The 112,855-nt window shown below is 69.0% G+C and carries 113 protein-coding genes, 2 pseudogenes and 1 riboswitch (1 of these 116 cut by a window edge); of the genes and pseudogenes, 57 read left to right on the forward strand and 58 right to left on the reverse strand.

The genetic code is table 11. The features are described from left to right. Window positions 1-183 precede the first annotated feature (183 nt). Together AB0I22_RS19495 and AB0I22_RS19500 are read right to left on the reverse strand one after the other, a co-directional pair. A complete protein-coding gene (locus tag AB0I22_RS19495; RefSeq protein ID WP_363132050.1) occupies window positions 184-630 on the reverse strand; it encodes a hypothetical protein in 447 nt (148 codons plus the stop codon). Continuing rightward, window positions 627-884 carry a hypothetical protein gene (locus AB0I22_RS19500; RefSeq protein WP_363132051.1) on the reverse strand — a complete coding sequence of 86 codons (258 nt, stop codon included), beginning with the start codon at window positions 882-884 and terminating at the stop codon, window positions 627-629. Before AB0I22_RS19500 ends, AB0I22_RS19495 begins: the two co-directional genes overlap by 4 nt. Window positions 885-1,408: 524 nt before the next feature. Here AB0I22_RS19500 and AB0I22_RS19505 point away from each other — a divergent pair. The 5 genes from AB0I22_RS19505 to AB0I22_RS19525 all read left to right on the forward strand — a co-directional run bounded on the left by AB0I22_RS19505 (window position 1,409) and on the right by AB0I22_RS19525 (window position 6,859). Beyond that, window positions 1,409-2,152 carry a DUF2786 domain-containing protein gene (locus AB0I22_RS19505; RefSeq protein WP_363132052.1) on the forward strand — a complete coding sequence of 248 codons (744 nt, stop codon included), beginning with the start codon at window positions 1,409-1,411 and terminating at the stop codon, window positions 2,150-2,152. Window positions 2,153-2,315: 163 nt separating this feature from the next. Continuing rightward, window positions 2,316-4,070: a ParB N-terminal domain-containing protein gene (locus AB0I22_RS19510; RefSeq protein WP_363132053.1), complete on the forward strand. Its 1,755-nt coding sequence runs from the start codon at window positions 2,316-2,318 to the stop codon at window positions 4,068-4,070. A gap of 71 nt (window positions 4,071-4,141) precedes the next feature. After that, window positions 4,142-4,564, forward strand: a complete 423-nt coding sequence (locus tag AB0I22_RS19515; protein ID WP_363132054.1) for a hypothetical protein — start codon at window positions 4,142-4,144, stop codon at window positions 4,562-4,564. A 137-nt stretch (window positions 4,565-4,701) separates the two neighbouring features. Next, window positions 4,702-5,925, forward strand: a complete 1,224-nt coding sequence (locus AB0I22_RS19520; RefSeq protein ID WP_363132055.1) for a hypothetical protein — start codon at window positions 4,702-4,704, stop codon at window positions 5,923-5,925. Between the two features lie 367 nt (window positions 5,926-6,292). After that, the gene (locus tag AB0I22_RS19525; RefSeq protein ID WP_363132056.1) at window positions 6,293-6,859 is read left to right on the forward strand and encodes a hypothetical protein; all 567 of its coding nucleotides are present in this window, start codon (window positions 6,293-6,295) and stop codon (window positions 6,857-6,859) included. 13 nt (window positions 6,860-6,872) lie between these two features. On the opposite strand, the gene AB0I22_RS19530 is transcribed toward AB0I22_RS19525, so the two are convergent. Next, entirely contained in the window at window positions 6,873-7,535 is a 663-nt protein-coding gene (locus AB0I22_RS19530) for a GIY-YIG nuclease family protein (RefSeq protein ID WP_363132057.1), read from the reverse strand. A gap of 793 nt (window positions 7,536-8,328) precedes the next feature. Here AB0I22_RS19530 and AB0I22_RS19535 point away from each other — a divergent pair. The 10 genes from AB0I22_RS19535 to AB0I22_RS19580 all read left to right on the forward strand — a co-directional run bounded on the left by AB0I22_RS19535 (window position 8,329) and on the right by AB0I22_RS19580 (window position 15,533). Beyond that, window positions 8,329-8,520, forward strand: coding sequence for a hypothetical protein (locus AB0I22_RS19535; RefSeq protein ID WP_363132058.1), 192 nt, complete (start codon window positions 8,329-8,331; stop codon window positions 8,518-8,520). A 694-nt stretch (window positions 8,521-9,214) separates the two neighbouring features. Further along, window positions 9,215-10,081 (forward strand): hypothetical protein, encoded by an 867-nt coding sequence (locus AB0I22_RS19540; protein ID WP_363132059.1) that lies wholly within the window; start codon window positions 9,215-9,217, stop codon window positions 10,079-10,081. Between the two features lie 93 nt (window positions 10,082-10,174). Continuing rightward, entirely contained in the window at window positions 10,175-10,597 is a 423-nt protein-coding gene (locus tag AB0I22_RS19545) for a DUF6409 family protein (protein ID WP_363132060.1), read from the forward strand. Window positions 10,598-10,925: 328 nt separating this feature from the next. After that, the gene (locus AB0I22_RS19550) at window positions 10,926-11,951 is read left to right on the forward strand and encodes a DUF3560 domain-containing protein (protein WP_363132061.1); all 1,026 of its coding nucleotides are present in this window, start codon (window positions 10,926-10,928) and stop codon (window positions 11,949-11,951) included. Between the two features lie 65 nt (window positions 11,952-12,016). Then, window positions 12,017-12,598, forward strand: coding sequence for a hypothetical protein (locus AB0I22_RS19555; RefSeq protein ID WP_363132062.1), 582 nt, complete (start codon window positions 12,017-12,019; stop codon window positions 12,596-12,598). Window positions 12,599-12,657: 59 nt separating this feature from the next. Then, window positions 12,658-13,083 carry a DUF6197 family protein gene (locus tag AB0I22_RS19560; protein WP_363132063.1) on the forward strand — a complete coding sequence of 142 codons (426 nt, stop codon included), beginning with the start codon at window positions 12,658-12,660 and terminating at the stop codon, window positions 13,081-13,083. 73 nt (window positions 13,084-13,156) lie between these two features. Next, window positions 13,157-13,564: a DUF6181 family protein gene (locus tag AB0I22_RS19565; RefSeq protein WP_363132064.1), complete on the forward strand. Its 408-nt coding sequence runs from the start codon at window positions 13,157-13,159 to the stop codon at window positions 13,562-13,564. Next, a complete protein-coding gene (locus AB0I22_RS19570) occupies window positions 13,561-14,157 on the forward strand; it encodes a DUF6349 family protein (RefSeq protein WP_363132065.1) in 597 nt (198 codons plus the stop codon). The genes AB0I22_RS19565 and AB0I22_RS19570 overlap by 4 nt, the downstream gene beginning before the upstream one ends. Before the next feature lie 406 nt (window positions 14,158-14,563). Then, a complete protein-coding gene (locus AB0I22_RS19575) occupies window positions 14,564-14,842 on the forward strand; it encodes a DUF6211 family protein (RefSeq protein WP_363132066.1) in 279 nt (92 codons plus the stop codon). A 37-nt stretch (window positions 14,843-14,879) separates the two neighbouring features. Beyond that, the gene (locus tag AB0I22_RS19580; RefSeq protein ID WP_363132067.1) at window positions 14,880-15,533 is read left to right on the forward strand and encodes a hypothetical protein; all 654 of its coding nucleotides are present in this window, start codon (window positions 14,880-14,882) and stop codon (window positions 15,531-15,533) included. A gap of 621 nt (window positions 15,534-16,154) precedes the next feature. On the opposite strand, the gene AB0I22_RS19585 is transcribed toward AB0I22_RS19580, so the two are convergent. After that, a complete protein-coding gene (locus tag AB0I22_RS19585; protein WP_363132068.1) occupies window positions 16,155-16,982 on the reverse strand; it encodes a hypothetical protein in 828 nt (275 codons plus the stop codon). 913 nt (window positions 16,983-17,895) lie between these two features. Here AB0I22_RS19585 and mobF point away from each other — a divergent pair. Beyond that, entirely contained in the window at window positions 17,896-22,335 is a 4,440-nt protein-coding gene (gene mobF, locus AB0I22_RS19590; RefSeq protein ID WP_363132224.1) for a MobF family relaxase, read from the forward strand. A 220-nt stretch (window positions 22,336-22,555) separates the two neighbouring features. Here mobF and AB0I22_RS19595 read toward each other — a convergent pair whose 3' ends face one another. The 12 genes from AB0I22_RS19595 to AB0I22_RS19650 form a co-directional block, all read right to left on the reverse strand. After that, window positions 22,556-23,551, reverse strand: a complete 996-nt coding sequence (locus tag AB0I22_RS19595) for an endonuclease/exonuclease/phosphatase family protein (protein ID WP_363132069.1) — start codon at window positions 23,549-23,551, stop codon at window positions 22,556-22,558. Next, window positions 23,548-23,805, reverse strand: coding sequence for a helix-turn-helix domain-containing protein (locus AB0I22_RS19600; RefSeq protein WP_363132070.1), 258 nt, complete (start codon window positions 23,803-23,805; stop codon window positions 23,548-23,550). The genes AB0I22_RS19595 and AB0I22_RS19600 overlap by 4 nt, the downstream gene beginning before the upstream one ends. Window positions 23,806-23,913: 108 nt before the next feature. Further along, entirely contained in the window at window positions 23,914-24,579 is a 666-nt protein-coding gene (locus tag AB0I22_RS19605; protein ID WP_363132071.1) for a cupin domain-containing protein, read from the reverse strand. Between the two features lie 8 nt (window positions 24,580-24,587). Continuing rightward, window positions 24,588-24,941 carry a hypothetical protein gene (locus tag AB0I22_RS19610; RefSeq protein ID WP_363132072.1) on the reverse strand — a complete coding sequence of 118 codons (354 nt, stop codon included), beginning with the start codon at window positions 24,939-24,941 and terminating at the stop codon, window positions 24,588-24,590. A gap of 133 nt (window positions 24,942-25,074) precedes the next feature. After that, the gene (locus tag AB0I22_RS19615; RefSeq protein ID WP_363132073.1) at window positions 25,075-25,506 is read right to left on the reverse strand and encodes a hypothetical protein; all 432 of its coding nucleotides are present in this window, start codon (window positions 25,504-25,506) and stop codon (window positions 25,075-25,077) included. A gap of 292 nt (window positions 25,507-25,798) precedes the next feature. Further along, a complete protein-coding gene (locus tag AB0I22_RS19620) occupies window positions 25,799-26,419 on the reverse strand; it encodes a hypothetical protein (RefSeq protein WP_363132074.1) in 621 nt (206 codons plus the stop codon). Window positions 26,420-26,433: 14 nt separating this feature from the next. Further along, complete coding sequence (locus AB0I22_RS19625; RefSeq protein WP_363132075.1) at window positions 26,434-27,378, reverse strand: endonuclease/exonuclease/phosphatase family protein; 945 nt, start codon at window positions 27,376-27,378, stop codon at window positions 26,434-26,436. Next, window positions 27,285-27,695 (reverse strand): hypothetical protein, encoded by a 411-nt coding sequence (locus AB0I22_RS19630; RefSeq protein WP_363132076.1) that lies wholly within the window; start codon window positions 27,693-27,695, stop codon window positions 27,285-27,287. Before AB0I22_RS19630 ends, AB0I22_RS19625 begins: the two co-directional genes overlap by 94 nt. A gap of 80 nt (window positions 27,696-27,775) precedes the next feature. After that, window positions 27,776-28,939: a hypothetical protein gene (locus AB0I22_RS19635; protein ID WP_363132077.1), complete on the reverse strand. Its 1,164-nt coding sequence runs from the start codon at window positions 28,937-28,939 to the stop codon at window positions 27,776-27,778. Between the two features lie 52 nt (window positions 28,940-28,991). Further along, the gene (locus AB0I22_RS19640) at window positions 28,992-29,510 is read right to left on the reverse strand and encodes an NUDIX hydrolase (RefSeq protein ID WP_363132078.1); all 519 of its coding nucleotides are present in this window, start codon (window positions 29,508-29,510) and stop codon (window positions 28,992-28,994) included. A 334-nt stretch (window positions 29,511-29,844) separates the two neighbouring features. Beyond that, on the reverse strand, window positions 29,845-30,255 hold the full coding sequence (locus AB0I22_RS19645; protein ID WP_363132079.1) for a hypothetical protein: 411 nt from the start codon (window positions 30,253-30,255) through the stop codon (window positions 29,845-29,847). Then, complete coding sequence (locus tag AB0I22_RS19650) at window positions 30,252-30,668, reverse strand: ATP-binding protein (protein ID WP_363132080.1); 417 nt, start codon at window positions 30,666-30,668, stop codon at window positions 30,252-30,254. Before AB0I22_RS19650 ends, AB0I22_RS19645 begins: the two co-directional genes overlap by 4 nt. 447 nt (window positions 30,669-31,115) lie before the next feature. On the opposite strand from AB0I22_RS19650, the gene AB0I22_RS19655 reads away from it, so the two are divergent. From AB0I22_RS19655 to AB0I22_RS19690, 8 genes are all read left to right on the forward strand, one after another. After that, on the forward strand, window positions 31,116-31,982 hold the full coding sequence (locus tag AB0I22_RS19655; RefSeq protein WP_363132081.1) for a helix-turn-helix transcriptional regulator: 867 nt from the start codon (window positions 31,116-31,118) through the stop codon (window positions 31,980-31,982). A gap of 32 nt (window positions 31,983-32,014) precedes the next feature. Beyond that, window positions 32,015-32,224 (forward strand): DUF397 domain-containing protein, encoded by a 210-nt coding sequence (locus tag AB0I22_RS19660; protein WP_363132082.1) that lies wholly within the window; start codon window positions 32,015-32,017, stop codon window positions 32,222-32,224. A 300-nt stretch (window positions 32,225-32,524) separates the two neighbouring features. Then, window positions 32,525-33,034 (forward strand): endonuclease/exonuclease/phosphatase family protein, encoded by a 510-nt coding sequence (locus AB0I22_RS19665; RefSeq protein WP_363132083.1) that lies wholly within the window; start codon window positions 32,525-32,527, stop codon window positions 33,032-33,034. After that, the gene (gene fxlM, locus AB0I22_RS19670; protein WP_363132084.1) at window positions 33,034-34,263 is read left to right on the forward strand and encodes a methyltransferase, FxLD system; all 1,230 of its coding nucleotides are present in this window, start codon (window positions 33,034-33,036) and stop codon (window positions 34,261-34,263) included. Before AB0I22_RS19665 ends, fxlM begins: the two co-directional genes overlap by 1 nt. 67 nt (window positions 34,264-34,330) lie before the next feature. Beyond that, the gene (locus tag AB0I22_RS19675) at window positions 34,331-34,492 is read left to right on the forward strand and encodes an FxLD family lanthipeptide (RefSeq protein WP_363132085.1); all 162 of its coding nucleotides are present in this window, start codon (window positions 34,331-34,333) and stop codon (window positions 34,490-34,492) included. Window positions 34,493-34,561: 69 nt separating this feature from the next. After that, a complete protein-coding gene (locus tag AB0I22_RS19680) occupies window positions 34,562-37,657 on the forward strand; it encodes a lantibiotic dehydratase (RefSeq protein ID WP_363132086.1) in 3,096 nt (1,031 codons plus the stop codon). Further along, complete coding sequence (locus AB0I22_RS19685) at window positions 37,654-38,835, forward strand: lanthionine synthetase C family protein (protein WP_363132087.1); 1,182 nt, start codon at window positions 37,654-37,656, stop codon at window positions 38,833-38,835. Before AB0I22_RS19680 ends, AB0I22_RS19685 begins: the two co-directional genes overlap by 4 nt. Window positions 38,836-38,856: 21 nt before the next feature. Then, complete coding sequence (locus AB0I22_RS19690; protein ID WP_363132088.1) at window positions 38,857-39,858, forward strand: thiopeptide-type bacteriocin biosynthesis protein; 1,002 nt, start codon at window positions 38,857-38,859, stop codon at window positions 39,856-39,858. A 16-nt stretch (window positions 39,859-39,874) separates the two neighbouring features. Here AB0I22_RS19690 and AB0I22_RS19695 read toward each other — a convergent pair whose 3' ends face one another. The 19 genes from AB0I22_RS19695 to AB0I22_RS19785 all read right to left on the reverse strand — a co-directional run bounded on the left by AB0I22_RS19695 (window position 39,875) and on the right by AB0I22_RS19785 (window position 58,421). Next, on the reverse strand, window positions 39,875-40,339 hold the full coding sequence (locus tag AB0I22_RS19695; protein ID WP_363132089.1) for a hypothetical protein: 465 nt from the start codon (window positions 40,337-40,339) through the stop codon (window positions 39,875-39,877). Beyond that, window positions 40,336-41,778: a TraM recognition domain-containing protein gene (locus AB0I22_RS19700; RefSeq protein WP_363132090.1), complete on the reverse strand. Its 1,443-nt coding sequence runs from the start codon at window positions 41,776-41,778 to the stop codon at window positions 40,336-40,338. Before AB0I22_RS19700 ends, AB0I22_RS19695 begins: the two co-directional genes overlap by 4 nt. A gap of 48 nt (window positions 41,779-41,826) precedes the next feature. After that, a complete protein-coding gene (locus tag AB0I22_RS19705; protein ID WP_363132091.1) occupies window positions 41,827-42,093 on the reverse strand; it encodes a hypothetical protein in 267 nt (88 codons plus the stop codon). After that, on the reverse strand, window positions 42,093-42,422 hold the full coding sequence (locus AB0I22_RS19710; RefSeq protein WP_363132092.1) for a DUF6238 family protein: 330 nt from the start codon (window positions 42,420-42,422) through the stop codon (window positions 42,093-42,095). The genes AB0I22_RS19705 and AB0I22_RS19710 overlap by 1 nt, the downstream gene beginning before the upstream one ends. Before the next feature lie 72 nt (window positions 42,423-42,494). Next, window positions 42,495-43,925, reverse strand: a complete 1,431-nt coding sequence (locus tag AB0I22_RS19715) for an ATP/GTP-binding protein (RefSeq protein ID WP_363132093.1) — start codon at window positions 43,923-43,925, stop codon at window positions 42,495-42,497. Then, entirely contained in the window at window positions 43,922-45,448 is a 1,527-nt protein-coding gene (locus AB0I22_RS19720) for an SCO6880 family protein (protein WP_363132094.1), read from the reverse strand. The genes AB0I22_RS19715 and AB0I22_RS19720 overlap by 4 nt, the downstream gene beginning before the upstream one ends. 3 nt (window positions 45,449-45,451) lie before the next feature. Beyond that, entirely contained in the window at window positions 45,452-47,185 is a 1,734-nt protein-coding gene (locus tag AB0I22_RS19725) for a hypothetical protein (protein ID WP_363132095.1), read from the reverse strand. Continuing rightward, window positions 47,166-48,263, reverse strand: coding sequence for a hypothetical protein (locus tag AB0I22_RS19730; protein WP_363132096.1), 1,098 nt, complete (start codon window positions 48,261-48,263; stop codon window positions 47,166-47,168). Before AB0I22_RS19730 ends, AB0I22_RS19725 begins: the two co-directional genes overlap by 20 nt. Window positions 48,264-48,501: 238 nt before the next feature. Then, on the reverse strand, window positions 48,502-48,840 hold the full coding sequence (locus tag AB0I22_RS19735; RefSeq protein ID WP_363132097.1) for a hypothetical protein: 339 nt from the start codon (window positions 48,838-48,840) through the stop codon (window positions 48,502-48,504). Window positions 48,841-48,890: 50 nt separating this feature from the next. Next, window positions 48,891-49,871 (reverse strand): bifunctional lytic transglycosylase/C40 family peptidase, encoded by a 981-nt coding sequence (locus AB0I22_RS19740; protein WP_363132098.1) that lies wholly within the window; start codon window positions 49,869-49,871, stop codon window positions 48,891-48,893. A 9-nt stretch (window positions 49,872-49,880) separates the two neighbouring features. Beyond that, complete coding sequence (locus tag AB0I22_RS19745) at window positions 49,881-50,474, reverse strand: hypothetical protein (RefSeq protein WP_363132099.1); 594 nt, start codon at window positions 50,472-50,474, stop codon at window positions 49,881-49,883. A gap of 98 nt (window positions 50,475-50,572) precedes the next feature. Then, window positions 50,573-52,609, reverse strand: a complete 2,037-nt coding sequence (locus AB0I22_RS19750) for a SpaA isopeptide-forming pilin-related protein (RefSeq protein ID WP_363132100.1) — start codon at window positions 52,607-52,609, stop codon at window positions 50,573-50,575. Between the two features lie 183 nt (window positions 52,610-52,792). Then, on the reverse strand, window positions 52,793-53,362 hold the full coding sequence (locus tag AB0I22_RS19755) for a hypothetical protein (protein ID WP_363132101.1): 570 nt from the start codon (window positions 53,360-53,362) through the stop codon (window positions 52,793-52,795). 88 nt (window positions 53,363-53,450) lie between these two features. Further along, window positions 53,451-54,563 carry a DUF2637 domain-containing protein gene (locus AB0I22_RS19760; protein WP_363132102.1) on the reverse strand — a complete coding sequence of 371 codons (1,113 nt, stop codon included), beginning with the start codon at window positions 54,561-54,563 and terminating at the stop codon, window positions 53,451-53,453. 53 nt (window positions 54,564-54,616) lie between these two features. Next, window positions 54,617-55,042 (reverse strand): DUF6195 family protein, encoded by a 426-nt coding sequence (locus AB0I22_RS19765; protein ID WP_363132103.1) that lies wholly within the window; start codon window positions 55,040-55,042, stop codon window positions 54,617-54,619. 79 nt (window positions 55,043-55,121) lie between these two features. After that, window positions 55,122-55,763, reverse strand: a complete 642-nt coding sequence (locus tag AB0I22_RS19770) for an ATP-binding protein (RefSeq protein WP_363132104.1) — start codon at window positions 55,761-55,763, stop codon at window positions 55,122-55,124. A gap of 895 nt (window positions 55,764-56,658) precedes the next feature. Next, window positions 56,659-56,874, reverse strand: coding sequence for a hypothetical protein (locus tag AB0I22_RS19775; protein ID WP_363132105.1), 216 nt, complete (start codon window positions 56,872-56,874; stop codon window positions 56,659-56,661). Window positions 56,875-57,091: 217 nt separating this feature from the next. Next, window positions 57,092-57,670: a WhiB family transcriptional regulator gene (locus tag AB0I22_RS19780; protein ID WP_363132106.1), complete on the reverse strand. Its 579-nt coding sequence runs from the start codon at window positions 57,668-57,670 to the stop codon at window positions 57,092-57,094. Between the two features lie 385 nt (window positions 57,671-58,055). After that, window positions 58,056-58,421 carry a hypothetical protein gene (locus tag AB0I22_RS19785; RefSeq protein WP_363132107.1) on the reverse strand — a complete coding sequence of 122 codons (366 nt, stop codon included), beginning with the start codon at window positions 58,419-58,421 and terminating at the stop codon, window positions 58,056-58,058. A gap of 356 nt (window positions 58,422-58,777) precedes the next feature. On the opposite strand from AB0I22_RS19785, the gene AB0I22_RS19790 reads away from it, so the two are divergent. The 5 genes from AB0I22_RS19790 (at window position 58,778) to AB0I22_RS19810 (ending at window position 62,876) form a co-directional block, all read left to right on the forward strand. Continuing rightward, a complete protein-coding gene (locus AB0I22_RS19790) occupies window positions 58,778-59,239 on the forward strand; it encodes a helix-turn-helix transcriptional regulator (protein WP_363132108.1) in 462 nt (153 codons plus the stop codon). A 428-nt stretch (window positions 59,240-59,667) separates the two neighbouring features. Beyond that, window positions 59,668-60,246 (forward strand): XRE family transcriptional regulator, encoded by a 579-nt coding sequence (locus AB0I22_RS19795; protein WP_363132109.1) that lies wholly within the window; start codon window positions 59,668-59,670, stop codon window positions 60,244-60,246. A 163-nt stretch (window positions 60,247-60,409) separates the two neighbouring features. Further along, on the forward strand, window positions 60,410-61,084 hold the full coding sequence (locus tag AB0I22_RS19800) for a hypothetical protein (protein ID WP_363132110.1): 675 nt from the start codon (window positions 60,410-60,412) through the stop codon (window positions 61,082-61,084). A 29-nt stretch (window positions 61,085-61,113) separates the two neighbouring features. Beyond that, a complete protein-coding gene (locus AB0I22_RS19805) occupies window positions 61,114-62,235 on the forward strand; it encodes an MAB_1171c family putative transporter (protein WP_363132225.1) in 1,122 nt (373 codons plus the stop codon). Continuing rightward, the gene (locus AB0I22_RS19810; RefSeq protein WP_363132111.1) at window positions 62,232-62,876 is read left to right on the forward strand and encodes a phosphatase PAP2 family protein; all 645 of its coding nucleotides are present in this window, start codon (window positions 62,232-62,234) and stop codon (window positions 62,874-62,876) included. The genes AB0I22_RS19805 and AB0I22_RS19810 overlap by 4 nt, the downstream gene beginning before the upstream one ends. A gap of 108 nt (window positions 62,877-62,984) precedes the next feature. Here the strand turns inward: AB0I22_RS19810 and AB0I22_RS19815 are convergent, their stop codons facing one another. The 3 genes and pseudogenes from AB0I22_RS19815 to AB0I22_RS19825 all read right to left on the reverse strand — a co-directional run bounded on the left by AB0I22_RS19815 (window position 62,985) and on the right by AB0I22_RS19825 (window position 64,610). Beyond that, window positions 62,985-63,221 carry a hypothetical protein gene (locus AB0I22_RS19815; protein WP_363132226.1) on the reverse strand — a complete coding sequence of 79 codons (237 nt, stop codon included), beginning with the start codon at window positions 63,219-63,221 and terminating at the stop codon, window positions 62,985-62,987. A 159-nt stretch (window positions 63,222-63,380) separates the two neighbouring features. Then, window positions 63,381-63,446 (reverse strand): annotated as a pseudogene (locus AB0I22_RS19820) (hypothetical protein); the annotation flags it as partial. A 726-nt stretch (window positions 63,447-64,172) separates the two neighbouring features. Next, on the reverse strand, window positions 64,173-64,610 hold the full coding sequence (locus AB0I22_RS19825; protein ID WP_363132112.1) for a glutaredoxin domain-containing protein: 438 nt from the start codon (window positions 64,608-64,610) through the stop codon (window positions 64,173-64,175). A gap of 774 nt (window positions 64,611-65,384) precedes the next feature. Here AB0I22_RS19825 and AB0I22_RS19830 point away from each other — a divergent pair. From AB0I22_RS19830 to AB0I22_RS19840, 3 genes are all read left to right on the forward strand, one after another. Next, window positions 65,385-65,522, forward strand: coding sequence for a hypothetical protein (locus AB0I22_RS19830; protein ID WP_363132113.1), 138 nt, complete (start codon window positions 65,385-65,387; stop codon window positions 65,520-65,522). A 99-nt stretch (window positions 65,523-65,621) separates the two neighbouring features. Then, window positions 65,622-68,852 carry a lantibiotic dehydratase gene (locus tag AB0I22_RS19835; protein WP_363132114.1) on the forward strand — a complete coding sequence of 1,077 codons (3,231 nt, stop codon included), beginning with the start codon at window positions 65,622-65,624 and terminating at the stop codon, window positions 68,850-68,852. Continuing rightward, on the forward strand, window positions 68,849-70,174 hold the full coding sequence (locus tag AB0I22_RS19840; protein WP_363132115.1) for a lanthionine synthetase C family protein: 1,326 nt from the start codon (window positions 68,849-68,851) through the stop codon (window positions 70,172-70,174). The genes AB0I22_RS19835 and AB0I22_RS19840 overlap by 4 nt, the downstream gene beginning before the upstream one ends. Before the next feature lie 557 nt (window positions 70,175-70,731). Here AB0I22_RS19840 and AB0I22_RS19845 read toward each other — a convergent pair. The 3 genes from AB0I22_RS19845 to AB0I22_RS19855 form a co-directional block, all read right to left on the reverse strand. After that, the gene (locus AB0I22_RS19845) at window positions 70,732-71,208 is read right to left on the reverse strand and encodes a hypothetical protein (RefSeq protein ID WP_363132116.1); all 477 of its coding nucleotides are present in this window, start codon (window positions 71,206-71,208) and stop codon (window positions 70,732-70,734) included. A 94-nt stretch (window positions 71,209-71,302) separates the two neighbouring features. After that, a complete protein-coding gene (locus AB0I22_RS19850; protein ID WP_363132117.1) occupies window positions 71,303-71,578 on the reverse strand; it encodes a hypothetical protein in 276 nt (91 codons plus the stop codon). Window positions 71,579-71,607: 29 nt separating this feature from the next. Next, complete coding sequence (locus AB0I22_RS19855; protein WP_363132118.1) at window positions 71,608-71,892, reverse strand: helix-turn-helix domain-containing protein; 285 nt, start codon at window positions 71,890-71,892, stop codon at window positions 71,608-71,610. A 267-nt stretch (window positions 71,893-72,159) separates the two neighbouring features. Between AB0I22_RS19855 and AB0I22_RS19860 the strand changes: the two genes are divergently transcribed. Then, window positions 72,160-73,383: a site-specific integrase gene (locus AB0I22_RS19860; protein ID WP_363132119.1), complete on the forward strand. Its 1,224-nt coding sequence runs from the start codon at window positions 72,160-72,162 to the stop codon at window positions 73,381-73,383. Between the two features lie 92 nt (window positions 73,384-73,475). Here AB0I22_RS19860 and AB0I22_RS19865 read toward each other — a convergent pair whose 3' ends face one another. The 4 genes from AB0I22_RS19865 to gcvT form a co-directional block, all read right to left on the reverse strand. Beyond that, on the reverse strand, window positions 73,476-74,858 hold the full coding sequence (locus AB0I22_RS19865; protein WP_363132120.1) for an L-serine ammonia-lyase: 1,383 nt from the start codon (window positions 74,856-74,858) through the stop codon (window positions 73,476-73,478). A 188-nt stretch (window positions 74,859-75,046) separates the two neighbouring features. Continuing rightward, complete coding sequence (gene glyA, locus AB0I22_RS19870; protein ID WP_363132121.1) at window positions 75,047-76,315, reverse strand: serine hydroxymethyltransferase; 1,269 nt, start codon at window positions 76,313-76,315, stop codon at window positions 75,047-75,049. Between the two features lie 66 nt (window positions 76,316-76,381). Then, on the reverse strand, window positions 76,382-76,756 hold the full coding sequence (gene gcvH / locus AB0I22_RS19875) for a glycine cleavage system protein GcvH (protein ID WP_363132122.1): 375 nt from the start codon (window positions 76,754-76,756) through the stop codon (window positions 76,382-76,384). Window positions 76,757-76,974: 218 nt separating this feature from the next. Continuing rightward, window positions 76,975-78,099 carry a glycine cleavage system aminomethyltransferase GcvT gene (gcvT, locus tag AB0I22_RS19880; RefSeq protein ID WP_363132123.1) on the reverse strand — a complete coding sequence of 375 codons (1,125 nt, stop codon included), beginning with the start codon at window positions 78,097-78,099 and terminating at the stop codon, window positions 76,975-76,977. Between the two features lie 171 nt (window positions 78,100-78,270). Beyond that, a riboswitch (glycine riboswitch) is annotated at window positions 78,271-78,370 on the reverse strand. A 162-nt stretch (window positions 78,371-78,532) separates the two neighbouring features. Here gcvT and AB0I22_RS19885 point away from each other — a divergent pair. Next, window positions 78,533-79,234, forward strand: coding sequence for an AAA family ATPase (locus AB0I22_RS19885; protein ID WP_363132124.1), 702 nt, complete (start codon window positions 78,533-78,535; stop codon window positions 79,232-79,234). Window positions 79,235-79,398: 164 nt separating this feature from the next. On the opposite strand, the gene AB0I22_RS19890 is transcribed toward AB0I22_RS19885, so the two are convergent. Further along, window positions 79,399-80,280, reverse strand: a complete 882-nt coding sequence (locus AB0I22_RS19890) for a hypothetical protein (protein ID WP_363132125.1) — start codon at window positions 80,278-80,280, stop codon at window positions 79,399-79,401. 221 nt (window positions 80,281-80,501) lie between these two features. Here AB0I22_RS19890 and AB0I22_RS19895 point away from each other — a divergent pair, with 221 nt between their 5' ends. The 8 genes from AB0I22_RS19895 (at window position 80,502) to AB0I22_RS19930 (ending at window position 90,460) form a co-directional block, all read left to right on the forward strand. Next, complete coding sequence (locus AB0I22_RS19895) at window positions 80,502-81,275, forward strand: enhanced serine sensitivity protein SseB (protein ID WP_363132126.1); 774 nt, start codon at window positions 80,502-80,504, stop codon at window positions 81,273-81,275. 244 nt (window positions 81,276-81,519) lie between these two features. After that, on the forward strand, window positions 81,520-82,278 hold the full coding sequence (locus AB0I22_RS19900; protein ID WP_363132227.1) for an enhanced serine sensitivity protein SseB C-terminal domain-containing protein: 759 nt from the start codon (window positions 81,520-81,522) through the stop codon (window positions 82,276-82,278). Between the two features lie 294 nt (window positions 82,279-82,572). Further along, complete coding sequence (locus AB0I22_RS19905; RefSeq protein WP_363132127.1) at window positions 82,573-83,571, forward strand: ABC transporter permease; 999 nt, start codon at window positions 82,573-82,575, stop codon at window positions 83,569-83,571. Window positions 83,572-83,743: 172 nt separating this feature from the next. Then, entirely contained in the window at window positions 83,744-85,510 is a 1,767-nt protein-coding gene (locus AB0I22_RS19910) for an ABC transporter substrate-binding protein (protein ID WP_363132128.1), read from the forward strand. A 128-nt stretch (window positions 85,511-85,638) separates the two neighbouring features. Beyond that, on the forward strand, window positions 85,639-86,637 hold the full coding sequence (locus tag AB0I22_RS19915) for an ABC transporter permease (RefSeq protein WP_363132129.1): 999 nt from the start codon (window positions 85,639-85,641) through the stop codon (window positions 86,635-86,637). Next, complete coding sequence (locus tag AB0I22_RS19920) at window positions 86,634-87,731, forward strand: ABC transporter ATP-binding protein (RefSeq protein ID WP_363132130.1); 1,098 nt, start codon at window positions 86,634-86,636, stop codon at window positions 87,729-87,731. Before AB0I22_RS19915 ends, AB0I22_RS19920 begins: the two co-directional genes overlap by 4 nt. Window positions 87,732-87,742: 11 nt before the next feature. Further along, entirely contained in the window at window positions 87,743-88,858 is a 1,116-nt protein-coding gene (locus tag AB0I22_RS19925) for a dipeptide ABC transporter ATP-binding protein (protein WP_363132131.1), read from the forward strand. Between the two features lie 198 nt (window positions 88,859-89,056). After that, window positions 89,057-90,460 carry a M1 family metallopeptidase gene (locus AB0I22_RS19930; protein WP_363132132.1) on the forward strand — a complete coding sequence of 468 codons (1,404 nt, stop codon included), beginning with the start codon at window positions 89,057-89,059 and terminating at the stop codon, window positions 90,458-90,460. Window positions 90,461-90,561: 101 nt separating this feature from the next. On the opposite strand, the gene AB0I22_RS19935 is transcribed toward AB0I22_RS19930, so the two are convergent. Next, window positions 90,562-91,167 carry a trimeric intracellular cation channel family protein gene (locus AB0I22_RS19935; protein ID WP_363132133.1) on the reverse strand — a complete coding sequence of 202 codons (606 nt, stop codon included), beginning with the start codon at window positions 91,165-91,167 and terminating at the stop codon, window positions 90,562-90,564. Window positions 91,168-91,280: 113 nt separating this feature from the next. On the opposite strand from AB0I22_RS19935, the gene AB0I22_RS19940 reads away from it, so the two are divergent. The 3 genes from AB0I22_RS19940 (at window position 91,281) to mnmA (ending at window position 94,902) form a co-directional block, all read left to right on the forward strand. Beyond that, window positions 91,281-92,132: a thioesterase family protein gene (locus AB0I22_RS19940; RefSeq protein WP_363132134.1), complete on the forward strand. Its 852-nt coding sequence runs from the start codon at window positions 91,281-91,283 to the stop codon at window positions 92,130-92,132. Window positions 92,133-92,545: 413 nt separating this feature from the next. Beyond that, complete coding sequence (locus AB0I22_RS19945; RefSeq protein WP_363132135.1) at window positions 92,546-93,715, forward strand: cysteine desulfurase family protein; 1,170 nt, start codon at window positions 92,546-92,548, stop codon at window positions 93,713-93,715. A 38-nt stretch (window positions 93,716-93,753) separates the two neighbouring features. Next, window positions 93,754-94,902, forward strand: coding sequence for a tRNA 2-thiouridine(34) synthase MnmA (mnmA, locus tag AB0I22_RS19950; RefSeq protein WP_363132136.1), 1,149 nt, complete (start codon window positions 93,754-93,756; stop codon window positions 94,900-94,902). An 18-nt stretch (window positions 94,903-94,920) separates the two neighbouring features. On the opposite strand, the gene AB0I22_RS19955 is transcribed toward mnmA, so the two are convergent. Beyond that, window positions 94,921-95,325 carry a VOC family protein gene (locus tag AB0I22_RS19955; RefSeq protein ID WP_363132137.1) on the reverse strand — a complete coding sequence of 135 codons (405 nt, stop codon included), beginning with the start codon at window positions 95,323-95,325 and terminating at the stop codon, window positions 94,921-94,923. Between the two features lie 63 nt (window positions 95,326-95,388). Between AB0I22_RS19955 and AB0I22_RS19960 the strand changes: the two genes are divergently transcribed. After that, complete coding sequence (locus tag AB0I22_RS19960; protein WP_363132138.1) at window positions 95,389-95,700, forward strand: type II toxin-antitoxin system prevent-host-death family antitoxin; 312 nt, start codon at window positions 95,389-95,391, stop codon at window positions 95,698-95,700. Here AB0I22_RS19960 and AB0I22_RS19965 read toward each other — a convergent pair. Beyond that, on the reverse strand, window positions 95,697-96,854 hold the full coding sequence (locus tag AB0I22_RS19965; protein WP_363132139.1) for a serine hydrolase domain-containing protein: 1,158 nt from the start codon (window positions 96,852-96,854) through the stop codon (window positions 95,697-95,699). The two genes, AB0I22_RS19960 and AB0I22_RS19965, sit on opposite strands and share 4 nt — an antisense overlap. Window positions 96,855-97,089: 235 nt before the next feature. On the opposite strand from AB0I22_RS19965, the gene AB0I22_RS19970 reads away from it, so the two are divergent. The 3 genes from AB0I22_RS19970 (at window position 97,090) to AB0I22_RS19980 (ending at window position 99,170) form a co-directional block, all read left to right on the forward strand. Then, window positions 97,090-97,821: a GPP34 family phosphoprotein gene (locus AB0I22_RS19970; RefSeq protein WP_363132140.1), complete on the forward strand. Its 732-nt coding sequence runs from the start codon at window positions 97,090-97,092 to the stop codon at window positions 97,819-97,821. A gap of 87 nt (window positions 97,822-97,908) precedes the next feature. After that, complete coding sequence (locus tag AB0I22_RS19975; RefSeq protein WP_363132141.1) at window positions 97,909-98,649, forward strand: TetR family transcriptional regulator; 741 nt, start codon at window positions 97,909-97,911, stop codon at window positions 98,647-98,649. Between the two features lie 38 nt (window positions 98,650-98,687). Continuing rightward, complete coding sequence (locus tag AB0I22_RS19980; protein WP_363132142.1) at window positions 98,688-99,170, forward strand: hypothetical protein; 483 nt, start codon at window positions 98,688-98,690, stop codon at window positions 99,168-99,170. Between the two features lie 28 nt (window positions 99,171-99,198). On the opposite strand, the gene AB0I22_RS19985 is transcribed toward AB0I22_RS19980, so the two are convergent. Beyond that, a complete protein-coding gene (locus tag AB0I22_RS19985; protein WP_363132143.1) occupies window positions 99,199-100,062 on the reverse strand; it encodes an NAD(P)H-binding protein in 864 nt (287 codons plus the stop codon). 169 nt (window positions 100,063-100,231) lie between these two features. Here AB0I22_RS19985 and AB0I22_RS19990 point away from each other — a divergent pair, with 169 nt between their 5' ends. After that, window positions 100,232-100,618 carry a helix-turn-helix domain-containing protein gene (locus AB0I22_RS19990; protein WP_363132144.1) on the forward strand — a complete coding sequence of 129 codons (387 nt, stop codon included), beginning with the start codon at window positions 100,232-100,234 and terminating at the stop codon, window positions 100,616-100,618. On the opposite strand, the pseudogene AB0I22_RS19995 reads toward AB0I22_RS19990, so the two are convergent. Together AB0I22_RS19995 and AB0I22_RS20000 are read right to left on the reverse strand one after the other, a co-directional pair. Beyond that, a pseudogene (locus AB0I22_RS19995) lies at window positions 100,615-100,959 on the reverse strand (alpha/beta hydrolase); the annotation flags it as partial. The gene AB0I22_RS19990 and the pseudogene AB0I22_RS19995 sit on opposite strands and share 4 nt — an antisense overlap. A 1,014-nt stretch (window positions 100,960-101,973) precedes the next feature. Next, window positions 101,974-102,486, reverse strand: coding sequence for an Lrp/AsnC family transcriptional regulator (locus tag AB0I22_RS20000; protein ID WP_363132145.1), 513 nt, complete (start codon window positions 102,484-102,486; stop codon window positions 101,974-101,976). Between the two features lie 73 nt (window positions 102,487-102,559). Between AB0I22_RS20000 and AB0I22_RS20005 the strand changes: the two genes are divergently transcribed. Continuing rightward, window positions 102,560-103,531 carry an EamA family transporter gene (locus AB0I22_RS20005; protein WP_363132146.1) on the forward strand — a complete coding sequence of 324 codons (972 nt, stop codon included), beginning with the start codon at window positions 102,560-102,562 and terminating at the stop codon, window positions 103,529-103,531. A 2-nt stretch (window positions 103,532-103,533) separates the two neighbouring features. Beyond that, window positions 103,534-103,998, forward strand: a complete 465-nt coding sequence (locus AB0I22_RS20010; protein WP_363132147.1) for a DUF2000 domain-containing protein — start codon at window positions 103,534-103,536, stop codon at window positions 103,996-103,998. 111 nt (window positions 103,999-104,109) lie between these two features. Here the strand turns inward: AB0I22_RS20010 and AB0I22_RS20015 are convergent, their stop codons facing one another. Next, a complete protein-coding gene (locus AB0I22_RS20015) occupies window positions 104,110-104,688 on the reverse strand; it encodes a hypothetical protein (RefSeq protein WP_363132148.1) in 579 nt (192 codons plus the stop codon). Window positions 104,689-105,076: 388 nt separating this feature from the next. Between AB0I22_RS20015 and AB0I22_RS20020 the strand changes: the two genes are divergently transcribed. Then, on the forward strand, window positions 105,077-105,640 hold the full coding sequence (locus tag AB0I22_RS20020; RefSeq protein ID WP_363132149.1) for a GNAT family N-acetyltransferase: 564 nt from the start codon (window positions 105,077-105,079) through the stop codon (window positions 105,638-105,640). 151 nt (window positions 105,641-105,791) lie between these two features. On the opposite strand, the gene AB0I22_RS20025 is transcribed toward AB0I22_RS20020, so the two are convergent. From AB0I22_RS20025 to AB0I22_RS20045, 5 genes are all read right to left on the reverse strand, one after another. Next, entirely contained in the window at window positions 105,792-106,376 is a 585-nt protein-coding gene (locus AB0I22_RS20025; protein ID WP_363132150.1) for a TetR/AcrR family transcriptional regulator, read from the reverse strand. A 159-nt stretch (window positions 106,377-106,535) separates the two neighbouring features. Then, window positions 106,536-107,867: a cytochrome P450 gene (locus tag AB0I22_RS20030; protein WP_363132151.1), complete on the reverse strand. Its 1,332-nt coding sequence runs from the start codon at window positions 107,865-107,867 to the stop codon at window positions 106,536-106,538. Between the two features lie 44 nt (window positions 107,868-107,911). Further along, window positions 107,912-108,115 (reverse strand): DUF397 domain-containing protein, encoded by a 204-nt coding sequence (locus tag AB0I22_RS20035; protein WP_363132152.1) that lies wholly within the window; start codon window positions 108,113-108,115, stop codon window positions 107,912-107,914. 42 nt (window positions 108,116-108,157) lie between these two features. Then, window positions 108,158-108,355 (reverse strand): DUF397 domain-containing protein, encoded by a 198-nt coding sequence (locus AB0I22_RS20040; protein ID WP_363132153.1) that lies wholly within the window; start codon window positions 108,353-108,355, stop codon window positions 108,158-108,160. A gap of 12 nt (window positions 108,356-108,367) precedes the next feature. Further along, on the reverse strand, window positions 108,368-109,219 hold the full coding sequence (locus tag AB0I22_RS20045; protein WP_363132154.1) for a helix-turn-helix transcriptional regulator: 852 nt from the start codon (window positions 109,217-109,219) through the stop codon (window positions 108,368-108,370). A gap of 295 nt (window positions 109,220-109,514) precedes the next feature. On the opposite strand from AB0I22_RS20045, the gene AB0I22_RS20050 reads away from it, so the two are divergent. The 4 genes from AB0I22_RS20050 to gdhA all read left to right on the forward strand — a co-directional run. Continuing rightward, entirely contained in the window at window positions 109,515-110,078 is a 564-nt protein-coding gene (locus AB0I22_RS20050; protein WP_363132155.1) for an ATP-binding protein, read from the forward strand. A gap of 169 nt (window positions 110,079-110,247) precedes the next feature. Then, window positions 110,248-110,676, forward strand: coding sequence for a hypothetical protein (locus AB0I22_RS20055; RefSeq protein ID WP_363132156.1), 429 nt, complete (start codon window positions 110,248-110,250; stop codon window positions 110,674-110,676). Window positions 110,677-110,882: 206 nt separating this feature from the next. Beyond that, on the forward strand, window positions 110,883-112,010 hold the full coding sequence (locus tag AB0I22_RS20060; RefSeq protein WP_363132157.1) for an NAD(P)/FAD-dependent oxidoreductase: 1,128 nt from the start codon (window positions 110,883-110,885) through the stop codon (window positions 112,008-112,010). 356 nt (window positions 112,011-112,366) lie between these two features. Then, a protein-coding gene (gdhA, locus tag AB0I22_RS20065) for an NADP-specific glutamate dehydrogenase (RefSeq protein ID WP_363132228.1) crosses the window boundary here: on the forward strand, window positions 112,367-112,855 show its beginning. 840 nt of this gene lie beyond the right edge of the window; the window shows 489 of its 1,329 coding nt (coding positions 1-489); it begins with the start codon at window positions 112,367-112,369; the stop codon falls past the right edge of the window.

Below are 112,855 nucleotides of genomic sequence, written 5' to 3' on the forward strand. Positions count from 1 at the left end.
GCCGCCGCGATCTGGCACAACCACAAGACCGGCCAGCCGGTCCTGCGATCCCTGATCGCCTACGACCACTGATCACATCGGAATAACTCGTCTAGCGCGAGCTGCTCGGGCAGCTCCTCGGCTGGTGCGGGCCCGGACCTGCCCACCGCGGAACGCGGGAACAGGCCGGGCTCACGGTCGTCCTCACGGGGCATCAACCTGGCCGCCGCCCGGTTCGCCGGCCACGTGCTGGACGGTGGCCGCTGGAGCCGCCGACCGCGTCGCCGCGGCACGGGCCGTACGCGGGCGACGCGTGCGAGGCCGCTCCGCGCGAGCGCGCAGCGACTCGATGACCTCCTTGGCCCGCGCAGCGGTAACAGGCTTCGCCTCCCGTTCCAGCTCCTCCGCCGGCACGCCGAGCAGCTCGGCGACCAACTCGGCGTCGTTGCCGAACAGCCGCAGGGCCGCGGCCACCGCCTCGCGCGCCGCGACGTCCGCCTCCTCCTTCGCGAGCGCCGCCTTCACCGCAGCCTCCCGCGCCGCCAGGACGTTCCCCGCCGCCAGCTCACGCGTCTTCGCCTGGAGCGCCTCGACCTCGCGCACACGGCGCCGCAGCTCAGCAGCACTGACCTTGGCCGTCGAGGTGGTCATCGGTCTCCTCCTTCGAAACCCCGCGGGCCCGCTGCGGTTGCCACGAGCACCTTGTCGGCTGCCTTCATCAGCCTCCTGGCCAGGTAGCCGGCCGCTTCCTTCAGTTCGTCGTCCGTGAGGTCTTCGATCTCCTTGTACGACGGGTGCCAACGGCCGTCGGCGACCTGGTGGTGCACGATGTCGTCCATCTCGCCTACGAGACCCTGGACTGCTTCCTCGATCTCTTCACGCTGTTGCTCGGAATACCTGCTCATGGCGCGCACCGTAGGCATGGGCCTGGGAAGTTCTCGAACCTGAGTGAGCACGCCGGCGTCAGAGCATTAATGCCTCCGGCGGGTCCTCCTCGGAGGGGGAGGGGCGAGTCGTTCGGCCGCCGCGCCGTCGTGGTTGAGGTGGAGGGCGGCGGGGTTCCCTCCTCGATCGGCCGACCCAGCAAAGCGCACCGCGCCGCAGGGGCGCACAGTCGTTCGTCCGGGTCCGGAACTTTCCTCGTACCTCAGAAAGCCCCGGCTTCCGGGCGCTCCACTGCACGCCCCTGCACCACGGCACGCACGGCAGCGCCGTCCGACCGAGGAGGGAACCCCGCCGCAGGCCCGCCGTGGGCCGAGGCCCGAACGCAGGCCGGGCCGCCGAACTGTACGAGGAAAACCCCAGGTCAGGATTTGGTCCTGGGCTGAAAACGTGGTTTAATTAGTCATGTCGGAAGGGGAGGGCAACCCCCGACCGACACCCCGCCGGGTCGATCAGCCCGGCAACACCTCTCACCAGGAGCAGCGCTATGAGCACCGAGAAGAAGCACCCCAAGCTCGACACCATCCGAGCCCTGCTAGCCAAGGCCGAAGACCCCGCGACCACCGAGGCGGAAGCCGAGCTGTCCCGTAAGCGGGCGTTCGAGATGATGGCCAAGTACGGCGTTGAACAGGCTCTGCTGAACGACGGGCAGCCGTCGGAAGACGCCATCATCAGCCGATACGTGAAGCTCCCCAACCCGTGGTCCATGTCCCGCATGCGCCTGATGTACTTCGTCGCCGAGGCTCTCGGATGCAAGGCCATCCACCTCCGCGAGCGACATGAAGGGGGCACCCGCGTGCTGCACGTCTTCGGGTATGAGTCCGACATCCAGCGCGCCGAGGTCCTGTACGCCTCGCTCGTACTCCAGATGTTCGGAGGTCTGGCCGCACAGCCCGTCCCGTACGGCGTCCGCAGCGCCCGCGCGTGGCGCAACTCCTGGCAGCTCGGATTCATCGAGCGCGTCATAGCGCGACTCCGAGAGATCGAGAAGGCCGCCCGGACCGCCGCCGAGGAAGAGACGTCGGTCACCGGTCGCAGTGGTGCCCTTGTGCTGGCCGACCGTGACACGCAGGTGCGAGCCGCCTTCCGGCGCGAACACGGACGGACCCAGAAGACGCGCAGCACGTACACCGGCAGCGGCTACGGCGAGGGCGCAGCCGCAGGCAACCGCGCGGACATCGGCGGTACCCGCCGCATCGGCGGTACCACCGCCGGGGCGCTCGCGTCCTGACCGACCACCGGGCCGGGGCGGCAGCCCGCCGCCCCGGCCCGGCCATCAACATCCGGACAAACACGCAGTGCTCAACGTGCCGGAAGAGGGAGGGCAACCCCTCAACCGGCACGCCCCCGGGCCGATCGGCCCGGCGGAACTCTCACCAGGGAAGACGAACACGATGAGCGACACCATGGCCCCGGCCGACGTCCAGGCCCCCGCCCAGTGGAAGACCCTTGCCGTAGCCGAACTCACCGCGCACCCCGGCAACGTCCGCGACGTCGAGGCCCCCGCCGACCTACTCGCCGACATCACCGCCAACGGCGTACAAGAGCCGCTGTACATCGTGCGGACGCACGGCGACGTGCCCCAGGTGATCGACGGGTTCCAGCGACTTGCCGCCGCCGTCGCCGCAGGGCTGGAGACCGTACCGTTCACGGACCGCCCGGTCATCCGGCTCGACGCGCTGACCCCGCACCCGAAGAACGCCCGCGAGGATCTCGACATCAACGCGCCGTTTGTGGAGTCGCTGCGCGCCGAAGGGTGCCGCATCCCGGTCAAGGTCCAGCGGTTGGGCGGGGGAGTGATCCAGGTCAACGACGGCAACCGGAGGTTCTTCGGGGCGCAGGAGGCCGGTCTGACCCACCTTCCGTACGAGTGGGAGGACGACGGCCGGGACGAGGCCGGTCAGTTCCTCGACATGATCACGACCGCCCAGCACCGCAAGTCGCTCAGCCGTGCGGAGATGACCGCCGCGATGTTCAGTGCGGCCGAGGCGGGCGCACAGGTGGGACGTATTGCCAAGGCGGCCGGAGTCCGGCAGAAGGACGTCAAGGCTCTCGTAAAGGTCAGGAGCGACAAGGCCCTGAACGATGCCGTCGCCAGTGCCGACTACGCGTGGACGTTCGACCAGATGGCCGCACTCTCCGAGTTCGCCGACGACCCCGAAGCACTCGCCGCCATCACCGAGGCCGCCGAAGAAGCCGCCGAGGACGACGACGCCTCAACCGATGTGGACTGGACGATTGCGATCGAGCGGACCAAGCGCGACAAGCGCGCGAAGGCCGAAGCCCACCGGGCCGAGCTGGCGAAGGCCGGTCAGCGGGTCCGGGACAGGGCGGAGCTGTCCGAGCGGGCAACCCCGGTATGGCGACTCAGGACCCCGGACGGCAAGCGCATCAGCACCGAAGAACACGCAGAGTGCAAGGGGCTGGTCTGGGTCTTGGAGGGGGACGACGACGAGCGGTTGATGCCGTACTGCACTTCCCCGGTCCTGTACGGCCACGCCGAGCCCGGAAACCCGACGGGCAGCAGCACGAAGGACACCGTCGGGAAAGAAGCCGAGAAGGCCGCCCGCGCCGCCGTCAAAAAAGGGAACCTCGAATGGGACGCCGCCGTGACCAGGCGTCACCAGTGGATCGCGGACATGATCAAGCGCCGCAACCTCCCCAAGGACACCACCAACGCCCTCATCGGTCACGTCAATGCCGCCTTGATTGGGGGTACGTGGGGAATCTGCGACGACCTGAACAAGGAACCCACGACGGACATCCTGGCAACCTTGCTCGGTCTTACCGGGGACAAGGCGAAGAGCCGAAGGGACTTCCCCGAGCACGTCGCCAAGGACCCCCGCCGAGCCCCCCAACTTCAGTTCGCCGCCGTCGCCGCCGTACGCGAGAAGTCCGCAACGCGCGTCGCGTGGCGCACCGATGACCAGATGTGCCGGGAAATCCGCAGGCCCACCGCGCAGTGGTTCGCGATCCTCGAAGCACTCGGGTACCCGCTCACGCCCATCGAACAGGCCGTCAAGGGCGACGAACCGTACGACCCAAACAAGAAGAAGCGCGCCGCGATCACGGCAGCCAGCAACGAGCAGGCCGACGCCGCCCAGGAACCCGCCGACGAGTCGCCCGCCGCCCCCGAAGCCGCCGCCTAAGACCCCCTCAGCCGCACGACGCCGGGGCGGGCAGGAAACGCCGCCCGCCCCGGCCCCCCAGGAGCCTCACAGTGATCCGTACAGCCCCGTTCGAGACCCTCGTAGACGACCACGGTTGCGGTTGCGTCCCCGCGCCCGCCGAGCCCGGCCCCGAGACCACCGCCGACATCATGCAGGCCCGCGCGATCGCGGCCGAACTGAGAGAGTTCGGCATCGGCCCCGCCCGCTGGTCCGCCGCCTACGACCACGAGGCCGCCGCCGTCGTGCTGCGAGTGGACACCCGGCGCGGCCTGTACGCACTCGCCATCCCCGCCCCAGAGCAGCCGTTCCCCGTCCGCCACCGGGGCGAGCGCATCGGAGCCCTTGACTGCCGCCGCACCTACGGCACCGCTGACAGCTACACCGCCGCCCTGTTCGCCGCGTTTCTCCGCGACCGCGCAGCACTGGACATCCCTGGCCGCGATGTTCACCCCATAGCTCAAAACATGGTTTAATTAAGACTGCTTGGAGGGGGAGGGCAACGCCCCCTCCAGGCACCGGGCCGTACACGGCCCGCACCGGTCCGGCCGAACGCGGAGGGCAACCCGCCCGGTCGGGCGCTCACCACCTCTCACCAGCAGGAGCACCCACGATGAACAGCGCAGCCATGCGTTTCGACATACCGGCCACAGCCGCCAGCCACGTCCGGCAGCTTGTCGAGTCCACCAACACCCGCGCCGCCGTCCACGGACTCACCGCCTACAAACTCGAATTCTCCGCCCCGTTCCTCGCGGACTACACCGACCCGCACGACGGCCGCGTTGTCGGCAAGCGCCACATGGTCACCGTGACGATCTTCGGCGAGGTACCGCGCCACAGCGGCTGGACGATCGTGGCCCGTCTGGACCACGACGAGGAGGGGGAGACGCTTCTCAACGTCTTCCCCGGACTCCCGGATCAGCTCGCTACAGAGGCGCGCGGACAACGGCTGATCGAGAACTTTTGCCACGGCTGCAAAGTGGCCCGCCACCGCACCGCGACCTACTTGGCCCGCCACGACAGCGGCGAGTACCGGCAGTTGGGCACCACGTGCGTGGAGCCGTACACCGGTCTGCCGATCAAGGGTCTTGAGGCACTGTGGCGTTTCGGGAAGCTGAAAGACTCCGATTGGGACGGCGACAGCGAAGGCGGAATCCCCGCCGATCTCCGGGTCACGGTGGCGAAAGCGCTCCAGGTGACTGCCGCGATCGTGGCCCAGGACGGCCGTTTCTACAGCCGCGCCGAGGAGTGGAAGAACACCTCTCCGACCGCCGACGCGGTTTCGGCGTACTTCTTCGACCGCCGAGCGTCGCCGGAATGGCGCGCGGCCATCGACGCCGAGCCCGGCGCAGCCGACACGGCCGCAGCTGTTCGGGAATGGGCCATCCAGGGATACGGCAGTACATCCGACTACCGTCACAAGGTCGCCCAGCTGGCCAAGGCGGAGACCGTCGCCCCCCGCCACCTCTCCACCCTCGTATCCGCCATTGCCGGTTGGCACCGGGACCAGGAGAAGGCCGCCGCCGAGCAGGCCGCCCGGAACTCAAAGCCGCAGGGCACCAAAGGGGAACGGCTCACCGTCGCCGCCACCGTGACGACCGTGATCGAACTGGAGGAGCGCTACTACGGCTACCACGCCCAACGCCGCAGGCTGGTCAAATTCCAGGACGACGCCGGGAACGTCTACGTCTGGTTCAGCAGCGCCGCCACCGTGCCCAGCAAGGGCGACGAGGTCGAGTTGACCGGCACGGTCAAGGAACACAGCACCTACGGCGAGACCGCACAGACCGTACTCACCCGATGCCGCGTGGCCGAGCGCGAGCTAATCGCGGCGTAAGAGCACCGGCCGGGCGGGGGCCGCCGCCCGGCCGCCGGGACCGTGGTGGGAGCGGCATCGAGCCGCCCCCACCACGCACGCCAGCCGCCGGAAGCTCCCAAGGCGCAGCAGCGCCCGCCGCACCCACCGGAACGGGAAAAGGACGTCCCAAGGGAAGGCTCAGCGTGGCCCGGCTCGCGGCCGGCCGGGGCGTCCAGGCCGCAAGCCGGCCTTCCCGCCCCGCCCGGACGCCGGGCCAAGGACGTGCCCTTCGGGCACGGCAGCACTCTCCGTCGCGCTCCGCGCGACGGCGGGCGGCATCCCACGAACGGGGCGCGACGCGCACCCCGACCGCACCACCGAACCACACCACCGTCAGGAACACCCCTTGCTCACGAACGCATGCGCCGCATACCCGCAGCAACCTGCCAGTCCGGCAGGAGAACCAACCCCGCAGACCTGCCTCCAGGTCGCCAGGCAAGCCGCCATCGTCGCTGCTGCCGCCGCCGACGACGCCATGACCGCCGCAGCCCGCTGCCGACCCGGCGTCGCCGCCCGACTGGAGTCGGCCATGCACGCCGCCCACAAGGAAGCCGTCGAGGCCGAAAGGCACGCGGACCTCGCAGAGCAATACGCCGACGACCCCGACATGCCGAACAATTCACTGCTGCACTGCGCTCGGCAGGCTGTCAACCACGCCGTTCGTGCCCAGTCGGCCGCCGGCATCGAGGCGACGGCCGCCGACCTACGGGCCGAACTGGAGCTGACCTTGACATCGGCCGAGCACGCCGAACAGGAGAGTGCCCGGCGCCAGGAAGTAGCTCAGGGCGAGGCCGGCGGTCGGTGCCGTCGCGACCGTGCCGGACCGGATCGTTCTCCTTCTACACTGGCACTCGGCCGTGCGGCCTGCCTTGCGGAGAAGTCCGGTGATCGGCCATTACCCAGAGCTGTGTGACGTGTCTCAGCCTTCAGAGGTCAGAGACGTTACGACCAATCAGGTCGGGGACGTTAATGAGTTCCGCGGTGGGGGCCGGGCGGCCCTCCACGTAGGCCAATTGGGTGGCTGCCAGATGTGTCAGGCGAGCCGACTGGAGGATCATTGCGCGGCGAGCCCCTTCCGTCACTATGCCACGGTCCATAAAGAGCGAGGAAAGACGGGCAACAGTCGCTGCCCGGCGGGCGATGCGGACGTCGGCGTGCCCCTGATCGGACCGGGTTTGCTCGTCTACGAGCGTGAATCTCCTGGATGAAGGGAGAATAGTGTGCTCTGTTCTGGCAGGGACTCTTTCGTTCAGGAGCGCGCCGAAACGACTTCCTTCCACGGCTTGGAGGTACACTTCTCTTTCCGCCCTGCTCAGCGGTTCCATCGCAAGTTTCCTTTGCGTCTCGGTCAGGTCCCACAGCGGCCACAGCTCCATCTCCGCGACCTCTTGTACATCGAGGATGCCCCAGGCAACCGCATCTGTGCGCTGGGAAATTAGGTGCCGCTGAATGCGCGTGCGAAGTCTCTCGCTTGCCGAACCTACGTAGAGAGGGTCGCCGTCGTAGTCGAAGAAGGCGAAGCAGCCGTATTTTGCATCAGCCCACTTTCGCCCCTGTGAATCCTTTACGCCGAATGCCTTAGTCAGCATGGACCGGAGTCGCTGGACCCTCTGTACGGGCAGCTCGCTGATAGTAGGACGGAACGTTGCCTCGGGCCGTTTAGGGGCCTGGGGATCTTCGGCCGTTGCTGCGGAAGATGTTGCTCCTGTCGATGCGGGAGGTGGTTGTGGTGCGCCACTTGGGGGAGACGGCGGTTGGGGTGCACGGGTCGCTCTACGAACCTTATCCAGTTGGTTCTTTGTGTCATTCCAGCGAGTGCGCCACTCCTTGAGGCGAGCGTCATCGCGCGATACCTGTTCGCATGAGTCGCCGTAAGAGATTAGCGAGCGAATGAGCGACATGGTGGAGTCAAGCCCTGGCATCCGCTTGCCGTTCATCACGTCGCCGATAGTGGACTTGGAGAGATGGGGCTCCCACCTCTCTGAAAGACGCGCGATCTTTACCAGGCTGGGATCTCCGCATTCGATCTTGAAGCGCCGAAGATCGGACGCGAAGGCTTGTAGAACGTCGGCTTCCGATGGCACGTCGGGCCTTTCGCGCTAGAGGGACAGATCAACAGGTTAAGCAGCGGCTGTCTCCTGGCTCCAGTCCGTGGGCCGCCATCGGACATTGTTGGACGGTACTGGACGTCCCACACCGTCCAACAAGGGGCTGTTGGTGGCCGATCGCGTCCGACTTCATCCCAGCGGTGCGGTCGGAGGCGGAGTTCTCCGCTGAGATGGCAGCACGGGCGCTATCGCCCCCTAACTTCTGTTGGGCAGAGCGCTGCCGCACGAGGAGCGCACGTCCATCCGACACCCCGGAAAGATCGGAAGGCAACTGATGTCTCTGCACACCATGTTCATAGCGCTGCTCTGCGGCCTGGTCCTGCTGATGCTGACGGCGGGCAGCGCGTACGTGTGTTGGCAGCATCCCAGCGCCACGGCCCCCGTCACTGTCGGCGCGACCGTGGCCGGCGTTTTCATTGCGGCTGGTGGAGTCGCTGTTGCGGCCGCCCGGCGGCGTGAAAATTGATTTCAGCGTTGTGGCTCCCCAGTCATCAGACGCATCCGGACTGAGCCACAGCGTCCGCGGCATGAAGGCGCGCCCCGGCTGCCTGATCAGCCCCGACTCGGATCATCCGGTGCCAGCGTCAGTGATTCAGTAAGCCTCTCCAGAGCGACCACCGATCGGTAGTGACTGCACCGACACGACGATCGGTCCCCCAGGGCGCGAGCCTGCAGGACGGCCGGCCGTCAACGACAGGCACGACTCGCCCCCCCCGGCGGTGGCGGAAGGGGCTCAGTGCCTCCGGCGGGTCCTCCTCGGAGGGGAGGGGGCTGGACAGTCGGCTGTCGCGCCGTCGTGGTGCGGGTGAGGAAGGCGGGGTTCCCTCCTCGGCCGAACACCCCAAGGGGCGTACCAGGAACCCGGGCACGGCGTCCAGGCTAAGCCGCTACGCGAGCCAGGACCCCGCGCCCGGAACCCTGGTCCGGCGGAGCTGTCCGACCGAGGCGGGAACCCCGCCCAGCCCCGTTGTGGCCGAGCCCCGGCGGAGCGAGTGCGGGCCACCGGGGCGAAAAAAGAACAGGTCAGGGCATGCAGCCAAGTTGCCCCACACCCAAAAACATGGTTTAATTAATCGTGTCGAAAGGGGAGGGCAACCCCCGGACGGCACCGCAGGGCCAGTCGGCCCCCGGTATCGCATTCTCACCAGAAGGACAGTGATATGCCCCGCAAGCCGAAGATGACCGAAGATGAGCGCCGCGCCTACAGCGCCAAGATGCGTGATGAGCTGGAAACCGTGATGGATCGCGCATACGGCGCGATGGTTGCCAGCGAAGAATTCTGGGCTACGGTCCTGCGCACGGCCGCGACCCTGTCCGACCGTAGCCCAGTCAATAGCATTGCTATTACTGCCCAGTGCCCCCATGCAACCCGCGTGCTCAGCGTCGGAGACTGGCGGAAGGTCGGCCGGTTCCCGGTCAAGGGCTCCACCTCCATCCGTATATGGACGCCGATCAAGCGCCGGTCTGAGAGCGCGCAGGACGCTACGACCGCAATCGCCGACGGTGGGCAGCGTGAAGCCGTCGGCGACGCCGCCGACGGTGGTGAGCGGCGAGTATCCGGCTACAAGGCCGGTCCCGTGTTCGATATCAGCCAGACCGACGGCGACGCCTACGAACCGTCCGCCGCTGTCCGGTTCCCCGTCGAGGGGATACGGGCCGCGCTGGACCGCCAGGCTCAGGAGCCTGGAGGGGGGCTCGCGTCGTCGGGGGAGGATGTCTGTGTCGTGCGCCTCCACCTCTACGAGGCCGCATCCCGGAGCATCAGCGAGGCGGAGGCCCCGCTGTTCGGGCAGCGTGAGGCGGAGATCGCTTCCGCCGCCCACGTCGCCGCACTGATTCTTGGGATTGCCCCCGGACCGGCCGTCATCCCCCCGCTTAAGGGGATCATCACCCGGGGTAAGAAGCCCCCGGTGCACGAGTCTGCCGTACGGGTCATCGAGACCGGCCGCGCCGTCGCCAGCGCCGCCGCCAAGCTCTGCCGCGAACTTACTCCGGCTGGTTGCCCCGAACCCAATAACATGGTTTAATTAGTTGTGTCGGAAGGGGAGGGCAACCCCCGACCGACACCCGCCGGGGGCCGACCGGCCCCCGGCGGAACCCCTCACCAGACAGGACACGACATGCTCACCACCCGCCAGACCCCCACCGTCCAGGACTTCCCCACCGCGACCCTCGTACTGGCCGGACCCTGGAAGCAGGGCCAGCAGCTCGACCCCCGCCCCGGCGTCGTCGTCGGCCCCTTCGGCGGCCCGGACTTCGCGGACGAGGCCACCATGTCCGTGGTCTGGTACTTCACCCTTGGTACCCCGGAGCCCGGCGAAACCGTTCAGGCGATGTTCCCGCACGAGCTGACGCCCATTGACGACTCGCTGACCACGATGCATCAGGACGTTTTCCGCGACATCGCGTGCGGATTGCGCCGGGGCCGGTTCGCCTACGACGACGGAGTTGCACTCCGCGCCGCCGTGCGCCAGGCATGGCGCGAGCGGACCGGACTCACCGACGCCGACCCCGCCGCCCGCCACACGATGCACCGCAGCTGACCACCGCCCCGCCGGTCCGGGGGAGGGCAACACCCCCGGACCGGCGGCCCCGAAAGGGAAGCGGACACCCCCTTCGGGGGCGGCAGCAACAAGGCCCGGTGCGTTCACCGCCGCCGGCCGACTCCGCCGCAAGCGGCTCCGCCGGCCACCGACGGGCACCGGGCCGCGGACGCGCCCCGCGGGGGCGCGGCTGCCCCTGCCGTCGCGCAGGGCGCGACGGCCCGCAGGCCGCTCGTCCCTCACGGCCCGCGCGGGTGGCGCAGGCCCGCTTCAAGCAACGCTCCGGTCTTCGACCGGAACGAACTCTCTCACCAGGAAAGACAGTTCAGTGACCATCGAGATCACACACTCCCGCCGCGAAGGAACCCTCATCGAGGGCACGAGCCGCAACGACGGCTCGAAAGAAGTTCTCCGCACCCGGCACTACGCATCCGGCTACACCACGCTCGCCAAGTGGTCGCGCACCCTCGGGTGCTGGTACCTGCCCTACAGCCGTGACAAGCGCACCTCCCGCCCCATGCTGGAAGCGCTCGCCGACCGCCTTCGCACCGAAGGCTTCGAGGTCTCCGTCACCATCGATGAGACCGACCGCCGCACCTTCGCCGAGGCCGAACAAGACCGCGTCGAGCGGGCCGAGGGCCGCGCCGAACGCTTCGGCCAGTACGCGGACAACGCCGCCACGAGGTCCGAGTCCGCATGGCGGCGCGGGCGCGAGGTCGCCGACGGCATCCCCATGGGCCAGCCCATCTTGGTGGGGCACCACTCCGAGCGCCGTGCCCGCCGCGATCAGGAGCGCATAGACAACGCCATGCGGACCAGCATCGCGGAGCAGGACAAGGCCGGGTACTGGGCCGACCGGGAGAAGGCCGCCGCCGGATACGAAGCCTTCCGCAAGAACCCCGGCCGCACTCTGCGCCGGATCGACAAGCTCAACGCCGAACTCCGGGCAGTGGAGCGACGGCAGCACGACGAGGCCGCCTACGGCTCCCCGCAGGACAGCCGCTATCCCGCCGTCTGCCAGGAGCTGGAGCTACGCCACCAGGAGCTCACCGAGGAAATCGGCTACTGGCAGGACGTGATCAAAGAGGCCGAAGCCAACGGCTTCAAGGTCTGGACGAAAGCGGACTTCCGGCGCGGGGACTACGTCCAGGCGCACGGGCAGTGGTGGGAAGTCCTGCGGGTCAACGCCAAGAGCCTGACCACCCCGCACCTGCACACCGGCATCGGCAAGAAGGTCGTCCGCGCCGCCGACATGACCCACTCGGACTGGACCTGGCGGTTCCCCTACGACGAGGTCACCGGCCGCAAAAGCGCCGACGAGATGCGACCGGGCCCGACGGCCGCCACCGCGTAACGCCCGCCCGCCCCGGCGGCCGAGCGCACCGGGGCGGGCCCTCTCTCACCAGAACAGGCACCACCATGACCACGCAGACCCTCCAGACCGCCATGCCCTACCGCATCGGCGACCCCGACACCGCGTGCCGCTACCCCGTGATCATCGGCAAAGACCAGGTCATCGGACGCGCCCACCGCTGGCACCGCGAATGGTTCGTCGACTCCAGCGCGGGGGAGCACAACCTCCGCCGCCCGCCCAAGGGACAGGCGGGCATCGATATGGCCGCCGCCTACCTCGCCGAGGAATACGCCGTCGGCCGCATCACGGCGATTCCGCTGGACCAGGCACGTGCCGAGGAGCCCACGCCGCTGTGCGGCCCGGTACCTCTCCTGCACCCGCGGATGCCCGCGACGGACCGCAACATCAAGAGCGCAATCACGGCGTTTGAGGGCCTCGCGGCCCACCACTGGCGGGCCGTCCTCACCGGGTTCCCCGGCTCCGACAACCACTGGTACCTCTCCTGCCTCCTGTGCCCGTGGGAAGGCCCGAAGTTCTGGTCGCACCTGCGCGGCCGCAACGGCGCACCGCCCAGCGCCCACCGCCACGAGGGCGGATGCATCGGCAAGGACAAAGTCCGCCAGCTGATCACCGCCTACCAGCAGTAGCCGCTTCCGGGGGCGGCGCGACGGCGCCGCCCCTGGCCCGCTCCCGAACGGACACCACCATGCCGATCCGCTACAGCCCCGAGAGCGTCGTCATCTCCGACGACCCCACCGCAATTCTCGAATGGGCCGCCCACCACATCGAGCACGTCGGCCTCCACCAGGGCCCCGGCCTCTTCGCCCGGCCCGGCCGCATCGTCACCCTGCGCTGCTGGCCGCGCGGCGCCGTCGAAGTCGCCGCCGGCAACGGACGCGGAAGCAGAAGCCGCACCTACGACTGGGATCGCATCTGGCAAGCCCGCGACGAGGCACTCCGCACCCTGGCCGAGCACCTCACCGGGCACCCGCTCGAAGCAGACGACCCCGCAGCCGCCAAACGGCTGCACCGCGACGTCATCGACCGATGGAGCGCCGAGCCCGGCCGAACGGCCGAGGACACCGCCCACGCACTCCGCGCCGCCGCCGACCGCGCCACCTGTCTCTTCTGACGGCTGCCGCCGGGGACGCCCAAGCGTCCCCGGCCCCGTCCCCCGGACGTTCACGACCAGAAAGCCCAGCACCATGCACGAGACGAAGCACGACTCCACCCCGGCCGCCCGGACACCGGGCCGACGCGGTGCCGCACAACCCAGCAAGGACGGCGTTGCCCGCGTCGGCGTCCCCCTGCAACTCCGGCTCAGCGCATCCGAACTCACCCGCGTACTCATCGCCGCCCCCGCCGAGCTCGACCTGACGACGCTCGACGCAGTCCAGACCCGCGCCCTCGTGGCCGGCGTTCTCGCCCAGCACGGATACGACGTCCTCACCCGCACCGCGTACGACAGCAACAACGACCGCCACCACGCCGCCCGCCGAGCTATACGCCGCGCCTACGGCCACCGGTTCACCAGCGCTCCGGACGAACAGCAGTTCCTCGCCGAACCGCTCCTGCACACCGTCCGCACCGACCTCTGGAGCGACCAGCCGTGACCACATACCCCGAACCACGGGGCGCCCGCACCCGGCAGTCCTACTACTGGCAGGTACGCAACCAGCGCAGCCGCACCCGCCCCGTACGCGGCGTGCACGCCTGCGAGACATGGCACATCCTCCACGGACACCCCGGCGGCGCCTACTCCGACTTCGGCCACGACCCCACCCCACCCGAGCACCACACCCCCACCCTGCTCACCCGCCGCACGTACGGACAGGACGACGACCAGTACCGCGGAGGCTGTCTCGCCTGCGACTGGGAAGGGGACGTACCCCCTGGCCCAGGGCACGCGGCATGCAACGCCGCGATCGCGGACGCCCACGACCACGCGTTCCCCGGCTGGCGAGCACTCCCCATCACGCCGCACCGCGGGGAAGCATGGGATCTGCCCAGGAATCAACTCCTGTGGGCCCAGATCGCTGCCGGGTACCCCCGCGGATGGGCGGAGGCGGGCGCCCCGCTGGTCGTCTGGTCCCGCCACCGAATGGAACCGCACCAGCCGCCGCACCGCCGCCGGCCCCGGTACGAACTCCGGGTGCCCAAACCCAGCCGACAGGCAAGCCCCGCCGAGCAGGCCGAACTGTTCTAACGTCCCGCCCCGGCGCGGAGGGCGACGACGCACCGGGAACCGCTGCGCGCTCCCGCCCGTCCCCCAGAGCCCGCCGTCGGGCGACGGCAGCTCTGAGTAGGTCGCGCCCCGGCGCGCAGTACCACCTGGGCGAGGGCCACCGCCGTCGCCCGACGACGCCGTGCTCTGTGCCGTGCACCCTCAGACCGGCAGATCCTTCTGGAGACTCGTGGACTCCCGACCTCGGGCCCCACCCAGCGCAACAAAGGTGGTTTAATTCGATGGCTGGCATCGGGTAAGGCAACAGCCCGACCAGCAGCACCGTCCGCCGCCGCGATGACGGAATTCCAGACGAAAAAAGTGACGGCCAGCGCACAAGGGCAACAAGGCGCTGGCCGTCGATGTCTCTCACCAGAAAGACCACACCATGCTAGGCCACCACCACCCCGACTGTCCCCGCCCCGGCGACTTCGCTCAGCTCAAGGCGGGTAACAGCATCGGTGCCGGACCGAACGACACCTTCGTCGTCGTCGAGGACTTCCCCCCGACCGGCCAGCACCTCGTACTCAACCTCCCCGCCGGCCACCGCGACCACGCCGACTGGGCCGCTGCCGTCCCTCTGGCTGACATATCTTCCCTCACCCGGCTCGAACCGACCGGCAGCCGCACGTGGGCGCCGGTACCGGAGCCGGACGATCTCCAGTGACCCCGCCGAGCAACGCGACCCCGAACAGGAGACGATCGTGCCCCGCAAAACCGGCCGCACGCTCTACTCACGAGCGGACCTGCGCAAGGTCCACAACATTAGTGAGCCGACGCTCCAGAACCTCTGGACCGACCGGGAGAACAACGGGCACCCGCCCGTCGCCGAAACCCAAAACGGCGTCATGCACTGGGACAGCGACCAGTGGGCGAAGTGGCACCACGAGCATCAGCGCCAGCGCGCTGCCGCCAGCACCACGAACCCACCGAAGCTCGACGGAGACCCCGAAGACATGGTGGGCCCAGCCGAAGCGGCAAAGGTCTGCGGATTCGCCGACTCCGCCACCGTCTCCCACTACGTCAAGAACCCACCGGAAGGCTGGCCCGCCCCCGACGACTGGGACGAGCTCCCGACCCGGCGGCGCCCGAAGTGGAAGCGCTGGCGGCTTTGGCAGTACCTCGCGGACCGGAAAGGTCGCGGGCACGCCGGCGGACGGCCCGCGGGCCGCCGCGGACTGGCCTACCCCTACCAAGGAGACGAGCGGTTGACCCTCGCGCGGCAGGCCATCGTGGCGAACCCCGGGGCGAAGAACGCCGAACTGATCCCCGAACTTCAGAAGCAAACGGAGAAGACCTATTCTCGCCCGACCTGGAACCTGATCCTCAAGTCCGCCCGCGAGCACCCCGAGGAGTAAGCCGTGGCCCAGACCTGCTGTCCGCGCTGCGGCGGCCCGCTCGGTGGCCGACCCGCGCGTTCGCGACTCACGGTGGATCGTGAGGTCTTCATCTGCACCGTGTGCGGTACCGACGAGGCCGCGCGGGAGGCTGCCAGCCTGCCGCCCGTGCCATTCGGCGACTGGCCGATGAAGTAGAAGCCGCACGTGGGGGCCATACATGAGAGGGTGTGGCCCTCTCGGGTACGGCCTTCATTCGCCGGTGCGGATCGAGGAGTCAGCCCTAGGCCAAGGCGTCGACGCGGCCCCGGCCCGCCGCGCGCAGGAGCATGAGGTCCTGTATGGCGCGCTCGTGCACCCCGGAGTCCGGCACGTCTGCCAGATCGGCACCGATGGCACCGTCTCGTTCGACCCGCTGTCCAGCCCAACGCCGCTGCGCCGCGGCCGTCAGCGGTTGTCCGGGCTGCGTGAAGGACGGGCGCCGCCAACCTCCCACCTCGCCGGTTCAACGATGGGGTCATCACGGCCTCCGTACTGCTCAGATGCCTGCTTGCCCGGAGCACTGGATCAAGGGCGCCCCGCCCCGGCTGGCCGGGACGGGGCGCTGTTGCCGTGGTGTTTCGTGCAGGGGCCGCTCTGGGTTTAGCAGCTGATGGTGGTGTCGCCGGGGTCGGTGGTGCAGGTGTCGACACCGTTGCCGCCGTCGGCGGTGTCTCCAGCGATGGTGTCCTGGACGTCGATGCTGTCGTCACCGTTGTTGCCGCTGAGGGCGTCGGTGCCGGCGTGGTCGATAAGGGTGTCGTTGCCGTTGCCGCCGCTGGCGGTGTCGTTGCCCGGGCCCGGGGAGACGGTGTCGTTGCCGTTGCCAGCGGTGATGGTGTCGTTGCCGCCCAGGCCGCAGATCACGTCGTCGCCGTTGGTGCCGTTCAGGGTGTCATCCCCGCTGGTGCCGGTGATGGTGCAGGCGGGACCACTGCTCTCGATCGTGGTCGACTGTGAGCCGTTGACGTCGTTCGTGTCGGAGCCGGTGGCGAATACATCGGCGGTCACGGTGCCCGCGGTGTTGGGCGTGACCGTCACCGCGACGGACCTGCTGTCCGGGAGGAAGATGTCGCCAGTGCAGGAGGCGGTTGTCGCGGTGAAGGTGCACGGGCCCATGTCGGATGTGGCGGCGGTGATGGTCGCCGAAGCTCCGGACAGGGTCAGGGACGTCTCCACGAAGAAGACGTCATTGTCCGCGGACAGCGTGTAGTCGTACGTGTAGCTCGTTCCAGCCTGCACCGGGTCGGCCGAGTCGGTGGGCCCGGACAGCGTGAGCTCCACCGCGGAAGGGCGGGCCGTAGCCCCCGGGGCAAGGCCCACGAGCCCGGACAGGGCCAGCAGCAGCCCGCCGAACAGCGCCAGGACGCGCCGTAAGGCGCGGCTGCGCGGGGAACGTAATCGATTCGGTCGAACGGTGGTGTCGGACACAGGAGACTCCTGTGGGAAGCGGACGCCCCGGCATAGCGGGACAACCTGTGGAAGAGTGCGGCGGCTTGCCGACGGCACAGGGTCCAGGTGACCCGGGAGCCAAGCCCAGGCGCCGGTCCGGCCGCGCGGGGAACGGCGGCTGCGCCGGACCGTGAGCAGGTCCGGGGACCGGCGCGGATACTTTCGTCACGGGCGGGTGCGCTCCGGATCCTTCCACACACTCCGGCCCGGAGCGCCGTCTGGAGCCGTACGGCAAAACCCGCCCTGGCTTCGGCCCGGCACACCCCCGCACCGCGCGGTACCCGCCTACGCCACGCCTGCCGACGTCCCTGCCGAGGAAGCCGTACCCTCCACGGCCCGGCCGCCTGCCGAACCGCAGGGCCCGGTGTGCACGGAGTCCTCCACCGCAGCGCCTGCAGGAGATCAACAACAGTTCGAAGACGGGTTCTGACAGCGCCTTGAACCGGCGGCGACGAAACCGCTGAACTACCGCGTGCGATCGGTCAGGGCCCGGCCGGAAGGGCGAGGCCGGAGGCCCTCGGCACGGTGAAGAAGCGGCTGCGAGCGCCGGAGTCGACGGCGCGGTGGCGAGCGGATGAGGGGCGGCGGCCGCTCGTGAGGTGACAGCGCCCTGCCCCCTGACGCGACTTATGGCAGAACCCGCTGACGTTCTCGCAGCGGACGACAGACGACTTCCAACCGCCCCAGGTAACAGTTCCCCGAGCGAAGTCGTCTCACCACCCAGATCCTCATTCCCACCACTTGCCAGAAGTAGGAATATTCTGCTCATTTCTATATTGATATTGAATTTTGAGGACCAAGGTATCGTCGCTACGCGACGATACAATTGGCCAAGATGACCGAAACTGGTCAGATTTGAACGGGGGTGAGCGGGCCGATGGGGTGGGTGACGATGATCGGCCCGTCTGACGGGCAGGTCGAGTACCGCCTTACCGGGGGCCACGGCTGCGGGAAGGCCACCACTGTGGACGCCGCTCCGCTCGTCGCAGCGATCGAGGCCAAAGCCGAGGAAGCCGGAACCTCTGTCTCCTCTCTCCTCGGTTCGCAGGAAGTCAAGCGCGCCTTCTACCGTGTCCGCTCGCAGCTGCGACGCGACAACGGCACGGCCCGCTTCACAGGGTTCGACGCGGTGGAGATCGCGGCAGCGGCCGGAGTCGACGCCAGCGTGCTGTACGACGAGAGCCTCCTCCCCGCGCGGAACGCCGATGGCCAGGTGGACTACCATCTCGACGCCTCCGAGAGGCCGTTGATGTGGATCGGCAACGGCCTCGCAGAGTTCGACATCACCGCTGGCGGCACGCTCGCCCCCGGGCAGTTTCAGGCAGCGCGCCGCCTCATGCGCGGCGAAGACCCCCGCACCGGCCGAACGCTCGTAGAGCCGAAGTTGGCCATCGCGCCCGCCGCCAAGCTGCCTGCCGCGCCCCTGGCCAGAGCGATCCGCCGGGCCGCCGCCGAGCGCGGTGTGAAGCCGGGAGCACTGCTCGACTCCAAGCGGAAGAAGGACGCCTTCCGGCGTATGGAGAATCAGCTCACCAGGTTCGGTGAGTCCCACGGCGTACCGGCCTCCACCCTGCTGAACCTCGCGAACGGCGTCGGCATCGAAGCCGCCGAACTGTACGGCGAAGAGGCAGTGGAGAAAGCGCTAGCAGCCGAGGCGGGCGGGCGGCTGGACGCCCGCGATCTTCTGAAGGCCGTCGAAACACGGGCTGCCCGAACTGGCCAACAGCCCGCAGACCTGTTCGCCACTGCCTCCACGAAGCGGCGCTACCTTCAGCTCCACGGCGAAGGCGGCCGACGCCTGCGCGACCTTCCGATGGCCGTCCGCGAAGCCGTCGCCATGGCCAAGGCCGCGGGGCTCGACCCTGCCCAGGTCTGGGACACCGAGGAGATCAAGGCCGCCATGCGGGAAGGCCGCGTAGAGGTCGGCAACCGAGGGGCCGACGTCACCCTTGACCTGCCCAAGACGTACTCCGTGTTCGGCGCCTACGCGCCCGAGAAGATCGCCGCCGAGGTAGAAGAGATCTTCACCTCCGCAGGCCGCGAGTCGATCGACGCCTTGCAGGGGTGGACCGCCTACGCGATGCGCGGCCGGCACGGCGACGGTGAGGAAGCCCGCACGGTCGGTACGAGCGGATTCGCCGGATGGATGATGATCCACCGCGCGGCCCGGCCGGTCGGCAATGCCCCCTACGGTGACCCGCACTTCCACCTGCACTTCACGCTTGCCAACATGGTCAAGGGCACCGACGGACAGTGGTCCACCGTGGCCGCGGGTGGACGTGACCTGCACCGCCACGCTCGCGCGACACAGTCCCTGATGAACGCCCGCGTCCGCCGCGAACTCACCGACCGCTACGGCATCCGCTTCCGCCGCGAGGAACGCACCGGCGCATGGGAGATCGCGGCCATCCCCAAGGCCACCATCAAGCTGTTCAGCAAGCGCGACAGTCAGGTACGCGAGCTGCTCACCAAGCTGGGACTCGACTACGACAACGCCACCCTGCGCGAGCGCACCGCGGCGTCCGCCGCCTCCAAGGCCGCCAAGAACGGCGAGGCCGCAGGCGTCGCCGACGACGTCTTGCGCGGGTACTGGCAGGCCGAAGGCCGCGCCGCCGGCGACGATCCCGAAGCGATCACCAACGACACCATCCACAGCGACGCCCAGGACCCGAACCCGGGTCTGGACGAGCTGTGCCGCACTGTCTTCGACCCGAAGAGCGGGCTCACCAGCCACTCCAAGGAGTTCACCCACGCCGCCGCTATCGCGGCCGTACTCGACGCCCTTCCGTACGGCATCGGCGATGCCGACGAGGCGGAGCAGCTCACCAACTCCATACTCCGCCACGCCGGATACGCCGTGCAGCTCAATCCCAAGGGCCCCCAGCACTACAGCCACGCCGACCGGTACACGACCGCGGACCTCGTCGCCGCCGAGACGTTGATCGTCTCCGAAACCACCCGGCGCCTCAACGAAGAGGCTGCCGTCGTCAGCAATGACACGGTCGCGATGACCCTGTCCGCCGTCGAAGCCCAGCAGGGCTTCGCGTTCTCCGACGAACAGTGCGCCGTGCTGGAGCGGCTTCTCACAGCCGGGCACGGTGTCGATGCGGTGATCGGCGTCGCGGGCGCGGGCAAGACCACGATCATGAACGCCGCACGGCAAGCATGGGAGGCGCAGGGCCTCGTCATCGCGGGAGCGAGTACAGCGGCCGTCGCTGCCGCCAACCTCAAGGCAGAAGCAGGCATCAGCTCTCGTACCCTCGCATCCTGGCTGACCGGCATCCGGTCCGGCGGCACGGGCCTGACCGGAGTAGACGTCCTGGTCGTGGACGAGGCCGCGATGTGCGACGACCGCGACGTCTCCGAACTCTTCGCGCACGCCGCGAAGACCGGCACAAAGATCATCGGCATCGGCGACCCGAAGCAGTTGCACTCGCCCGGCGTCGGCGGCAGCTTCGCCGCCATCCACCACATCGTCGGCGGACTGCAACTGACCGAGAACTTCCGGCAGAAGGACGCCATCGAACGCCGAGCTCTGGGGCTCTGGCGCGACGACAACCGCATGGAAGCCCTGCGGGCCTTCGCCGGCACCGGCCGCGTGCACGCTCTTGCCGACAAGGACGAGACGCTCGCCGCGATGCTCACCGTCTGGGCGGACAAACGCGCCGCACACACCGACGACCACACCGCCGTACAGCAACTCCTCATGCTCGCAGCCACCAACGAAACCGTCGAAGAACTCAACCTGGGCGCCCGAGCACTGCGAAAGGCAAGCGGCGACCTGACCGGCCCGGAGCACACCTACGCCCTCCCCGGCGGTCGCGAACTCGTGCTGTCCGTCGGAGACCAGGTCCTCCTGCGGACCAACGACTACCGGGCCAAGCGAACCGGCGAGAACGAAGACGTGCTGAACGGGTTCCGCGGCATCGTCCGTGCCGTGGACGAGGAACGCCGCGTTCTGGTGGAGTGGCGGGACAAGACCGAGGACGGCCACCGCGACGTAGCCGAATGGGTCGATACCGACTACATCGCGCAGGGCGGGCTGTCCCTGGGTTACGCCATCACCGGGCACAAATCACAGGGCCTGAGCGTGCAGGAGGCTCTGGTGTACGGCCCCGGCGCGCAGGCCAACGCGCTCTACACGATGTTGAGCCGCGACAAGCAACACTCGCACCTCTTCCTCCCCCTGTCCCTCTACGAGGCCGACGCCGACCGCGCACGCCACGGAGAGCCCGCAAGCGAAGAAGAACAGCTCGACCGCGCTGTTGCGGGCCTCATCCGCGAAGTCGCGACCGGAACCGAGGAACGGATGATCCTCACCGAACTTCCTGACAACGCCGTCCCCACGCACCTGCGCGACATCGTCGCCGACCTGCCCGCCCCCCGGGCACCAGGGCACGCCGAACCCGATACGGAGGGAAGCTCGGATGCCACGGCACCGACGGTTGAACGACAGCGCACGGCCGCCACATACCCGCCCACCGCGGAGGCGACCGACACCATGCCCATAGAGGGAACCGCGCCGTACGCGCACCTTGGCAACAGCGCCTTGCGCCACGCTGTCCGGCAAGCTGCCGCCGCCACCCGCGCCACCCAACGCGCGGCGGAGACCGCCGAGGCGAAGGCCGACCATGCCGAACAGCAGGCAGCAGCGGGTAGCGGGCCAAATGCCCTTGCCCTTCAGCACCGTTACCAGGACCTGACCAGCCGGGCCGAAGCCATCACCGAACTCCGGACTGTCACCGCGGCCGTCACGAGCGGATCGAACGAGCAGCGTCACACGGAAGCACGCCTCCACGACCTCGACAAGCGACTCGAAGCTGTCGGCCGCTTCGGACGCCCCGTCCTGCGGAGCGAAGACCGTACACAGGCCGAAGCCGAGCGCAACGTTTTGCGTCAGCAGAACGCCGAGGACGACCAGGAACTCGCCGCACTTCGTGAGCGCCTCCAGGAACTCATTGGTGACGCAGGCCCGGCCGAGGAACATGACCAGGTGTTGGCCGAAGTTGTCTTTCTGAAGGAGGGCATGCCCGAGCTACTGCGGCGCGCTCACGGTAAGGACAACAACCTCGCCGGTACCCTGCGGACCGAAGCAAAGAGCGCCCGGACGACCGCGCAGGCAGCCAGCCACCGTGAGGTTGGGCTACGTCGCGAGGTCAAGCGACGAACGGATTTTTCCGGGCAGCAGCAGGCCGAGGAGAGAACCCGTCCTGAACCGGTGCAGACACAGATCACGCTCAGAGGCCCCTATGCCGGTCCGTACGGACGGGTAGATGAGGCGGAACACGAAGATGCTGCCGATCAGCCGTCGGCGTCGCCGCGACTCGATTGACGAGCCCCGTAGGGCAATGTGACTCCGGGCATTCGGTGGTCCTCCGGCTCCGCCGACGACGGCCTGCCGCTACACCCCGTGCCCCCGGTGTTGCGAAGGCGCCGAGACTTCGGAAAGCGCTGGGTGGGGCCGGTGCGGGGATACGTTTCTCCCCGCACCGGCCGGTTGGTCGCCGCCCGATGCGCCGGGGTGGTGCCGCCGGTGCGCCGGGCGGCAGCTTTCAGGCCGTGCGCAGCAGCGAGAACGTGCCTTGGCGGAGGTTGAGGTCGGGGCGTGGGTAGGCGGGTTCGGGTGGTGTCTGACAGTCGGGGTGCCACAGGGTCTGGTCGCTGAGGAGTTCGGCGAGGGTGGCCCAGTGCCAGCGGGTCAGAACGGCGTCGTGGTCGCTGGTGCCGCGCATGTCGATGATCTCGGCGTCCACGAGGGCGGGCAGGAGCCGGTAGTCGGCGTAGACGGCATCGACGGTGGTCGCCGGGCCGTGGGTGGTACTGGCGGCCATGGTCGTCATCTTGCTGACATCCCGGGTGGCGGCCAGATGCCCGAGGACGTCGACCAGGCCCGCGAGGTGGAGGGTTTCGTCGGGCACGGTGTCCATGACCCGGGTGCCGCCGGGACCGGGACGACTGCGGTGCGCACGGTGCGGGAGGTTCGGGATCTCCTCCAGCCGGGGGGTGTTCGGATCGCCCGCGCGGTAACTGTTCCGGTCGACGCCGATGATCGCGGGCATCGCGTACGGGACGCCGTCGATCATGTGCTTCTTGTCGGCGTATGCCGACAGCCAGCCGCCCTCGGTCTCGCGTTGGGTGTAGGAGTCGTAGGACAGGTGGGCGGCGACCGGGAGGAGGGGAACGGCGGCGGGGCCGGTACCGACGAGGCGCAGGGAGGCTGCGGCGGGTGGCGCGGACCAGGCCCGGCGTCCGTGCTCCCACTCCCGCAGGCAGGTGAAGACTTCCCGGTCGTAGAAGAGTGCGGTGTAGCTTCCCGAGCCGAGCACGTGTTGCATCGTGAGCCGGTTCTCGGCGTCGTACATCACGGCCTTGCCGTCTGCCGCTCCGTCGGGCAGCTCCTGTTGGAGGACGAGATGCGCGCCGGCTTCGGTCCATGCGCAGTGTGCGGCTGTCCGCACGCGTGCGTCGCCCCGCCCGTTGAGTTCGATGTTGCTGCTGATGATGTTGATGTGTTCGGGCACATGCGGCACTGCGGGCTTGCCCTTCACTTGTCTTCTTCCTTCTTGGTGGCCGCGCGGCGGGGACGGGCGCCGCCGCGCGGGCGAAGGGGGACCTTCTGGTCTTTCAGTACCTGGTGGACCCACCCGTACGAGCGGCCGGTCGCGTCGGCGATGTCCCGGATGCTGGCGCTCCCGGGGTCGTAGGCGTTAACCACCGCCTCGGCGACCTCCTTCCTCTGCTGGCCGCGCAGCCGTTTGCGGGGTGGGACGGGTGGCAGTCCCCAACGGCCTGTCTCTGGCATGAAGCGGTTCTCCCTCAGTCAGGTGGAGCGGGGCGGCTCCCTGGGCAGATGGGTCTCGGGCCGGTCCGGTCGGCGCGGTGGCGTCGACCGGACCGGCGGTGAGCCGGGTCAGCGCACGGTGGTGTGCTGACCGTGCGGCGATGCCGCGAGGGCTGGCCGGTTCGCGGTCAGCGGCTCGTCGGTGATGGCGAACGTCAAGTGCACCGAGCCGCCGGGGTCACCGGGGGTGCTGACGTCGTGCGGCATGCCGCGCGGCAGGAGCAGGACATCGCCCGCCCGGGTGAGCACCTCGTGCGGATCACTGTCCGCGCGCGGCCACACCTGCCATCGCTTGGCGCCGCGCATCTGCACGATCACGCCGTCCCACTCGTCATCGTGCTTGCCGAGGGCGTGGTCATCGGCGTGGGATTCGTACATGGACAGGATGACGCGGCGGCGGACCAGCCGCGCCAGGTGCAGGGCGGCGACGCTGTACCAGCCGTCGCTTTGGACGTGAATGCTCTCGTAGACACGAAGGCGCGACCGCTGCCGGTAGGCACGCGCGACCGTGGCCGCGTCGGCGTCGCGGTAGATGCCCGTGCGGTCCATCAGCGCCACCGTCTGGCCGGGGCTGCGCTGCTCCGCCACCGGTAGGTGAAGGGCCTCGACGTGCGGGGCCTGGAACACCTGCGCGTGGCGGAGGGTCAGCACGGAACCGGCGTAGTGCGGCACAAGCGTCGACCACAGGCGCGTGGTGAATTCGACGGCGGTTGCCATCTGCGTCCGGTTGTCCACGGGGCCGCTCACCCTTGCAGATGGCCGCGGTCGCCGTTAGGACGCCTGATTTCCTCGCAGTAGGCGACGCGGGGGCCGCGGCCGTAGTCGGTGAAGTCGGTGTCCGCCGGGTCGAGCACCTGCATCGTGTGCAGCACGTCGTCGGGGGTGAGAGCCGCTATCTTGCGGGGGCGCAGTTCGATGACGCCGTCAGCGGTCACCGTCTGGGCCAGGATCTCGTCCTCGGCGACCTGCGGGTCGGGCGGGGCGAACATAAGACGGAAGGACGCCCCGAGCGGGTGCCCGCTCAGCACGCCGGCGAGCTGGCGCAGCAGGTCGATCTGCTGTCCTGCCAGCGTCTTTTCCAGGGCCAATACGGTCAAAGGATTCTCCTCTTCGGTGGTCGGCGGCAGCGCGGGCCCGGACGAGGCCGCGCCGCCGCCGGGGGTGTGCCAGCGGGGTGGCGGATGGTGGAAGGGCGGGTGCCCGGCGGGGCTCTGGCCCGCTGCGCCGTGGTCATCGGCCCAGCCCCGCGGCGGCGAGCTCCGCCTCCAGGTCGATCACGGTCACGCCGCACAGGCGCCGCACTTGCTGGGTGGCCAGGCACCAGCGGGCGCGGGGACTTTGGTAGGCCACGGCCTCTTCGTCGTCCGGGTCGTCCGGCAGGACGTGCAGCATCTGTGTCCATCCGGGTGTGAGGACCAGCCCGCGGACCCCGTAGAGGCGGGGCCGGGTCGCGCGTACCGCGACATGGCCCTTGCGAAGCGGCGGGCACCGCTCGACCGAGACCCCGGCGTGTGCGAGGCACAGCGGCGGGTGGGGCGTCAGCACCCCCTCGGGCCACCCGTCTTCCGTACGGCTGACGGGCCGCTCCAGCAGGAAGAGATAGCCGAGCTCGGTGCGGCTCGCGGGGCGCTGGCAGCAGACTTGGCAGCGCAGGCGGTACATGACGTCTCTCTGACGACCTGGATGTACCTTCGAGAACCGCGGCACACCGGTCGGCTGGCCCTGGTTGTCGCGGGGGTTCTGTCCTCGGCGAACCCAGAGGACACCGCGGAGGTCCCGGTCGCTGGGGACTTCGTCGTCGTAGTACAGCCCCCGCGTTGGGTGGGACCGGAGCATCGTCCCGATCCCGAGTTCTTCTCCGATGCGGGTGGTGATGTACGGGACGACCGTGTCGATCGACGGTGGTGGCCGTGAGTCCATGGGGGTCCTTCGCTGATCGCGGGCTGGCGGCGGATCAGGCGACGCGGGGTGCGCTGACGTACCGGCCGAGGTCGGGTACTTCGCGGACGGCGTGCTGGAGGAGGTAGATGTGGCGGCCGCCGCGCCGCACGCCGTCGGATACGGAAAAGCCCAGCTCGGCGCAGGCGTAGTGCATGACCTGGTCCGAGGAGGTGGTGGCGCGCAGCCATTGCACGCGGTCGTCCTCGGCGGGCTGGCGCGCGGCGCGGTCGAGGAGGAACCAGGTCAGGAGCCGGGCGAGGCGTACGCCGGGGGTGGGGCGGGTGAAGAGGGCGGCGATGTAGCGGCTGGGCGGGGTGTTGTGCTGGATCGGTCCCCAGGCCCAGCTCGGGGCGCCGGGCAGGACGGCCGCGGCGCCCACGATCTTGGTGTCCTTGCACAGCAGCCACACCAGCGGCTCGCCACTGGCTTCCTCCCACAGGCAGTTGAGGAGGGCGGCGCGGCTGACCTTGAGGTCGATGGCGACCGGCCGGCCGAGGGCGTCGAGGCGAGTGTCGATGAGTTCGGTGACGGTCGGCCGGTCGTCGGCGCGTGCGGGCCGGACCTCGTACTGCGTGGTGGTGAGGATGCGGCTGGCGGCGGCAATGGGGGAGGAGCGGAGGGTGGGGCGGGGCATCGGGTGCGCTTCTTTCAGAGCTGGGTGAGGTCGAGGGTGACGGTGACCGGGAGGTGGTCGGACAGGAGGCGGGCGGCCGGGGTGTCGATGACTTCGCTGTTGCGCAGGGCGGGGGCCAGGGACGGGGAGAGGAGGATGTAGTCGGAGCGGTGATCCCACAGCCCCGGTCTCTCGCCGCCCTTGCCGCCCCTCCAGTAGCCCGCGGTGCGGGGGGTGGGCAGGCCGAGCGCGGCCGGGGGGTCGATGAAGTCCGCGCCGAGCAGGGCGTGCAGGGCCCGCAAGTCGACCTCGTCGGTGTAGACGCCGCCTGGCCCTTGGACCAGGTGGCGTGAGTGCTCGTCGGCGGGGATGCAGTTGGTCAGGCGGTCGGGTGTTGTCGCGACCGGTTGGCCGGCGTTGAGGTCGCCGTGCAGCAGCGTGTAGCGGCCGCGCTTGGCGTATTCGGTGAGCCAGCCCGCCTCATCGCGCCGGACGGCGGGGTTGAGGGGAGACAGGTGCGTGTTGATCACGTCGATCGGCTGGGCGCAGCCCTCGATCGCGAGTTCGGCATAGGCGGCGGTGTGGTGGAAGGTGCCGCACGCGATATCCGGCTCGAACGCGAGGCATCGCACGCGCGGCCACCGGTAGAAGATCGCGAGGTGGCAGCCGTGGCTGGCCGAGGGCGCGAAAAGCGGCTGCATACCCAGCGCGCGGGCGACGGCGTAGAGGGTGCGGTGCTTGTCGCGGTGCCAGTTCTTGCCCTCTTGGAGGCACAGGATGTCCAGGTCCAGGGCCCGGAGCATCGCCAGTTGCGCGGGCAGCCGCTCGGGCAGGCCCTTGTCCGGGCGGCGCTGGCCGCCGTCGAGGAGGTTGTAGGTGGCGGCCTTCAGGAGCGTCGTGCGGCGCGGCTTTCGGGTATGCGGGGCGGGGTGGGTGCCGGGCGCATGTGGCGGGGTCTGCGGCTGCGGCTGATCGACCATGTGGTGGTGTGGCCGCGGGCGGTGATGCTGACCTCGAAGGTCAGGTACAGGCGGCCGAGGCTGTCGTAGTGGCCCTCGATGCACTGGTGGTCGCGGAACCGGACCAGGAACAAGGCGGCTTGTCCGGGCGGCCAGTCGCGGGTGGCTTCGCTGAGTTCGACGCGCAGCCACGCCAGGGCCCGGGACGCGTTGTCCGCGTAGTGCTGCTCGCCGAAGGCGGGGCGAGCGCCGGGCTGCGCCACCTCGCGGCGTCTCTCGCACCAGAACGTCGAGCCGGCCAGGGGGACTTCGAGGGGGGCGGGATCGACCCAGGACATTGTGATGCTGCCGGGAACGATGCCGGGCGGCGGGCACTCGCTCGTTGTCATCCACCGGGGCACGCGGGGCGTGGCGGCCATTACTGGGCCGGTCCCGCCGCGACGGACCGGCCGAGGACCAGGGTGTCGGCGGTCTCGGCCAGGGCGCGGGCGGTCTCCCGCGGGTCGTGGTGTCCCAGACGTACGGAGCACCGTGGGAGCGGAGCGAGGGCTGCGCGGATGGACCGGAAGGCGTCGGCCTGCGGCGGGGCGGCGGCCGCCAGTCCCAGCAGGTCCGGGTAGCGGTCCGGGCCGGTGAAGAGGGTGTCGGTGTCCGTTGCCGGCGCGGACGCGTCGTCCCGCATGTGCGGGAGGAGCACGGCGGCGGCGGTGCCGTCGGCGGCGGTGGTCAGGCGGAGCTGGGCGGGGAAGACCATGGCCTGCTGCACCAGGCCCTGCCGGTCCACCACCGGGCCGCGGGTCCCTCGGCGGAGCGCGACATTGACCTCGTAGGGCTGACTGGGGTGGGGCTCGGCGACGTCGATTTGGTACTGGCGGGCGCGGTCGTACAGGCCGAGGGCGTCGAGGAGCGGGAGGTCGGCGGCGATCGGGGAGGGCCAGGGCAGGAGATGGACGAGGCCGTCCTCGGCGGGGCGGGCGAAGAGGTGGCCGTCGCTGATCAGTTCCCAGCCCGCGCAGCACAGGTTCAGGGCGGCGGTGGTGGTGCCCGTGCCCGGAGCCCCGGCGATCAGCAGGGCCCGGCCGTCGCGGACGACGGCGGAGCCGCGCAGCAGAGCCCATCCCGCGGTCTGGAGTTGGGCGCGGATCACGTCGCGGGCCAGGCGGACGGTGGCGAGTCCGAGCCCGCCGGGGTGTGCCCCGAAGACGGCCAGACGCCGGCGGTCCGGTGCGGCGTGGTAGGCCGTGCAGCCGGTCGCCTGCGCCGCGTAGGCACACCCGTCCACGTCCGACAGTCGCTGGGTGCGGATACCGCTGTAGAGAACTTCGTCGTTCTCGTGATCGCTGAGGGCCTGCTGGGTGGCGATCACCTCGTCCAGGTCCACGGAGGCGCTGATCACCGGGGCGTGGCCGACGGCCGTGGCCGCGGGGTCGACGTGCCACCTGTCCTCGAAGTAGCGGCGGCACTGCTCGGCGACCGCCGGGTGGCGGCTGGTCACCGTCACCTGCACCGGGTCGGTGTCGGGGTCGGGGTCGGGGTCTGTGACGGTAATGCGAATGGCGGTGCTGGTGCTGGTGCTGTGCATCGGGGCTCCAGGAAGTTACTGCTGCTGCTGCTGCTGCGGGCGTGGCGGGTGGTCAGGGGGCTATGGGCCCGTCGGCGCGCAGGTTGATGCAGGTGTTGTCACGTACGGCCGCCAGCGCGGCCTTGACCTGCGATGCGTGGGACGGCGCGCAGAGGCGGTCCAGGTCCGTGGCCGACGCCCAGACAGCGTGGTCGAGGCTGTCGGCCAGCACGACGGTGAAAGCGGCGGGGATCGCGGCGGTGAAGGCGTAGATGAAGGTCGCTCCGGCGGCGGTGCTGCCGGCGGCGGGCGTCCAGTCCACGGCGCGCAGTCGGGCGGCCCTCGGATCGAGGGGCAGCCCGGTCTGCGTGCGGACGTGCCGTGCCACGGCATCCGCGGGCAACTCGTCCTCTACTCGGCCGCCCGGCAGCCGGCACCAGCGGTCATCGCCCGCCGCGCGCAGCCGCTGGCGTACGAGCAGCACCGCGCCCGCCTCGTTGACGAGCAGACCTCGCGCGACGATCCAGTACAGGTCCGGATCAACGCAGACAGGGGGGACGGAGCTGTCGGTGCTGGCAGGGCTGGCGTTCACGGTCGTCCCTTCGAGGCGAGTGAGAGGTGGAGCCGCCCGCGCCCCCACAGCGCGGACGGCCCGGCCGTCCCCCGCCGTGCAGATTGGGACGGCCGTCGAAGCGCCCCGACGAGAGCGGGGCGATGGAGTGGCCGGGGCTGGCCGCCCGCTCTCCAACGGGCGGCCAGTCTCAGTGCCGTACGGCCTCGGCACTGCCCTCCCACGGGCGCGGCGCGGGTCGGCACGCCGTACTCACCCGTCACGGGCGGAGGGACCGGCCGACTGCCCGCCGCAGGAGAACTGGCAACCTCAGTTCGAACCGCGGCAGCAGCCGGTCTACTCAGCGGACAGCCGTCTAAGCAGCGGGCGGCGAATCCCGTGCCCGCTTCGCGCTGTCCACTATCGGCGGCACGCCCCGACGGCCGATGAACTGCCGGCCGGTGGACGGCAGCTCGGGGCCGCCTGCCCCGCTGTGTTGGATCAGGCCCGCCAGCACACGGGCGAGCTGGCGGGAGTAACTGCTGCTGCGCACCGCCACGACGACGGGCACCGTCAGCAGGTCCTCGGCCTGCTCAACCGCCAGCGCCACCTCGAACCGAGCCTCCCCCGGCTCCTGATCCAGCAGACGCATCTTGACGAGGGGGAGAACCTCCTCGACGTAGGCGTAGAGGCATCGCCAGAGGACCCGGACCTCAACCGCAGTCGGCGGCCGATCCGCTTGCGCGCAACTGATCGCCTCGCGGACGCGGACGAGATCGATGGTCACCGGAGTCCGCCCCCTGGCACGGTGAGCGTGGCGTAGGTGCACATCCCGTCGGCGCTGGTCCCCCAGGTGGCGACCAGCGCCTCGACCAGGAACAGGCCCCGGCCGCGCTCATCGTTGGGGCTCGGCTTCCGGAGTACCGGGCGGGCCGGACTGCCGTCGCTGACGGCGATGTGCAGCTTGTTGGCGGCGTACGTCATGCCGAGGCTGACATCGTTGCCACTGCCGTGGATCACGGCGTTGGTGACCAGCTCGCTGACGACCAGCGATGCGTTGGCGGCGACGGCCTTCAGGCCCCAGTGAGCGAGCGTGCGGGTGCACGTCGCGCGGTGAACGCCGACCATCGCCGGGATGGCCTCGGTCGCCAGGCCCAGCCTCCGGCAGCTCGGCGAAGGTGTCCGCGAGTGATCGGACACCTTCGGGCTCCTTGCGTAGGGGGTTGGGTCTTCCTCGCGGCGGGGGGTATCAGCGAGGGCGGTTTCCTCCAGCACGGTCATGCGAGGCTCCTCCACTGCGATGCGGGAGAGCCGAAGGCCAGAGCAGCCTCGCTGATAGCAACTTCATTGGAACTGCGCATAGTTCGACTCCCGCAGCGGGCACGTTTGGTCACCGGCTCCCCGTATCGCCGGTAGTTTGACTAGCCTGGTGCACGTACAAGTCGCGGTGCAACAGGAAAGGGAGTTGCAAGAGAAATGGCATATTTCATCGCCGACACAGGTCAGCTCACGGCGGGAACAGGCTCTGCCAGACTCTGATCACGGCCATCCGCGACGAGTACAACGCTGGCTGGAGACGAGACATCGACACCCGCAGTGGTCACAGCGACACTGGCGAACGACACAGGTTTCAGGGAGGCTGAGCACGTGGCAGCGAAGGTCGGACCCACCATCCGGCGTATCCAACTCGGGCAGGAGCTTCTGCGGCTGCGCGAAAAGGCCGGCCTCACACTGGCCCAGGCGGTCGAGGAGATGCCGTTCGACAGGACGCGGTTGTCCAAGCTGGAGAACGGACAGACCAGGCTCCGCACCGGCGCCCAGCTTCGTGCGCTCCTGGAGCTCTACAACGTCACGAGCGACGAGGACCAAGACTTTCTCCTGGAGCTTCACGCAGACTCGTTGAGCCGGGAATGGTGGTCGCCCTACCGCAGCGTGATGCCGTCGGGCATGACTCTGTACCTGGGGTTGGAGTCCGGGGCCCGCTCGATGCGTTCGTACAACCCGGATGTTGTGCCGGGGCTCCTCCAGTGCAAGAGCTACGCCAAGGCGCAGTTCACCATCGCGAAACCCGTCGAGGAGTTCACAACCCCGTTCGTCGAAGACCAGGTCGACCTTCGTATGGGGCGCAAGGAGGTGCTCGTGCGCTCCGATAGTCCCTTGCCTCTGTCGGCCATCCTCGATGAGGCGGTGCTGCGCCGGGTGATGGGGAGTCGTGAGGTCATGCGCGAGCAGTACCAGCAGATCGAAGAGCTGTCTCAGCTCGACCACGTGGCCATTCAAATCATGCCGTTGGCCGCCACCATGTACCGATCGAGCGAGAACTTCACCCTGCTGGAGTTCGACTCGCCTGTGCCGGATGTGGTGCAGGTTGACGGCCTCGAACAGATCAAGGTCACGGACAAGAAGAGCGTGATCGGAAAGTACACCCGAAGGTTCGATGACATGCGGGCAGGCGCCCTCCCTCCCAGCGAGACGCCCAAAATTCTGAAACAACTAGCGCGAGAGATGAAGTAGCCATCAACACTGACTTGGTGAGGGCCCCAGCAATGGCCCAAGAAGACGTCTGGTTCAAGTCCTCCTACAGCAACGAGGTGGGAGGCAACTGTGTCGAGGTCGCACGTGCGACGGGCAGGGTGGCGGTGCGCGACTCGAAAGCTATAGAGCAAGCAGCGCTCGCTTTCACCCCCGACTCCTGGAAGTCCTTCGTTGATCTCGTTCGATCCGGAGACGTCGATTTCGGGGTAGTCGATAGCTAGCTGCCCATCGGCGAGATGCCGAGACCATCGTGACGAGTGGCGCGGCTTACAGCGTAGTTCGGGGTTGCCGGATCGGTGCCTGGCGAATAGGCACCGATCCGGCAACCCCTCTCGTTGCTTGACCCTCTATACCTTGTCTGCATTCTGTGCGCCAGCACCAGGAGACGGCTCTTCGCCCGTCCAGGCGTACGGTTCTTGCCTATTCTTCAAGGTGATGGAGAGGCGCTAGGACCTGAAGACAGGACTTCAAGATCACCCCGTTAGCGGGCCGCGTCCGCCACATCCTGTCCCGGCCCGGGTGTGGGGTCAGCGTCGGTCGCTGAGGAAGTCGCGTGCGCGTTCATCGAGGTCGGCGGCGCATCGCAGGCCGCGGGCGCGGAAGCGGGGCAGGTCGCGGCGCATGTGGCTGACGGCCTTGCGGGTTCGTCTCGACTGGACGTCGCGCAGTACGGCACCCGGCTCATGCACACCCGCCCCGACGAAGTACTGCGCACAGCCGGCATGGAAGACGTCGCCCGCCACTGGGCCACCACCCCGGGCGGCCACCTCTCCGCACTGGCCCGCACCGTCGACGGCTGCGACGCCCACGGACCGGACGCTCGCATTGACCGGATGTATGCCTCCGGTGGCCTGCTGCCCGCGGTACGCGGTGTGGATGTCGTTGAGGTGCCGCACGATCTGTCGGATCACCACCTCGTCCGCCTCACCCTGGACCCCGACACCCTCTCGGGCATCCTCAACCAGCAGCCGGACAACACCCCCGTCCACACCCCCAGTGAAGGAGTGACTGCGTGGCTACACTCCGAATAATGAAGCCCGAGGAAGCTGAAACACCGCCCTCCGCAGACCAGTTGCGCGAAGCCCTCATCGGCCAGTTGCGTGAGCTTGGAGCGATCAGAACCGAGGCAGTCGAGGCGGCTGTTCGCACCGTGCCCCGGCATCTCTTCGTCCCCGAGGTTTCGCTCGCCGAGGCGTACGCGCCCGAGCGAGCCGTGATCACCAAGAAGGATGAGGACGGGGTAGACGTCAGTTCGGTCTCCGCCGCCCGAATCCAAGCACTCATGCTGGAGCAGTCTGCGATCCGCCCCGGGATGCGAGTACTGGAAATCGGATCCGGTGGCTACAACGCGGCGCTCATCGCGGAGCTGGTCGGCGAAAGTGGTGCGGTTACCTCCATCGACATCGACCCGGATGCCGTCGGCCGAGCGCGTCGCTTCCTGGCCGAGGCCGGATACGGGCGCGTAAACGTCCTCCTCACTGACGGCGAGGAGGGCGAGCCGGTGCACGCCCCCTTCGATCGAATCATCGTCACCGTCGGGGCATGGGACATCCCCCCGGCCTGGGTGAACCAGCTCGCCGAAGGCGGCCGGATCGTCGTTCCCCTGCGGGTGCGCTGTCTGACCCGGTCAGTGGCCTTCGAACGGGAGGGCGGGCACCTGGTGAGCCGGGACTACGAACTGTGCGGCTTCGTGCCGATGCAGGGCGTCGGAGAGCGCCGGATGCAGCTGGTGGTGCTGCATGACGAGCCGGGCGAGGAGGTCGGCCTCAAGCTGGACGACGGGGACCGAGTGGACGTGGAGGGCCTGCGTAAAGCGCTCGCTCAGCCACGCGTGGAAGTGTGGTCGGGGGTGACCATCGGTGGAATGGAGCCGTTCGACGGCCTCGACTTGTGGCTGGCGGCCGCTGTACCGGATTTTGCTCGACTCGCCGCGACCCCGGCGGCGCGAGAGAGAGGAATCGTTGCCGCCGCATCACCGATGGGCCTCTCGACGCTGATTGACAAGGACAGTTTCGCCTATCGCAAGATGCGGCCGACCAGCCCTGAACGCCACACATTCGAGTTCGGGGCGTTCGGACACGGCCCTGATGCCCAAGCGGTCGCGAACCGGCTGGTGGAACAGATCCAGATCTGGGACCGCGAACACCGCTCCGGCCGGGCCGTCTTCACGGTGCATCCCGCAGGCACGCCCGACGATCAGCTTCCCGCGGGCCGCGTGGTCAACAAACGGCATTCGCGGGTAACTATCTCCTGGCCCTGACGCCAGCACAGAGCTGGGCCGGGAGCCGCAAGAGCACATCCATCACCGCCTATCAGGAGGAGTGGAGATGGCAGCGATGCAGCCCCAAGGTGCGGTAAACCAGTCGGACTTCGACCTGGAAATCACGGTCGTGGAGAAGGCGCCGGTCATCGCCGAGCTGATGAACGACACCAGCGACAACTGCGGTGGCTCGTGTCAGAGCGCGTGCTCGAACAGCACCTGCGAGTGACCTAACGGCCCGGTGCCGTGGCCAGCGGCCACGGCACCGGGCTCACCGCATGAAGCGGAGGCGCCGAGTATGTACCGGTCCATCGACGCGACGTTCCTACGGGCCGCAGCAGGCCCCGCCGACTTGAACCTGCCGCCCTGGCCGGACCTGAGCGGCACCACACATGCCGACACCCAGCAGTTGCGCCAATGGATGCAAGAGGTGTGGGCACAGCAAGCGATCGCCGAGGCCATTGAGGTGGCCAGTCCGTTTCTGGCCCGCCGCGTCCGCGACATCTGCGCCGAACAGCCCCGGCAGGCGCGCCGCGTACGGAGAGCCGCGGAGTCCCTCGTTCGCTACCTGCTGCGCATGCAGCACCGGGCCACACCCTTCGGGCTGTTCGCCGGGGTAGCCCCCGCGCACTTCGGCTCGGGGCTCACCATGCGTTGGGGAGAAGATCACCAAGCCGTCGCGCACGCCGACGCCGAGTGGCTGTCCGAGGTGATCACCCGCCTGGAAACCTGCCCAGAACTGCTGCGCCGCCTGCCTGTCGTAGCCGACAACACGTGCTTCGTACGGGGCACGAAGCTGGTGGTGCCCTGCCAGCAGCCACCCCACGGCTGGGACGGTGCCCGAGGAGTGGCGGCGGAAGTGAGCCTCCGCTACACCCGAGCCGTCAAGACAGTGCTGGCAGCCGCGCAGTCATCCTTGCCGGTCGGGGATCTGGCCGGGAAGGTCGCGGCCGAGTACCCGGACACGCCCAGTGAGGTCATCGACCGGTTGCTGGCCGAATTGGTCGCCCGCCGCGTCCTGCTCAGCAGTCTCCACCCACCGATGACGGTCACTGACGCGCTATGTCACGTCGTCCACGAGCTGAGCGCCGTAGAGGCCGCATCCATCCCGCAAGCAGCTCCTACCGTCCGCGAATTGCAGGCGATCGCGACGGCCCTGGCCCGGCACAATCGTGCTGATCCCGGAACGCGGCGGCATCTGAGGGCGGCTGCGTCGCTTGCCATGGCCGCGCTATCCGACGCAGTCGAACAGCCCCTCGTCGTGGACCTTAGGCTCGACTGCTCACTGGTCCTGCCACAGGCGGTAGCGCGCGAGGCCGAGAACGCGACGACGGCCCTGGCCCGCCTGACCCGGTACCCCGCCGGCCCGCTCGCGTGGCAGGACTATCACGCCAGGTTCCTGGAGCGTTACGGGACTGGTGCACTCGTTCCCGTCCGGGACCTCGTGGACAGCAATGTGGGGCTGGGCTTTCCCGCCGGATACCGCGGCTCCCTCGCGGAGCGTCCGCAACCACCCGTGACGAGGCGGGACGAGAAGCTCCTCGCACTGGCACAGCGAGCCGCGATGGACGGCACCGGTGAGATCGTGCTCAATGACCAGACCCTCTCCGATCTCGCCACCCACGACACTGGCCGGCGGCACGTACCCGCCCACGCGTCCCTGCGCTTCCAGGTGGAAGCGCCCACCCGCACTGCGCTAGAACAGGGCGCGTTCACGCTCGTCGTCGTCGGCCTGTCGTCGGCGGCCGGCACCACCGCCGGACGATTCCTCCACCTCCTCGATGAGCCCGACCGCACCCGCATGAACACCGCGTACGCGAACCTGCCCACGCTGGAACAGGACGCGCTATCGGCCCAGGTCTCCAGCCCGCCCCTACGCGTGCGGACCGAGAACGTCGGACGTGTTTCCGTGGTCCTGCCGCACGTCATCGCACTGGCCGAACACGGCGACCCGGACCGCGCGCTACCGCTCGATGATCTGGCCGTGGGCGCTGACCACCAGCGCCTGTACGTGATGTCCCTCTCACGACGGCGCACCGTCGAACCCGCCGTCCTGAACGCGGTCGAGCTGACGAACTTCACCCACCCCCTCGCCCGGTTCCTGTGCGAAGTCCCCCGGGCCAGGGCCGGCACCATCGCCCCGTTCTCCTGGGGAGCTATCCGATCACTACCGTTCCAGCCCCGCATCCGGTATGGCCGCACGGTGCTCGCTCAGGCACGCTGGAGGCTGGAGGCGGCCGACCTCGCCGAGCCGGACGCCCCATGGCCCCAATGGACCGCTGCCATGACTGCCTGGCGACACCGCTTCCGCCTCCCCGACGCCGTCCACCTTGGTGACGACGACCAGCGGCTTCGGTTGACCTTGGACGAGCCCGCCCACCTCCACCTGCTCCGCGCCCGCCTGGACCGCACCGGGCACGCCATCCTGCGCGAGGCTCCCGAACCCTCGGCCCACGGCTGGATCGACGGACGCTCCCACGAAATCGCCGTCTCACTCGTCTCCACCCGGAAACCTGCATGGCCGCCCGCACGACGCCGGGCATCCTCCGTCGTCATCGGCCGCGACCACGGGCACTTTCCCGGCGCATCGAAATGGGCGTTCGCGAAGCTTTACGGCCACCCCGACCACGCCCCCGACATCCTCACCACCCACTTGCGGGACCTCTTCGACGGATGGGGCACCCCGCCCCAGTGGTGGTACGTCCGCTACCGCGATCCGGAACCACACTTGCGGCTACGCCTCCGACTGCCGCGCACAGAAGCCTTCGGCGCCACCGCGCAACGGGTCGCCACCTGGGCCGACCAACTGCGCAGCCGCGGACTCATCGGGCGAATGCAGTGGGACACCTACGCGCCGGAGACCGGCCGCTACGGCACCGGAGCAGCCATGAACGCCGCCGAAATCGTCTTCGCGGCCGATTCCGAGGCCGCCATCGCACAGATGGCGCTCACCGCCGGAGAAGACCTGCACCCGGCCGTGACCGCCGCCAGTTACGTCGACCTGGCTACTTCCTTCACCACCGGCACCCGTGAGGGAATGTACTGGCTGATCGCACACCTTCAGACGCCTTCCGGCCCGGGCCTGGACCGGCACACACGTGATGAGGCCCTGTGTCTGGCGGACCCGGATGCCAACTTCGCCGCTCTGCGCGCGGTACGCGGCGGCGAAAAGGTCATCTCCGCGTGGAACCGGCGAAGAAAAGCGATGACCGCCTACCGCGACTGCCTCACCACCACCGGCGAGACCGACCCGACCACCGTGCTGACCTCCCTCCTGCACATGCACCACATCCGCACGGCAGGACTCAATGAAACCTGCGAGCACACCTGCCGTCGGCTGGCCCGCTCCGCCGCCCTCTCCTGGACCACCCGAAACCAAGGAGCTCCCACGTGAGCAGCCCATCGGCCCCAGACGCGGTCACACGTGAAACGGAGCGCGAGGCCCGCTCGCAGTCGCTGTCCCAAGGCGCCATTGGCACTGTCCTCCTACGCATCGAACGCGCCCACCAGGGAACCGACTCCTGGGCAACCGTGCACGGCCAGCTGGCCGCCATCGTCCGCTCCGACCTGATCGCCAGCGACGAGGCCGCACTCTTCTACGGCGCGCCCGCCGTCGCCTTCACCCTCCACGCCGCGGTCGCTGACACCGGCCGCTACGCGGGCGCACTGCACACCCTCGACTCGGCCATTCATGCCTTGACCCGACGACGACTCGACAAGGCCCACGCACGTATCGACCGCGGTGAGCGGCCACGAGCAGGCGAGTACGACGTGCTGTACGGCCTCGCCGGCCTGGGCTCCTACCTCCTGCGCCGTGACCCTCACAGCGACGTCCTGCGGGAGGTGCTCGCCTACCTGGTGCGCTTGAGCGAACCGCTCCCCAACGATGACGAGCAGTTACCCGGCTGGTGGTCACCCCACGGGCCCACCGCTGACTCCATGCACTCCTTCCCCGGGGGGCACGGGAACGCCGGGATGGCTCACGGCATAGCCGGACCGCTCGCCCTGCTGGCGCTGACCAAACTGCGCGGCAGCACGGTCGATGGCCACACCGAAGCGATGGGACGGATCTGCACCTGGTTCGACACGTTGCGCCAGGACACCGACTTCGGCCCCTGGTGGCCCCGCTGGATCACTCGCACAGAACACCACACCCGCACGATCACCCAGCCCGGCCCCACCCGCCCCTCCTGGTGCTACGGCACCCCCGGAATGGCCCGCGCCCAGCAACTCACTGGCCTCGCCCTCCACGACATCAACCGACAGCACATGGCCGAGACCGCTCTTCTCCGCTGCCTCTCCGACCCCCACCAACTCGCCCTGGTAAACGACACCACCCTTTGCCACGGCACCGCCGGACTCCTGCACACCACCTCGTGCGTTGCTCGCGACGCTGAACCCGGAACGTTCACCACTCACCTTCGACACCTCCGTTCCCTACTCCTTCATCAGGAACCAGCGCGAGACGAAGGACTGCTCGAAGGCACGACAGGGGCCGAACTCGCACTCCACGCAGCCGACACCGGCGGCACCCCAGTCTCCGGTTGGGATGCCTGCCTACTGCTCAACTGACTCGGGGAGGACCTGCATACCGTGAACCACAGCGCGGATACACGCACCGTGGAGAAGGCCGTCCTCGCAGTTCTGACCGGCACGCCACTCCATACGGCCGCTGTTCAAGCAGAGGTGCAGCCCGCCGCGTTGGCTGACGCCGTCGAGCTGTACCGATCAGCCGGCACTGAAGCCCTCGCTAATCAGGCCACCACAGAAGCATTCCAGGCCCATATCGAATTCACTGAGTGGAACAACGCCGAATACGTCGCCGCCACCCAACTTGTCCCGACACTGCGCAAAGCCGAGCAGGACGGAGTCCTGAAGTCCTGGTGGTACGTCCGCAAACATCCCTGCTGGAGACTGCGCTGCTGGCCCGCGGCGAACACCGCGCAGGAGATGGCGACAGTGATCAGTAGCGCCTTGAATGGGATGCAGTCCGAGGGCCTGATCATCGGATGGACGAAGACGATCTACGAGCCTGAGACGCACGCATTCGGCGGCCCCACAGCGATAGGCATAGCCCACCAGCTCTTCCACGCGGACAGCCGCAGCACCCTCGACTACCTCCAACACCACGACCCCAACGCACCCTCGGACCGCTCCATCGGACGTCGCGAGATGTCAGCGCTGCTGTGCGGCACACTCCTCCGAGCCGCGGGACAGGAGCGATATGAACAAGCCGACGTCTGGAACCGCATAGTGCAGATGCGCCCCCTCCCCGCCGGCGCTCCCATAGATCGGCTGAACGAGATGGCCGTCAGCCTCCAGCGACTGATGTCCGTGGACACGAACCCAGCCAGCCTCCTTTTCGATGTGGGCATGCCCCTGGCCTTCACCACACCTTGGATCGCCGCCTTCGATCTAGCAGGCCAAAGGTTGAGAGACGCGATGCACTCCGGCACATTGGAACGCGGTCTGCGTGCGATCCTTGCGCACCACGTGATCTTCCACTGGAACCGACTCGGCCTAGCGGACACAGCGCAAGGGGTCTTTGCAAGGGCCGCCCAGAAGGCGTGCTCCCGACCAATGAGTCTGTTCTGATCGCTGCTCAAACCGCTTATAGGGAAGCGGTGGACGCCCACGCATCAAGTTGGAAGCGTGCGGGGCGGTTCTCGTGGCGGCCGACGCGGCATTCGTCGCCGGCCTTGCCGAGTGCTTCGCTCATGCGGGTCTGGAAGCGGGCGTACTGCTCGTGCCAGACCACTGCGGAACCGGCGTCCTCATAGGCGTCGGCGCGCGCGAAGGCGAGGGCGGCGATTTCGTAGCCGAGGTGTTCGTGCTCTTGCCAGCACGGCGGGATGGCGTGCTGTGGTTGCCAGGTGTACGTCTGGTTCAGCCAGCGGCACACGGTGTCGAGCCACTCCAGCAGCGAAGCCCTGAGCTCCTCTGGCAGGGCTCCGATGTCCCATGGGGGCGGGCCGTACGTCTCCGCTTCTTCCGCGCTCCTTGCCGCTGCGTATTCGGCGAGGTCTGCGGGCTGGTCGGGGAAGGGCGCGAAGAGTGTGATCGAGGTGGTGGTCACGCGGCATTCGCCCCCCGTCGGGCAGCCCAGGTGGCCGTGTGGGCGGCAGCGGTGTGCCTTCGTGCCGCCTGCTGCCGGGCTCGTTCGGTTTCGTTGGCCTGGCGCAGGTCGCGGATCTTGGTTTCGATTTCGGACCAGGAGTCCCAGGTCCACATGCCGTCGAGCTGGGAGACGACAGGCGGCAGGTTGTCGGCGAGAACCAGCGCCTGACCGTCGGGGAGCCCCTTGATCTCGTCGCCGCGAAGGACCGGTTCGAGGGCCATGTGCCGTGCGGTCGACTCACCGCGGCCGTCGCCGCGGGTGGTGGTCCTTGTCGTACGGACACGTTCGACCTGCCCGCTGAGGTCGGACATGTCCTTGAGGAATACCGGGTCTTTCGCCCCGCCGAAGACCACCACGTGGTTAGTGAAGGAGGCCAGCTCGTTCGCCGTGTCCGCACCGAACCGGGCGACGGCGGAGGCCCACGCCTGGAGCCCGTAGATCACGGTGATACCGCGCCCGCGCCCATCGGCGACACGCTGCCGCAAGGAGGGGATGGGAGCGATGTTCGGAGCTTCGTCGAGCGCGGCGAGGAGTGGCGGGTCGAGCCGTCCGGCGGAGGAGGTGAGCGCGTGGGCCTCCGCGATGTCCAACAGGTCTTCTGTCACCGCGGTGGTCAGCGGCGCGACCGAGTTCACCTCCGAGTCCTTGCCCAGCAGGTAGATGGTGCCGCCCGCGTCGAGGACCGCGCGGAAGTCCGTAGGCTCCTCGCCGTCTCCCTGAAGGGCGTCGATCACGGTCTGGTGCATGAGGGGCTCAAGGGCCGCGTCGAGAGTCACGGCGGTGTTGCCGACGGTCCGCGAATCGCCGGTGGTCGACGTTCGGAGCATGTCCGCCCAGCCCGGCCCGGCACCGGGGTGGGCGCTCAAGATGCCCAGCGGAGCAGGATCGGACAGCTTCCGCGCCCACTTCAGCAGGTGGTCGATCCTGGCTCCGTCGAGGGCTGCGGCGTGTAGGAGGGCCGCGAAGACCTTGGCCGCCTGTCCTTTGTAGAAGGCGCTGCCCTCGGAACTTTGGACAGCGGCTCCGGGGGTGCGGGAGCCGGCGACGAATGCCTTGGCCCGCATCATCGCGACCTCCGTGTCTGCCGCGCCGGTGATCGGTGACCAGCGCACCCTGGGCAGGGAGGGGGCGATGTTCTGGGGATCGAAGACCAGGACCGGACGGCCGCCCTGCCGTCGGGCATCCAAGGTCAGCTCCACGAGGTCCGGCTTTGACGAAGTGGCCAGGACCGGGCCGACCCATTTGCGGATGGCCGGCGCGAAGAAGCGCAGGGTCTTCCCCGAGCCCATGGGGCCGATCACCCGGCACGCCTTGTCGGCCCGGGACCACAGTTCAACGCCTTTGGGTCGGAGGGACGTCCCCAGGCGGTATCCGAAGTCGTCAGGTGCGTGGCGCATGGAGGTGCTCCGGGAGGTTCGAGGAGTGGGTGGTTGAGGAGGGCCCGGTCAGCGCGGCGCGGAGTGCGTGCGCTTGTGGAGGTTCACCGGCTCACTGCGGGCCGGGGGATGATCTCTGTTGTGCAGGGACGGCCGGATCTCGGTGGCCTTCAGAGCTGCCTTCGCCGAGAGCTGGCGTTTGAGCTGTGCCTTCGAGGCGAACCCCTCATCGCGCTCATTGCGCGCGGAAGCGATTCGCACGGCCATGAAGACCAGCGCACAGACGCCGACGACGGCGAACAGGGCGAGCGAGAGGCTGCGCGGAAGAAGGTCCATCACGCTGCCTTTCGTGTGGCGCGGGCGGCGAGGTAGCGCATCCTTCGAGCACACAGCCGTGCCACCGGAGCGGAGGGACCGGCCGCTCGCGGCGGGGCGCGGTGGAAGGCGGCGTGCAGTTCCTCGGCCCCGCGCCACAGGTGGCCCACCGCCGCTCGCGCACGGCCGCCCGCGGCGTGAGCGTCTTCGTGGTCGAGCTGGTCAGCGAGTTGGGCGGCGCGCCGCGCCGCGTCCAGAAACTCGGAGTGCAGGGCATCGATCTCATCCCGCAGGGCTCGCCCGGGGGAAGGGCGCGAGGAGGAACTGCGGTGGAGAGTGAGGACGGCCACGGGGAAACTCCAGATTCGTACGGTGGATCAGGGGGCGGCGGGTACAGCGGGTCAGACCAGGGGTGCCGGGCGTCATGCCTCGTTGGGTCCGGTGCTGGCCAGGTCGGTCATGGAGCCGGAGGAGAAGCACAGGTGCTGTTCGGCCTCGGTGAGGAGGTGCTGCACGCCGGGGTAGATGACCTCGCCGACTTTCCAGAGGGCCACTCCGCGGCGCAGGCGCATGATGTGTTCGGCTGTCCAGGCCGGGAAGCCCAGCCGTGCGGCGGTGTCCTCGGCTTCGGACTTCTTCATCGAGTACACGACGACGGTGTCCGCCATCTTCAGAGCCGCTTGGGTCTCCGGGCTGTCGTCGATGTCACTGAGGTGGTGCACGATGAAAATGCAGGCAAGCCCATAGCCGCGTGCGAACTTGAGGAACTTCTCCAGCAGGGCGGCGAGTTGCGGGGTGCCGAGGATGTGCCAGGCTTCCTCGCACACGAGGATGCGCTTGCGCTGGGTGTAGCGGCGGCAGCCCGACGCCTGGTTCGGGCCGAGTTCCCAGGCGCCGGAATTCGCATCCACGATCTTGCGCTCATGCTGGCCCGGCTCGGTGCCGCACTCGCACATCGGACGCAGCCAGACCTCCTCCAGGAACACGGAGATCACCGCGACGAGGATGGTCATGGCGACGCCGCCGGAGGGGACCTTGGTCAGGTCGAAGACGACCATGTCGGCGTCGAGATCGACACCGAGGCTGGTCGGCCCGTCGAGCATGCCGATCAGATCGCCGGATGCGTCCTGATCGCTCCCGCACAGCCGGTCCAGCACGTACGAGGCTTCGAGGCCGTCTCCCAGGAGTTCGTCACGGGTGCGCTGCTTAGCGCGGGCGTCCGACTCCTCGGGCGCTCGCAGTGCTTCCGCGACGTCCGCCAGAACCGGGGCGCGGCCCTCTTCGGCGGCGCGCTGGTGGGCCAGGCGGATCGCGAGCCGCAGGGCGGAGCCCGCGAACTCATCCAGGGGCTTGCCCAGGCCGAGTTCCACGATCGTGCGGACCAGTTCAATCTGGCGCTTGCCGGCGATGGCAGGGTCCATCGGGTTGATGCAGGACGCCCCCTTACCGCCGCCGGGGGTGAACTTCACCGGGGCCTTACCGGTGAGGGAGCGGCCCAGGGCCGCCCATTCGCCTTCCTCGCGCTCCTTCTGCTCCTTCGTGTCGAGGACGACGACCTTCCGGCCCAGGCGGATCTGCCGGGCCGTGTAGGTCTTGGTGAGTGCGCTCTTGCCGCGGCCGGTGTCGCCCATCACGATCATGTTTCCGCCGGGCAGGCCGTCGCCGAAGGCTGAGAACGGGCAGTAGATGAACGCCTTCCCGCTGTACAGCTCACGGCCGATGACGGCTCCGGCCGTGCCCAGGGTCGGCGGCGCGATGGGCAGATACAGGGCCTGGCTGGTGGTGGTCTCGGTGTAGAGCGGGCGCCGCGCCGTCTGGTGCGCTGGTACCAGGGAGCCGAGGAAGCCGGTCACTTGATGCCTCCGGCGAACGGGAGGGTCGTCGCGAAGGCACGGGCGTGTTCGAGGTCGAGCCACTCGATGCGCAGGTGGGAGTTGCGGGCGCGGGAGGCCGTCGTCCTTTTGGTCTTCTCCAGCTCTTCGGCGCTGCGCGCGGAGATGGTGATGTAGCCGACGACGGCGGAACCGGCGGCGCCGGAGGCGGCGAGGGCCATGCCGCGTGAGCCCGTCGCGTTGGCGGCGATCACGTCGCGCGGGTCCACGTTCTTGCCGCGCTGGCGGTCGCGGAGCATCTCGGCCTGGTTGTTGGTGTCCTCCTGCAACGTTCGCTCCACGGCCTTGTCGTTCGGCTCCAGGTTCTGCGTGATGCTGATGGTCCGGATGACGTCCGGCAGGCCGATGAGGAGGGGCGCCAGGAAGTCGGGCCCTACCGGAGTGGTGGGCCAGGAGACCACGGCCGCTGTCGCGTGGAACCAGCTGTGCGTTGATCCGGCGGCGCGGGTGGCTACGTACTCGCCGTGACGGACATCCACGTTGCGCGGGAACGCGTGGCCGCGGGGGATCTCGGTGTCCCAGATGGCGTGGTCGGGGTCGTAGCTGGCGCGGATGAACGCGGTCATCCTGCCCTCATCGAGCGGGGCGATGACTGAGAGGTCCGCGTCTTCGCAGCGGGCCCACAGCTCCTCCAGGTACGCGGCCATGGCGGCGGCCACGCCTTCGTCGCCCGTCCCGCGGGCTGCTCCGTCGGCCGCCAGGTCGCGGGTGAACTTGGCGTGAGCGGTGATGTAGTAGCGGTGTTCCTCCGCGGAGGTCGACACGGCGTTCGCCAACGCGTCGTAGGAGTCCTTGAGCCACAGCGGTGCCCCCGCGGTGGCGGCAGATTCGTCGCGCTGGGCGACGAACCGCTGATGAGCGTAGGGGTCGCTCTTCATCTGCCGCGCAAGTACCTGGATGCGTTTGACCGGATGCTCTTCGGCGTTGCCGAAGGCGTCGAGCAGCTCTCCCCAGCGCTCCAGGGCGACAACCTGCTCCCCGACCTCCTTGCCGCCCAGACCGGGCGAGGCGACCTCCAGCGTCGCGGTGATGCAGCCGGCCTGCGGCTGGAGGACGACGACGGCCTGCTGACCGCGGACGGTCACGGGCACCCAGGTCATCCCGGCGAGCCCCTCCGGTTCGGCGAGGGCGGCGTGCGGCGCTGTTCCGTCCCGGCGCGTACCGGCCTCGACCGCGGGGGAGACCCACACGCCACCCGTCCGGGAGAGGGCCTTGCGGTGGTAGCGCTTGATCTGCCACCAGCGGTAGACCGTGCGGCGCTGCGCGGTGCCCTTCGGCCGGTACGGCATGTACACCACCACGACGGCGAGCACGATGGGCAGGACCAGGCCGATCCCGGCCAGCGCCGGGACAGCGTTGAAGAGGAAGCCGAGCAAGATGCCGCCAGCGGCTCCGCAGCCGAGGACGACCTGTTCGCCGAGGTCTCGGCGGCCGACCAGGCCGGTCGGGCGGTGCTTTCCGAACTGATACGTACGCGTAGCCATGGATCAGGTGTCCTTGCTGGTGGGCGTCCCGCCACCGGACGGCGCCGCCGGTGGTTCAGGAGTGGACGAGGGCTGGGGGCCGGAGGCGCTGCCGGTGGCCGGGGGAGGAGCGGGCGGCCCCGGCCGTGCGGAAGACGACGGGGCCGCGGGCGCGGGCCCGGCCCCCTGCACCGGGCCGGGCCCGACAACCGGCCCCGACGCATTGGCCGGGCTGCGCGCGGCAGCCGGGGCCCCGGTACCGGCAGCGGGGCCGTCTCCTTGGGGTGACGGGGTGTCCGGTGCGGAGCCGATGACGGAGCCGGAGACGGCCCCGCCGGACCGGGCAGCGGCCGGAGGACCGGAGGCATCGACGCCCTGACCGTGTTCGGTGCCACTGTGCGCGGCATCGGCCCCTTGCGAGCCAGGGGCGTCCGTGGCCTTGTTCTTCGCCATGTCGGCACCGGACTTGGCCACGGACGCCGCAGCACCGACGGGCCCGGCAGCAGCTGCACCAGCCCCGGCCCCGGAACCGGCCGCAGCCTTGGCGCTCGCTGTACCGGCCTGGCTTTGTCCCACCGTCGGGGAGGCAGCCTGCCTGCCGGCCCCGGCACGGGCGAGGTTGCTGCCTCCTCCCGACTGGCCCCCCGCCGACGCGCCCCCGCCCACCAGCGAGTCCTGGAGGTAGCTGGACATCGACCGGTTCGCGTGTTGGGCGGGCCCGTCCACTGCGGCGGCGGGGCCGGCGGAGGCAGCCGCCTTGCGGTCGTGATGGAGCTGGGCCATCTCGTCGCCGAAGGCGGGAATCCACTTGTAGAGCGTGGCGCTCGCGAAGACAGCCAAGAGCAAAATCAGCGCGCCGACGAGGATCTTCGAGACCGCGTCGCTCAGGCTCCCGGTCGAGTCGCTGAGGACCGCGCCGCCCAGGCCCAGCAGCGCGAACAGCACAGGCTTGGACAGACCCAGGGCGAACAGGGCCCCGAACCACTTCTTGCTCTTGCCCCACAGGTCACGGTCGACCAGCCCGGCGTTGACCACCGGTCCGAGCGCGACGCCGACGTAGATCGCGGCTCCGCGGATCAGCAGCTCGATCCACATCAGCAAGGCCCCGCACATCATGATCAGGTTGACCACCATGAGCTGGCCGACGCCCTCGTTCGGGCTCGCAGCCATGATCTTGAGGATGTTGGCGAGGAAGGGTTTGAAGTTCTGCGTGGCATACGGCGCGAAGACTGCCGTGACCTCGTCAATGGCCTTCATCAACAGGGCGATTGAGCCCGGTGTCAGCGCGTTGACCACGAACTGGAGGATCAGGAAGCCGATCGCTTCCGATACGGCGGTGGTCAGGGAGACGCCGCGCACGGCACGTTTGGCGACGGCTATCAGCCACAGGGCCGCGGTGAACAGCGTGCTGGCCGCGAAGACGATGGCGTACTGCTTCAGAAACGATGGAGACGTGAGGTCGAACTGTGTCGTGTTCTGGATCAGATCCAGCATCTTGCGCAGAAACCAGAGATTCGCCTCGGTCAGCTTCTGGAGCAGGAACCCCAAGGGGTCGGACACGAAGTCGATGGCGGCCTTGGCCTCACAGACCATCGGGATGTAGCAGAAGGGATTGGCGACAGCCGAGGGGACGAACACGAAGCCGATCACGACGTTGACCCACAAGAGGGTGTGCAGTCGGCGCCCCAGGCTCCGGCGAGGCACGGAGCGGTCGACCCACAGGAGGCCGGGGACGTCTTCACGCAAGCGCAGGCGCATCAGCCGTGCCTCCTACTTCAGCGAAGCCGCTGGCCGGAGTGGCTTGTTCGGCGGCCGGCGGGGCGGGCACCAGCGGCTCGGAAGGGGTGACAGCCGTCGTCTTCCACGTTCCGCCCGCCCAGACGAGATCGACGGTCATCCGCAGGTACCCGACCTGCGGACGCTGGGACTCGTCCGCACCACCGGCGACGCCGCCGAGCGAGGCCGTCCACAGCTCGACGCTTGCCGCCTGGTCCGAGCGCGTCAGCGTGCGGGTCGCCAGGACGGCGGTCCGGGTGACGAGCCGCCCTCCGTCGGCCGCCTTCCCGTCGTCGCCCAGCTCCCGGTTCTCCGCGACGAGTCGGGCGGTGGAGTCCGCATCGCGGGTGACGGAGGAGAGAGTGCTCGGTGCTGCGGTGGCCCGGAGCATCCGGTGCCGCCAGTCGGCATCGACGAAGAACCGCGGGTCGCCGTAGAGCATGACGGCGCTGGTCGCGGCGGCACGAACGCCCTGGTCGTCCCGAGCGTACGAGCCGGGCAGCCCACTCTCCGCGGTTGCGCCGCTGAGAACCGGGTCGGCGGCCTCTTCGGGGACGTACTGCGCGAAGTCCGCCGCGGTGTTGGTGGCCTGCCGGGTCGAGAGCGGCGCGACCATTCCCGGCGCCGTGGAGAACCCGGAAGCCTTCCAGCCCTCGGCATTCCAGATGAGGTTGACCGTAACGGACTGGAAGGAAGCCTGCGGGGGTGCGTGACCAGCCGAGCTACCCCGCACCGTGGTTATCCACAGGCGGATGGTCGCCTTGTGGGTATCGAAAGCGAGAGCATGGGCAGAGAACACCCCGGTGCGGGCGATTGCCTGCTTGGCGTCGACCTTCTGAGCATCACCTTGCAGTTGCTTGGCGGCTTGCGTGGCCGTCCGATCCGCCTCACCCATGGCGTTCTGGCGTGTGGCGTTGCTGCTCATGGATGTTGCGGCGCGGTGCCGGGCGCGCTTGTCGGTCAGGTACGCGGCGCTGCCGCGTACCGTGGCGAAGTTGGCTGCGGCGGCCTTCGCGCCCGCCTCAGTCCGGGGGTAGCCGAGCGGCACTCCGTCGACCACGCGTGTGTGCGATCCGCTCTCTGCGGGACCGTGGGGTGCAGAGGGGACTGAGGTAGGCGCCGGAGCGGAGGGCCCGCCCGTGGTGACGCTGACGACGACTCCAGCTGCTGTGACCAAGGCGATGACGCCTGCGGCGATGCCCCAGAGCCTCATCCGGGGGGAGGACTTGGGCCGGTTTCCGGGGGAGCTGCCGGAATCGGTGCTCCGCTGGCCGGGTGTGGTGCGGCGGCTCATCGGGTCACACACCCAGGCCGTAGACGATCGTGAAGAGCGTGCCGAAGCTCGCGACGAGGAAGACGATGACTCCCCCGCCGACCATCAGCCCCTTGCCCCGCGAGGAGTCCATGGTCGAGTGGCTTTCGCCGGTCCAGCCACGGCTTTTGGCAAGCCCGATGAAGAAGCAGGCCGCTCCGACGACCAGGACCATGGCGGCGAGTACGCCCAGGATCATCTTGGCGGTGCCGCCGAGCTTGCCAAACGGTCCCCAGTCGGGCTTCACGCCGGAGATGATGTCCACGCCGGCGGCGAGGGGCTGGTGCAGAGCGGGGTCGGTAGCGGCAGCGAGAACGTAGTGCATGGCATTCCTTGGGTTGCGCAGGACGCTGGACGAGTGGATGGAGAAGCGATTCAGCTGATGTGCCGCATGGCGACGATCTGAGGGGTCCAGTAGCTGAGGGGTTTGATGCGGACCTTCGCCCCGGTGTGCGGGGCCTCGATGACCTCGCCGTTGCCGATGAACATCCCGACGTGCTCCGGGTGGCTGGCCGAGCCGACCGAGAACAGCAGGTCGCCGGGCTGAAGCTGCGAGGTGCTCTTGACGGGAGTCCCCATGCGCACCTGGTCGTAGGTGACCCGCGGCAGGTTCACCCCGGCCTTGCTCCACGCCATCTTCATCAGCGAGGAGCAGTCGCAGCCGCCTTGCCCCTCGAAGGGCGACACGCAGTCGCCGCCCCACCGGTACCAAGTGCCCATAGCGGTACGCGCGGCGGCGATTGCGCGGGCGGCGCCCTTGCCCGCGGGGAGCGGGTTCGGGCCCGCGCTCGATGCCCATTTCGCGGCGAGGTCGCGGATCGACTTCACGTAGCTGCGCGTTTCCGCGTACGGCGGCACTCCGCGGTACTTGATCACCGCGCCGCCGCCCGCGTTGTACGCGGCCAGCATGTTGTCGGTGCTGTCGCCCGGCACCTTCTTGACCTCGTCGGCCAGCACGCAGTCGTAGTGCGCTTGGGCGGCGATGGCGTCTTCCGGGTCGAAGACGTCCTTCTTGCCGTCCCCGTTGCCGTCCCGCCCGTACTGCGCCCAGGTCCCGGGCATGAACTGGGCGATCCCCAGCGCGCCCACCGGCGACCTCGCCTTGGGGTTGAAACCGGACTCGGTGTACAGCTGGGCGGCTAGGAGCGACTCGGTGACCTGCGGGCACTCGCCAGCATGCTTGTGGATGATGGGGCGCACCCACGCGGGGACGGGAGACTCCGCTGTCAGCCCCGCACCGGGCCCGGTCTCCTTCGCGGAAGCATGGTCCGCGCTCTGGAACATCATCAGCAGTCCCATGCCGGCCAGGCCGAGGCCCAGGAGCAGGGCGAGGCAGGATCGTACGAGCTTCTTCATCGCGGCCCCTCACGCCCAGGGCAGCGCGGCGACGTGCCAGCCGTCGGAGGTGTGCTCCAGCCGGAGGGCGAGCTGCTCGTCGCTCCGCCGCGCCGGGCCGCTCGCTGGGGTCGTGGTGAGGGTGTAGGCGACGCGCACCAGAGCGGCGTCGGGGGCCGGAGCCGGAGCGCCGTCCGGGACCCGCACGGACACGATCCTGGCGGTGACCTTCGCTCGCTCCTCGCGCAGTGTCGCCCATGGAGCGTCCTGTCCTGGACGCTTCTGCGACAGGACACCGATCAGCTCGCCGGAGGCGTACGCGGCTGCGCGCCCTCCCGCGTCGGCGAAGGAGCGGTCGTGCCCGTCCCGAGCGTCGTGCTGCACGAAGGCCGCAGTGAAGGACCGCGCCACCTTCACCAGGTCCTCGGGAAGGCCGTTGCGGGCCGCGGGAGCCGACGGCTTGGCGGTCGGCGTCGACGTGCCGATGCCCGCGGAGACGGAGGAGGGCTGGGTGGCGTGCGAAGCGGTCCCGCTGTCGGAGGAACTGGAACACGCGGACGTCGCGAGTGAAAACGTAGCGAAAAGAACCGTAGATATGCGGATCAACCGGGCGTCGTGAGGCATGCGGGAACCAGAACCTTGGTGCAGGTGATCAGGAGAGGAAGGAGCCACGACCGCGGGCAGAGCGGCCATGGCCCCTTGGGCAGGAGACCGCGGAAGCTCTACTCCTGCGGGCTGTTACCGGCCGTGGACGATGCCTGTCGACGGCGACGGGTCATCCACATCGTTCCGGCCCCAGCGGCCAGCAGAGCGGCTGCACCGCCGAGAGCCCAGGGCGCCATCTCCGCCCCGGTCTTGGCCAGGGAGCCCGAGGCAGGTGTCTCCGGCGGCGTGCCGCTTCCCTTCGCCGGCGGCGAAGGGGGCGAGCCCGGCTTGGACGGGGGCGCCGTCGGCGGGGTGGTCGGAGGAGGGGTCTTGCTGTCCTGAGCCCGCACGGTCACCTCCGCGTCCGCCCGAGCGGTGAAACTGATCGGCTTGGCGAGCTTGTCGTAGCCCTCCGGTGCCTTGGTCTCGGTGAGGAGGTACTCGATCCCCGCTTCGACCGTGGCGTCCAGCTTGATCGGCTGGGACTTGCCGTCACCCCCGGTCGTGCCCGAAGCGACCTTCGTGCCAGGAACCTTGGCACCGGACGCATCGACCTTGACCGTCGAGACGTCGAAGCCCATGCCCCCAAGGACCTTGCCACTCGTCTTGTCGGTCTTCAGCACGCGCATGGTCGCGGGGATCGGGTCGTTGGTCAGCGTCAGGTTGACCACGGCACCGGCCTTCGCCATGAACTGCTGCGGCGCGCTGTTCAGCTGGTAGTGCAGCGGGGCCTTGATCTCCTTCGCCCAGTACGTGTTGCCCGCCTTCACGTCCACACCGAGCTTGAGCTTCGCCAGGCCGTCCTTGCCGGTGGTCACATTCGCGATCTTCTTGCCGGGGCCGTGCTTCCCGAAGGCGTCCGTCGCGTCCGCGTCGATCTCGATCGCCGCGTTGGCCAGGGGCTTGCCGGTGGCCTTGTCCACCTTCTTCAGGACGAGTTCGGCGTCCTTGAATGGGTCGATGACCGAAACTGGTTTCGCCGAGCCGGACTGGCCGGCGACGATCAGCACATCCTGATCAGGCACCAGGCCGTGGACCTGGTCGCCCGTCGAGGTCTCGTGCAACCGGTACTTGCCTGGCGCCAGACCCTCGAAGGTCAGGACGCCGTCCTTGGAGGTCTTGCCCTCCTTGACCACCTTCCCCGCAGAGTCCAGCAGCTGGAAAGCGACGCCGACCAGGCGCGCCCCCTCGGGATCACTCTTGTGGATCTCCAGGCCACCGGTCGCGGGCTTGACCGTGACGGCCGCGGAGTCCTCCGCTGTCGTCTTGTCCCCGGCAAGCAGCATCCGCTGCGCGCGGGCATCGTGCGGGGCCAGCGTCTTCAGCTGTGATCCGGGCAGGCCGGTGGCAGTGCCCTTGACTGTGGTCGCGCCCGTTTTCGACGGCGTGAACGTCCAGCTGGCGCGGCCGTTTGAGCCGGTGGTGACGCTGCCGGTCGCCGAGTCCGCGCCAAGCCGCACCTTGACGCCGGGCACCCGTTCGCCGGACAGCTTGGACGTGACGTCCACGTCCACCGCCATGGCCGTGCCCTCGGTGGTCTCCCGCGCCTTCGGCCGGACATGCAGCTCGTACGGACCCGCGAGCCTCTTCGCTTCGGAGAGGTACCCCATGGCCAGGGACCGGGAGTTGGTAGACACCTTGGGATACGAGAGGCGGGCCTTGCCGCGCGAGCCGTTGATTCCGTAGGCCCCGCCTGCGAGCAGCTCGTATGTGGCCGCATCCACGGCCGCAGCCTGCGAATCGGATCGGGTCTGGCCGTACTTGCCGATGATGTACGAGGCGTACGCCACGTTGGCGTCGGGAACGCGCTGCCCCGTTTCCGAAGAGGTCCACTGGGAGATCGGCTTGGGCCCGAAGTATCCGCCGGCCGAGTCGGGACCACGCCGGGAAGGATCGGCGCAGTACGTCTCGTCGTCGCCCCAGACCCGCAGCCCCGGCGGGCCGTAGGCCCCGATGTGACTGGAAGCGGCGTGACCCTCGGAATCCGGAATTTGGTAGCCCGGACCGTACTTGTCCACCGCGACCGCGGTGGGTGTCCAGGCCAGGGTGCCCACCACCCCGGCGGCCACAGCGACAGCGGCCAGCCGGGATGGTGGGGGTATACGAGAGCGCATGAAGTCGTACTCCTGCTTGTGGAAGCCCTGGATGTCGGAGAGCAGACTCCGGGAACGCGAAATCTGCGCGACCAATAGAGCGCCTATGGCGTTGGTCGCGCAGAAAGCCTGGCAGGGGTACGGGAAGAACTCGAACTTGGATTAATGCAGGAAGTTCCTTCTAGGAAAGGAATTCCTGTTTTGCTATTTGTCTTGAGCGGGGGCGCTCGGGGAAAGGCGCTGAATCGCAATGCTCAGCCAGGGGGCCGCCGGCCCGGTGAGCAAAAGCGGGGCGCACACGCTGTACGACAGCATCAGCTCGTGGCGAGCGGCGGCAACGGAGATGCCGCTCAGGAGTACGTGGTCGAAGGGGAGCCAATCGGCTGGCCCCCCTGCCGGGTTGATCCGGAGGCCGTCAGAGGTGAGGACGACGCGGGCGGTGGTGTGGTCGCGCCATTGCGCTTGCGCCTCGGCCTCCGCCTGCTGACGACGCCGGGTGTCGAGTCGAGCGTTGGGAACCCACTGGCGGCCGAAGGTGGGGTGAGCCTCGAAGTACCCCGCCCCCTGCTGGTAGACGACATCGGTGGGGTAAAACCGCGCCATCCCACAGACGACGTCCGCGTATGCCGTCTCGCCCGGCTCCAGCGCCAGGCCGGGGGCCGGAACCGGGGCCAGGGCACCACCGGCCTCAAGATGCCGTGCAAGCCCGGCTGCTGCCTGCTCCGCCTCGTGGCGAGCAGCAGCGTCTACGGCATGGTCTCGGCGTCGTCGCACGGCCGTTCCTTCCTGATCACCGACTAACGCGGCTGCTGCGACGGGATGAACCGCCGCAGCAGCCGCGATGGCTTCACAAGGGATGAGATCACCAGAGGGCGCTGGACTTGCCGGCGGGAGCAGGTCTCCGTGCCTCCGCCTCCTCCTTTCTCAGCGCCGCCACGAGTTCGCCGAGCCTGTCATTGCTGATCGCCGTGTGAGCGCGGACCGGCTCCTTGATCGTGTCCCGGCTGATCCGTCCGGCCTGTCGAGCAGCTTCCCGTGCGATGGGCAACAACTCTGCTAGCCACTGGTCGACGACCTCCCGGTCCTCGGAAGCGTCCCCGCCGTCCGGGACCAGGACGGAGCCCTCGTCCGCTAGGCCGTGCGCTGCCCGCGGGACGGGAGAACTTTCCTCCGCCGGACCGTCAGAAGCTGTCGCTTCGGCCGGAGGACTCTCACCGTCCGGACGGACTGGTTCGCGTTGTCCGTCCGGGCCGTCCTCGCTGTGGTCCTGGCTGTCCGCGCCCTTCGCCCAGCCGCGGTGGAACCGGAGGAGAGGATCGTTCGCTGCTTCGTCGGCCTCGACCGCGGACGTCGTACGGGCCTCGTCCAGGCTGGTGTCCGGGCCGTCCGCTGAGCCTCCGTCTTGGCCGTCCGCTGCGGACAGGCCGGGGACGGCGACCAGCTCAGACGTGGGTGCGTTCCCTTTCCGCTCCCGCTCAAGCTGCCCTGGAGCGTCGCCTGCACGGCATTCCCGTGCGCCGTCCCGGACCGGTCCGAGGGGGCTTACAGCCCGGTCCGGGACGGACAACTCGGTCGTCCGCGCCATGATGATGTAGAGGTGCACCGAGCCCGCCAGAGCCAGCGGCGCGAGTGTCGACAGGACGCCCACGACGCCGTCACCCAGGTGCAACGGGGCCGGTCCGGACAGCGGACTGCGATTGAGCGTGATCGCGTGCAGGGAGTTGGCCCACAGACTCGAACCCGTGGCCGCCAGGAAGAGAAACCAGGCGTACAAGCGGGCACCGAAGCCACTGTGCCGAAGCAGCACCAACGCCCTCACGCCGTACGCAATGAACCCGTCGATGAAGACCGGAAACAGATAGGACAACGACCCGCGAGCGTGAATGGCAAGAGCCACCTGACGCAGCGCATCGTAAGAGAACGCGAAACCCGCCGCCCCGAGCAGGATGATCGCCGCGCGGTCCCAGCCGGACATCCCACGCAACGTGTACGCCGGCGCCGAAGGCACCACATCTCTTTGCTGCCCGGTCACGCCTGAACACCACCGTCTCGTGGGTTGATGGCCCGCCAGGCAGGTGTCTGAGCGAGCAGCCGGCCGAGGTGTTCGAGCGAAGCCACGACGTCTACCTGCTGACTCGGACAAGAGGTGCATGAGCGCCTCAACACGAGCCGTTCGGTGCCCTCCCCCTCCCAGCTGTAGTGGAGTTCGAGACGCTGACCGGCCACGGTGTCCAAGGAGGCGGATGCTTGAAGCTGCTCCTCCAGATGCAGCACACCAGGAGCCTGCCAGTCGAGGGTGACCGCCTCATCCCCCAGCAGACGACGGGCGTACTTCGAGGCCGCCGCGACCGCCCGAGGGCCCCATGCCCGGAACGCGTGCTCGCGCGCTGCCGTCCGCCGCTCCTCTTCGGTGACGAGCCGCTTGGCTGCGGCGAACATGAGGGGATGAGTCATCGAAGGAGTCCTTTCCAGAAGCAAGCGGTACGGCGTGGCACGGAGGTGACCTGACCCACCTCATGGCGTCGGATCGTCATCAAGCGGCCCCCCGGTTCCGGCGTCTGTCGTCACCGATCATCGGGACGAGCGCGGTCACCATCTCCGCGAGGCGGCTTGCCACCCGGTCGCCGACGAAGTCGGTCAGGTCCGGGCCGTCCGCGTCGCGGGCGGGCAGGTTAGAGGTGATGATCGTCGGAAGGCAGTGGTTGTACCGGTAGTTGATCAAGCGGTACGTGATCTCCTCGGTCCACTCCGACGCCTTGGACGTCCCGAAGTCGTCCAGGAAGAGCAACTGCACCGTGGAAAGCCGCTTCAGCTCCCGCTCCGAGGACCCCATGACGTGACTCGGGCGCAGTTGCCCGTACATGTCCGCGCTGTTCACGGCGATCAGCTCGAACTGGTCCGGTCCGCCGGCCGCGATACGACGAAGCGCACCGTACGCCTGGTGCGTCTTGCCCGTTCCCGTGAGACCGGTCAAGAGCACGGCCCCTGCTGTTGCCGGATCGGCGTGCACCCGGTCCGCCCAGGCCCTGACCTCCGGAAGCGTCGCCTCGGCGTCCCGGAACCGGGGCGGGGTAGCAGTCTCCCAGCGCTTCATCGCGTACTCCACGCGGGCGCCATGGTGCCAGTTCGGATCACCGGGGCCCGGCCCGTCGTTGAGAGGTCCGACGTCGGGCACGAGGTGTATTCCCTTCGCGGCAATAATTCGTTCAATGGAGCGCATTGACCCGGCGTGGCCTGGGCGTTGTGGCTCGGCCATGGTCAGAATCCGTTCTGGTAAGCGCTGGACACGGTCGGGTTGCGGAATGGCTGCCAGCCCGCGGCCGCACGTCGTAGAGGAACGACGTTGCCGTTCTTCTGAGGCTCGGCAGGTACCTGAGAAGGCAGGTCATCCCAGATACGGAGCAGGTAGCGAGCCGACTGTGGCGGCCGGGCCGGGTCCCACCGCCGGGCGATGACCTCGACCAGGCGTTCCGGGCCCCACCGGGACGACAAGGCTGTTACCCGCTCCCACTCGGACTTGGTAAGCCGCCACCCGACGAGCATTCCGGCACCTTCCATGGCCGATACGACGTCCCGAGCACCAGCCGGTACACCCGTCGAATCACGGAACGTAGATGAGCTAGCTTGCTGGCTTGGAGTGTTAATACTCCCTACGGGAGTATTAACACTAGGTGCGGATGAGGAAGAAAATTCTCCGTTTTCCGGCGTGGACTTCGAAGTTTCTTCCCCGGACTTCATGCTTTCGGAAGCAGCTTCCTGGAAGTTTCTTCCGACTTCCATCTGTGGCTCGACTGGGCCCGCTGGAGCAGCAGGAGCGCCGATGAGGATCGAATAGCGGTTGGGGTGGCCTCTGCCGACACCAGATTCGTATTTCAATTCACCCAGTGCGGAGAGTTCACCGAGGCAAGTTGTTATTGCGCGCGGAGTGAGGTGGGAGAGTTTCGATATTGCGTCCAGACTGACGGTCGCTTCGCCCTGGTCGTTCGCTTCCCGGGCCAGAGCGAGCATCACGAGACGTGACCCTCTCCGTGACTGGGAGGACGCATAGACTCGGTCGGTGATGAGTTCACTCACTCGCCACCGCCGTAAGCCGAGTTGATGTACCGAATCGGCGACATTCCGAACGATCTATCGTCTTCCGGGATGTACCCGGTCTGGTCGGGCTCCGGTGTCAGGTAAAGGCCCCCGGTGGGGATATGGAAGTCATGGGCGTGGCGCCAATCCGCGACAGGTGCAAAGTGTTGGCGGATCAGCCGGGTTGCGGTCCGTTCGATGTCGTGGTCCACCGTCAGGCGCTCGAAGCCGCCCTCATAGAAACGGGTAATGGAGCGTGAGACCGGGAAGATGCGAACCAGGACGGCTCTTGGGGCTAGGGATCGCACAGCGCTGCTGAGATTTACGCAACGGATTGCTGGCATACGGTTCTTAGGAATTGGAGAACTCCAATGAGAACGCAAGGGGACCCTGCGGAGGGAGGGCGATTTCCTTGTCATGGCGGGAGGGTCAGGCGACGTCCGCCCCGGATGCAGACGCAACAGGGGGCGATGACTTCTTGTGGTCGCGAACCAGTTGCCAGACGTACTTGCGCGGTATCCCAAGGCCCCGAGCGATATGATCAGCGTTCAGCGTTGGGTCACCAGCGAGCCGAGAGATCACTTCCGCACGTTCCCCCTCGTTAACAGTGACGGGAACACCACGTAGAACGGCAGAGACGGCTTCCTCATCGAAGCGGCGTTGCCAGGCGTGCCGAAGGGGAGAGCGCTCCGACGCCAACATACCCGCTCGAATTCCGTACTCATCGTTGAGCCGCAAGGATTCCACCAGGCACCGCGCAGCCACTGCCACCGGACAGGAAGCGCAGAAATTCAGCGGTCGGTTCAGCGAAATTCCCTGAAAGCGACGCACTGTCTCGGGTATCTCTCGCGGCCCGTCCGAAAGAGGACTGAAAATCTCGGGGTCCGCCCCCAAGCACTGTGCGTTCTCGGCCCAGTGCCTCTCCGATTCCAAGGATGCCGCCTTCAAAAGCGGACTCCAGTCGCCGCCGTGCGCCGCCTGTATCAGTTCTCCTATCTCCGTGCTCATTGAAGACCGCCCGAAGTAGGGTCGTCGGGGACAGCACCGTCAGGGGAGCCGACATAGCGTGCATACACACGGAACTCGCCGTCCTCCCTTACCGATCTCGCCTCGAAAGAGCCAGCCGGACGAAATGCTGCGAGGATGCCCTTCCGTATCTGATATGCGGCTGTAGCCGCATCCCCCCTTTTGGCTCGCTTTTGAATGTAGGCCCACTCATTGGGTCTGGCAGTGAGCAGCCTTGCATCCTCGCTGTGATTGAAACGCGATTGCGGAGTCCTACGCGATGACGCGGGGGGATCTCTGAAGACAATGCGATGTGCCACTGGAATTCTCCTGGGAGGAAGATTGCAGAGGCGTTGAATCCAACGGATATCAGCGCCCGGATGAGGAATCAGGCGCGAGAGCGCGAACGCGACGAGGGCACGAGGACCGGCAGTTTTTCGGTCCTGGTGGCATCGAGAGCAGGACGTACGGCGTGCATATCGGAAATCGCCCTGAGATCATCTTCGGAGAATCCGACGAACTTGCCCATTTTCCTGTGGGGGAGGGAGCCTATGCGCTCCCGCAGCCACTTTTCCGGGATGTTCAGTCGGCGCGCAGCTTCCGTGTAACCTACATGTATTTGGTCGAGTCGACGCTGCAGTGCCTCGATATTCCCTGCCTCTGAAATCAAAGCCAGCACAGCCGAGAGCCCTTGCAGGTCAAGACCGCCAGAAAGGTCCGTACCTACGGCAGGTGCGGCCGAGGGGTATCCCATGAGACAATCACTCCTTGAGCAGACGAGGCATCGCCTCGCCTGTATCCGGTGGCATCGAAGCTTTGCTCCGTTGCCGCTGCTGAAGTGCGACCGCGAGGTTTCCAGGCCAGGTGCGGTCTGCACTGTTTCTTCGGGGGCAAGCCCCCAAGTTCGGCTCATCGGCCCGGAGTTCCCGCTCCTGCCGGTGAGCCGAACGCGCTCTCTGGGCTGCTCCAAATGCAGCCCAAATCATGATCATTCAGGCGGTTCCCGCCATCTGCTGACATGATCACCATACCATCATTTCCGACCCATCATTTTCTTCTCTATCTTTGACCGGCGAACCTCCTGCGACGGTGAGCTGGGATACTGGCCGCGTGAAGAGCGTCCAGGACTTCAGTGCATCCGGGTTCCGTGCTGCCTATGAAGCGAAGGGCTGGTCCCAGGGGGATGTGGCGAAGGCCATCGGCGTCACGGTGGGGACCGTCGGCCGGTGGGTCCGGGGCAGAGGAGCCCCCAGCCCCCGCCTGTTCGCCGCGTTGGCCGGGGTGCTCGATGTGCCTCGGTCGCAGCTCTTGCTCCCGCTCGATCCAGCCGCCGACCTAGCCGTCCTGCGGACCCGTGCCGGCCTCCGGCAAGAGGACGTCGCCGAGCGACTCGGTGTGCAGGCATCGGACATCTCGGAGATGGAGTTGGGGACAGGGCGCCCTAGGGACGAGTGGGCTGTGCCCCTCTCCTCCCTCTACGGGGTGTCGCTGGACCGGCTGGTCAAAGCGCGCGAGGCGACCGACCGGCGTTGGCGCGAAGAATTCGAGGGTAAGCGTCGCCAAGCGCCTTGATCCCCGACGGGCGCTGTTCGTAGGCGTGGAGGGCCTGCGTGAGGCACGACAAGACTGCTGCCCTGTAATGGGATAGCGCTGCCTTTGTGGCATGAAATCGTCCCTGTTGCTACGCGTGGCCGCCTCTGGCGCAGCACCTTCTCTACGACATGGAGACAGGGTGGCTGAGGCCGCCATCCCGCTGTCTCTCCCCCTGGCTCGCCCACGTCGACGCAAGCCGTCTGCTTGGCGAGACGCCCGATCTGGCAGTACCGGGAGTCATCAGGTCAACGTGATGGGCTGGTCAAGAACATACGTTGATCACGCCCAGGGCTGTCAAGCTAGAATGATGAAGCCCACCTCGCAGGCGCACCTCATCCTGTTGAGTGGATAATGGGGATGGTTCAGAAATCAACAAGCGGCGGCCGTGGCTTGCGGCGCAAGGAGCAGTGATCACGGCGATGGGCGACAGCACCCCCACCGGCCAGCGCACGATCGCTCAGAAGCTCAGCTTCTTGATCGAGACCGTTCACCCAGCAGACCGCGGGCCGTACTCGTATAAAGAGCTTTCCGACCTCATCAAGAAGCAGGCGGAGGAGAAGAAGCAATCCGGCACCGCCGCGCCGACCGTTTCCCACAGCGCGATCCACGCGATCGCCACGGGCAAGGTCACCAACCCCGGGGTACAGGCGGTGGCAGCCCTGGCGGACTTCTTCGGCGTACCCGCCAGTCATTTCTTGGACGAGAGCGATGACGCCGCAGCCCGCGCCGAAAGGCTGGAAGCGCGGCTGCTGGAAGTCCGGGAGAACCTCGACCGGGCCAAGGCCGGGGATGAACTAGCCGAGGTGCTGGAGGACAAGAAGGTCCGGGCTGTCGCCTTCCGCCTGAGCGGGCTCTCGGCAAACACCTTGCAAGGCGTCAAGAACATGCTCGACGGCATCCGCCAAGCCGAGGGCCTCCCCTCCGCTGAGGAAGACGCAGTGCCAGTCAAGGGCGCGAGGTCGCGGCGGCGCAAGCGTTCATCATGAGCCGCCGTCAGTGACGGGAAGCTTTCGTATGGTTGCCCCCCTGTGACGCGTTTGTCCCATGTTCCACATAGGCTGGGCACCGATACCAGTACGAAACCCCTTGAACAGTACGGCTCGGACCCTTCTGCTGTTCGACCCCAGCAGGGAGACGAGGCTCATGTGGTTGTGGAAGCGCCGGCGTAGCCCCTGCAACCTCGCGGCTGACCAACTCACTATCCCGGCTCCCTTTGAGCTGGAACGTTTCTGCAAGTCCATCGCGGAGCAGCGTGGCCGACCGCTGCTGCTCCTGCCGCTCGACGGCCCTCCAAATCCTGACCTGCCGTGCGGCATCTGGATCGGCCTCGACGTCGCCGACCTGGTCTTCTACGAGGCGACTGCCTCCGACGTCCTGCGCGTCCAGATCGTCCTGCACGAGATCGCGCACATGCTCCTCGGACATGTGGCCCCCGAACTCGACGTAGACCAGGACGCCTCGGACGAGGAGCTGACAGCCGCTTCCGCTCACTTCGAGCACCTGCTGGAGCGCAGCAGCACCGCCTTCGGTGCCATGGACACCGCGCTTCCGGTGGCCGAGATCATGCGCGCCGAAGCGGCGCGGGTGCGGGCCGCGACGGCTGCGACGAAGGCCGCCGATGGCGAACTCGGCTTGAACACTGACCGAGTCATCAATCTGATGGGCCGCAGCAAATTCGCCACCGGCCAAGAGCGGGACGCGGAAACCTTGGCCACTCTCATCCTGGAACGGGCCAGCCGAACCGAGGCCCGCTCTACTTCGGCCGAGGCGGCAGACCGGCTCGCCCGGCTCCACGACGCACTTGGGCACCCCAACAGATCATGATGAAAACCCTTGAAATCGCCGTCCTCGCCATGCTTTGGGGGGTGACCATCTGGCGCGCGCCTTCCGCCCTCCGCAGTGCCAAGGCTCGTGCCTTGTGGATCGCGTTCGCCGCCGTGACCCTGGCCATGACTCTGCGTCGACCCAGCGTCATGCAAGCCGTTGACCACGTCCTCGGCATCAACAACTTCTCGACGCTGGTGAAAAACCTTCTCGGCGCCGTCGGGGCCGGAGCCGTACTCGACTTCGTCATCGCTGTGGCCAGGCCGGAGACCGAGCGCCACATCCGACCACGTCACATCATGGTTCTCGTCTCGATAGCGGCGATGAGCATCGCCTTCGCGTTCACCCCCCGACCTGTCGAGGTCGACGACCTCTTCGACCACACCGCAGGAACCTTCTGGGCCACCGTCTACTTCTCGGTCTTCCAGACCTACATCGCCATCGCCATGGCCGTGGCCGGCTACCTCTTCTTCGACGCCGCCCGCCACGCCGATTCCCGCTGGCTGCGCATCAGCACGCGCACCTTGGGCACCGGCACCGTGGTCGGCGTCCTCTACTCCCTGGTCCGCATCGCCTACCTGCTCCTGCGGCTCACCGGCATCACCGACGACTCCACCATCCGGCTCGCGGACTACGCCTCCAACCTCACCCGCTCCGGTGCCATCGGCCTGATTCTCATCGGCAGCTCCATCCCCGCCATCGGTGTCGCCTGGCGCCAAGCCCAGGACTACCGGTCGCTGCGCAACCTGCGCCCGCTGTGGGAAGACCTGACCGCCGCCGCGCCGGACATCGTCCTCAAGACCCCGCTCCTACGCAGCCCGCGCATCCGGCTGCACCGGACCGTCATCGAGATCCGCGACGCCAGCCTCGCGCTCGCGCCGTACGCCGACGACACCATGCGACGCCGCGCCCGCGCTGCCGCGGCGAGCAGTAGCCACAGCGATGCCGCGGCCGAAGCCCTGTGGCTTCGTGCCTCGCGGGAGGCCAAGCACGAGGGACTCGTCCCCGCGGGCCCGGCTTCGGCGCCCGCAGGCGACAGCGCGCCCCTCGACTTCGAGGCGGAAGTCACCTACCTGAAAGACCTCGCTGTGTTCTACCGATCACCCGAGGCCGCCGAATTCGTCCGCACCATCCGCCGGGAGTACGCATGACGGAAGCGACTCAGGCGCGCGAGCCTCGGCTCGCCCGCCTTGCCACAGACGGCCTGGAGCCGAAGAACTGGATACTTGCCGACGTCGTGCTCGTCGGCTGGCACGCGGGGCGCTTCGCCGGCGTCGGCTGGGGACTCGTCGGCGGGCTCTTCGCCGCCGTCCTCCCTACCGTCTTCATCACCGTCGGAATCCGAAAGGGACGCTGGGGCGACCGCCACGTCAGCCAGCGCCAGCAGCGCATCATCGTGATGCTCTTCGTCCTGCTCTCAGTCGCCGCGGGCATCACCCTCATGACGGCCTTCGGTGCCCCGCGCCCCGTGATCGCTCTCATCGCGGCCATGTTCACCACCATGGCAACGCTCTTCGCCGTCACCGCCGGAACGAAAGCCGACAGCGCCTCTCAGCAGCGGTACTCGGGCAGCTCCTGGCGGGGGAAGATCAGCGTGCACGCGGCCGTAGCGTCCGGCAGCGTGGTGATGCTCGCCATGAGCTACGGCCCGTGGGCCCTACTCGCCTACGCCCTCGTAGCCGTCGTCGGCTGGTCCCGCATCAAGCTTTACGACCACACCCTTGGCCAGGTCACCGCTGGCTCCGTGCTGGGAGCTGTGGCCGCCGGGGCAACCTTTTGGCTCCTCGGCTAGCCACCCCGAGATCACCAACCCGCTTCCTGCCGGAGACAGCAGGCCGCGAGGCCCGGGTCCCTTTGAGAACCGTGTCACCAGCGGCGATGGTGGCGATCAGTCCCCTTATCAATCGGCCGAATGATCAACAGCCGCATCCCCTGCCTCCTCGCGCCACCGGGTCAGGTTGTGGCGGGTGTTCAGGGTGCGAGGGTGGTCGGGGCCCAGTGCCTGTATCTCGCTTTGTAGGAGTTCGGCGAGTGTGGTTGCGGCTCCGGCTGTGTCTCCCGCCGCGCCTCGCCAGTAGGCCAGGTTGTGGCGGGCGGTCAGCGTGCGGAAGTGTTCCTCGCCGTGTACGCGTGCCACGTCTGGCAGGAGTTCGGCGAGTGTGGTTGCGGCTCCGGCTGCGTCTCCCGCCTCCCCCGCCACCGGGCCATCTCGTGGCGGGCGGGCGGGCGGGCGGGCGGTCAGGGTCTGGGGGTGGTCGGGGCCGTGATGGCGGACGGTGGTGTCGACCAGGTGTCGGAAGTGGGAGACGGCAGAACTGGCCTGGCCGCTTTCGCCGAGGCTTCGGCCGAGGCGGTACAGCACCGCGTGGGCGACGGGCCGGTACAGGGCGTTCTCGGCGTGGCGGGTGAGGGGGTCGGTGTTGGCGCGCAGGGCCTGGGCGAGGGCGGTGTCGCGTTCGATCTCGGGCCAGGCGTCGGTGAGGGCCTCGGCAGCGGTGCGGGCGTACTGGTCGCGCTGGCCGGGGGTGAGGGTGTCGCGGGTGGTCCGTTGGATGAGCTGGTGGACGCGGATGGCCTGGTGGGGGGTGTCGGGCCGGTGGTCGATGAGGCTGAGCCGGTGCAGGGCGCGCAGGGTGCGTACCGCGTCCTGGCTGGAGACGGGGGCTGGTTCCGCGGTGGGGTGGGGGCCGGTTGTGGTGCGGTGTGCGGCGAGGTGGGTGCGGGCCGCCTCGCCGGTCAGTACGTCCTGGGGGATGCCGTTGGCGTCGAGCAGGGCGGCCAGGTAGAGCAGGGGGCGGGCGAGGCCGGCGGGGGCGCAGGGTGTCGGCGCGGTCGATGGACAGCGACCAGGCGGCGGCGAGGGCGAGGGGCTGGTCGTCGGGCAGGACGTCGGGGGCGAGGTCGGTCAGGGTGGTGGTGCGGTCGGCCAGCAGGGCGCGGTAGGCGGCGGGGCTCTCGCCGGAGTCGATGAGCTTGGCATTTAACCCTGTCTGCATTGCATGGTGCAGACGGAGGTTGAGACGGCGTCATACCGCCTGTCGGTCGTTCGGGGTATGCGGACGGCACTGTGATGTGGCACCGCTTCCGGTCATGCGGAACGGGAGAGTTGCTTGCGCACCCATGCCGGGTCGGGATTGGTGTGCGGCTGACCCGCCACGACGACGGTCGGTACCGTCTCGTTGCCGTTGTTGGCTGCCCTCACCGCTGCGGCTCCAGCAGGGTCGCGCCAAATGTCGACCCAGTGCAGCTGGCGGGCGCTGCGGCCCAGCCGGACACGCAGTCGGAAGCAGTACTTGCAGCCCGGCCGCCAGAAGACGACCGGCCGGCCGTCGGCCGCGCTGCGGCGTTGTGCCTCCAGGGCACCGATCGATCTCGGGGAAAGCAGAGGCGAATTCACGGCGGCGAGCAGCACAAACACCAGCAGGACTGCTGCGGCTGGGCCGACGGTCTCGCTGAAGATCAGCCCGGCCGCAAGGACTGAGCCGCAGAGCACGAGCAGTATCGGCAGGATCCAGGCGCGCATCATGAAGACGAAGGCTACCGATGAGTCGAAATACTCCTCGAACTAGGCCGCCCCCGCGTCCGGCGAACCCCCAGGTGAGCGACCCAGTTCGAGACACCGTTCGAGGCCGGAAGAAAAAGAACAAGTTAAGTGACAGCGCAGAAACGCCACATCTTGTCAGCCAGAAGCGCCAGTACCAATCACCTGATTCAACAGATGCCAGGGCCAGCCCATTGACTACGGAACACCACTGCCAAATAAATGGCTTCTTCGACTGACATCCTGAAGACCTCTCACAGGCAGTGGAATTGCCGCGATCTCTCGCACCCCTGACAGTGCGGTCCACTCGGGAACCCGACGCTGACCTGCGCCAACGCACAGACTCTCACTGTCTCTCACCCCGCTGTCAAAGAACCGAGAGATCGCAGCTGCATAAGAGGAAGTCCGACCACTCACAGGGCGGCTTGCGCATGGAGCCAGTGACAGACTGCCCGCCCCGGACACCGCCAGAGCTCCTCGCGCGTGCCTTCGACCGCGCCTCAACACCCGGAGCCGTGGAAGCGGCACCACCCCGAGACGACACTCAAGCCCTCGGCCTGCACGGCCTCAGCCCCTGGGCACGCAATGTCCGGCGGCTCCGTTGGCGGACCATCACGAAACTTCGAGGCTAATCTCATAAGGGAACTATTAATCCTTCTGGGTGTATGTCGGATTCCCCTCCTGTGCTGTGGGGCAGTTTGACTTCATCGCCTGTGGCATATGTGCTTTCAGGCACACAATTCAGCGGAGGTGTTCTTGATGGAAGAGATTCACAGCGTGCAGGAGCCGCACGATGTGTTCGACCTCGACGTGCGGGAGGTCGTTGAGATGGATGCGGCGCCGGCAACAGCGCAGTACACGCAGAACTGTACGTACGACCGCACCTGCAACTGCTGAGCTGAAAAGGCCTGCTGGCCGGGCGCCCCTCCTCCACGGAGGGGCGCCCAACCCTCGCAGGCGTTTGCGACATGCGTGGTTGGACAAAGGAGGGGTCCGGTGTCCGGGGTCTCGTTGTTCTATTGCGCCGGGGCAGGGATGTTGCGTGCGCCCGCACATCCGCTGAGGCGTGCGGGGGAGGTGTGGTGGGAGATCGAGGCTGGTGCACCTGACGAGCCGGCACAGTTCGCCGAGGTTCTGCAACGGCTGGCTGAGCCGGGGTTGGTGACCGAGGCCCTCGCTCTGGCCGCCCCGTCGCTGGCACTGATGGTGAACAGGGTCGCCACCGGCACGACCGGGGTGGGATTGGCACAGTTGCGGCGTGGTGTGCGGGCGCTGAGCGGCTACCGGTTGCGGATGGCGCAGCGGGCCACGCCGTTCGGGCTGATGGCAGGGATTGCCCCGGTGGGCTTCACTGATGAGCCGGGTGAGGCGAAGGTTCGGTGGGGAGATTCGCACCGGCGTGGCGTACGCCCGGATCGGGAATGGCTGACGGGTCTTGTGGCCGTCTGGGAACAACGCCCAGAGGTGCTGCGCCGCTTGAGGGTGGTGCGTAACGATCTGACTTTTGTGCGTGGTGACCGCTTGGTCGTGCCATATGTGCCAGATACCGGGGTTGCCCGGGCCGGGAACGCGATGGTGCAGGAAGTGAGTGTGCGCCATACGCAAGCGGTGGCGACCGTATTGGACGCGGCTCGCATGCCTGTGACGGGGGGTGTGCTGGCGAGGCGGCTGTGTGAATTGTTCCCCACTGCTTCGCTCGGCACGGTCGAGGCGATGCTGGCACAGCTGGTCACCAAGGAGATTCTGCTCACCGAGGCACGTCCGCCGCTTGAGGCGACCGACCCGCTGGGGTATGTGCTGGAGGTGTTCGAGGGCGTGCCGTGGGAGGAGTTGCCGGAGCTGGAGCAGCTCCGGGAGATCCGCGGCTTGTTGGACGACTACGCAAGGTGCCCTGTAGGGGCTGGCGGTGAAACGCTTGGTGCAGCGTGTCGGCGGATGCGGGAGGTGCACGAGGGCGAGCACCTCGTGCAGGTCGATCTGGCGCTGGACGTCGAGGCTCGGTTGCCGCGTGAGGTGGCCGAGGAGGCCGCCCGGGCGGCGGGCCTGCTGTGGCGGTTGGCCCCCGTTCCGCCAGGACAGGCGTACCTGCGTCAGTACCACGACGATTTCCTCGCACGGTACGGCACAGACCGGCTGGTACCGGTCAAGGAGCTACTTGACCCTGGTATCGGCCTAGGTGCGCCGGCAGGCTACCGTCGACCGGTGAGCCGTCGGAGCTTGCGCGTAGAAAGTGACCAGGACACGGCCCGCGATCAGGTGCTGGCCGGGCTTGCGCAGCAGGCGCTGCTGGCCGGCGATGCCGAGGTTGTTCTCGACGACTCTCATCCTGTAGTAACCGCCCTCGCCCGTGAGAGGGGCACGCCACCGGACAGCCTGGACCTGCGTGCCCATGTGCTCGCCCATTCATTGGAATCGCTCACGGCAGGCCGGTTCCGCCTTATCCTGGATGGCCATTCGGCTCAGGCCGGAGCGATGTTGGGACGCTTCACCTACCTGTTGCCCGATGACGCCCAGGCGGTGGTGCACGATCTGGCCCGCGGTGTTGAAGCACGAGAACCCGATGCTCTGTGTGCTCAGGTCAGCGTCCAGACGAGCCAGTCACGATCGGCGAACGTCGCCCAGGTACCGCAGTGGCTGGGGCATCTCCTGCCCGTTGCCAGATTCTCCGAGCGCGGCGACCCGGCCGTGCTAAACCTTGACCGCCTTGCTATCGGCGCCGACCACGATCGGCTGTTCGTGGTAGACATCGAGACCGGGCGCCGTGTGCGGCCTGTGGTGTTCCATATGCTCAACCGCGAGTGGCAGGTGCCGAACGCTGCACGCTTTCTGCACGACCTCGCAGGCAGCGGCGTGCATCCTTGGCGGCCGTGGAACTGGGGGGCGGCCGCGGCCCTGCCCTATCTGCCCCGCGTCCGCTACGGGCGCGCCGTGTTGGCCTTGGCGCGTTGGCGGCCCACCGAGGCTCTCCGTGACCAGAGCCTTTCGCGCGAACTGTGGCATGAGAGGGTCGCTCAATGGCGGGAAACCTGGCGGGTCCCCCGCCACGTCCGCGTCGGCCAGGACGACCGCATCGTCGAACTAGACCTCGACGAAAGCGTCCACTTGGACCTGTTGCGCCATGAACTCGGCCGTAATCCCTCGGCCATCGTGTGGGAAGTGCCGACCAGGACCGGCTACCACGATGGGTGGCTCGCCGGCTCCGAGGGGACGCACCGAGGAGAGATCGTCTTCCCACTGCTGGCCCAGCAGTTCCGCGCCGCAGACACCTCAGCGGCACCGTTAGCCGTTGAGAGCAGCGGGCCGCTCAGGGGCGCGGAGCAGACCGAACCGGTGCGGCTGCGCCCGGTCGGAGGCGAACACCTGCCCGGCGGTGAGTGGCTCTACACCTCGGTCTACTGTGCCAGGGAACGCCAGGACGAGGTGCTGACCGTCCATCTTCCCCGCCTGCTCGCCACACTGCCCGACGGGGTCGACCGTTGGTTCTTCTTGCGGTACTCCGACGGTTCAGAGCATCTACGGCTACGGTGGCACGCCCCTGCGGCGGTGCTAGCCGGCGAACTGCTTCCGCAGGTTCATGCCTTCGTCGCCGAGCTCCGCGATTGCGGCCTGACCCGCCGAGTGGTGATCGACACCTACGATCCGGAGGTGGAACGCTACGGTGGCCCCCAGGCCATGGCGGCAGCGGAGAAAGTCTTTCACGCCGACAGCGTCACTGTTCTGGAAACCCTGCGCCTGCTCCGCGCCGGAAGGATCACTACGGCCCCACCACTCCTGGCGGCGACCAGCTACATGGCATTGGCGCGCGCCTTCTTCACCGCCCGCGACCCACTACTGGGGCCTGCTGCCGACCGCGACGCCGGAGCCCGCTGGCTGCTGGAGAGGTTGAGCAAAAACCAACAGGCCCATCGCCACTTCCGACAGATGCGACGGGAAGCCCTCGCACTGATTCGCCCCTACGACGACCATGCCCCTCTCCTCGACACCATCGACAGCGAGGTGTTGCGCACGGTCTGGTCACAGCGTAACGAGGCGGTCCTTGCCTATGGGCACACCCTGCGCGCACTCGGCACCCGCTCGTGGACGTCGCCCGCCAGCGTGCTGGCCTCCTTGCTGCACATGCACCACAACCGCCTCATCGGCTCCGACGGAGACGCAGAACAGACTTCCTACGCGATTGCCCGCGGCGCCGTTGCAGCCCACCACGACCGGCGCGGACACGCCCGATGAACAATCCCGCTACCGCCGGCACCGCACGGGCAGCCGACGCCCAGTTACGTGCCCGGGCACGGCACACAGTCGCCGACCTGGCGCAGTGCCTCGCCGACCCCGAGACCGTGGCCCGCACAGCGCTCGCGAACAGTGCGCACGATCCCGCTGATCGATGGTCCTCATCCTCTCTGGCCGAAGGCCACCCCGGCGTGGCTCTGCTCTTCGCAGAACTCGCCCACACCAAGACCGGCGCACCTCACCGCGATACCGTCCGGGCCCACCTCGCAATCGGCACCACCGGATTGCGGGCCTACCCGGACGACGGAATCTTCACTGGCGTGCCTGCCATCATCTTCGCCGCCCATGCAGCCCGACACGCCCCGCACGACTACGCCACCCTGCTGCGCCGCCTCGACCCTGTCCTGGACCGGCGCGTTCGTGCCTTGCTGGACGCCGAAGACCAGCGCCTCACGGCGAAGCGGCCCGGCGTCAGCCCCCGAAGCTACGACGTGATCAGCGGCGTCACTGGCCTGGGCCGTGTCCTACTGGCCCGAGAGCCTGTCCACCACGCGCTGCTGACCGACGTACTGCACTACTTGATCAGGTCGACAGCCCCTGTACGCGCCCACGGCCACACCGTTCCCGGCTGGTGGATTCCCGAAAGTACAGCCCTTCACCACGAGCCAGCGCGCGCACGAGGCCACTTCGACCCCGGCCTCGCACACGGCATCGCCGGCCCCCTCGCACTACTGGCCCTGGCCCGCCAAAGCGGCCTTCACGCCCAGGGCCACGACGAGGCCATCGAGACCATTGCCGAATGGCTGCTCGCCCACCGCACCCCCGACGGCCAATGGCCAGCCCTGATCACTTTCGACCAGCACAACCACCACCTGCAACCACCAAGCCCCGGCCGCAGCGCCTGGTGCTACGGCACCCCCGGCATCGCCCACGCCCTTCACCTTGCCGGCACAGTACTCAACCGACCCTCCTGGCGACGCTGCGCCCTGGACGCCCTCGATCGCGCACTCGCCAGCCCACAGAAAGTCTTCGACAACGGCCTGTGCCACGGCTGGGCCGGTCTTCTCCACCTGGCAGGCCGGGTCGCCCACCTCAGCGACGACCCACGCATCGCCGCGCACCTGCCACGACTGGCTGCCCCCATCCTCGACGCATACAACCCGGCAACGCCCTTCGGATTCCACACACACAACCCCCGCACCACCCCGCGCCACTACGCCGGCCTGCTCCTCGGAACCGCTGGCATCGCGCTCGCACTCCACGCGTATGCCACCAACTCCCCACCCACCACCACCTGGGACAGCGCGCTGCTCCTGACATGACAGAGCACGGGACCCCACAATGGCCCCGCAACCACCGAGAAATGCCAGCGATACGCCCAGAGGTACTCGGTGCCCATCAAGTCGGTGGTGCGAGTGAAGACCAGCCCGTGGTAGTCGCTGGCACCGCCCGGGTACCGGGCCCCGGGCCGGGGAGCCTGCACCGGCCCGAGCACTACGACCGTCGCCTGCGTCGGGTGTCCTACCTCTCAGTCCAGAGCGCCATGATGCCCCGGCCCTCGACCAGGGACTTCTACCTATGCAAACGCGCCGAGGGTTCGAGGGCCGGCGCCTGGGGCAGGGAGCGGATCCATTCCGCCGCGCGGCGGCCGCCGTTCGCGGTTGGCGACAATCTTCTTACCGACACCCCAGGTTGGCCCGTGGTGGCTATCCCGCACGAGTGGGGAACTGGGCTAAGAGGGACTGATGCCTTTTCGGCGTCGCGCGTACGGCATCCCAGTCGATTCGGGAGGACCGCGTCAGCCGGTCAAGATCGGCCTGACGGTACAGCCGCACGACGGTGCGCTTGTGCCAGCTTGATGTGGTGGTCCCCGAGTGCGTCAGCAGGCCCGCGCGGAGGAGGTGGCCGAAGTCGGCATCGCGTATCCCGAGGACGCGGGTCGCTTCCTTTCGGGTGTGCAGGTGGCCGGTGCGGGAGGCCCGCTCGACCTTGCGGCGGTCGGTGCAGCGCTCCAGGGCGAGCCCGCAGTACAAAACGTGGCCCTTGAATTCCCCCGGACGGGGAGGTGCCCTCGCCGGGCGAGTTCGGCGGCCGTACCTGGGTTGAGGGTGATCCCGAGGCGTTCGGCCAAGTGCGCCTCGGCGCGGGCGGCGCCGACATCGGGGACCGTGCCGACCTGCTCCCGGATGGTGCCGATCCGAGCGACGACCTCATTGAAGACGGCCGCAGACCAGCGGCCGTCCTGGCTGGTGGCAGGGATGAGGCCCAGGCGCAGGGCGCGTTCGAACTGCCACTCCGTCAGGCCGAGCTGGTTGCCGAACTGGCGCGGTCCGTAGTTTTTGAGGGTAGCCGTCACGTCCATCACTCCTTCTTCATGAGAGAGGCAGAGTCGAGGGTTGGGCGACCACATCGGATTGTCGCTCCGGTTGCCTAAGCCATCGAACGGCGACTCACTTGAGTGCATGAACGTGGCCGGGCGTCATAGGTGCAGTAGTGTCCGCGACGCTGTCGCCTTCTCCCAGCTCACTTTCGCGGCCGTCCAGCTCCTTGGCACGTGCGATGTAGCGCTCCAGGGTCGCCTTCCAGTCCACGTTCATATCGGGACTGGTCGTGCCGGGCTGACCGTTGTCGTATTCCACGGTAGTAGTGCTGCCTTGCCGCAAGAAGGCGTCGAACTTGCAGGGGTGAACGCTCACTCCCAGGTCGAAAACCCTCGGCTTCGTCATGCGACGCACTGATTGGACGCTGGTACGTATTACGCGATGCGGCGATATCTGGCAGGCTCTGCTGGACGCATTTCATGGACACGATAGTCATGCGAGTGGACGGTGGAGCTGCGTTGCTCATCGAGCCAGGCGTATACATCTTGCATCGGATAGCGGACGGCGCCGCCGTCGAGCTTGAGATATCTCGGCCCTTTGTTGCCATTACGCCAGTTGCGCAGAGTCTTGTCCGACACTGCGAGCAGTTCGGCGAGTTGGGGAGGGGCCAGCAACTGCCAATTCTCCGTACGCGCGGCTGCGTGTATTGAGTCACTCATTCCTAGTCCTCCACAAGCGTCTAACTCTGCCTTTCAAGACGGCCGTTGAGTGACTGTCTTCGAGAACAACATAGTGGTTCGACTTGGCACCCTGATGGCAGAATCTTCAGAAGCCGTGACAGGGACATCCCAGTTCACGAGCTTGTAGTTGCTTTCAATCCCTCTCGAACTCTGTTGCGTCCCGCTGTGTCCCTACCGGCTAGTAGGCGATGTGGTTGAAGACACATGGCGTTCGGGTCGGCCGATCCATTCAGGAGTGTCAAGTACGTGTCAGGACACATAGAAGACCGCTGGATCAACAAGCGCAGCAAGGAGAAGACCAAGCTTTACGGCAAGGGGAAGCGCTACAAGGTGGCAGGCATCCCCGGTGTTCGTGCTCGCAGCTTCACCAAACTCACCGATGCGAAACAATGGCTCGCAGAGTCCACCACAGAGTCGTCGCGAGGAGGGTGGATCGACCCTCGCGCTGGCGACATGCCGCTGGTTGAGTACATCGAAAAGCACTGGTGGCCGAACCGGGTCGACCCCATTTCGACAGAAAATTCCATGCGGTCCCGGATATGGCGGCACGTCATACCGCCGCTCGGGCAATTCTCTCTCAACGCTATCGGAGCGGCGGAACTGCGCGGCTGGATCGCCTACCTTGTCGGGAGGTTGGACCCGTCCACGGTTCACGTCGTGTGGAATCATCTGTCCTCGATCATGGCTGCCGCGGTCGAGGACGAGAAGATTCGCCGCAACCCGGTGGTGCAGAGTCGCACAGTCCAACTTCCGGAGATACCCGAGAAAACGCCGAAGGTCTGGGCCCAAGAGCGGGTCGTCGCTGTCAGGGCCGGGTTGCAGGAGCGCTACCGCATCCTCGTGGATCTTGGAGTGGGGAATGGTCTGCGGCAAGGAGAAGCTTTCGGCTTCAGTCCGGACGACGTGGACCGGGAGAACGAAGTCATCCATGTGCGCCGCCAGCTGCGCCTCGACTCCCGCGGGCGTCCCTATCTCTGTCCGCCGAAGAGAGACAAGGAACGGACGGTCCCCGCGACGCCCGAGCTGCTCGATGTGATCGACGGCCACGAGGGGAAGTTCCCGGCGATCACCGTCACCCTTCCTTGGAGGCGGAGCGAGAAGGCGAAGCAGGTCGAGAAGGATGTCACGGTACGGCTGCTGTGCACGACCGGCTTCGGCAACCCGATCCGCTACAACACCTTCAATGTGCGCTCCTGGAAGCCGGCTCTGGCTGCGGCCGGAGTCATTGCCGAACGGGACAAGGAGGCCAAGGGATCCGGCTACGAGTCCTCGCGAGAGAATGGGTTTCACGTCCTGCGCCACACCTTCGCGACCGCTCAGCTCAGGTTCGGCGTGAGCATCGTGGCCGTGTCGCGGTGGCTCGGGCACAAGGACCCGTCGTTCACGCTGCGTAAGTATGTGCACTTCTTGCCGGCTGACGATGAGCGCGGGCGTCAGGCGATGCAGTCGTGGTGGGGGAAAACCCCTTGATCGCTGAAACTCCCTGGATACCCCCTGGTGGCCGAACTTCCGCCATGTGCATGGCGGAAGTTAACGGTCGTTCCGGAATTTCCGCAGGTCAGTCAGCACTCAATGACATTGACCGCCAGCCCGCCCCGCGCCGTCTCCTTGTATTTCACCTTCATGTCGGCGCCCGTCTCCTTCATGGTCTTGATGACCTTGTCGAGGGAGACATGGTGGCGGCCGTCGCCGCGCAGGGCCATGCGGGCGGCGGTGACGGCCTTGACCGCGGCCATGCCGTTGCGTTCGATGCAGGGGATCTGGACGAGGCCGCCGACCGGGTCGCAGGTGAGGCCGAGGTTGTGTTCCATGCCGATCTCGGCGGCGTTCTCGACCTGTTCGGGGGAGCCGCCGAGGACTTCGGCGAGGCCGCCCGCGGCCATGGAGCAGGCGGAGCCGACCTCGCCCTGGCAGCCGACCTCGGCGCCGGAGATGGAGGCGTTCTCCTTGAAGAGCATGCCGATGGCGCTCGCGGCCAGCAGGAAGCGGACGACGCCTTCCTCATCCGCGCCGGGCACGAAGTTCACGTAGTAGTGCAGGACGGCGGGGATGATGCCGGCGGCGCCGTTGGTGGGGGCGGTGACGACGCGGCCGCCCGCGGCGTTCTCCTCGTTGACGGCCATGGCGTAGAGGGTGGTCCACTCCATGGCGCGGGCCGCCGGTTCGCCCTCGGCGCGCAGTTGGCGGGCGGAGTTGGCGGCGCGGCGGCGGACCCTGAGGCCGCCCGGCAGGATGCCCTCGCGGGACATGCCGCGGGAGACGCACGCCTGCATGACGCCCCAGATCTCCAGCAGACCGGCGCGGATCTCGTCCTCGGTGCGCCACGCCTTCTCGTTCTCCAGCATCAGGGCCGATATCGACAGGCCCGTCTCCTGGGAGCGGCGCAGCAGCTCGTCGCCGGTGCGGAAAGGATACTTCAGGACGGTGTCGTCGAGCTTGATGCGGTCCTCGCCGACCGCGTCCTCGTCCACGACGAAACCGCCGCCCACCGAGTAGTAGGTCTTCTCCAGCAGCGGCAGGCCGTCCTCGTCGTACGCGAAGAGGGTCATGCCGTTGGCGTGGTACGGCAGTGAGCGGCGGCGGTGCAGGATCAGCTGGTTCGGCTCGTCGAAGTCGATCTCGTGGGCGTCGCCGATCTCGGCGCCGAGCAGCCGCAGCCGCTTGGTCCGGCGGATGCGGTCGATCTCGTCGTCCGCGGTCTCGACGTTCACGCTGCGCGGGGAGTTTCCCTCCAGACCGAGGAGTACGGCCTTGGGGGTGCCGTGTCCGTGCCCGGTCGCGCCGAGGGAGCCGAAGAGTTCGGCCCGTACCGACGTGGTGTGGGCGAGCACGCCTTCGTTCTTGAGCCGGCGCGCGAACATCCTGGCCGCGCGCATGGGGCCGACCGTATGGGAGGAGGACGGGCCGATGCCTATGGAGAAGAGATCGAAGACGGAGATGGCCACGGTGGCGGACCCCTTGTCTGCTCGTGGTGGGTGGTGCGGGCACTGCTGTGGCCGCGGATGACGCCCTGGTGAGGGGCGCCGTACGGCGCTGGTGCTGCGCCGTGACGGGGCGCATGGGACGGGGCACCGGTGCACTGTTCTGCGTCCAGTGTGCGCGGTGCCCCGTACTCGCGGGTGAATCGGCTACTTCACTCGGACTTCAGGCCCGGGTACAGCGGGTGCTTCGCGGCGAGGCCGGTGACCCGGCCGCGCAGCGCCGCCGCGTCGTAGGACGGCTTGAGCGCCGCGGCGATGATGTCCGCGACCTCGGTGAAGTCCTCGGCCTGGAAGCCGCGGGTGGCCAGCGCGGGGGTGCCGATCCGCAGGCCCGAGGTGACCATCGGGGGGCGCGGGTCGTTCGGGACGGCGTTGCGGTTGACCGTGATGCCGACCTCGTGGAGCCGGTCCTCGGCCTGCTGGCCGTCCAGCTCGCTGTTGCGCAGGTCCACCAGGACCAGGTGCACGTCCGTGCCGCCGGACAGTACGGACACGCCGTGCTCGGTGACGTCCGACTGGGTCAGCCGCTCGGCGAGGATGCGGGCGCCGTCCAGCGTGCGCTGCTGGCGCTCCTTGAACTCCTCCGTCGCCGCGACCTTGAAGGACACCGCCTTCGCCGCGATCACGTGCTCCAGCGGGCCGCCCTGCTGGCCGGGGAAGACCGCCGAATTGATCTTCTTGGCCAGCTCCTGGGTGGACAGGATCACACCGCCGCGCGGGCCGCCGAGGGTCTTGTGCGTGGTGGTGGTCACCACATGGGCGTGCGGCACCGGGTTGGGGTGCAGCCCCGCGGCCACCAGGCCGGCGAAGTGGGCCATGTCCACCATCAGGTACGCGCCGATCTCGTCGGCGATCTTGCGGAACGCCGCGAAGTCGAGCTGACGGGGGTACGCGGACCAGCCGGCCACGATCAGCTTCGGCTTGGACTCCTTGGCGAGCCGCTCGACCTCGGCCATGTCGACCTGGCCGGTCTCCTCGTCGACGTGGTACGCGACCACGTTGTAGAGCTTGCCGGAGAAGTTGATCTTCATGCCGTGGGTCAGGTGCCCGCCGTGCGCGAGGTTCAGACCCATGATCGTGTCGCCGGGCTTGAGCAGCGCGAACATCGCGGCGGCGTTGGCCTGCGCGCCGGAGTGCGGCTGCACATTGGCGTGCTCGGCGCCGAAGAGCGCCTTGATCCGGTCGATCGCGATCTGCTCGACCACGTCGACGTGCTCGCAGCCGCCGTAGTAGCGGCGGCCGGGGTACCCCTCGGCGTACTTGTTGGTGAGCACCGAGCCCTGCGCCTCCATGACCGCGACCGGAGCGAAGTTCTCCGAGGCGATCATTTCGAGGGTGGACTGCTGGCGGTCGAGTTCGGCGTCGACCGCGGCGGCTACGTCGGGGTCGAGCTCATGGAGGGAGCTGTTCAGCAGAGACATGAGTTCTTCCTGGGAAGCGGAGGCGGAGGGCGGGAGGCGGGCGGGGCGTACGACCGTACGGCCGGGCTAGCCCGCGAAGGCGGTGTACTCGTCGGCGGTCAGCAGCTCCGCCGGCTCGTCCGTGATCTTCACCTTGAACAGCCAGCCGCCCTCGAAGGGGGCGGAGTTCACCAGCGACGGGTCGTCCACGACGTCCTGGTTGGCCTCGACGACCTCGCCCGTCACGGGGGCGTACAGGTCGCTGACCGACTTCGTCGACTCCAGTTCACCGCAGGTCTCGCCCGCCGTGACGGTGTCGCCGATCGCGGGGAGCTGAGCGAAGACCACATCGCCGAGCGAGTTGGCCGCGAACTCGGTGATGCCGACCGTCGCGACGCCGTCCTCGGCGGTCGACAGCCACTCGTGCTCCTTGGTGTAACGCAGCTGCTGGGGGTTGCTCATGACTAGATTCTCCTGGATACGCGTGAATGCTCGTGCAACGGGTCTTGACTGGTGAGACGGGGCGGAGAGGACCGGACGCGCGGGACGGCTCCCGCTCGCGGCCCTGTGGAACGGCCGCAGCCCCTGTGGAACGGCCGCAGTCCCTGTGGAACGGCCGCAGTCCCTGTGGAACGGCCGCGGCCCCCGAGGAAGGGCGGCCCCGGCGCTGGCGGCTCCGGTCAGCGCTGACGCTTGTAGAACGGCAGCGCGACCACCTCGTACGGCTCGTGGCTGCCGCGGATGTCCACGCTCACCCCGGCCGTGCCGGGCTCGGCGTGCGCCGCGTCCACGTACGCGATGGCGATCGGCTTGCCGAGCGTGGGGGAGGGGGCGCCGGAGGTGACCTCGCCGATCACCGAGCCGTCGCTCGCCACCACCGGGAACCCGGCGCGCGGCACCCGCCGCCCCTCCGCGATCAGCCCGACCAGCTTGCGCGGCGGCGCCGCCTCGGCCTTCTCGGCCGCCGCGGCCAGCGCCGCGCGGCCCACGAAGTCGCCCGCCTTCTCGAACTTCACGACCCGGCCCAGGCCCGCGTCGAACGGCGTCGTCGCCTTCGTCAGCTCGTGCCCGTACAGCGGCATGCCCGCCTCCAGGCGCAGCGTGTCCCGGCAGGACAGCCCCGCCGGTACGAGCCCTACGCCCGCGCCCGCCTCGGTCAGCGCCTGCCACAGCCGCTCGGCGTCGGACGGGCTGACGAACAGCTCGAAGCCGTCCTCGCCGGTGTAGCCGGTACGGGCGATCAGCGCGGAGACGCCCGCGACCGTGCCCGGCAGCCCCGCGTAGTACTTCAGCCCGTCCAGGTCCGCGTCGGTGAGCGACTTCAGGATGCCCGCGGACTCCGGGCCCTGCACGGCCAGCAGCGCGTAGGCGTCGCGGTCGTCCCGTACGGACACGTCGAAGCCCGCGGCGCGCTCGGTCAGCGCGTCCAGCACCACCTGGGCGTTGGAGGCGTTGGCGACGACCATGAACTCCTGCTCGCCGAGGCGGTAGACGATCAGGTCGTCGAGGATGCCGCCCTCGGCGTCGCAGATCATGGTGTACCGGGCGCGGCCCACGGCGACCTTGCCGATGTTGCCGACCAGCGAGTAGTCGAGGGCGTCGGCGGCCTGCGGGCCGGTCAGCGTGATCTCGCCCATGTGGGAGAGGTCGAAGAGCCCGGCGCGGCCGCGGACGGCGAGGTGCTCGTCGCGCTCGCTCGCGTAGCGCAGCGGCATGTCCCAGCCCGCGAAGTCGGTCATGGTCGCACCGAGCGCGCGATGGGTCGCGTCGAGCGCGGTACGGCGAGGAGAGGTCGAATCGGTCATGGTTCAGGCTCCCGGCTGACGGTGGCGAGTCCTTGGAAGAAGCACACGAAGAACGCGCCTCCCCATCTGTCATCGGAACCTGAGAGGTTCACCAGGAGGCCCGGCCGGGCCCCGCGGCTTGCACCTTGGGTGGGGCCGCCGGTGAGTCGGCGGCCCGCTTTTCAGATCTGCCTCGCCCGCGCGGTACGGGGCCTGAGAGATTCAAGGGAGGAACTTGCTCCTTCGGCGCCCAGCGCACGGAGCGTGGCTGGGACTCTCCCGCGCGGACTACGAGCGGCCGATATGCAGTTTGCGGGCACATCATCGCATGGGACGGTCTGCTGTAAACCCCCGGACGGGCGGTCAATCGTTTTGATCCGCTCTTGAAGCGCATTACCTTTTCTTGACACTCTTCGGGTAGCCCGCAGTGACCGGACCGGGGAGGACGATCACCGTGCACGCCCAGCGTACGTATCCGAGGCCGGCGCTGCCCGGCCCCCGGCAGCCCGTACAGCCCCCGGCCGCCGCCGCGGCCGCGGACCTGAGAGGCACGGCGGCCCCGCACGAACTGAGATTTCCCGTCGGCGACCTGCTCGTCGTCTCCGGCCTGCCCGGCAGCGGCAAGTCCACCCTCATCCGGCGGGCGGTGCCGGGGCTGGACGCCCGCGGCGGGATCGTCTGGCGCGTCGACTCGCAGGACGCCCGCGACCGCTGGGCGCACCGCGTCCCGGCGTACGTGCCGTACGGGCTCTACCGCCCGCTGGTCCGGCTCTCCCACTACACGGGACTGCGGCGCGCGCTCCGCTCGGGCACGAGCGTGGTCGTGCACGACTGCGGCACCCTCGCCTGGGTACGCCACTGGCTGGCCCGCGACGCGCGGCGCCGCGGCGTCGCGCTGCGGCTGCTCCTCCTGGACGTACCGGCGGCGGACGCCCTGGCCGGGCAGGCCCGGCGGGGGCGGCGGGTCTCCGCGTACGCCTTCGCGCGCCACCGCCGGGCCGTGGCGCGGCTGGTCGCGGCGGTGGAGACCGGCCGGCTGCCGGCCGGCACGGCCTCGGCCGTCCTCCTGGACCGGCCCGCGGCCGACGCGTTACGGACGATCCGGTTCGGGTGGGGAGTGGGGGCGCTGCCGAGGCCGGGGGCCGGCGGCCTGTAACCGGCCGTCGGCATCGTCGAGGTGCCACGGCCCGGGCGTCGGTCGCCGGTCGCCCCCGGTCGCCTCGGCGCGACGGGTTACGGCGCCGGGCGTCCGTAAAGGCTGCTCGTCCGCGGCAGGGGCCACGACCGGGGGGCGGCTTCGTGCGCCCCCGGTGCTTACCGCTACTGGCCGGGAGCCTTCGGCGCCGCCGGGAGTTTCGGGAGGCCGGGGAGGTCCGGGGCGGGGAGGCCGCCGCCGAGGAGGACGCTCGTCACGACGTTCACCGTGGCGGTCAGCGTGGCCTTCAGCGCCGTCGCCGCCTCGGCCGGGCTCCCCGCCGAAGTGGCTTTCAGGAGCGCGTTGACCTTGGCCCGGAGATCGGTCACGGCCGTGGCGACCAGCTTCGGGCCAGCGGCGGCCTGCGGCGGCGTGCCCTTGCTGCCGGCCTGCGGCGCGGCGGGCGGCTTGGCGTCGGTAGGGTCGACCGGCGGCGCGGCAGGGACCTTCGGCGTCTTGGGCACGGCAGGCGTCTTGCCGGGTGCGACCGGGGGCTTGCCGGGGACGGCAGGCGTCTTGCCGGGTGCGACCGGGGGCTTGCCAGGGACAGCAGGCGTCTTGCCCGGGACGGCGGGCGTCTCGCCGGGCACGGCCGGGGTCTTGGGGGAGACCGGTGTCTTCGGGGCGGCCGGGTCGACCGGTGCCGCGGGCGCCGTCGGCGCCTCCGCCGCCTTCGCCGCCGATGTGAGCTTGGCGAGGGCCTCCTTGACCGCCTCCGCGTGCTTCGCCGCCTCCGGCGTCGGCAGCTTGCCGCCCGGCGCCTTCAGCACCGCGCCGACGAGATCGGTCACCGGCTTGAGGAAGCCGCCCGCCTCGCCCAGCAGCCTGGCCTGGGACGCGAGCTGGGCGGCGGCCGGGATCGGGGCGGCGGCCGTCCCCGCCGTGTGCGGGGTGTCGCCGTGCGCGGTCGCGAGGGCCGCTCCGGAGGCGCCGAACGCCAGCGCGCCGCAGACGACGGACGAGACGACCGCGCCGGTCCTGCGGGACATCTTCCGGGGCATGCGCATGGGGGAGCTTCCCTTCGTGGTGCCTACGAGGTGTCCGACCACCCTGCGGAGGACGGACACGGTCCGCAACTCGCCGACTACCCGCGGTGCGCCCCCGGCCAAGTCCCATCGCCCCCACCTGACCTGGGTGTTCGTCAAGGATTTCGGCGGTACCCGAGGAACGTGGGGCATGCAGCCGTTAGGGTTCGGATGCGGCTTTGTCGAGACGGCGGTTGGACGGAATGAGCATCCCGGAGAGTTACGGACACACCCAGGCCCAGGGCAGCGGCTGGCCCGCCAACGAACTCGAAGAGGTGCTCGCCGCCTCCCTCGGCGTGCCGGAGGCCGGCGCCCGCATCGTCGAGGTGCTGAGCCGCAGCCTGCTGTGGATTCCGCTGCCCAACGGCGGCGGCCCGGACAGCCGCGAGCTGGATCTGCCCACCCTGGAGATCGGCGGCGGCGCGTACGTCCCCGTGTTCAGCTCCGAGCAGCAGTTCCGCCTGATCACCGGCGACCGGATGTCCTGCACCGTCGCACCGGCCGTCGAGTTCGCCCGCGGCCTGCCCCCGCAGCTCGGCATCGCGGTGAACCCGGACGGCGCCGTCGGCGTACCGCTGCCGCCGCCCGCCGTCGCGGAGCTGTGCCGCGGCGGGCGCGGCCCGCTGGACGGGCCCGCCACCGGCGGCCGGGTGCGGCTCTACGAACCGGACTGGCAGGACGAGCCCGTCGACTTCCTGGCCGCCGCCGGGCTGGAGTTCGCCGCCGTCGGGCGGGTACGGACCGCCCGCCGCGCCCTGGCCTGCGTGGAGACCGCGCCCCCGGCGCTGTTCGTCGGCGTCGAACTCGACCTGCCCGACGACGAGGGCCGGGCCACCGTGGCCGACGCCCTCGGGCGCGCGCTGCACACGGTCCCGGTCCCCTGGCCCGTACAGATGGTCTTTCTCGACCTGGCCCAGGACCCGGTCGGGGAGTGGCTGCGCGAGCGCGTCCGGCCGTTCTACGACCGTGACCTGTGACGCACGGCCCGTGCCGTATCCCCGGCGGGAACACGGCGGCGGCGCGGTGGAGACACGGCGGGACGGGTTCACGGCGCCCGGCCGGGGACATGACATGGGCGCTGGCCCACGGCGGGGCGGTACGGACTCGTAAGCTGGTGGGATGACCGGGCGGGGCGCACTGGCGCGCCCCGAAGCGGTGCCGAGACGGCCGAGGGAAAGGGCGGACCAGGTGAGCGCGGGCGCGGAGAGCGGCGTGGAGCAGATGCTGCGCCAAGTGGCGCCCGGCCGGTACGACGCCTACGAGGCGCTGCTGCGCGCCGTCGCCGACGGCCAGGTGTGGATGCTGCTCTGGCACGGCCAGGCCGGCTCGCCCGACGCCCAGTACGGGAACATGGAGGTCGACGGCCTCGGCTACGCGCCGTGCGTGACCTCCGCCCCCGAGCTGGCCGCCAGCGGGTGGAACCGCGCCCATGAGGTGGTCGGCGGCCGTGCCATCGCCGCCTCGCTCTTCCCCGACCGCTGGGGCCTGTGGCTGAATCCGCACGCGCCGGGCGGCGGCGTCGGCGTCCCCTGGCTCGATCTGCGGCGCGTCGCGGGCGGCCTGGAGCGGCTGCCCGCCGGGCCGCTGCGGCTGAGCGAGCCGGCCATCGAGATCGACCGGTTCTACGCGCTGCTCGGGCAGAACGCGCACCGTACGCCCGTGGTCCGGGCGCTGCGCCGGGCCTGGGTGCAGCCCGCGCTGGGCGCGCCGTATCTGGCCATCGGGCTCGATCTGTACGACACGTCCCAGCCGGCCGTCGACTCGGTGCGGCTGATGATGCAGCAGTCGGTGGGCGTGGTGCCGGAGGGGCTGCCGGTGTCCACGGTGTCGATGTCGGACGAGTACGACCCGGTCGCGATGTGGATGCGGGCCAACGCGCGGCCGTTCTTCGACCGCGACGCGTACGGGGCCGGAGCGCCCGCGCGCACAGCCGGTTACGGCTACCCGCCGCCGCAGGGCCGCCAGGCCGGAGCGTACTGACACCAACTGGACAAACTGTCCTTGTAGTTACTGATCCGCTCACGGATCACGACTGTCCGTATAACGGAACCTCTCTACACACATCACGGTTACGCATCCATTGCCGGTCAGGTCTGGCGGGTGATCGCGGGCCCGTTGAAGACTCCCCGCAACAAGCAGAGTCGGTCCTGTGTACGACCTGCTCCGCGTGAACTTCCCGCGCCTTCAGCACCATTCGCAGCACCTGATGTGAACCAAGCCGCGTCGGCGGCAGCGTGGGCCGGCTATTGCCGGTCGAGAGGGGTCCCCCAGACGATGACGGCACCAATGCACGACACGAGCGCGGCCGAGACCGCCGCCGTCGATGTCGCGGCCGGCGTCCCGGCGAAAGCCATCGAGGGCCGTTCCCCGTGGCGTATCGCCTGGGTGCGGCTCAAGCGCGACAAGCTGGCCCTGGCCGGCGGGGTGGTCGTGCTGCTGCTCATCCTGGTCGCGGTGTTCGCGCCGCTGATCGTGGATCTGCTCGGGCACCCGCCGAACAACTTCCACGAGGATCAGATCGACCCGCTCTTCGGCACCCCCAAGGGCTCCTGGGGCGGCATCAACTCCGACTTCATATTCGGAGTCGAGCCGGTCAACGGCCGTGACGTGTTCAGCCGGGTGATCTACGGGGCCCGGGTCTCGCTGCTGGTGGCGTTCTTCGCCGCCGTGGTCGCCGTCGCCGTCGGCACGGTCTTCGGCATCATCGCCGGCTACTTCGGCGGCTGGGTCGACGCGATCATCAGCCGCGTGATGGACATCCTGCTCGCCTTCCCGCAGCTGCTCTTCATCATCGCGCTGGTCTCCGTGGTGCCGAACTCCATCTGGGGATTCTCGGGTTCGGGCGTGCGGATGGGCGTGCTGATCGTGGTGATCGGGTTCTTCGGCTGGCCGTACGTGGGCCGGATCGTGCGCGGTCAGACCCTCTCGCTCAGAGAGCGCGAGTACGTGGAGGCGGCGCGCAGTCTGGGGGCCGGTCGCGGATACATCCTCTTCCGCGAGCTGCTGCCCAACCTGGTGGCGCCGATCACCGTGTACGCCACGCTGATGATCCCCACCAACGTCCTCACCGAGGCCGCCCTCAGCTTCCTCGGCGCGGGCGTGAAGCAGCCGACCGCCTCCTGGGGGCAGATGCTCTCCGCGGCCGTCAACACCTACGAGTCCGACCCGATGTTCATGATCATTCCGGGTCTGGCCATCTTCGCCACCGTGCTGGCCTTCAACCTCTTCGGCGACGGCGTGCGAGACGCCCTCGACCCGAAGGGCTCGCGCTGACCAGCGCCGAGCCGCCGCCCGGCCCAGGGCCCGCGGCCGCAGCCCCCACCGCAGTACCCGCAGCAGTACCCATGTCGACTCGGGCGAACAGCGCGACTGACGCTTCGTCAGGAGTTCATCCCCGAACAGCCGGTCCGGTCCGGGCCGAGAATCTCACGGAGGTCGCGACAACGTGACAACTCATCGCATTCCGAGGCGCAGACTGGCCGCCGGATCGGCCTTCGTGGTCGCGGCGCTGGTCTCCACCACCGCCTGCGGCGGGGGCGGCAGCTCCAGCAGCAGCTCCAAGGCCCCGGGCTTCAACGCGGGCGTCGGCAAGATCGCCAGCACCTCCGCCAAGAAGGGCGGCGAGCTGAAGTTCATCGGCACGCAGGACGCCGACTCCTGGGACCCGCAGCGCGGCTACTACGGCTTCATGTGGGACTTCGCGCGCTACTACACGCGCACCCTGGTGACCCCCAAGCCCGCGCCCGGCGCGGCCAGTTCCGAGCTGGTCCCGGACATGGCCACCGACACCGGCCAGATCTCGGCCGACAAGAAGACCTACACCTTCAAGCTCCGCTCCGACCTGACCTGGGAGGACGGCAAGCCCGTCACCAGCCAGGACATCAAGTACGGCATCGAGCGCACCTGGGCCAAGGAGAAGGTCACCGGCGGCCCGACCTGGATCCAGCAGGTCCTCGACCCGGACCTGGACTACAAGGGCCCGTACAAGGACACCAGCAAGGACAAGCTGGGCCTCAAGCAGATCGAGACGCCGGACGCGAAGACCATCGTCTTCAAGCTGCCGGCGCCCAACGGCGACTTCCTCCAGATGCTGGCGCTGCCCGCCGCGGCCCCGGTCCGCCAGGACAAGGACACCGGCGAGAAGTACGGCCTCAAGCCGTTCTCCAACGGCCCGTACAAGTTCGCGTCCTACACGCCGAACAAGAACGTCGAGCTCGTCCGCAACGACAAGTGGAAGCAGGCCTCGGACCCCGTCCGCAAGGCGCTGCCGGACAAGGTCACGGTCAAGCTCACCACCAACGCCGACGACATGGACAACAAGCTCATCTCCGGCGAGTACGACGTCGACATCAACGCGACCGGCATGGGATCGGCGGGCCGCCAGAAGGCCCTGCAGAGCCACAAGGCCAACGTCGACAACCCGCAGACCGGGTTCATCCGCTACGCCGCGTTCCCCAAGACGGTCAAGCCGTTCGACAACATCCACTGCCGCAAGGCGGTCATCTACGCGGCCGACCACACCTCGCTGCAGACCGCGCGCGGCGGCCCGATGGCCGGTGGCGACCTCGGCACCAGCATGCTGCCGCCGGCGGTCAAGGGCTACGACCCGAAGTTCGACCCGTACAACATCAAGGCGGGCAAGCCCGACCTGGCCAAGGCCAAGGACGAGCTGAAGCAGTGCGACAAGCCGGACGGCTTCGCCACCACGATCGCGGTGCGCAACAACAAGCCGCCGGAGGTCGCCACCGCCACGTCGCTCCAGGCGTCGCTGGCCAAGGTCGGCATCAAGGCCCAGATCGACGAGTACGACGGCGCCCAGTACGCGGGCATCATCGGCGCCCCCAAGAACGTCGTCCGCAAGAACTACGGCATCATCGTCCAGGGCTGGGGCTCGGACTTCCCCAGCGGCCAGGGCTTCCTCCAGCCCATCGCCGACGGCAAGTTCATCCAGCCGACCGGCAACCAGAACTACCCGCTGCTGGACGACCCCGAGGTCAACAAGCTCTTCGACCAGGGCAACGCCGAGACCGACCCGAACAAGGCCGCCGAGTTCTACGGCAAGGCCAACGAGAAGGTCATGAACGACGCCTGGTACCTGCCGTTCACCTATGAGAAGAACGTCATCTGGCGCTCCTCGCGACTGACCAACATCTACACGGCGGACGCCTACAACGGCCGCTACGACTACGCCTCGCTGGGCGTAACCAAGTGATCGTCCGTCCGCTCCACCGGCGCACCCGCCGCTAGGCCCGAAGGGCAGGTGAGGGCCGCGCGTGGTGGTCCGGGAGCCCCTCCGTCCATCGGGGGGACGGGCTCCCGGACCACCGCCGGCCGACCGCAGTGTTCGCTTATATCGTCCGGCGGCTGATCGCCGTCATCGTGATGTTGCTGGTGGTCATCCTGGTGACCTTCGGCATTTTCTTCGCGGTTCCGAAGCTCACCGGAACCGACCCCGCCACGCTCTTCGTGGGCAAGCAGGCGGACCCCGCGGCCATCGAGGGCATTCGGCAGAAGCTCGGTCTCAGCGACCCGATCTTCGTGCAGTTCTGGCACTTCGTCAGCGGCATCTTCGCGGGCCGCGACTACACCAGCGACGGTGACGTCGTGCACTGCGCCGCGCCCTGCTTCGGCTACTCCTTCCGCACCGAGCAGGCCATCTGGCCGGTGCTCCAGGACCGCCTGCCCGTCACCATGCAGCTCGCCGCCGGCGCCTGCGTCCTGTGGCTGCTCGGCGGCGTCGCCACCGGCATCCTCTCCGCGCTCAAGCGGGGCACCGCCGTGGACCGCTCCGCCATGACCATCGCCCTCGCCGGCGTCTCGCTGCCGATCTACTTCACCGGCCTGGTGTCGCTGGCGATCTTCTCGTACGGGCTGGGCTGGGTGAAGGGCGACTACACGCCCATCGCCGACGACCCACTGGTGTGGTTCCGCGAGATGATCCTGCCCTGGGTCACGCTCGCCTTCCTCTACGCCGCCATGTACGCCCGGCTCACCAGAGCCACCATGCTGGAAATCCTCGGCGAGGACTACATCCGCACCGCCCGCGCCAAGGGCCTGCGAGAACCCGTGGTCATCGGCAAGCACGCGCTCCGCTCCACGATGACGCCGATCCTCACCATCCTCGGCCTGGACCTCGGCGCCGTCCTCGGCGGCGCGGTCCTCACCGAGACCACCTTCAACCTGCCCGGCCTCGGCCAGGCCGCGGTGAAGGCGATCAGCGACAAGGACCTGCCGCTGATCCTCGGCGTGACGCTCATCGCGGCCTCCGCCGTGGTCATCGCCAACCTCGTCGTGGACCTGCTGTACGCCGTGATCGACCCGCGAGTGAGGCTCACGTGAGCGACGACCTGACCAGGAGCGGCGCCGTCGGCGAGCCCGTACCCGCCTCCGCCGCCCCCAGCGCCTTCCTCGAAGTGCGCGACCTGCGCATCCACTTCCCGACCGAGGACGGCATAGTCAAGTCCGTCGACGGACTCTCCTTCCAGCTGGAGCGGGGCAAGACCCTCGGCATCGTCGGCGAGTCCGGCTCCGGCAAGTCGGTGACCTCGCTGGGGATCATGGGGCTGCACACCGTCGGCCAGTACGGGCGCGGCAAGGCCCGGATCTCCGGCGAGCTGTGGCTGGACGGCAAGGAGCTGCTGACCGCCGACCCGGACGAGGTGCGGCGGCTGCGCGGCCGCGAGATGGCGATGATCTTCCAGGATCCGCTGTCCGCCATGCACCCCTACTACACCATCGGCCAGCAGATCGTCGAGGCGTACCGGGTCCACAACGACGTCGACAAGAAGGCCGCCCGCAAGCGCGCCGTCGAACTGCTCGACCGGGTCGGCATCCCGCAGCCCGACAAGCGGGTCGACGACTACCCGCACCAGTTCTCCGGCGGCATGCGGCAGCGCGCGATGATCGCGATGGCGCTCGTCAACAACCCCGAACTGCTCATCGCCGACGAGCCGACGACCGCCCTCGACGTCACCGTCCAGGCGCAGATCCTCGACCTCATCCGCGACCTCCAGAAGGAGTTCGGCTCCGCCGTCATCATCATCACCCACGACCTCGGCGTGGTCGCCGAACTGGCCGACGACATCCTCGTGATGTACGGCGGCCGGTGCGTGGAGCGCGGCCCCGCCGAGCAGGTCTTCTACGAGCCGCAGCACCCCTACACCTGGGGGCTGCTGGGCTCGATGCCGCGCATCGACCGCGACCAGACCGAGCGGCTGATCCCGGTGAAGGGCTCCCCGCCCAGCCTCATCAACGTGCCCTCCGGCTGCGCCTTCAACCCGCGCTGCCCGTACGCGGACGTCCCCAAGGACGGCATCACCCGCACCGAGCGGCCGGAGCTGCGGCAGGTCGCCGACGGGCACCTCTCCGCCTGCCACATGTCGCGGGAAGAGCGGACGCGGATCTGGACCGAAGAGATTGCGCCCAAGCTGTGAAGGACGACGCCGTGCCGGAAAAAGAGCTGACGACCCCGAAGCCGAAGGCGGACCCCGCGGCCGAACCGCTGCTCAAGGTCGAGGGCCTGGTCAAGCACTTCCCGATCACCAAGGGGCTGCTGCGCCGCCAGGTCGGCGCGGTGCAGGCCGTGGACGGCCTCACCTTCGACGTGCTGCCGGGGGAGACCCTGGGCGTGGTGGGCGAGTCGGGCTGCGGCAAGTCGACCATGGGCCGGCTGATCACCCGGCTGCTCGAACCCAGCGGCGGCAAGGTCGAGTTCGAGGGCAAGGACATCACGCACCTCGGCGTCGGCGGCATGCGCCCGCTGCGCCGCGACGTACAGATGATCTTCCAGGACCCGTACTCCTCGCTGAACCCGCGCCACACGGTCGGCACGATCGTCAGCGCCCCGTACAAGCTCCAGGGCATCACCCCGGAAGGCGGCGTGAAGCAGGCGGTCCAGGCGACGCTGGAGCGCGTCGGCCTCAACCCCGAGCACTACAACCGCTATCCGCACGAATTCTCCGGCGGCCAGCGCCAGCGCATCGGCATCGCCCGCGCGCTCGCGCTCAGCCCCAAACTGGTGGTCGCCGACGAGCCGGTCTCCGCGCTGGACGTCTCCATCCAGGCACAGGTCGTCAACCTCCTGGACGACCTCCAGCAGGAGCTGGGCCTGACGTACGTGATCATCGCCCACGACCTCTCGGTGATCCGGCACGTCTCGGACCGGATCGCGGTCATGTACCTCGGCAAGATCGTGGAGCTGACCGACCGCAAGTCGTTGTACGAGTCGCCGATGCACCCCTACACGCGGGCCCTGCTCTCCGCCGTGCCGGTGCCGGACCCGCGGCGCAAGTCGGCCAGGAGCGGACGCATCCTGCTCAAGGGCGACGTGCCCTCGCCGATCAACCCGCCCTCCGGCTGCCGGTTCCGCACCCGGTGCTGGAAGGCCACGGACATCTGCTCCACGGAGGAGCCGCCGCTGCTGGCGCTCAAGACGGGCCACCGGGTGGCCTGCCACCACCCGGAGAACGCCCCGGACCAGGCGCCGGACAGCACCAGGAAGCTCCAGCCGGAGTCGGAGGCGGTCACTTCGACGACTCCGAAGGAGGGGGAGCCGAAGTAGCGGCGGGGCGCGCGTACGGGCGTACGGGTTTGGGGTTCGGCGGGTGTACGCGCGTACGGGCGCGGCCGGCGAGGGGCGTCAGCCCTCAACAGCCCAGTAATTAATGACAAGTTGGCAAAGCCATACTCATGGCGGTACGGGAGAGTGCAGAGTCGGCGCGTCTGCTCCATTGGGCTCACGCGTTCGAAGGGACAGCTCATGGCACTCTCCCGTTCGACCAGGCTCCTCGCCCTCGCCACCGCGGCGGCTTCCGCCTGGGTGATCTCAGCGGCCCCCGCCCCCTCGCCCGGCGCGCCGGGCGTCGGGGACCCGTACTTCCCGCAGCTCGGCAACGGCGGCTACGACGTGAAGCACTACGCGCTCGATGTCGCGTACAACCCGGACACCGACCGGCTCGACGGCCGTACGACCGTCACCGCGCGAGCGGTCAAGAACCTCTCGTCCTTCGACCTCGACCTCCAGAAGCTGGAGGTCACCGCCGTCGAGGTGAACGGCAGACGGGCGGACTTCAGCCGCGCCGGGGACGAAATCAAGATCACGCCGAAGAGCTATCTGCGCAAGGGGCACACCTTCGACGTCACCGTCGTCTACGGCGGCGTGCCCGAGCCGCTCGGAGGCCCCATCATCTTCGGCTCCGACTACGGCTGGATGAAGACCAAGGACGGCGTCTTCGTCGCGTGCGAGCCCAACGCGGCCTCCACCTGGTTCCCGTCCAGCGACCACCCCTCCGACAAGGCCACGTTCGACATCCGGATCAAGGCCCCCAAGGGGCTGACCGGCGTCTCCAACGGGCGGCTGGTCTCTACCCGGGACGAGGGCGGCAGCACGGTCGCGCACTGGCGCGAGTCCAAGCCGATGGCGACGTACCTGGCCACCGCCACGATCGGGAAGTTCGATGTGAAGACCGGGAAGACGCCCGGCGGCACGCCGATCTACGTGGCGATCGACCCCGTGCTCCAGAACTCCGGGCAGGTCGACGTCTACGGCCTGACCTCCGAGATCACCGACTACTGGTCCAAGGTCTTCGGCCCGTACCCCTTCGAGGAGACCGGCGCGATCGTCGACGACATGCCGCAGGCCGGGTTCTCGCTGGAGACCCAGTCCAAGCCGATCTACTCGGCCGTCCGCAGCGAGGGCACCATCGCCCACGAACTGGCGCACCAGTGGTTCGGCGACTCGGTGTCGGTCGAGCGGTGGAAGGACATCTGGCTCAACGAGGGCTTCGCGACGTACGCGTCCTGGCTGTGGAACGAGCACAAGGGCCGGGGCTCGGCGCACGACGCCTTCATCACCGCGTACAACCGCTACCCGGCCGCCGACAAGTTCTGGACGACCGTCGTCGCGGACCCGCAGCGCGACACGATGTTCGCCAATGCCGTCTACCAGCGCGGCGCGATGGCGCTCCAGGCGCTGCGCGAGCGGATCGGCGACAAGGCGTTCTTCAAGCTGCTGCCCGCGTGGACCGAGCAGAACCGGTACGGGAACGCGGAGATCGACGACTTCGTGGACCTCGCCGAGGAGATCTCGGGCCAGTCGCTCGACGGCCTCTTCGAGACGTGGATCTACGCGCCGAGCAAGCCGGGTTCGCCGAGCGCGCGGTAGGGGCTGCTGAGCGGTAGCAGGTGCTGAAAGGCCGGGCCTCGCCCTGGGAAGGGGAGACCCGGCCTGTTGGGAGGCTTTGGGAAGCTGTGGAGGCGTGCCGCTCAGGCCCGGCGCGGCCGGGGCAGGTGCAGCCCGAAGTACATCGCTCCTATGCGCAGCGCGAAGACCGCCCCCGCGGAGACCACCGCCGCGGGGGTGGCCGCGACCCCGGCCCGGTCGAGCAGGAGGTAGCACAGGGCGCCGGCCAGCGCGGCGGTCGCGTACACGTCCTCGCGCAGCAGCAGCGGCGGGAACTCCCCGCACAGCACGTCGCGGATGACCTCGCCCGCCACGCCGGTCAGCACGGAGAGGATGAGGACCGCGACGGGGGTCGCGCCCGCGCCGATGGCGGCGCGCGCGCCGATCACGGTGACGACGGAGAGGCCGACCGCGTCCACGAGCAGCAGGGTGCGCTGCGGCAGTTCGCGGTAGCGCAGGAACGCCATGGTGGCCGCGCCCACACAGGCGATGATCGTGAGCAGCACCCAGTCGTGGGTCCAGTACAGCGGGTGCCGGTCGAGGATGAGATCGCGGAGCGTGCCGCCGGAGATCGCGGCGGCGAAGGCGAGGACGAGCCCGCCGAAGGGGTCCATGTTGGCCCGGTGGGCCGCCAGTACCCCGCTCGCGGCGAAAGCGGAGACACCCACCAGGTAGAGCACGTGAAGCATGGGCGTCATCATCTCAGGCGCGCGGGACGATCCGGACTTCTGTGATGTGGCGCCTGCCGGCCGCCGCCGATTGCCCTTACCTGCCGGTAACCTCTCGGTGTAGCGTGCACCGCATGGCACAGGCAACCATCAGTGGCATCGGGGACAGCGCGTCCGTCAGTGAATTCGACCGCGACTCGGCGCTCACGCCCCGCGAGCCCGGCGTGTACGAGGCGAACCTCTCGCTCGGCTGGACGATCTTCGGCGCCGTCAACGGTGGCTTCCTGCTCGCCCTGCTCGGCCGCGCACTCGGCGACGCCCTGCCGCACCCCGACCCGTACTCCATCACCGCGCACTACCTCTCCGCCTCCCGCCCAGGCCCCGCCGTCATCCGCACCCAGGCGGTACGCACCGGCCGCACGCTCTCCGTCGGCCAGGCGTCCCTCTTCCAGTACGACGAGGACGGCAACGAGGTCGAACGGCTCCGCGCGCTGGCCACCTACGGCGACCTCGCCATGCTGCCCGACGACGTCCGCACCTCGGCCAAGCCGCCGAGCCTGCCCCCGTACGAGCGCTGCCTGAGCCGGCACGACGGCGACGTGCCGGACACCACCGAGATCGCGGACCGCCTCGACATCCGGCTCGACCCCGCCACCTGCGGCTGGGCCGTCGGCTCGCCCAGCGGCCTCGGCGAGATGCGCGGCTGGTTCGGCCTGGCGGACGGCCGCGACGCCGACCCGCTGGCCCTGCTGCTGGCCGTGGACGCCCTGCCGCCGACCGCCTTCGAGCTGGGCCTCAAGGGCTGGGTCCCCACCATCGAACTGACCGCCCACATCCGCTGCCGCCCCGCCCCCGGCCCGCTCCGCGTCGCCCTGACCACCCGCAACCTCGCCGGCGGCTTCATGGAGGAGGACGTCGAGGTCTGGGACACCGCGGACCGACTGGTGGCCCAGGCCCGCCAGCTGGCGCGGCCGACGATGGGGTGACCGGCTGTTCTGAATGGCGGGCTGGCGGGCTGGCGGGCTGGCGGGTTGGCGGGCTGACGGCGGGCCTGGCGGACCTGGTGGATCGGCGCTGGGCGGCGGCGACCCCGGCGGCCCGGTCCGGGGGACGGTACCGGCTCACCCTTGGCCGGCCGCCGCGCCGGCGGTGCCCCGGGCGCGGTCGGCGCTGCTCAGTACGGTCGTACGCGCCCGTACCGCTGCGGCTTCCGGCGCGGCATAGGGTCCGGCTCCCGCACGGTTCCGTGCCCGGCTCCCGCCCGGCTCCCGTACGGTTCCGGGTCCGGCTTCCGCCCGGTTCCGGGCCCGGCTTCCGGCGTGCTTTCCGGCGTGCGGAGAGGGCTGTGCCGATGCGCCCGGTACGCGCCCCGGCCCCGGCTCGTAGAATCGTCCCCACCATGGCCTACCTCGACCACGCCGCCACCACGCCGATGCTCCCCGAGGCGGTGCGGGCGATGACCGCCCAGCTCGCCGTCACCGGCAACGCCTCCTCGCTGCACGCCGCCGGGCGGCGGGCGCGCCGCACCGTCGAGGAGTCCCGCGAATCCCTCGCCGCCTGCCTCGGCGCGCGCCCCAGCGAGATGGTCTTCACCGCCGGCGGCACCGAATCCGACAACCTCGCCGTCAAGGGCCTGTACTGGGCCCGGCGCGCCGCCGACCCGGCCCGGACGCGCGTACTCGCCAGCCCCGTCGAGCACCACGCCGTGCTCGACGCGGTCGACTGGCTCGCCGAGCACGAGGGCGCGCGGGTGGAGTACCTGCCCGTCGACGCGTACGGGCGGGTCCACCCGGACGCGCTGCGCGCGGCCATCGAGCGCGACCCCGCGGATGTGGCGCTGGCCACTGTCATGTGGGCCAACAACGAGATCGGCACGATCATGCCGGTGCGCGAACTGGCCGATGTGGCGCGGGAGTTCGACATTCCGCTGCACGCCGACGCGGTCCAGGCGTTCGGCCAGGTCGACGTCGACTTCGCGGCGTCCGGCCTCGCCGCCATGACGGTGAGCGGCCACAAGATCGGCGGCCCGTACGGGATCGGCGCGCTGCTCCTCGGCCGCCAGTACGCGCCTGTGCCGCTGCTGCACGGCGGCGGCCAGGAGCGCCATGTGCGCTCCGGCACCCTCGACACCCCGGCGATCACCGCCTTCGCGGTCGCGGCGCGGCACGCGGCCGAGCACCGCGCGACCTTCGCCCGCGAGGTCGGCGCGCTGCGCGACGAGCTGATCACCGCCGTACGTGCCGCCGTCCCCGACGCCATCCTCGGCGGCGACCCCGACCCGGCCGGCCGGCTCCCCGCCAACGCGCACTTCTCCTTCCCCGGCTGCGAGGGCGACTCCCTGCTCCTGCTCCTCGACGCGCAGGGCATCGAGTGCTCCACGGGCTCCGCCTGCACGGCGGGCGTGGCCCAGCCCAGCCACGTGGTCCTCGCCACCGGCACCGACCGCGAGCTGGCGCGCGGCACGCTGCGCTTCTCCCTCGGCCACACGTCCACGGGCGCGGACGTCGCGGCGGTGGCGGCGGCCATCGGCCCGGTGGTGGAGCGGGCCCGCTCGGCGGGACTCTCGTAGCGCGGCCCCGGTCCCCGGCCCGTTACCCTGGACGGGCTATGACTGACTTCCCTGGTGCGCCCACTGGTCCCCGCGACGGCTCCCGGCTGCGCGTACTCGCCGCGATGTCCGGCGGCGTCGACTCCGCCGTCGCCGCCGCCCGCGCCGCCGAAGCCGGCCACGACGTGACCGGCGTCCACCTGGCGCTGTCCGCGAACCCGCAGTCCTTCCGCACGGGCGCGCGCGGCTGCTGCACCATCGAGGACTCGCGCGACGCGCGCCGCGCGGCGGACGTCATCGGCATCCCCTTCTACGTCTGGGACCTCGCCGAACGCTTCCGCGAGGACGTCGTCGACGACTTCATCGCGGAGTACGAGGCCGGCCGGACGCCCAACCCGTGCCTGCGCTGCAACGAGAAGATCAAGTTCGCGGCGCTGCTGGACAAGGCCCTCGCGCTGGGCTTCGACGCGGTCTGCACCGGCCACTACGCCACGGTCGTACGCACCGGCTCCGGCGAACGCGAACTGCACCGCGCCTCCGACATGGCCAAGGACCAGTCGTACGTGCTCGGCGTCCTGGACGAGAAGCAGCTCGCCCACGCCATGTTCCCGCTGGGCGACACCCTCACGACGAAGGACGAGATCCGCGCCGAGGCCGAGCGGCGCGGGCTCGCCGTCGCCAAGAAGCCCGACAGCCACGACATCTGCTTCATCGCCGACGGCGACACCCAGGGCTTCCTCGCCCGCCACCTCGGCACGGCCGAGGGCGACATCGTCGACGAATCCGGCGCCAAGCTCGGCACCCACGAGGGCGCCTTCGGCTTCACGATCGGCCAGCGCAAGGGCCTGCGCATCGGCACCCCGGCCCCGGACGGCAAGCCGCGCTACGTCCTGGACATCTCGCCCGTCGACAACCGCGTGACAGTCGGCCCCGCCGAGTCCCTCGACGTCACCGCCCTCACCGCCATCAACCCCCGCTGGTGCGGCGCCCCCCCGACCGCCCCCGCCACCTACACCGCCCAGCTCCGCGCCCACGGCGGCGAAACAGAGGTCCGCGCCGAACTGATCGACGGCACGGAGCTGCGGGTGACCTTCACCGAGGCGGTCCGGGGCGTGGCCCCCGGCCAGGCGATCGTCCTGTACGACGGGGCGCGCGTGGTGGGATCGGCGACGATCGCGACGACGGAGCGGGCTGCGGCGGCGGTCTGACCTGGCGCCAGGGGCAGGTCAGGCCGGGCGCCCGTCGGGGTGCGGCTGGAGCAGATCCCAGCGGTTCCCGTACAGGTCCTGGAAGACGGCCACCGTGCCGTAGGGCTCCTGTCGGGGAGCCTCCTCGAAGACGACACCGGCTGCCCGCATACGGTCGTAATCCCGCGCGAAGTCATCGGTGTTGAGGAACAGCCCGACGCGCCCGCCCGTCTGGTCGCCCACCCGTGCCTCCTGGGCCGGGCCGTCGGCACGGGCGAGGAGCACCGCCGTCTCCCGCGCTCCGGGCGGGGCGACCACCACCCAGCGTTTCCGGTCGTCTATGCGGGTGTCTTCGACGAGTTCGAAGCCGAGGGCGTCCACGTAGAAGGCGATGGCCTCGTCGTAGTCACGCACGACGAGGGTCACCATGCCGATATGAGTCATCCAGGGATGATGCCCTGGCTCGGCCACTTTGCGCCGGGAGCCTCTGGTTCCTACCGTCACGGCATGGACATTCTCGACCGGCTCTCCGAGCTGCCGACCCAGAGCACGGCCACCGCGGCCGCCTCCCTCGAAACCATCATCAGCCGGGCCCGGGCGACCGGGATTCCGACGGCGCTGACCGAGAACGGCGAACCTGTGGCGGCCGTGCTGTCCTGGGAGCTGTTCGAAGAGCTGGAGGCGGCTGTCGCGGCGCTGCGCCATGTCGAGCATCAGCGGGAGGGGTGCCGGTTCGGGCCGGTCGAGCCGCCGCCGGGAGCCGACTGCGGCTGCCGTACGACCGTGGAGCTGGAGAGCGAGGGGCCGTATGCCTCTTAGCGGAGCGCCTCGGATGAGGCGACCAAGGCCCGGATCAGGCGTTCGTTCTCCGGGGCGGGGCCGTTGGGGAAGGGGAAGCGGCGGCGGGTGAAGCCGTAGGCCAGGCCGTGGCGCGGGTCGGCGAACGCCTGCTGGCCGCCCGCGCCGCTGTGGCCGAACGCGCCCTGTCCCAGCACCGGATACACCTCGGACGTGGCGTGGAAGCCGACCGCGAACGCCTTCTGCTCGCGGTTGACCAGGTCGTAGCCGATGGAGTGGATCTGCGCGAAGGCGGCGGCGGTGCCCGGCTTCAGCAGCGGCGCCCGGCCGTCGACCCGGCTGATCGCGGTCGCGTACATCCGGGCCAGGCCGCGCGCCGAGGCCACGCCGCCAAGGGATGCCGGGCCGAGGGTCCGTACGACGGGGAAATTCGGCAGCTTCCACAGCTCCGGGTTGTCCGGGTGATTCCGGTTGAAGGCGATGCCGGGCAGGCTGTGTGGGCTCGTGGCGCGCGCCGCGAGGGCGGCCAGCCGCTCGGGGGTCGCCACCGCCGGCTGCGCGCTCAGGTAGCGGGGCTCCTGGGCGGCCGGCAGCCCGAGGTGGAAGTCCACCTCGTAGGCGTCGCGGACGCGCTCGGCGAAGTGCTCCTGAACGGTCCGCCCGGTGGCCCGCCGTACCACCTCGCCGCTCAGCGCCCCGACGACCAGCGCGTGGTAGCCGAACGCGCTGCCCGGCCGCCAGTACGGCCGCTGCCGGCCCAGCCGTTCGGCGACGGTGCGGTCGTCGGCTAGCTCGTCGAGTGTGAACCCGGCGTCCGCGCCGACCAGGCCGGCCCGGTGCGACAGCAGGTCACGGAGGAGGACGTCGTCCTTGCCCTCGACGGCGAACTCCGGCCAGTAGCGGCCGACCTTCTGGTCGAGGTCCAGCACGCCGTCCTGTACGAGCAGGGCGACGACCAGGTGCGCGGCGCCCTTGCTCGCCGAGTACGCGCCGAGCAGTGAATCAGCGGTGATCTCCGGGCCGGTCCACAGGTCCACGACCTGTTCGCCGTGCCGGTACGCCACGACCTGCGCGGCGTAGTCGCCGCCCTCCGCGGCCGCGGCCGCCGCGAACTCGGCCCGTACCGGCTCGAAGCCGTCGGCCACGGTGCCCTGTATCGCGCTGTGTTCGGTCATCGCTTCCTCCCAATGCCGTTGCGGTGTCCGGTCGGGGCCCGTCGGCCAGGGCCGGATGGCAGCCGAGCCTAGTACGGTTAATAACCAGTGGTTACAAATTGGGGTGTGGTGCTCGTCACCGCGTTCCATCACCATGCCGAGCCGCTCCACCACGTCTCGCCGCTCAAGACACCCGCTGGTCAGCGGCCTGCCGGGGCTCATAATCGATGGTGAACCCCTTGAGGAAGCGAGCGACGTGGACCCGACACTGCCCCGGCGGATGTACCTGCTCAGCCTCTACGCGGACGACGGCGAACCTGGCCTCGGCCGGTTCCGCGGCCTGCTGTTGCGCGCGGCGGCGCTGACCGAGCTGACCGTCGACGGGCGGATCGAGGGCCGGGACGGGAAGGCCGTACGGAAGACCGCCGCCGAGCCGCCGAGTGATCCGTCCCTCGCGGAGCCGCCGAGCGATCCGCCCCTCGCGGAGCCGCCGAGTGATCTGTGCTTCGCGGAGTCGCCGAGCGATCCGTTCCTCGACGACGTGCTGAGCGGCGTGTCTACGGACGAGCCGCGTCACTGGATGACGCTCCTCCAGCGCGACGCGCACACGGCCGAGGCGGCCGTACGCGAGCAGCTCGCCGCGACAGGGGTGATCACGGTCCGCCAGGGCAAGGCGCTCGGCGTGCTCCCGACCAGCAAGATCACCGTCAACACCCCTGAAGAGATACGCGCCCTGCGGGAGAGGGTGAGGAACGCGGTCATGCTCGGCCTCGACCCGGCGACGGCGCCCGTGGACGAGACGGCCGCGGCCGTGCTCGCCGCCGAGAGCGAAGTCGAGAGCGTCTTCACGCTGAAGGAGCGCTGGAAGCACAGAAAGGCGCTCAGCGCGCTCGGCGCGCACTACGACGGCGCCGTGCCCGGACTGCGCGAAGCGCTCCGCGCGGCGGTCGCGTCGAGCAGGGCGGCCGGGGGCGGCTGGAGCCAGTGACGGGGTGTGCGGGAGGCGGGGCCGGCCGGTCCGGGCTCCCGCCAGGCGGCAGCGGGGGCGACGGTGTCCGAACGTATAGTCGTGGCCATGGCTGATGCCGCATCCACCCGACAGCGCCCCGGACGCCCCGCGCAGATCAGCCGCGAACGGATCGTCGACGCCGCCTTCTCGGCCGGCAACCTCGACGCGCTGACCATGCGGGAACTCGCCACGCGCCTGGGCGTCACCCACGGCGCCCTCTACCGCTGGGTCAAGAACCGCGACCAGCTCTTCGACCTCATCAACGAGGTCATGGTCGAACGCGTCCTCCCCGCCGAGGGCCCGCACGGCGACCAAGGCCCGTACGGCGACCAAGGCCCGTACGGCGACCAAGGCCCGTACGGCGACCAAGGCCCGTACGGCGACCAAGGCCCGTACGGCAGCCAAGATCCGCACGGCGACCAAGATCCGCACGGCGACCACTGGCGGCCGTGGCTGGCGCGCGTCGCCTGGGCCATGCACGACCAGTTCCTCGCCGTACCCGGCTACGCGACCCGCACCTCACGGCCCCACCGCCACTCCGCCGCCTTCGGCCGGCTCCGGCACGAGGTCGTCACCGCGTTCACCGACGCCGGCGTGGACAGCGAACTGGCCGAACAGAGCTGGTACATCTTCATCACCTCCGTCGTCAGCTGGCTGGCCGTCCAGGAGAGCCCCCTGGACCTGGGCCACGCCGCTCCTCGCTTCGAACTCTTCCTCGGCGCGCTGCTACGGGGGCTGCCGGCGCGGGAACCGGGGCGGAGCGGGAGTGAGGGCCGCCCGTGCCCGTCGTCAACTACCTCTGGGTAGCCTGTTTCCGGACAGCCGCTTGTAGTTCACATCGACTTGTGGACCATGGCGCCGACGGCATTTCGCAGAAGGGTGACGGAGAGTTGACGGGAGAGGGCGTCAAGAGGAGTCGGCTGCGGTTTCTCCCGTATGTCATTTTCGCGGCCCTGGCGATGTGGGTGGCTGCCGAGGTCTTCCTCATAAACCACGACCCGGAGCCAGGGGCCTCGTCGCGAACGGCCCTTGAGGAACAGGTGGTCAAGGCCGCGCGGAGCCAAGACTCCGACGCCCTGAACCAACTCTTCGCGAAGGGCAGTGTTTCCGACGACTACGCGAAGGATTATCTGGACCAGTTGGACGAGGCCGAGCCCGGCGGGCTGAAGGCGTCCATTCGCGGTCGCGGCGGTGTCGATTTCCTGACGCTGACGGGCAAGTCCGCGAAGGGCGAGGCTATTTGCACAGCGTGGCAGGTGGATTCCGAGGACGGGCACTGGCTGCTGGACGCGACGCCGCCGATCACGCCGACTCCGTGCGGCGGGTAGGGCGGACAGGACGGATAGGTACGTCGCGTCACGACTCCTGGGCGAAGGCGCCGAGGTGGTCGGCGATGAAGGTGCGTACGTTCCGCGGAGCGGTGCCCGTAACGGCGTCCACGTCATCAGAAAGCCATGCCGCGTCGCCATCGGCGATGAGGCCGAACATCTGCGTGTTGGAGGCCGCGACCGGCTCGGGGACGCCGGCCCGGACCATGGCCGCCCGGTGTTCAGTGGGGGAGACCCGGCGGTACTCGACTTCATGCCCCAACGCGTCGGTCAGCGCCTTCGCGACATCGGCGTAGGTGATCAGCTCGGGTCCCGTCAGCAAGTACGTGCGTCCCGCGTGACCGGTCGGCGCGGTGGCGACGGCGGCCGCGGTGGCGGCGACGTCGCGGGAGTCCACCATCGCGAACTGGCCGTCGCCGGCCGACATCACGAAACCCCGCGTCTGCTTGATCATCGGCGTGAAGGCGAAGAGGTTCTGCATGAGCAGATTCGGCGCCAGCAGCGTGAACCCGAGCCCGCTCGCCTTCAGATGCGCCTCGATCCGCGCGTGGTCCCGTCGCCGGTCGACCGGGGAGGACTCCGACGCCTTGTGGTTGGTGATCTTGACGATATGCCGCACGCCCTGCCGGGCGGCGCTGTCGATGACCGCGATCTCGTGCTCCGGGACGGGCGGGCTGATGAGCACGACGGTGTCGGCGCCGCGCATGGCCGCGTCGAGTGTGTCCGTACGCTCGAAGTCGCCGACGGCGATGTCGACGGCGGCCGGGAGCGACCCTCCCGGTGCGCGGGACGGGTCGCGCACCAGCGCCCTCGTAGCCGGGCCGCCCGGCTCGGCGAGCAGCTGAACGGTTTCCGACCCGATCTTGCCGGTGGCTCCGGTGACCACGATCACGACGTTCTCCTCCGATTGCGCGGGTGCTTGTACTTGCCTATGAGGCTCCACGGCCTGCGCGGACGGAGCTCCACAGCTCGTACGGGCGGGCCCCTATAGGCCGGTATCCAGCCTGCCCATCGAAGGTATCGATTGTGAAGTAGGCGCCGATTGGATATATAGGTACCTGATGGATACCGAACAGGTCACCTACGCGAAGGACTGCCCGTCGCGCACCGTGCTCAGCGCGCTCGCGAACAAGTGGTCGCTGTACGTACTCGGCGTGCTGCGCCGGCAGGAGCGGCCGCTGCGCTTCACCGAGCTGCGCCGGCATATCGAGGGCGTGACGCAGAAGTCCCTGACGCAAGCGCTCCGCAATCTGGAGCGCGACGGACTGATCAGCCGTACCGCCTACCCGACCATCCCCCCGCGCGTGGAATACGCCCTCACAGACCTCGGGGTCGAAGTCGGCGCTCTCACCACGGCGATCGCGGACTGGTCCAAGGACAATGTCTCGCGCGTCCAGGCGGCCCGGTCGGCCTACGACAACCGCGCCGCCGGCCAGGACCTTTCCTAGCGGGGCCGCTGCCCGACCGGGCTGAGCTGTACGGGCCGTCCGGCTTCGGCGACGGCGCGTACGAACCCCTCCGGGTTGTCGAGCATGATGTTGTGCCCGCAGTCGGGGACGGCGACGACGGACACGCCCGCGGCGGCCAGTTCGTCCGCGCCGGGCAGCGGCGCGTCGTCGGCCGGAAGCAGAAAGGTCCGGGGGATCTCCAGCTTGAGCAGCTGCTCCCGCATGGTCGGTACGGACCCGGCGACGAGGTGTACGGCGCTGCGATGCAATGCCACTCGCCCCGCCAGGCGCATGGTGGCCCACCACTGGCCGCCGGACCGCTCCCGCGTCTCCTCCCAGCCGGGATTGCGGCTGGGGTCAGGGAAGGCTCGCTGCGCTTTGCCCGCTGGTTGCTGCCGCGATGTGGCTGGGGTGGGTTGGTCGGGTGTGGGTGGTCTTGGGCCGGGGCCTGTGATCGCTGCCGCGTGGGGCGGCATTGTGCTCGGTGGGGTGCAAGTTTCGTCTCGGGCCCTTCGGACCCAAGGCGCTAGCAGCGGCGGGGGAGGGGGCCGGGCTGGTCCCGGTTTGCTGCCTGCGGGCGAGGTTTGCGGCTGGGGTCAGGGAGGCTCGCTGCGCTTCACCGCTGGTTGCTGCCGCGAAGTGGCCATGGTGAGTTGGCCGAGTGCGGGTGTGGGGGCGGCTCGGGCCTGTGATCCACGGCAGTGGGGAGTGGGATGCGGCGCGCTGCGCCTTGGGGTGGTTGGCGTTCGGGAGTGGGTTTCCGCTCGTTGGGCGGGGCTTCTGGGTGCGGAAACCCTCTTCTGACGGCCAGCGCGCCCGATATGCCGGGCCTGTGAAGTTGATTGGGCAACAGGTCAGACTTACCGTCCGATTCCGCGTCTGATAAGGCGCTTTTGTCGGATGGAAACTCCGACCTGTTAGCCATTCAACCTTCCAGGCTGGGCATATCGGGCACGTGGGCGTTGGAGGGGAGTTTCCACATCCCCAGCCCCTGCCCTGGGTGCGGAAACCCTCCTCGGACAGCAACCCCGCCCAAGGCGCAGCGCAGCGCGCCGCACTCCCCTGCTCGCTGCCGTGGATCACAGGCCCGAGCCATGAACCCACCCGCTCCCGAAGGTCCCACCACGACCCCATCGCGGCAGCAACCAGCGGTGAAGCGCAGCGAGCCATCCCTGATCTCAGCCGCGAACACGGCGACAGTCAGCGAACCGACAGCAGCCCGGCCCCCTCCCCTCCCGCTGGTGGCGCCTTGGATCCGGAGGGTCCGAGACGAAACCCGCACTTGCCCACCGGCAATACCGCCCCACCCAGCACCACACGTCCCACCCAGCACCACGCGGGAGCACCCCCCCCCGCTACCGATGCCGACGCGGAGGCCGAGCCGGCCCGGTGGTGTCGGCGCCGGGGGTGGGGGCCGGTTCGATGATGCGGGGCTGGACGTGTTCGTACGCCATTGTCGTCTGGACGTCGGCGACTTCGCGCCGTTCGGTGAGCCGGTCGATGACGAAGGCGTACACGCCGTTCACGTCCGGTACTGCGATGTGCAGGAGGAAATCGTAGGAGCCGGAGGTGACGAACATGGCGATGACCTCCGGCAGCCGCTGCGCCCATTCCCGGAAGCCTTCGATGATCGGCCGGGCGGGGGGACGGATTCGTACCGAGATCAGTGCCTGTACGGGCCGTCCGACCGCTTCGAGGTCGAGTGCGGCGTGATAGCCGGTGATCAGGCCCCGTTCGCGGAGCAGCCGGACCCGCTCCAGCGATGTCGACGGCGAGACGCCCGTCTTCGCGGCCAGTTCCCGGTTGGTCTGCCGTGCATCGTTCTGCAACTCCCGCAATAGAGCCCTGTCCACCGAATCAAGTTCCACAGTTTCGCCTCCACGCCACATGAAATGCGCTGTTCTGCCGGTCTGCGCGCATCAATGCTTAGCCTATGGCGTCATGAGGCAACAAATGCACGGGTTCTTCGGCGGTGCCGGGCTGGTCCTGGGGGCCATGCTCCTGTGGGGCACCGTGGGCCCCGCGCAGGCTCTGGCCGGTACCCCCATGGGCCCCGCCGCGCTCGGCGGCTGGCGGCTGGTCGTCGGGGGCGTGGTGCTGGGCGTATGCGCCCGCCGCCATCTGCCCGCCCTGATCCCGGCGATGCGGCAGGGGCTGGCCCGCCCGTTGCTGATCTGCGCCGCCGCTACGGGCGTCTATCAGGCGGCTTTCCTCTTCTCCGCAGCCCGTACCGGCGCCGCGCTGGCGACCACTGTCGCCTTGGGCACCGCTCCCGTCGCCACCGGGCTGATCGCCCGCGCGGTGGGCGGCGAACGGCTCACCCGGACGTGGCTGATCTCCACCGCCGCCGCCGTGACCGGCTGCGTCCTGCTGTCGGCGCCCACCGGGGCCGGCGTCGATGCCCTCGGGTTGCCGGCGGCTGCGGCCTCGGGCGTCTGCTTCGGCCTGTACACCGTGTTCGCCAAGAAGCTGGCTGCCGACCATCCCGGCGTTCACCTGCCGACGGTGTCCGCCCTCGCGCTGCTGCTCGGCGCCGTACCGCTGGTGCCGTGGGTGGTCACCGATGCCGGTTCCCTCGGCGAACCCGCGGCGCTGGGTCTGATCGCCTGGCTGGGGGTGGCCGCCACCGCCCTGCCGTACTGGCTGTTCTCCGTCGGCATCACCTTCACCAGCGCGGCGACCGTGGCCACGCTCTGCCTCGCCGAACCCCTCGCGGCGTCCTTCCTGGGCGTCTTCGTCCTGCACGAGCACCTCACCGCGACCGCCGTCCTCGGGAGCCTGCTCATGCTGGGCGGACTCGCGGCGGCCTGCCTTCCCGCGCCCCGACCGGAAGCCGCACCCGCCACAGCCCCCACCGCCATACCCCCCACAGCCACACCCGCCACCGCCACACCCCGTACCCAGGAGCAGTAGCCATGTCCGTACCCGAACTGACCACCGACGACGTCCGGACCGACCTCTCCACCCGGCAGGCGAAGCTCAAGTGGGTGATCGTCGTCGATGCCGCCCTCCCTGCCGGACGGCAGGTCAACGCCGCCGCCTGCATCGCGGCGGGCGTCGGCCGGCAGCACCCCGCGCTACTGGGCGCAGATGCCGAGGACGCCGACGGGTTCCACCACCCCGGCCTGCCCTGGGCCGGGTGCTCCATCCTGGCCGCCGATGCCGCGGCGCTGAACGCCCTGCGCGGCAAGGCGGCCGAGAAGGAAGACGTCCTCATCTTCGACATGCCCGAACACGCGCAGAGCGTCAAGGTCTACGACCAGTACCTGGAGCAGGTCGCCGGTACCAAGGCCGGGGATCTCGTCTACTGCGCCGTCAGCCTCCTCGGTCCGCGCAACCGCATCGACAAGCTTGTCGGGAAACTCCCCCTGCTGCGCTGACCCCTGCTGCGCTGACCCTTGCTCCGCCGACCTCTGCTCCGTCGACCTTTCCCCGTGCGTAAAGCCCCGGCGGCAGTGCCGCCGGGGCGAGGCGGGGGAGGCCGGGGACGGTCAGCCCTGGGCCCGGTGGATCTTCCAGTCGGCGACGTCGGAACTGCGGTTGAAGTAGGCGTTGGTGCACAGGTCGTACTTGGCGCCGCTGAGGGGGCTCGTGTGGTTGGTCTCCAGGAAGCCGCCGTTGTCCCCGTAGAGGTTCCAGAGGTGGACTACGTCGCCGGCCCGGACGTTCTGGTCGGCGGGGCTGGAGGTCTGCGCGAAGATCCGCCAGCGGCCGGTGCCCGTGGCCCGGTCCTGGGACTGGGAGGTGGACACGTCGTACTTGGCGCCGGCGCTCTTCTGCTCGTCACGGGCGTGGCCGTTGGTGTCGAGGTAGCCGCCGTCACCGCCGTACAGGTTGCGCAGGTAGACCACGTCACCGCTGACCACCGGCTGGCCGGCGGCCTTTCCCGATGCCGAGAGGATCTCCCAGGTGCCGGTTCCCTTGCCGCGGGACGGGCTGTCGGCGGTCGCCACCTGGTACTTGCCGCCGGACGCGCTGCTGTGGCTGTTGGTGTCGAGGTAGCCGCCCTTCCAACTGTCGTAGCCGTTCTGCAGATGGATCTGCTCGCCATACTTGAGTTCGTTCGCCATCAGGCTTCCCCTCGTGAATGACGTCGTGAATGACGGCGAGTGCGTCAACGCGGACGCTGGAACGCACTCGATAGCGACACCACCCACCCTGGCGCAGAACCGCGCATTGGGAACCAACTTCGCAAGCTTGTCCAAAACTCGGCCGTGCCAGTTCCAGCCAGGAAGCGGGCGTGGCCGCACCTCCCTGCCGCGGCGAAAGCGTGCCTCGTGGTGGCGGTGACGTAGGCGGAGGCGTCTGCGGCGGTGTTGGTGGAGGTGTGCTGTACCGGCCTCGTCGATTTCCGCGGAAGCATGGACCGCCCCCCCCGGACCGGTGGACACCCGACCGACCCGACGGGGTGACGTTCGTCGTGGTGCCCGCGTCCGGGCGGACATAGGGTGCCGCGTTGTGGACACGCACATAGCCTTCGACCAGCAGCGGGAACCGGTTTCCGGAGACCGGCTCGCCTTCCGGCGCGCGGACAGGGACGACCTGGCCGAGCTGGTCCGCCTCCGAGACGACGCCGCCCAGTGGCAGATCGCCCACGGGATCGACCAGTGGAAGCCCGGACAACTCGGCGAGGACCACTTCCGCGCATGTCTGGAAGCCGGCGAGGTCTGGCTCGCCGCTCTCGGTCCCGACGGCCCGATCGCCGGGGCCTGGGAACTGTGGTGGGACGACGTGGCAGCCTGGGGCCCTCAGCCGCCTACCGCCGGCTACGTCCACCGGCTGATGACCGACCGCCGCACCGCCCCGCCGGGCACCGGGCGCCGCCTGCTCGACGAAGCCGAACGCCGCATCGCCGCCTCAGGCCGGAGCCTTTGCCGACTGGACTGCCTGGCCGACAACGCGCGGCTGCGCGCGTACTACGAGACGGCGGGCTACTCCGTCGTCGGCGCGCAGCCCGCGAAGGACGGGGGGCTGGGCAGCGCGTACGCCGTCACCCTGCTCGAAAAGGTGCTCAGCCGCTGACGTGCAAGCGCCCGGAACTCCAGACCCCGGGGCGGGCCGCCACCGTAAGCCCGCCGGGCAGGGCCGGTCCGTGCCGGTCCGGGCCAAGGCACTGACGCCCGACGCCGACGCCCGGCACTGGCGCCCGACGCTGACGCCGACGCCGGGTCGGCTACGGCAGGCGCAGGCCGGCCAGCAGGAGTTCGACCAGGCGGCGGGCGTCGTATCGCGGGTTGCTGGCCCCGATGCACAGGTTGCCCACGCCGGCCATCAGCTCCAGGGCCCCGATGTCGGAGCGGATCTCGCCCGCGTCGGCGGCGGCGTGGAGCAGGTCGGCGCAGACCGGTACGAGGCGGTCGATGAAGTAGGTGTGCAGAGTCGAGAACGTCGGGTCGTCGGAGCGCAGCGCCTCGGCCAGGCCGTGCTTGGTGACGAGGAAGTCGACGAAGAGGTCCACCCAGCGCGTCAGGGCGATATGCGGCGAGGGGCTGCTCGCCAGCAGGTCGGGGCCCGCCTCGGCGCATGCCTCCACCTGGTGCCGGTACACGGAGGCGACGAGGTCCGCGCGCGTGGGGAAGTGGCGGTAGATCGTGCCGACCCCGACACCGGCCTTGGCCGCGATGTCGCGTACCGGTGCGTCGACGCCGGAGGCGACGAAGGCCGCCGCTGCCGCTTCCAGCAGGGTCTTCTCGTTGCGCCGGGCGTCGGCCCGCTTACGGGGCGCCGGTGATCCTGATGCGTTGCCGATGCCGGTCACTGCGCTGAAACTCCCATCACTCCACCTTGCCAGTCGGAACCTCGTTCCGTATATTTTGAAGCGGAACAAGGTTCCGACTGTTCATGATGGCAGAAGGGGTGCCCTGTGCCCAGTTCCGTACGCCCCTCAACTTCCTCAGGGGAGGTCCCGGCCCGGCGCTCAGCCCGCTCCGCTTGCCCGCGGCCGCACCGTCATCCGAATCCCGTCCCGAGCCCACAGTACGAACCGCTCCACCGGCGTCACCTCGTGTCCCGGCGCGGGCCGGAAGCGCAAGCGCTTGAGGAGGACGGCCAGGACGAGCTGGGCCTCGACCGTGGCCAGGGCGGCGCCCTCGCAGCCGCGCGGCCCGATCCCGAAGGGGACGTACGCGAGCCTCGGCCGCTTGGCCGCCTCGCGCGGCGTGAACCGCTCAGGGTCGAACCGCTCCGGCTCGGGCCAGTACGCGGGGTTCAGGTGCACCGCCCAGAAGGGATAGAACACCGTCGTCCCGGCGGGGATCTCGTACGGGCCGAGGGCCAGGTCCTCCGTCGTCTCACGCGCGCCGTACGGGCCGGGCGGGAACAGCCGCATCGACTCCTTGAGCACCATGTCCAGATACGTCAGCCGCCGCAGGTCGCCGTAGTCGGGCGCGGAGCGCCCGCCCAGCACCTCGTCCAGTTCGGCGGCCACGCGCTCGGCCGCGTCGGGGTGGCGGCCCAGCAGGTGCAGCGTCCATGACACGGCGACGCCGGTGGTGTGGTGGGCGGCCAGCAGCGTCATCATCACGGTGTCCCGGATGCGCGCCGGGCTCTCCCCGGCCTCCACCAGCGCCCCGATCAGGTCGCTGCGGTCCGTACGGCCGCCGGAACGGTGCCCCGCCACCACGCCGTCGACCGTCGCCCGCAGGTACGCGAGGGCCTCCTCCGCCCGCTCCGCCGAGCGCGGGTCGTCCCGTGGCACCTGGTAGAGCCGTCCGAGGTACTCGGTGAGCACCTCCTCGAACGCCACGACGATCCGGTCCGCGTCCGTATCGGCGCCCGCCTCGCCGAACGCGAAACCGCAGATCATACGGAGCGACAGCGCCGTCAACTCCTTCTGCAACTCGACGGGTTCGTCATCCGCTTCCCGCCCGTCCCAGCGGTCCGCGCGCTCCCGTGCCAGTTCCGTGAAGCGCGCGAAGTGCCGCTCGTGGGCCGGGCGTCCGGCGAGCACCGAGAGCAGCAGCCGTCGCCAGGGGGTGTGCTCATCGGCGGGAAGCACCTGCAAATTGCCCGCCTCGCACAACGGGTCCAGGAACGCGAACAGTTCCTCGGGCCGCTTGTCGAGGTGCTCCGTGGCCTCCAGAAGTACGGGATCGGCAACTGATACGGCCGAGTCCGCGCCCGGCAGTTGGAACCGTACGACCGGCCCGTACGCCTCGTGCATGCGCAATTGGTACCGGTGCAGCCCACCCGCGTCCACGACGGCGCTCAGCCCGCCGTCCTCCTGACGCTCAGGTCCGGGAATACGCATAACGGTGCCTCCTGTCCGGAGCCGGCCATGTCCATCGAGCGGCCCTATGCCGATTTGGCGGTGCCTTTATTGGCCTTCACGTGGCGCAGCAATGCGCGTAGGGCGGTCCGGTTCGTCGTGAGGGTGGTGGCAGGGGTTTCGCTCTCACGGAGCGCCACCGTGCTTCTCGTCGCTGCGATCTCGATGCAGTTGTTTCCACCGTCGCCGGAGAAGGATGAGCGTTGCCAACTATGTTGGGTCACTGCCATGGACCTCTCGCGGGGCGCTGGGGCGGTGTGGATGAACTCCGTTCAGAGGCGGTGAGATTCCGTGCCGGCCTTTATACGGCGTAGTAACGCGCCGAGGGCGGGGCGGCTTGTCGTGACGACGGTGGTGGGGCAGTCGCTTTCCCGGAGCGCAACGCCGACGGTGTGCGTCGTGGCGACCTCCACGCAAGCGTTACCGGCCGCTTCGGAGAACGAGGACTTGAGCCACTTCAACTCGCGCAAGGACGTTGCCTTTCACATGTCACTGACGATGTCCAGGATGAGGTCCCTCGACTCCTTCGGATTCAACGCCACCTGCTCGACCAAGTCCAGGCGTCGACGGAAGTTGGCCAGCTGGGTCGGCGAGTCGAGGAAGACCGCACCGACCTGCGAGTCGACTTCCACGGTGTCCAGTTGGGAGTTGGCGGCGGACACGTAAAGCACTGTCTCGCCGGCCATGGGGAACGCCCCGGCTGCGAACGGGATCACGAGCAGCTGGACATTGTCACGTTCGCTCTCCTCAAGAAGGCGTTTCAGTTGCGCGGTGGCGACTCGGCGGCCCCCGACGCGCATCCGTAGAGCCGCCTCATGAATGAGTCCCACATACGGCACGCTGCGGTCACCCGCTACGACTCTGTGCCTCGCCAGTCGTTGCGCCACCCGCAATTCGACCTCCAGCCGCGGTAGCGCGGGTACGAAGAGGTCGAAGAGCGTGCGGGCGTGGTCCTCGGTCTGGAACAGGCCCGGGATGTGCGCTGTCTGGAGCGTGCGCAGGCTGGTGGCGTGGTGTTCCAGTATCGCCACGTCCAAGAAGTCTGGCGGGATCTTGCCTCTGTACTCGTCCCACCAGCCTTTGGACCGGCCGCCGGTCATTGCGCTCAGGGCATCGATCAGGGCGGGGTCGTCGCACTCGTAGATGTTGGCCAGGCGGCGGAGTCGCTCATCGCTGATGCCGAACCGTCCGGATTCGATGTTGGAGATCATCGTCCGGTCCCCGCCGAGTTTCTCGGCAGCCACCGGAGCGGACATCCCCACGGCGTCGCGCAGCCGACGTAGTTCGGTGCCGAACCGGCGTTGGCGGACCGTGGGGGCTTGACGCGGTGCCATAGGTCAACTCCTTCGTTGCGCGCACAGTTTGGCCACTGCGTCGTCTGGTTGTCCATCGAACACTTTCGTACGACGCGTTTCGTGTGAGTAGGTAGCACGTGTTGCCATTTAACCGCTACGGTGTGCCGCGTGTCACTTACGCCGCGTTACGGGCCGGAAGTGCACCGGTGCCCCCTGCTCACCCGGAAGCCGCCCGGCGCGGCAGGGGAAACACCGGCAAAGCCACCGCCCGGCCTCGGCAACCACCGGCACACGTCCGCTCGTTATCGCACGCCCGCACCCAAGGAGGTGCCCCGTGAGGACAGAAGACTCCCCCCACGCCCCAGACCAGGCCGCAGACCATGCCGCCGGTCACCCTGCCGACCACCCCGCCCCCATCCCGTTCACCGAACCCTGGCAGTACGAACTCGGCTTTCCGTGCGATCCGCGCGGGCCGCGTATCGCCAGGATCACCCTGCGGGCCGTCCTGGCCGCGCACGAACTCACCGAACTCAGCTACCGGGCCGAGCTGTTGGCCTGCGAGCTGGCCACGAATTCCGTGCGGCATACGAGAGGGTCGGCGACCGTGCGGCTGCACTGGCTGTATCCGGTGCTGAGGGTCAGCGTCTGGGATGCCAGTCCGGATCTCCCCAAGAGGTATGAGCCGTCCGCCGGCGTAGACGCAGGCGGAGGCGTCGGCGCCTACGCCGAGGGCGGGCGGGGGCTGGCGATCGTGGAACTGGTCGCCGACCGTTGGGGCGGGTGTGCCATAGGGGACGGGGTGAACGGGCCCGGCGGCAAGACCGTCTGGTTCGAACTCGCTCTCGCCGTCGGCCCGGTTCCGCCCGGGCCCGCCCTTCCCTCCGCGCTCGCCGCCTGAGCGGCCGGGCCCGCCTCGGCACGGCTCGGAGCGGTTCAACGCGGCCGTTCGGGTGGGGCCGTACACCTGGTTGGGCCCGGTGGCCGGTTCTGCCGGCCGACCGGGCGGCGTCCGGTGGTGCACTGGGGCCGACCCCTGGCCGTACGGCCGTCACCCACTGGAGGACCGAGTGGAACCCTTCATCGCCCTCGTCGTCGGGTTCGCGGTGGCCCGCCTGGTCGGAGTGGCCGGGGTGGACGCGCTCGACGACTGGCAATCCGCGCTGCGGGTCGGCGTGGCCCTGATGTTCCTGTTCACCGTGTCCGCCCACGCCCACCCCAAACTGCGCGCCGACCTCATCGGCATGGTGCCGCCGGCGCTGCCCCGGCCGGACCTGTTGGTGACGGCCACGGGGGTGCTCGAACTCGCCGGTGCCATCGGCTTGTTGATCCCCGCCACATCGACCGCGGCCGCCTGGTGCCTGATCGCGCTCATGGTCGCGATGTTCCCCGCCAACGTGTCCGCCGCCAAGCGGCAGGTGGCCCAGGGCGACCCGATCGTGCAGCGGAGCCTGTGGCAGCTCGTCTACATCGCGGCGGCAGCACTCACGCTCATCTGAACCACCTGCATCGCCTTCAAGAGCCAGGAGCCAGGAGTCAGGAGCCAGGAGCGCGGCGTCGGTCGCGCATCGGCCGTACATCGGCGGCTGTCGGGCGCGCGTCGGCCGCCTGTCGGCCGGAGGCCGGAATCTTGCCTGAGACCGGCCGGGCGCCCACCCGGCCGGCCTTCGACAGGCCCCCGACAGGCAAGGAATCACTCATCGCCATGACCACTCACGCCACGATCATCGGAGCCGGCCTCGGCGGGCTCGTCCTGGCCCGTGTCCTGCACGTACACGGCATCCCGGCGACGGTGTACGAGGGGGAGGCGTCCCCGACGGCTCGTACGCAGGGCGGGATGCTCGACATCCACGACTACAACGGGCAGCTCGCCCTCAAGGCGGCCGACCTGATGGACGAGTTCGACGGCATCATCCTGGAGGGCCGCCAGGCGATGCGGTTCCTCGACCCAGACGGGAACGTCCTGTTCGACCAGCCCGACGACGGTACGGGCGGCCGCCCCGAGGTGCAGCGGGCCGAACTGCGCCGGATTCTGCTCGACTCGCTCCCGGACGGCACTGTCCAGTGGGGGCGCAAAGTTACGGGCGTACGCGCCCTCGGTGAGGGGCGGCACGAGGTGGCGTTCGCCGACGGTTCGACCGTCACCACGAACCTGCTGGTCGGCGCGGACGGCGCGTGGTCACGGGTCCGGCCGCTGCTCTCCGACGCCACCCCCGAGTACGTCGGCCGGTCCTTCGTTGAGACCTACCTCTTCGACGTCGACACCCGTCACCCCGCCACCGCGCGAGCGGTCGGCGGCGGCTCGTTCGGCACGGTCGATCCGGGGCGGGACGGCGCGTGGATCGGGGCTCATCGGGAGAGCGGCGCGACCATCCACGCGTATATAACGCTGTCCAAGCCGCGGGAATGGCTCGACGGCATCGATTTCACCGACTCCGGTGCGGCCGCCGCGCGGATCGCGGCGGAGTTCGACGGCTGGGCGCCGGAGCTCACCGCGCTGATCACCGACGCCGACACCGCGCCCGTACTGCGTCCGCTCCACTCCCTGCCGACCGGGCACCGCTGGGACCGGGTGCCGGGGGTGACCCTGGTCGGCGACGCGGCCCACCTCTCGATCCCCGACGGGGAGGGCGCCAACCTGGCCCTTCAGGACGGCGCGGAACTCGGCCAGGCCCTCGCCGCGCACCCTGACGACATCGAGGCCGCGCTCGCCGAGTATGAGCGGGTGATGCTCCCCCGCAGCGCCGCGGCCGCCGCCGAAGCCGTGGCGACCAACAACGCCACCCCCGCGGAGCTGCTCGAACTGCTGACTCGGGAGAAGGCGGCCTCCTGAGCCGTCGGCGTGGAACCGCCGAGTGGAACAGACAAGATTCCCTTTCCTATTCGTGGGCAATGGAAGCCAATGGCGTCGTCTTCCGGGAGGAGGCGTTCGAGGGAGCCGTACGCCGTGCCGGGTACGCGCCCACCTCACTCGCCCCCTCGCGGTACGGCGAGTGCCCCGTTCCGGCACGGCGAGCGGCCCCTCCCGCACGGGTTCCCACACGGATTCCCGGGCGGGAGGGGCCGGTGTTCCGTGGCCGCCCCGGCGGCCGGCCCAGTACGCCCGGCGCTTAAAGTCGCATGGCCATACCAGAGAAGGCATGGTCATATTCGCTGTCCTGGAAGGGGACCGATGTGAGTACTGATGTGATGTCGTCCTTTCACCACGAGTTGATACGCCGCAATCCCGGCGAACCCGAGTTCCACCAGGCCACGCTGGAGGTCCTGGAGACGCTCGCGCCGGTCCTCGCCGCGCGGCCCGAGATCGCCGAGGCCAAGCTGGTGGAGCGGATCTGCGAGCCGGAGCGGCAGATCATGTTCCGGGTGCCGTGGCAGGACGATGCCGGGCAGATCCACATCAACCGGGGCTTCCGCGTGGAGTTCAACAGCGCCCTCGGCCCGTACAAGGGCGGGCTGCGCTTCCACCCCTCGGTCAACCTCGGCATCGTGAAGTTCCTCGGCTTCGAGCAGATCTTCAAGAACTCGCTGACCGGGCTCAACATCGGCGGCGGCAAGGGCGGCAGCGACTTCGACCCGCACGGCCGGTCGGACACCGAGGTGATGCGGTTCTGTCAGTCGTTCATGACGGAGCTCCACCGCCACCTGGGCGAGCACACGGACGTACCGGCCGGGGACATC

The sequence above is a fragment of the Streptomyces sp. NPDC050610 genome, from assembly GCF_040654875.1.
Taxonomy (GTDB): Bacteria; Actinomycetota; Actinomycetes; order Streptomycetales; family Streptomycetaceae; genus Streptomyces.

What these genes read in the sequence shown, in the direction of transcription:
- AB0I22_RS19495 (WP_363132050.1), bottom strand. Translation starts at nt 630, where the DNA reads ATGACCACCTCGACGGCCAAGGTCAGTGCTGCTGAGCTGCGGCGCCGT.
- AB0I22_RS19500 (WP_363132051.1), bottom strand. Translation starts at nt 884, where the DNA reads ATGAGCAGGTATTCCGAGCAACAGCGTGAAGAGATCGAGGAAGCAGTC.
- AB0I22_RS19505 (WP_363132052.1), top strand. Translation starts at nt 1,409, where the DNA reads ATGAGCACCGAGAAGAAGCACCCCAAGCTCGACACCATCCGAGCCCTG.
- AB0I22_RS19510 (WP_363132053.1), top strand. Translation starts at nt 2,316, where the DNA reads ATGAGCGACACCATGGCCCCGGCCGACGTCCAGGCCCCCGCCCAGTGG.
- AB0I22_RS19520 (WP_363132055.1), top strand. Translation starts at nt 4,702, where the DNA reads ATGAACAGCGCAGCCATGCGTTTCGACATACCGGCCACAGCCGCCAGC.
- AB0I22_RS19530 (WP_363132057.1), bottom strand. Translation starts at nt 7,535, where the DNA reads ATGCTGACTAAGGCATTCGGCGTAAAGGATTCACAGGGGCGAAAGTGG.
- AB0I22_RS19535 (WP_363132058.1), top strand. Translation starts at nt 8,329, where the DNA reads ATGTCTCTGCACACCATGTTCATAGCGCTGCTCTGCGGCCTGGTCCTG.
- AB0I22_RS19540 (WP_363132059.1), top strand. Translation starts at nt 9,215, where the DNA reads ATGCCCCGCAAGCCGAAGATGACCGAAGATGAGCGCCGCGCCTACAGC.
- AB0I22_RS19545 (WP_363132060.1), top strand. Translation starts at nt 10,175, where the DNA reads ATGCTCACCACCCGCCAGACCCCCACCGTCCAGGACTTCCCCACCGCG.
- AB0I22_RS19555 (WP_363132062.1), top strand. Translation starts at nt 12,017, where the DNA reads ATGACCACGCAGACCCTCCAGACCGCCATGCCCTACCGCATCGGCGAC.
- AB0I22_RS19560 (WP_363132063.1), top strand. Translation starts at nt 12,658, where the DNA reads ATGCCGATCCGCTACAGCCCCGAGAGCGTCGTCATCTCCGACGACCCC.
- AB0I22_RS19565 (WP_363132064.1), top strand. Translation starts at nt 13,157, where the DNA reads ATGCACGAGACGAAGCACGACTCCACCCCGGCCGCCCGGACACCGGGC.
- AB0I22_RS19575 (WP_363132066.1), top strand. Translation starts at nt 14,564, where the DNA reads ATGCTAGGCCACCACCACCCCGACTGTCCCCGCCCCGGCGACTTCGCT.
- mobF (WP_363132224.1), top strand. Translation starts at nt 17,896, where the DNA reads ATGATCGGCCCGTCTGACGGGCAGGTCGAGTACCGCCTTACCGGGGGC.
- AB0I22_RS19600 (WP_363132070.1), bottom strand. Translation starts at nt 23,805, where the DNA reads ATGCCAGAGACAGGCCGTTGGGGACTGCCACCCGTCCCACCCCGCAAA.
- AB0I22_RS19615 (WP_363132073.1), bottom strand. Translation starts at nt 25,506, where the DNA reads ATGTACCGCCTGCGCTGCCAAGTCTGCTGCCAGCGCCCCGCGAGCCGC.
- AB0I22_RS19620 (WP_363132074.1), bottom strand. Translation starts at nt 26,419, where the DNA reads ATGCCCCGCCCCACCCTCCGCTCCTCCCCCATTGCCGCCGCCAGCCGC.
- AB0I22_RS19625 (WP_363132075.1), bottom strand. Translation starts at nt 27,378, where the DNA reads ATGGTCGATCAGCCGCAGCCGCAGACCCCGCCACATGCGCCCGGCACC.
- AB0I22_RS19630 (WP_363132076.1), bottom strand. Translation starts at nt 27,695, where the DNA reads ATGTCCTGGGTCGATCCCGCCCCCCTCGAAGTCCCCCTGGCCGGCTCG.
- AB0I22_RS19635 (WP_363132077.1), bottom strand. Translation starts at nt 28,939, where the DNA reads ATGCACAGCACCAGCACCAGCACCGCCATTCGCATTACCGTCACAGAC.
- AB0I22_RS19660 (WP_363132082.1), top strand. Translation starts at nt 32,015, where the DNA reads ATGGCCCAAGAAGACGTCTGGTTCAAGTCCTCCTACAGCAACGAGGTG.
- fxlM (WP_363132084.1), top strand. Translation starts at nt 33,034, where the DNA reads ATGAAGCCCGAGGAAGCTGAAACACCGCCCTCCGCAGACCAGTTGCGC.
- AB0I22_RS19675 (WP_363132085.1), top strand. Translation starts at nt 34,331, where the DNA reads ATGGCAGCGATGCAGCCCCAAGGTGCGGTAAACCAGTCGGACTTCGAC.
- AB0I22_RS19680 (WP_363132086.1), top strand. Translation starts at nt 34,562, where the DNA reads ATGTACCGGTCCATCGACGCGACGTTCCTACGGGCCGCAGCAGGCCCC.
- AB0I22_RS19700 (WP_363132090.1), bottom strand. Translation starts at nt 41,778, where the DNA reads ATGCGCCACGCACCTGACGACTTCGGATACCGCCTGGGGACGTCCCTC.
- AB0I22_RS19705 (WP_363132091.1), bottom strand. Translation starts at nt 42,093, where the DNA reads ATGGACCTTCTTCCGCGCAGCCTCTCGCTCGCCCTGTTCGCCGTCGTC.
- AB0I22_RS19720 (WP_363132094.1), bottom strand. Translation starts at nt 45,448, where the DNA reads ATGGCTACGCGTACGTATCAGTTCGGAAAGCACCGCCCGACCGGCCTG.
- AB0I22_RS19725 (WP_363132095.1), bottom strand. Translation starts at nt 47,185, where the DNA reads ATGCGCCTGCGCTTGCGTGAAGACGTCCCCGGCCTCCTGTGGGTCGAC.
- AB0I22_RS19735 (WP_363132097.1), bottom strand. Translation starts at nt 48,840, where the DNA reads ATGCACTACGTTCTCGCTGCCGCTACCGACCCCGCTCTGCACCAGCCC.
- AB0I22_RS19740 (WP_363132098.1), bottom strand. Translation starts at nt 49,871, where the DNA reads ATGAAGAAGCTCGTACGATCCTGCCTCGCCCTGCTCCTGGGCCTCGGC.
- AB0I22_RS19745 (WP_363132099.1), bottom strand. Translation starts at nt 50,474, where the DNA reads ATGCCTCACGACGCCCGGTTGATCCGCATATCTACGGTTCTTTTCGCT.
- AB0I22_RS19750 (WP_363132100.1), bottom strand. Translation starts at nt 52,609, where the DNA reads ATGCGCTCTCGTATACCCCCACCATCCCGGCTGGCCGCTGTCGCTGTG.
- AB0I22_RS19760 (WP_363132102.1), bottom strand. Translation starts at nt 54,563, where the DNA reads ATGTCCGGCTGGGACCGCGCGGCGATCATCCTGCTCGGGGCGGCGGGT.
- AB0I22_RS19765 (WP_363132103.1), bottom strand. Translation starts at nt 55,042, where the DNA reads ATGACTCATCCCCTCATGTTCGCCGCAGCCAAGCGGCTCGTCACCGAA.
- AB0I22_RS19780 (WP_363132106.1), bottom strand. Translation starts at nt 57,670, where the DNA reads ATGAGCACGGAGATAGGAGAACTGATACAGGCGGCGCACGGCGGCGAC.
- AB0I22_RS19785 (WP_363132107.1), bottom strand. Translation starts at nt 58,421, where the DNA reads ATGGGATACCCCTCGGCCGCACCTGCCGTAGGTACGGACCTTTCTGGC.
- AB0I22_RS19805 (WP_363132225.1), top strand. Translation starts at nt 61,114, where the DNA reads ATGCTTTGGGGGGTGACCATCTGGCGCGCGCCTTCCGCCCTCCGCAGT.
- AB0I22_RS19810 (WP_363132111.1), top strand. Translation starts at nt 62,232, where the DNA reads ATGACGGAAGCGACTCAGGCGCGCGAGCCTCGGCTCGCCCGCCTTGCC.
- AB0I22_RS19825 (WP_363132112.1), bottom strand. Translation starts at nt 64,610, where the DNA reads ATGATGCGCGCCTGGATCCTGCCGATACTGCTCGTGCTCTGCGGCTCA.
- AB0I22_RS19830 (WP_363132113.1), top strand. Translation starts at nt 65,385, where the DNA reads ATGGAAGAGATTCACAGCGTGCAGGAGCCGCACGATGTGTTCGACCTC.
- AB0I22_RS19840 (WP_363132115.1), top strand. Translation starts at nt 68,849, where the DNA reads ATGAACAATCCCGCTACCGCCGGCACCGCACGGGCAGCCGACGCCCAG.
- AB0I22_RS19850 (WP_363132117.1), bottom strand. Translation starts at nt 71,578, where the DNA reads ATGACGAAGCCGAGGGTTTTCGACCTGGGAGTGAGCGTTCACCCCTGC.
- AB0I22_RS19855 (WP_363132118.1), bottom strand. Translation starts at nt 71,892, where the DNA reads ATGAGTGACTCAATACACGCAGCCGCGCGTACGGAGAATTGGCAGTTG.
- glyA (WP_363132121.1), bottom strand. Translation starts at nt 76,315, where the DNA reads ATGTCTCTGCTGAACAGCTCCCTCCATGAGCTCGACCCCGACGTAGCC.
- gcvH (WP_363132122.1), bottom strand. Translation starts at nt 76,756, where the DNA reads ATGAGCAACCCCCAGCAGCTGCGTTACACCAAGGAGCACGAGTGGCTG.
- gcvT (WP_363132123.1), bottom strand. Translation starts at nt 78,099, where the DNA reads ATGACCGATTCGACCTCTCCTCGCCGTACCGCGCTCGACGCGACCCAT.
- AB0I22_RS19890 (WP_363132125.1), bottom strand. Translation starts at nt 80,280, where the DNA reads ATGCGCATGCCCCGGAAGATGTCCCGCAGGACCGGCGCGGTCGTCTCG.
- AB0I22_RS19895 (WP_363132126.1), top strand. Translation starts at nt 80,502, where the DNA reads ATGAGCATCCCGGAGAGTTACGGACACACCCAGGCCCAGGGCAGCGGC.
- AB0I22_RS19900 (WP_363132227.1), top strand. Translation starts at nt 81,520, where the DNA reads ATGCTGCGCCAAGTGGCGCCCGGCCGGTACGACGCCTACGAGGCGCTG.
- AB0I22_RS19905 (WP_363132127.1), top strand. Translation starts at nt 82,573, where the DNA reads ATGACGGCACCAATGCACGACACGAGCGCGGCCGAGACCGCCGCCGTC.
- AB0I22_RS19930 (WP_363132132.1), top strand. Translation starts at nt 89,057, where the DNA reads ATGGCACTCTCCCGTTCGACCAGGCTCCTCGCCCTCGCCACCGCGGCG.
- AB0I22_RS19935 (WP_363132133.1), bottom strand. Translation starts at nt 91,167, where the DNA reads ATGCTTCACGTGCTCTACCTGGTGGGTGTCTCCGCTTTCGCCGCGAGC.
- AB0I22_RS19940 (WP_363132134.1), top strand. Translation starts at nt 91,281, where the DNA reads ATGGCACAGGCAACCATCAGTGGCATCGGGGACAGCGCGTCCGTCAGT.
- AB0I22_RS19945 (WP_363132135.1), top strand. Translation starts at nt 92,546, where the DNA reads ATGGCCTACCTCGACCACGCCGCCACCACGCCGATGCTCCCCGAGGCG.
- mnmA (WP_363132136.1), top strand. Translation starts at nt 93,754, where the DNA reads ATGACTGACTTCCCTGGTGCGCCCACTGGTCCCCGCGACGGCTCCCGG.
- AB0I22_RS19955 (WP_363132137.1), bottom strand. Translation starts at nt 95,325, where the DNA reads ATGACTCATATCGGCATGGTGACCCTCGTCGTGCGTGACTACGACGAG.
- AB0I22_RS19960 (WP_363132138.1), top strand. Translation starts at nt 95,389, where the DNA reads ATGGACATTCTCGACCGGCTCTCCGAGCTGCCGACCCAGAGCACGGCC.
- AB0I22_RS19965 (WP_363132139.1), bottom strand. Translation starts at nt 96,854, where the DNA reads ATGACCGAACACAGCGCGATACAGGGCACCGTGGCCGACGGCTTCGAG.
- AB0I22_RS19975 (WP_363132141.1), top strand. Translation starts at nt 97,909, where the DNA reads ATGGCTGATGCCGCATCCACCCGACAGCGCCCCGGACGCCCCGCGCAG.
- AB0I22_RS19990 (WP_363132144.1), top strand. Translation starts at nt 100,232, where the DNA reads ATGGATACCGAACAGGTCACCTACGCGAAGGACTGCCCGTCGCGCACC.
- AB0I22_RS20005 (WP_363132146.1), top strand. Translation starts at nt 102,560, where the DNA reads ATGAGGCAACAAATGCACGGGTTCTTCGGCGGTGCCGGGCTGGTCCTG.
- AB0I22_RS20010 (WP_363132147.1), top strand. Translation starts at nt 103,534, where the DNA reads ATGTCCGTACCCGAACTGACCACCGACGACGTCCGGACCGACCTCTCC.
- AB0I22_RS20015 (WP_363132148.1), bottom strand. Translation starts at nt 104,688, where the DNA reads ATGGCGAACGAACTCAAGTATGGCGAGCAGATCCATCTGCAGAACGGC.
- AB0I22_RS20030 (WP_363132151.1), bottom strand. Translation starts at nt 107,867, where the DNA reads ATGCGTATTCCCGGACCTGAGCGTCAGGAGGACGGCGGGCTGAGCGCC.
- AB0I22_RS20035 (WP_363132152.1), bottom strand. Translation starts at nt 108,115, where the DNA reads ATGGCAGTGACCCAACATAGTTGGCAACGCTCATCCTTCTCCGGCGAC.
- AB0I22_RS20045 (WP_363132154.1), bottom strand. Translation starts at nt 109,219, where the DNA reads ATGGCACCGCGTCAAGCCCCCACGGTCCGCCAACGCCGGTTCGGCACC.
- AB0I22_RS20060 (WP_363132157.1), top strand. Translation starts at nt 110,883, where the DNA reads ATGACCACTCACGCCACGATCATCGGAGCCGGCCTCGGCGGGCTCGTC.